102 protein-coding genes, 2 pseudogenes and 1 riboswitch (1 of these 105 only partly in view) are annotated in these 113,415 nt (G+C 67.3%); of the genes and pseudogenes, 58 read left to right on the forward strand and 46 right to left on the reverse strand.

The features are described 5' to 3' along the window. The first annotated feature begins 192 nt into the window (after nt 1–192). From ACTHQX_RS14480 to ACTHQX_RS14495, 4 genes are read left to right on the forward strand one after another with little or no spacing between them, the layout of a single operon-like run. Entirely contained in the window at nt 193–1,314 is a 1,122-nt protein-coding gene (locus ACTHQX_RS14480; protein ID WP_440158156.1) for a PP2C family protein-serine/threonine phosphatase, read from the forward strand. Beyond that, entirely contained in the window at nt 1,311–3,317 is a 2,007-nt protein-coding gene (locus ACTHQX_RS14485) for a glycosyltransferase family 2 protein (protein WP_440158157.1), read from the forward strand. Before ACTHQX_RS14480 ends, ACTHQX_RS14485 begins: the two co-directional genes overlap by 4 nt. After that, nucleotides 3,307–3,639 (forward strand): STAS domain-containing protein, encoded by a 333-nt coding sequence (locus ACTHQX_RS14490; protein ID WP_236805394.1) that lies wholly within the window; start codon nt 3,307–3,309, stop codon nt 3,637–3,639. Before ACTHQX_RS14485 ends, ACTHQX_RS14490 begins: the two co-directional genes overlap by 11 nt. Next, nucleotides 3,632–4,060 carry an ATP-binding protein gene (locus ACTHQX_RS14495; RefSeq protein WP_440158158.1) on the forward strand — a complete coding sequence of 143 codons (429 nt, stop codon included), beginning with the start codon at nt 3,632–3,634 and terminating at the stop codon, nt 4,058–4,060. The genes ACTHQX_RS14490 and ACTHQX_RS14495 overlap by 8 nt, the downstream gene beginning before the upstream one ends. 62 nt (nt 4,061–4,122) lie before the next feature. On the opposite strand, the gene opgC is transcribed toward ACTHQX_RS14495, so the two are convergent. Beyond that, nucleotides 4,123–6,579, reverse strand: a complete 2,457-nt coding sequence (gene opgC, locus ACTHQX_RS14500; RefSeq protein WP_440158159.1) for an OpgC domain-containing protein — start codon at nt 6,577–6,579, stop codon at nt 4,123–4,125. Between the two features lie 8 nt (nt 6,580–6,587). Further along, nucleotides 6,588–7,844, reverse strand: a complete 1,257-nt coding sequence (locus tag ACTHQX_RS14505; RefSeq protein ID WP_440158160.1) for a GAF domain-containing sensor histidine kinase — start codon at nt 7,842–7,844, stop codon at nt 6,588–6,590. A 253-nt stretch (nt 7,845–8,097) separates the two neighbouring features. On the opposite strand from ACTHQX_RS14505, the gene uraD reads away from it, so the two are divergent. The 6 genes from uraD to purM are packed head-to-tail and all read left to right on the forward strand — an operon-like array spanning nt 8,098 to nt 13,243. Continuing rightward, nucleotides 8,098–8,595, forward strand: a complete 498-nt coding sequence (gene uraD, locus ACTHQX_RS14510) for a 2-oxo-4-hydroxy-4-carboxy-5-ureidoimidazoline decarboxylase (protein WP_440158161.1) — start codon at nt 8,098–8,100, stop codon at nt 8,593–8,595. Further along, nucleotides 8,592–8,930, forward strand: a complete 339-nt coding sequence (uraH, locus tag ACTHQX_RS14515; protein WP_236805398.1) for a hydroxyisourate hydrolase — start codon at nt 8,592–8,594, stop codon at nt 8,928–8,930. Before uraD ends, uraH begins: the two co-directional genes overlap by 4 nt. A gap of 11 nt (nt 8,931–8,941) precedes the next feature. Further along, on the forward strand, nt 8,942–9,799 hold the full coding sequence (locus ACTHQX_RS14520) for a fumarylacetoacetate hydrolase family protein (protein WP_440158162.1): 858 nt from the start codon (nt 8,942–8,944) through the stop codon (nt 9,797–9,799). 56 nt (nt 9,800–9,855) lie between these two features. Beyond that, on the forward strand, nt 9,856–10,302 hold the full coding sequence (locus ACTHQX_RS14525) for a hypothetical protein (protein ID WP_440158163.1): 447 nt from the start codon (nt 9,856–9,858) through the stop codon (nt 10,300–10,302). Between the two features lie 47 nt (nt 10,303–10,349). Continuing rightward, nucleotides 10,350–12,080 (forward strand): amidophosphoribosyltransferase, encoded by a 1,731-nt coding sequence (gene purF, locus ACTHQX_RS14530; RefSeq protein ID WP_236805400.1) that lies wholly within the window; start codon nt 10,350–10,352, stop codon nt 12,078–12,080. Then, complete coding sequence (gene purM, locus ACTHQX_RS14535) at nt 12,080–13,243, forward strand: phosphoribosylformylglycinamidine cyclo-ligase (RefSeq protein ID WP_440158164.1); 1,164 nt, start codon at nt 12,080–12,082, stop codon at nt 13,241–13,243. The genes purF and purM overlap by 1 nt, the downstream gene beginning before the upstream one ends. Nucleotides 13,244–13,334: 91 nt before the next feature. On the opposite strand, the gene ACTHQX_RS14540 is transcribed toward purM, so the two are convergent. Beyond that, nucleotides 13,335–14,135 carry a VOC family protein gene (locus ACTHQX_RS14540; protein WP_236805402.1) on the reverse strand — a complete coding sequence of 267 codons (801 nt, stop codon included), beginning with the start codon at nt 14,133–14,135 and terminating at the stop codon, nt 13,335–13,337. Nucleotides 14,136–14,356: 221 nt separating this feature from the next. Beyond that, nucleotides 14,357–14,590 carry a DUF3073 domain-containing protein gene (locus ACTHQX_RS14545; protein ID WP_003803040.1) on the reverse strand — a complete coding sequence of 78 codons (234 nt, stop codon included), beginning with the start codon at nt 14,588–14,590 and terminating at the stop codon, nt 14,357–14,359. A gap of 326 nt (nt 14,591–14,916) precedes the next feature. Here ACTHQX_RS14545 and ACTHQX_RS14550 point away from each other — a divergent pair, with 326 nt between their 5' ends. Then, nucleotides 14,917–15,663 carry a septum formation family protein gene (locus ACTHQX_RS14550; protein ID WP_440158166.1) on the forward strand — a complete coding sequence of 249 codons (747 nt, stop codon included), beginning with the start codon at nt 14,917–14,919 and terminating at the stop codon, nt 15,661–15,663. A 36-nt stretch (nt 15,664–15,699) separates the two neighbouring features. Here the strand turns inward: ACTHQX_RS14550 and clpB are convergent, their stop codons facing one another. Next, complete coding sequence (gene clpB / locus ACTHQX_RS14555; protein WP_236805404.1) at nt 15,700–18,357, reverse strand: ATP-dependent chaperone ClpB; 2,658 nt, start codon at nt 18,355–18,357, stop codon at nt 15,700–15,702. A 272-nt stretch (nt 18,358–18,629) separates the two neighbouring features. On the opposite strand from clpB, the gene ACTHQX_RS14560 reads away from it, so the two are divergent. Beyond that, a complete protein-coding gene (locus tag ACTHQX_RS14560) occupies nt 18,630–18,965 on the forward strand; it encodes a YciI family protein (protein ID WP_236805405.1) in 336 nt (111 codons plus the stop codon). Between the two features lie 3 nt (nt 18,966–18,968). On the opposite strand, the gene ACTHQX_RS14565 is transcribed toward ACTHQX_RS14560, so the two are convergent. Then, on the reverse strand, nt 18,969–19,766 hold the full coding sequence (locus tag ACTHQX_RS14565) for a S1 family peptidase (protein WP_440158167.1): 798 nt from the start codon (nt 19,764–19,766) through the stop codon (nt 18,969–18,971). A 487-nt stretch (nt 19,767–20,253) separates the two neighbouring features. Between ACTHQX_RS14565 and ACTHQX_RS14570 the strand changes: the two genes are divergently transcribed. Together ACTHQX_RS14570 and ACTHQX_RS14575 are read left to right on the forward strand one after the other, a co-directional pair. Further along, nucleotides 20,254–21,135, forward strand: coding sequence for a metallophosphoesterase (locus ACTHQX_RS14570; RefSeq protein WP_440158324.1), 882 nt, complete (start codon nt 20,254–20,256; stop codon nt 21,133–21,135). Between the two features lie 59 nt (nt 21,136–21,194). Beyond that, the gene (locus ACTHQX_RS14575) at nt 21,195–22,064 is read left to right on the forward strand and encodes a DUF4031 domain-containing protein (protein WP_440158168.1); all 870 of its coding nucleotides are present in this window, start codon (nt 21,195–21,197) and stop codon (nt 22,062–22,064) included. A 24-nt stretch (nt 22,065–22,088) separates the two neighbouring features. Here the strand turns inward: ACTHQX_RS14575 and ACTHQX_RS14580 are convergent, their stop codons facing one another. Genes ACTHQX_RS14580 through ACTHQX_RS14590 form a run of 3 tightly spaced genes read right to left on the reverse strand, consistent with a single transcriptional unit; the run spans nt 22,089 to nt 24,343 of the window. Beyond that, nucleotides 22,089–22,490 carry a YccF domain-containing protein gene (locus tag ACTHQX_RS14580; protein ID WP_236805409.1) on the reverse strand — a complete coding sequence of 134 codons (402 nt, stop codon included), beginning with the start codon at nt 22,488–22,490 and terminating at the stop codon, nt 22,089–22,091. A 59-nt stretch (nt 22,491–22,549) separates the two neighbouring features. Next, nucleotides 22,550–23,743 carry an MFS transporter gene (locus ACTHQX_RS14585; RefSeq protein ID WP_440158169.1) on the reverse strand — a complete coding sequence of 398 codons (1,194 nt, stop codon included), beginning with the start codon at nt 23,741–23,743 and terminating at the stop codon, nt 22,550–22,552. Between the two features lie 3 nt (nt 23,744–23,746). Next, nucleotides 23,747–24,343 carry a phosphoribosylanthranilate isomerase gene (locus ACTHQX_RS14590; RefSeq protein WP_440158170.1) on the reverse strand — a complete coding sequence of 199 codons (597 nt, stop codon included), beginning with the start codon at nt 24,341–24,343 and terminating at the stop codon, nt 23,747–23,749. 105 nt (nt 24,344–24,448) lie between these two features. Between ACTHQX_RS14590 and ACTHQX_RS14595 the strand changes: the two genes are divergently transcribed. The 5 genes from ACTHQX_RS14595 to ACTHQX_RS14615 all read left to right on the forward strand — a co-directional run bounded on the left by ACTHQX_RS14595 (nt 24,449) and on the right by ACTHQX_RS14615 (nt 27,192). Beyond that, a complete protein-coding gene (locus ACTHQX_RS14595) occupies nt 24,449–25,087 on the forward strand; it encodes a HutD/Ves family protein (protein WP_440158171.1) in 639 nt (212 codons plus the stop codon). A gap of 43 nt (nt 25,088–25,130) precedes the next feature. Continuing rightward, the gene (locus tag ACTHQX_RS14600; protein WP_236805413.1) at nt 25,131–25,661 is read left to right on the forward strand and encodes a ferritin; all 531 of its coding nucleotides are present in this window, start codon (nt 25,131–25,133) and stop codon (nt 25,659–25,661) included. A gap of 70 nt (nt 25,662–25,731) precedes the next feature. Further along, nucleotides 25,732–25,798: riboswitch (guanidine-III (ykkC-III) riboswitch) on the forward strand. 9 nt (nt 25,799–25,807) lie between these two features. Beyond that, on the forward strand, nt 25,808–26,131 hold the full coding sequence (locus ACTHQX_RS14605; protein ID WP_440158172.1) for a DMT family transporter: 324 nt from the start codon (nt 25,808–25,810) through the stop codon (nt 26,129–26,131). Beyond that, entirely contained in the window at nt 26,131–26,514 is a 384-nt protein-coding gene (locus ACTHQX_RS14610; RefSeq protein ID WP_440158173.1) for a DMT family transporter, read from the forward strand. Before ACTHQX_RS14605 ends, ACTHQX_RS14610 begins: the two co-directional genes overlap by 1 nt. A 27-nt stretch (nt 26,515–26,541) precedes the next feature. After that, entirely contained in the window at nt 26,542–27,192 is a 651-nt protein-coding gene (locus ACTHQX_RS14615) for an MBL fold metallo-hydrolase (protein ID WP_440158174.1), read from the forward strand. Between the two features lie 113 nt (nt 27,193–27,305). Here the strand turns inward: ACTHQX_RS14615 and ACTHQX_RS14620 are convergent, their stop codons facing one another. Next, nucleotides 27,306–29,159 (reverse strand): DEAD/DEAH box helicase, encoded by a 1,854-nt coding sequence (locus ACTHQX_RS14620; RefSeq protein WP_440158176.1) that lies wholly within the window; start codon nt 29,157–29,159, stop codon nt 27,306–27,308. Nucleotides 29,160–29,880: 721 nt separating this feature from the next. Here ACTHQX_RS14620 and cycA point away from each other — a divergent pair. Together cycA and ACTHQX_RS14630 are read left to right on the forward strand one after the other, a co-directional pair. After that, complete coding sequence (cycA, locus tag ACTHQX_RS14625) at nt 29,881–31,377, forward strand: D-serine/D-alanine/glycine transporter (protein WP_440158177.1); 1,497 nt, start codon at nt 29,881–29,883, stop codon at nt 31,375–31,377. Between the two features lie 121 nt (nt 31,378–31,498). Continuing rightward, nucleotides 31,499–32,182 carry an SAM-dependent methyltransferase gene (locus ACTHQX_RS14630; protein ID WP_440158178.1) on the forward strand — a complete coding sequence of 228 codons (684 nt, stop codon included), beginning with the start codon at nt 31,499–31,501 and terminating at the stop codon, nt 32,180–32,182. A 141-nt stretch (nt 32,183–32,323) separates the two neighbouring features. On the opposite strand, the gene ACTHQX_RS14635 is transcribed toward ACTHQX_RS14630, so the two are convergent. Together ACTHQX_RS14635 and ACTHQX_RS14640 are read right to left on the reverse strand one after the other, a co-directional pair. Further along, nucleotides 32,324–33,748 carry an MFS transporter gene (locus ACTHQX_RS14635; RefSeq protein ID WP_440158179.1) on the reverse strand — a complete coding sequence of 475 codons (1,425 nt, stop codon included), beginning with the start codon at nt 33,746–33,748 and terminating at the stop codon, nt 32,324–32,326. Nucleotides 33,749–33,750: 2 nt separating this feature from the next. Next, on the reverse strand, nt 33,751–34,824 hold the full coding sequence (locus ACTHQX_RS14640) for an Lrp/AsnC family transcriptional regulator (RefSeq protein ID WP_440158181.1): 1,074 nt from the start codon (nt 34,822–34,824) through the stop codon (nt 33,751–33,753). A gap of 100 nt (nt 34,825–34,924) precedes the next feature. Here ACTHQX_RS14640 and ACTHQX_RS14645 point away from each other — a divergent pair, with 100 nt between their 5' ends. Both ACTHQX_RS14645 and ACTHQX_RS14650 read left to right on the forward strand, forming a co-directional pair. Beyond that, nucleotides 34,925–36,238 carry a M20 metallopeptidase family protein gene (locus tag ACTHQX_RS14645; protein WP_440158182.1) on the forward strand — a complete coding sequence of 438 codons (1,314 nt, stop codon included), beginning with the start codon at nt 34,925–34,927 and terminating at the stop codon, nt 36,236–36,238. A gap of 24 nt (nt 36,239–36,262) precedes the next feature. Then, the gene (locus ACTHQX_RS14650) at nt 36,263–37,549 is read left to right on the forward strand and encodes an MFS transporter (RefSeq protein ID WP_440158183.1); all 1,287 of its coding nucleotides are present in this window, start codon (nt 36,263–36,265) and stop codon (nt 37,547–37,549) included. A 70-nt stretch (nt 37,550–37,619) separates the two neighbouring features. Here the strand turns inward: ACTHQX_RS14650 and ACTHQX_RS14655 are convergent, their stop codons facing one another. Together ACTHQX_RS14655 and ACTHQX_RS14660 are read right to left on the reverse strand one after the other, a co-directional pair. After that, nucleotides 37,620–38,882: an MFS transporter gene (locus tag ACTHQX_RS14655; RefSeq protein WP_440158325.1), complete on the reverse strand. Its 1,263-nt coding sequence runs from the start codon at nt 38,880–38,882 to the stop codon at nt 37,620–37,622. 667 nt (nt 38,883–39,549) lie between these two features. Beyond that, nucleotides 39,550–40,797, reverse strand: a complete 1,248-nt coding sequence (locus ACTHQX_RS14660; protein WP_440158185.1) for an FAD-dependent oxidoreductase — start codon at nt 40,795–40,797, stop codon at nt 39,550–39,552. 185 nt (nt 40,798–40,982) lie between these two features. Here ACTHQX_RS14660 and trmB point away from each other — a divergent pair, with 185 nt between their 5' ends. Continuing rightward, on the forward strand, nt 40,983–41,915 hold the full coding sequence (gene trmB / locus ACTHQX_RS14665) for a tRNA (guanosine(46)-N7)-methyltransferase TrmB (RefSeq protein WP_440158187.1): 933 nt from the start codon (nt 40,983–40,985) through the stop codon (nt 41,913–41,915). A gap of 105 nt (nt 41,916–42,020) precedes the next feature. Further along, nucleotides 42,021–42,827 carry a DUF1206 domain-containing protein gene (locus ACTHQX_RS14670; RefSeq protein WP_440158326.1) on the forward strand — a complete coding sequence of 269 codons (807 nt, stop codon included), beginning with the start codon at nt 42,021–42,023 and terminating at the stop codon, nt 42,825–42,827. Nucleotides 42,828–42,858: 31 nt separating this feature from the next. On the opposite strand, the gene ACTHQX_RS14675 is transcribed toward ACTHQX_RS14670, so the two are convergent. Continuing rightward, on the reverse strand, nt 42,859–43,542 hold the full coding sequence (locus tag ACTHQX_RS14675) for a zf-HC2 domain-containing protein (protein ID WP_440158188.1): 684 nt from the start codon (nt 43,540–43,542) through the stop codon (nt 42,859–42,861). Next, a complete protein-coding gene (locus ACTHQX_RS14680) occupies nt 43,539–44,039 on the reverse strand; it encodes a sigma-70 family RNA polymerase sigma factor (RefSeq protein WP_440158189.1) in 501 nt (166 codons plus the stop codon). The genes ACTHQX_RS14675 and ACTHQX_RS14680 overlap by 4 nt, the downstream gene beginning before the upstream one ends. Nucleotides 44,040–44,231: 192 nt before the next feature. Between ACTHQX_RS14680 and ACTHQX_RS14685 the strand changes: the two genes are divergently transcribed. Both ACTHQX_RS14685 and ACTHQX_RS14690 read left to right on the forward strand, forming a co-directional pair. Further along, nucleotides 44,232–44,744: a COG4315 family predicted lipoprotein gene (locus ACTHQX_RS14685; protein ID WP_236805430.1), complete on the forward strand. Its 513-nt coding sequence runs from the start codon at nt 44,232–44,234 to the stop codon at nt 44,742–44,744. A 57-nt stretch (nt 44,745–44,801) separates the two neighbouring features. After that, complete coding sequence (locus ACTHQX_RS14690) at nt 44,802–45,395, forward strand: DUF5655 domain-containing protein (protein ID WP_440158191.1); 594 nt, start codon at nt 44,802–44,804, stop codon at nt 45,393–45,395. 132 nt (nt 45,396–45,527) lie between these two features. Here ACTHQX_RS14690 and ACTHQX_RS14695 read toward each other — a convergent pair whose 3' ends face one another. The 6 genes from ACTHQX_RS14695 to ACTHQX_RS14720 form a co-directional block, all read right to left on the reverse strand. Beyond that, entirely contained in the window at nt 45,528–47,051 is a 1,524-nt protein-coding gene (locus ACTHQX_RS14695) for a glycoside hydrolase family 32 protein (RefSeq protein WP_440158192.1), read from the reverse strand. Between the two features lie 30 nt (nt 47,052–47,081). After that, nucleotides 47,082–47,960: a carbohydrate ABC transporter permease gene (locus ACTHQX_RS14700; protein ID WP_236805433.1), complete on the reverse strand. Its 879-nt coding sequence runs from the start codon at nt 47,958–47,960 to the stop codon at nt 47,082–47,084. A 1-nt stretch (nt 47,961) separates the two neighbouring features. Continuing rightward, on the reverse strand, nt 47,962–48,921 hold the full coding sequence (locus ACTHQX_RS14705; protein ID WP_440158193.1) for a carbohydrate ABC transporter permease: 960 nt from the start codon (nt 48,919–48,921) through the stop codon (nt 47,962–47,964). A gap of 83 nt (nt 48,922–49,004) precedes the next feature. Beyond that, nucleotides 49,005–50,300: a sugar ABC transporter substrate-binding protein gene (locus ACTHQX_RS14710; RefSeq protein WP_440158194.1), complete on the reverse strand. Its 1,296-nt coding sequence runs from the start codon at nt 50,298–50,300 to the stop codon at nt 49,005–49,007. 128 nt (nt 50,301–50,428) lie between these two features. Beyond that, entirely contained in the window at nt 50,429–51,451 is a 1,023-nt protein-coding gene (locus ACTHQX_RS14715) for a LacI family DNA-binding transcriptional regulator (protein ID WP_440158195.1), read from the reverse strand. 186 nt (nt 51,452–51,637) lie between these two features. Then, entirely contained in the window at nt 51,638–52,507 is an 870-nt protein-coding gene (locus ACTHQX_RS14720; RefSeq protein WP_440158196.1) for a DMP19 family protein, read from the reverse strand. Nucleotides 52,508–52,694: 187 nt separating this feature from the next. Between ACTHQX_RS14720 and ACTHQX_RS14725 the strand changes: the two genes are divergently transcribed. Continuing rightward, nucleotides 52,695–56,129, forward strand: coding sequence for a DEAD/DEAH box helicase (locus ACTHQX_RS14725; RefSeq protein WP_440158198.1), 3,435 nt, complete (start codon nt 52,695–52,697; stop codon nt 56,127–56,129). Nucleotides 56,130–56,147: 18 nt separating this feature from the next. On the opposite strand, the gene ACTHQX_RS14730 is transcribed toward ACTHQX_RS14725, so the two are convergent. Further along, nucleotides 56,148–56,540, reverse strand: a complete 393-nt coding sequence (locus ACTHQX_RS14730; RefSeq protein ID WP_440158199.1) for a hypothetical protein — start codon at nt 56,538–56,540, stop codon at nt 56,148–56,150. A gap of 293 nt (nt 56,541–56,833) precedes the next feature. Between ACTHQX_RS14730 and ACTHQX_RS14735 the strand changes: the two genes are divergently transcribed. From ACTHQX_RS14735 to ACTHQX_RS14770, 8 genes are all read left to right on the forward strand, one after another. Further along, nucleotides 56,834–58,195 carry an NAD(P)H-dependent oxidoreductase gene (locus ACTHQX_RS14735; protein WP_236805440.1) on the forward strand — a complete coding sequence of 454 codons (1,362 nt, stop codon included), beginning with the start codon at nt 56,834–56,836 and terminating at the stop codon, nt 58,193–58,195. A 76-nt stretch (nt 58,196–58,271) separates the two neighbouring features. Beyond that, the gene (locus ACTHQX_RS14740) at nt 58,272–59,012 is read left to right on the forward strand and encodes a FadR/GntR family transcriptional regulator (protein WP_236805441.1); all 741 of its coding nucleotides are present in this window, start codon (nt 58,272–58,274) and stop codon (nt 59,010–59,012) included. An 89-nt stretch (nt 59,013–59,101) separates the two neighbouring features. Then, the gene (locus tag ACTHQX_RS14745) at nt 59,102–59,344 is read left to right on the forward strand and encodes a hypothetical protein (protein ID WP_440158201.1); all 243 of its coding nucleotides are present in this window, start codon (nt 59,102–59,104) and stop codon (nt 59,342–59,344) included. Next, entirely contained in the window at nt 59,323–60,426 is a 1,104-nt protein-coding gene (locus ACTHQX_RS14750) for an MFS transporter (protein ID WP_440158202.1), read from the forward strand. Before ACTHQX_RS14745 ends, ACTHQX_RS14750 begins: the two co-directional genes overlap by 22 nt. 136 nt (nt 60,427–60,562) lie before the next feature. Then, on the forward strand, nt 60,563–62,524 hold the full coding sequence (locus tag ACTHQX_RS14755; protein ID WP_440158203.1) for a helix-turn-helix domain-containing protein: 1,962 nt from the start codon (nt 60,563–60,565) through the stop codon (nt 62,522–62,524). Between the two features lie 157 nt (nt 62,525–62,681). Continuing rightward, nucleotides 62,682–63,932: an iron-containing alcohol dehydrogenase gene (locus ACTHQX_RS14760; RefSeq protein WP_440158204.1), complete on the forward strand. Its 1,251-nt coding sequence runs from the start codon at nt 62,682–62,684 to the stop codon at nt 63,930–63,932. A gap of 48 nt (nt 63,933–63,980) precedes the next feature. After that, nucleotides 63,981–65,456, forward strand: coding sequence for an NAD-dependent succinate-semialdehyde dehydrogenase (locus ACTHQX_RS14765; protein WP_440158205.1), 1,476 nt, complete (start codon nt 63,981–63,983; stop codon nt 65,454–65,456). Nucleotides 65,457–65,518: 62 nt separating this feature from the next. Continuing rightward, on the forward strand, nt 65,519–66,898 hold the full coding sequence (locus tag ACTHQX_RS14770) for an MFS transporter (protein WP_440158206.1): 1,380 nt from the start codon (nt 65,519–65,521) through the stop codon (nt 66,896–66,898). An 82-nt stretch (nt 66,899–66,980) separates the two neighbouring features. On the opposite strand, the gene ACTHQX_RS14775 is transcribed toward ACTHQX_RS14770, so the two are convergent. The 7 genes from ACTHQX_RS14775 to ACTHQX_RS14805 all read right to left on the reverse strand — a co-directional run bounded on the left by ACTHQX_RS14775 (nt 66,981) and on the right by ACTHQX_RS14805 (nt 75,951). Beyond that, on the reverse strand, nt 66,981–69,344 hold the full coding sequence (locus ACTHQX_RS14775; protein ID WP_440158207.1) for a SulP family inorganic anion transporter: 2,364 nt from the start codon (nt 69,342–69,344) through the stop codon (nt 66,981–66,983). 366 nt (nt 69,345–69,710) lie between these two features. After that, the gene (locus tag ACTHQX_RS14780) at nt 69,711–70,571 is read right to left on the reverse strand and encodes a phosphogluconate dehydrogenase C-terminal domain-containing protein (protein WP_236805463.1); all 861 of its coding nucleotides are present in this window, start codon (nt 70,569–70,571) and stop codon (nt 69,711–69,713) included. A gap of 1 nt (nt 70,572) precedes the next feature. Continuing rightward, nucleotides 70,573–71,388, reverse strand: a complete 816-nt coding sequence (locus ACTHQX_RS14785) for a sugar phosphate isomerase/epimerase family protein (protein ID WP_440158208.1) — start codon at nt 71,386–71,388, stop codon at nt 70,573–70,575. Further along, entirely contained in the window at nt 71,385–72,209 is an 825-nt protein-coding gene (locus ACTHQX_RS14790; protein ID WP_440158210.1) for a triose-phosphate isomerase family protein, read from the reverse strand. The genes ACTHQX_RS14785 and ACTHQX_RS14790 overlap by 4 nt, the downstream gene beginning before the upstream one ends. Beyond that, nucleotides 72,193–72,663 (reverse strand): ribose-5-phosphate isomerase, encoded by a 471-nt coding sequence (locus ACTHQX_RS14795; protein WP_440158211.1) that lies wholly within the window; start codon nt 72,661–72,663, stop codon nt 72,193–72,195. Before ACTHQX_RS14795 ends, ACTHQX_RS14790 begins: the two co-directional genes overlap by 17 nt. Next, nucleotides 72,660–74,438, reverse strand: coding sequence for a dihydroxyacetone kinase family protein (locus tag ACTHQX_RS14800; protein WP_440158213.1), 1,779 nt, complete (start codon nt 74,436–74,438; stop codon nt 72,660–72,662). The genes ACTHQX_RS14795 and ACTHQX_RS14800 overlap by 4 nt, the downstream gene beginning before the upstream one ends. Before the next feature lie 148 nt (nt 74,439–74,586). Next, a complete protein-coding gene (locus ACTHQX_RS14805; RefSeq protein WP_440158215.1) occupies nt 74,587–75,951 on the reverse strand; it encodes an MFS transporter in 1,365 nt (454 codons plus the stop codon). A gap of 212 nt (nt 75,952–76,163) precedes the next feature. Between ACTHQX_RS14805 and ACTHQX_RS14810 the strand changes: the two genes are divergently transcribed. Further along, nucleotides 76,164–76,907: a FadR/GntR family transcriptional regulator gene (locus tag ACTHQX_RS14810; protein WP_440158216.1), complete on the forward strand. Its 744-nt coding sequence runs from the start codon at nt 76,164–76,166 to the stop codon at nt 76,905–76,907. Nucleotides 76,908–76,980: 73 nt separating this feature from the next. Further along, nucleotides 76,981–77,196, forward strand: a complete 216-nt coding sequence (locus ACTHQX_RS14815; RefSeq protein WP_440158218.1) for a sigma factor-like helix-turn-helix DNA-binding protein — start codon at nt 76,981–76,983, stop codon at nt 77,194–77,196. Between the two features lie 23 nt (nt 77,197–77,219). On the opposite strand, the gene ACTHQX_RS14820 is transcribed toward ACTHQX_RS14815, so the two are convergent. Then, entirely contained in the window at nt 77,220–77,747 is a 528-nt protein-coding gene (locus tag ACTHQX_RS14820; RefSeq protein ID WP_440158220.1) for a flavodoxin domain-containing protein, read from the reverse strand. 176 nt (nt 77,748–77,923) lie between these two features. Here ACTHQX_RS14820 and ACTHQX_RS14825 point away from each other — a divergent pair, with 176 nt between their 5' ends. Together ACTHQX_RS14825 and ACTHQX_RS14830 are read left to right on the forward strand one after the other, a co-directional pair. After that, nucleotides 77,924–78,286: a cupin domain-containing protein gene (locus ACTHQX_RS14825; RefSeq protein ID WP_440158222.1), complete on the forward strand. Its 363-nt coding sequence runs from the start codon at nt 77,924–77,926 to the stop codon at nt 78,284–78,286. Between the two features lie 68 nt (nt 78,287–78,354). Continuing rightward, nucleotides 78,355–79,212 carry a prephenate dehydratase gene (locus ACTHQX_RS14830; protein WP_440158224.1) on the forward strand — a complete coding sequence of 286 codons (858 nt, stop codon included), beginning with the start codon at nt 78,355–78,357 and terminating at the stop codon, nt 79,210–79,212. Here the strand turns inward: ACTHQX_RS14830 and ACTHQX_RS14835 are convergent. Then, nucleotides 79,209–80,441, reverse strand: a pseudogene (locus tag ACTHQX_RS14835) (benzoate/H(+) symporter BenE family transporter). The gene ACTHQX_RS14830 and the pseudogene ACTHQX_RS14835 overlap by 4 nt on opposite strands. Nucleotides 80,442–80,548: 107 nt before the next feature. On the opposite strand from ACTHQX_RS14835, the gene ACTHQX_RS14840 reads away from it, so the two are divergent. From ACTHQX_RS14840 to ACTHQX_RS14855, 4 genes are all read left to right on the forward strand, one after another. Next, nucleotides 80,549–81,400, forward strand: coding sequence for a Rieske 2Fe-2S domain-containing protein (locus ACTHQX_RS14840; protein WP_440158226.1), 852 nt, complete (start codon nt 80,549–80,551; stop codon nt 81,398–81,400). 98 nt (nt 81,401–81,498) lie between these two features. Continuing rightward, a complete protein-coding gene (locus tag ACTHQX_RS14845; protein WP_440158228.1) occupies nt 81,499–81,867 on the forward strand; it encodes a YybH family protein in 369 nt (122 codons plus the stop codon). Nucleotides 81,868–82,022: 155 nt separating this feature from the next. Continuing rightward, nucleotides 82,023–82,451 (forward strand): YciI family protein, encoded by a 429-nt coding sequence (locus ACTHQX_RS14850; RefSeq protein WP_440158229.1) that lies wholly within the window; start codon nt 82,023–82,025, stop codon nt 82,449–82,451. A 58-nt stretch (nt 82,452–82,509) separates the two neighbouring features. Beyond that, nucleotides 82,510–83,769, forward strand: coding sequence for an RNA polymerase sigma factor (locus ACTHQX_RS14855; RefSeq protein ID WP_440158231.1), 1,260 nt, complete (start codon nt 82,510–82,512; stop codon nt 83,767–83,769). Nucleotides 83,770–83,791: 22 nt separating this feature from the next. Here ACTHQX_RS14855 and ACTHQX_RS14860 read toward each other — a convergent pair whose 3' ends face one another. Both ACTHQX_RS14860 and ACTHQX_RS14865 read right to left on the reverse strand, forming a co-directional pair. Further along, nucleotides 83,792–83,995: a hypothetical protein gene (locus tag ACTHQX_RS14860; RefSeq protein ID WP_440158233.1), complete on the reverse strand. Its 204-nt coding sequence runs from the start codon at nt 83,993–83,995 to the stop codon at nt 83,792–83,794. 225 nt (nt 83,996–84,220) lie between these two features. Further along, complete coding sequence (locus ACTHQX_RS14865; RefSeq protein ID WP_440158235.1) at nt 84,221–84,511, reverse strand: hypothetical protein; 291 nt, start codon at nt 84,509–84,511, stop codon at nt 84,221–84,223. Between the two features lie 151 nt (nt 84,512–84,662). On the opposite strand from ACTHQX_RS14865, the gene ACTHQX_RS14870 reads away from it, so the two are divergent. Continuing rightward, entirely contained in the window at nt 84,663–85,244 is a 582-nt protein-coding gene (locus ACTHQX_RS14870) for an adenylate kinase (RefSeq protein ID WP_440158237.1), read from the forward strand. A 27-nt stretch (nt 85,245–85,271) separates the two neighbouring features. Here the strand turns inward: ACTHQX_RS14870 and ACTHQX_RS14875 are convergent, their stop codons facing one another. Both ACTHQX_RS14875 and ACTHQX_RS14880 read right to left on the reverse strand, forming a co-directional pair. Further along, nucleotides 85,272–85,940 (reverse strand): response regulator, encoded by a 669-nt coding sequence (locus ACTHQX_RS14875; RefSeq protein WP_440158239.1) that lies wholly within the window; start codon nt 85,938–85,940, stop codon nt 85,272–85,274. A 12-nt stretch (nt 85,941–85,952) separates the two neighbouring features. After that, nucleotides 85,953–87,527, reverse strand: a complete 1,575-nt coding sequence (locus tag ACTHQX_RS14880) for a sensor histidine kinase (protein ID WP_440158327.1) — start codon at nt 87,525–87,527, stop codon at nt 85,953–85,955. A 280-nt stretch (nt 87,528–87,807) separates the two neighbouring features. Here ACTHQX_RS14880 and ACTHQX_RS14885 point away from each other — a divergent pair, with 280 nt between their 5' ends. The 5 genes from ACTHQX_RS14885 to ACTHQX_RS14905 all read left to right on the forward strand — a co-directional run bounded on the left by ACTHQX_RS14885 (nt 87,808) and on the right by ACTHQX_RS14905 (nt 92,453). Then, nucleotides 87,808–88,818 (forward strand): Bug family tripartite tricarboxylate transporter substrate binding protein, encoded by a 1,011-nt coding sequence (locus ACTHQX_RS14885; protein WP_440158241.1) that lies wholly within the window; start codon nt 87,808–87,810, stop codon nt 88,816–88,818. Further along, the gene (locus tag ACTHQX_RS14890) at nt 88,815–89,318 is read left to right on the forward strand and encodes a tripartite tricarboxylate transporter TctB family protein (RefSeq protein WP_236805572.1); all 504 of its coding nucleotides are present in this window, start codon (nt 88,815–88,817) and stop codon (nt 89,316–89,318) included. Before ACTHQX_RS14885 ends, ACTHQX_RS14890 begins: the two co-directional genes overlap by 4 nt. Further along, nucleotides 89,319–91,010, forward strand: a complete 1,692-nt coding sequence (locus tag ACTHQX_RS14895) for a tripartite tricarboxylate transporter permease (protein WP_440158243.1) — start codon at nt 89,319–89,321, stop codon at nt 91,008–91,010. It abuts the gene before it with no gap. Next, on the forward strand, nt 91,007–91,399 hold the full coding sequence (locus ACTHQX_RS14900) for a universal stress protein (protein ID WP_236805579.1): 393 nt from the start codon (nt 91,007–91,009) through the stop codon (nt 91,397–91,399). Before ACTHQX_RS14895 ends, ACTHQX_RS14900 begins: the two co-directional genes overlap by 4 nt. 94 nt (nt 91,400–91,493) lie before the next feature. Beyond that, complete coding sequence (locus ACTHQX_RS14905; protein WP_440158246.1) at nt 91,494–92,453, forward strand: D-2-hydroxyacid dehydrogenase family protein; 960 nt, start codon at nt 91,494–91,496, stop codon at nt 92,451–92,453. Between the two features lie 58 nt (nt 92,454–92,511). On the opposite strand, the gene ACTHQX_RS14910 is transcribed toward ACTHQX_RS14905, so the two are convergent. From ACTHQX_RS14910 to ACTHQX_RS14940, 7 genes are all read right to left on the reverse strand, one after another. Further along, on the reverse strand, nt 92,512–95,220 hold the full coding sequence (locus ACTHQX_RS14910) for a PEP/pyruvate-binding domain-containing protein (RefSeq protein WP_440158248.1): 2,709 nt from the start codon (nt 95,218–95,220) through the stop codon (nt 92,512–92,514). A 141-nt stretch (nt 95,221–95,361) separates the two neighbouring features. Next, nucleotides 95,362–95,784: a heat shock protein transcriptional repressor HspR gene (locus ACTHQX_RS14915; RefSeq protein WP_440158251.1), complete on the reverse strand. Its 423-nt coding sequence runs from the start codon at nt 95,782–95,784 to the stop codon at nt 95,362–95,364. Between the two features lie 15 nt (nt 95,785–95,799). Next, nucleotides 95,800–96,774 (reverse strand): DnaJ C-terminal domain-containing protein, encoded by a 975-nt coding sequence (locus ACTHQX_RS14920; protein ID WP_236805584.1) that lies wholly within the window; start codon nt 96,772–96,774, stop codon nt 95,800–95,802. Between the two features lie 95 nt (nt 96,775–96,869). Beyond that, on the reverse strand, nt 96,870–97,550 hold the full coding sequence (locus ACTHQX_RS14925; RefSeq protein ID WP_236805586.1) for a nucleotide exchange factor GrpE: 681 nt from the start codon (nt 97,548–97,550) through the stop codon (nt 96,870–96,872). Nucleotides 97,551–97,552: 2 nt separating this feature from the next. After that, nucleotides 97,553–99,430 (reverse strand): molecular chaperone DnaK, encoded by a 1,878-nt coding sequence (dnaK, locus tag ACTHQX_RS14930; protein ID WP_236805589.1) that lies wholly within the window; start codon nt 99,428–99,430, stop codon nt 97,553–97,555. A 237-nt stretch (nt 99,431–99,667) separates the two neighbouring features. Further along, the gene (locus ACTHQX_RS14935) at nt 99,668–100,054 is read right to left on the reverse strand and encodes a hypothetical protein (protein WP_440158254.1); all 387 of its coding nucleotides are present in this window, start codon (nt 100,052–100,054) and stop codon (nt 99,668–99,670) included. Between the two features lie 138 nt (nt 100,055–100,192). After that, nucleotides 100,193–100,915: a TetR/AcrR family transcriptional regulator gene (locus ACTHQX_RS14940; protein ID WP_440158256.1), complete on the reverse strand. Its 723-nt coding sequence runs from the start codon at nt 100,913–100,915 to the stop codon at nt 100,193–100,195. A 162-nt stretch (nt 100,916–101,077) separates the two neighbouring features. Here ACTHQX_RS14940 and ACTHQX_RS14945 point away from each other — a divergent pair, with 162 nt between their 5' ends. After that, entirely contained in the window at nt 101,078–102,052 is a 975-nt protein-coding gene (locus ACTHQX_RS14945) for an NAD-dependent epimerase/dehydratase family protein (protein ID WP_440158258.1), read from the forward strand. Here the strand turns inward: ACTHQX_RS14945 and ACTHQX_RS14950 are convergent. Continuing rightward, complete coding sequence (locus ACTHQX_RS14950) at nt 102,049–104,229, reverse strand: MMPL family transporter (protein ID WP_440158260.1); 2,181 nt, start codon at nt 104,227–104,229, stop codon at nt 102,049–102,051. The two genes, ACTHQX_RS14945 and ACTHQX_RS14950, sit on opposite strands and share 4 nt — an antisense overlap. 170 nt (nt 104,230–104,399) lie before the next feature. Here ACTHQX_RS14950 and ACTHQX_RS14955 point away from each other — a divergent pair, with 170 nt between their 5' ends. From ACTHQX_RS14955 to pabB, 5 genes and pseudogenes are all read left to right on the forward strand, one after another. Then, nucleotides 104,400–104,912, forward strand: a complete 513-nt coding sequence (locus ACTHQX_RS14955) for a MarR family winged helix-turn-helix transcriptional regulator (protein ID WP_440158262.1) — start codon at nt 104,400–104,402, stop codon at nt 104,910–104,912. Nucleotides 104,913–104,963: 51 nt separating this feature from the next. Continuing rightward, nucleotides 104,964–105,776 carry a methyltransferase domain-containing protein gene (locus ACTHQX_RS14960; RefSeq protein ID WP_440158264.1) on the forward strand — a complete coding sequence of 271 codons (813 nt, stop codon included), beginning with the start codon at nt 104,964–104,966 and terminating at the stop codon, nt 105,774–105,776. Between the two features lie 65 nt (nt 105,777–105,841). After that, on the forward strand, nt 105,842–106,465 hold the full coding sequence (locus ACTHQX_RS14965; RefSeq protein ID WP_440158266.1) for a LysE family transporter: 624 nt from the start codon (nt 105,842–105,844) through the stop codon (nt 106,463–106,465). A gap of 116 nt (nt 106,466–106,581) precedes the next feature. Further along, nucleotides 106,582–107,097: pseudogene (locus tag ACTHQX_RS14970) on the forward strand (low molecular weight protein-tyrosine-phosphatase); the annotation flags it as partial. A gap of 146 nt (nt 107,098–107,243) precedes the next feature. Beyond that, nucleotides 107,244–109,352: an aminodeoxychorismate synthase component I gene (gene pabB, locus ACTHQX_RS14975; protein WP_440158267.1), complete on the forward strand. Its 2,109-nt coding sequence runs from the start codon at nt 107,244–107,246 to the stop codon at nt 109,350–109,352. A gap of 3 nt (nt 109,353–109,355) precedes the next feature. Here pabB and cls read toward each other — a convergent pair whose 3' ends face one another. Beyond that, complete coding sequence (gene cls, locus ACTHQX_RS14980; RefSeq protein ID WP_440158328.1) at nt 109,356–110,828, reverse strand: cardiolipin synthase; 1,473 nt, start codon at nt 110,826–110,828, stop codon at nt 109,356–109,358. 96 nt (nt 110,829–110,924) lie between these two features. Between cls and ACTHQX_RS14985 the strand changes: the two genes are divergently transcribed. Further along, nucleotides 110,925–111,857, forward strand: coding sequence for an aminodeoxychorismate lyase (locus tag ACTHQX_RS14985; RefSeq protein ID WP_440158269.1), 933 nt, complete (start codon nt 110,925–110,927; stop codon nt 111,855–111,857). A gap of 167 nt (nt 111,858–112,024) precedes the next feature. Next, nucleotides 112,025–113,122, forward strand: coding sequence for an EAL domain-containing protein (locus ACTHQX_RS14990; RefSeq protein WP_440158271.1), 1,098 nt, complete (start codon nt 112,025–112,027; stop codon nt 113,120–113,122). 1 nt (nt 113,123) lies between these two features. Here the strand turns inward: ACTHQX_RS14990 and ACTHQX_RS14995 are convergent, their stop codons facing one another. Continuing rightward, on the reverse strand, nt 113,124–113,415 hold the final stretch of the coding sequence (locus ACTHQX_RS14995; protein WP_440158273.1) for a PLP-dependent cysteine synthase family protein. The gene runs 758 nt beyond the window's last position; the window shows 292 of its 1,050 coding nt (coding positions 759–1,050); the start codon falls outside the window, past its right edge; it ends in the stop codon at nt 113,124–113,126.

A 113,415-nucleotide genomic window follows, 5' to 3' on the forward strand; every position in this document is an offset into this window, starting at 1 on the left:
ACACCTCAGGCCGACCAAAACGTCCCACAACACCACCAATCACTCAGGTGTTGCAACGACCCCTAGAACCTGCCGGGAGAAACACGGCGAAAAGTGGACGAGCGTCGACACGGAGGTTCACGCAGGCCGAGCCGACTGGACATGTTGCATCTGTGGCGTGACAAGTCTGTTGTGACAGGAGTTAATAGAGTCATGTCTTCCACCCCTGACCCGCGCCGCGCCGTCGTGATCGAAGATGATCCGGACATTCGGGGGCTGCTGGTCCGGGTCCTGGCCAAGCAGGGCTTCGAAGTCACCGAAGCCGGCGCCGGCCTGCCGGGCATCGAGGCGGTGCGGAACACCAAGGCGGACCTGGTCACGCTGGACCTGAACCTTCCGGATCTGGACGGTCTGGAGGTCTGCAAGCGGCTGCGTGAGTTCTCGGACGTGTTCATCATCATGCTCACGGCGAGGGTGGACGAACTGGACAAGCTCACCGGCCTGGACAACGGCGCGGACGACTACATCAACAAGCCCTTCAGCCCGCGGGAATTCCAGTCCCGGATCAACGCACTGTTCCGCCGGTCCCGCACCCCCGCAACGGACGAGGCCGCCCAGAACGACCTCCGCCGCGCCGCCGAGGTGCAGCAAAGCCTGCTCCCCCGCGAAAAGGTCCGACTGGACGGCTACGAGGTGGCAGGCGTGTTCCGCCCCTCGCGCAGCGTGGGCGGGGACTTCTACGACTGGTACCAGACACCCGACGGGCTGCACCTGACGTTCGCGGACGCCATGGGCAAGGGCATGGGCGCCGCCCTCATCGCGGCCACTGCCCGGGCCGTGATGCGCTCGGTCCGCCACGAGCCGGACCTGGGCAGCGCCTTCAGCCTGGCCAGCCGCTCCATCGCATCGGACCTGGACATCTCGGGATCCTTCGTGACGCTCTTCCACGCCCGGCTGGACGCTGGTTCCGGAAAGGTCAGCTACGTCGACGCCGGCCACGGCCTGGCGATTCATCTGCACGCCGACGGCGGTGCGCAGCGGCTTCCGTCTGCCGGCCCGCCCGTCGGCGCCTGGGCCGATGCCAGCTGGACCGAAGCGGACCTGGACCTTGCCCCCGGCGACTCGCTCGCCGTCGTGAGCGACGGCGTCCTTGACGTCTTCGGCTCTGTTGAGGAGTTCACCGACGCCGTCCGCCGGTCGACGCACGGACAGCCCACGGCCGAGGCGGCCTGCGCCGCCCTGCTCCAGCTGGCCCCGGCCGACACCGCCGAGGATGATGTCACCGCGGTTGTGGTGCGGCGCCTGGCCGGGACGGCCGGAACGGCTGCTCCGTGACGCGTTTCTGGACCCGGGTGGCAGTGCTCCTGACGGTCATTCTGGGGATCAACTACATCGCCTGGCGCTGGCTGGCCTCGCTAAACTGGGAGGCCTGGTGGATCGCCGTGCCGCTCGTGGCCGCCGAGACCTACAGCCTCATCGACGTCATGCTGTTCGGCATGACGGTGTGGCGCCTGAAGATCCGCAAGGCCGCGCCCCGGGCTCCGGCCGTCGCCACTGTGGACGTCTTCATCACCACCTACAACGAGCCGCTGGACCTGGTGATGACCACGGCCCTCGCCGCCAAGCGCATCCGGCATCCGCACAGCACCTGGATCCTCGACGACGGCGCGCGCCCCGAGATGCGCCGGCTCGCCGAGGAGCACGGGCTGGGGTACGTCACCCGGAGCGCGGACTGGAAGAACATGCCCCGCCATGCAAAGGCGGGCAACCTCAACAACGCCCTGATGGTCACCGAGGGTGAGTTCCTGCTGATCCTCGACGCCGACCAGATCCCCGAGCCGGACATCCTCGACAAAACGCTGGGCTACTTCACCAAACCCAAGGTTGCGCTGGTGCAGACGCCCCAGTACTTCAGCAACGTCCCCGCCAGCGATCCCCTGGGCAGCCAGGCACCGCTGTTCTACGGTCCGATCCAGCAGGGCAAGGACGGCTGGAACGCGGCCTTCTTCTGCGGCTCCAACGCCATCCTCCGCCGCGAGGCCCTCATGCAGCTGGGCCTGGTGGGGTACGTGAAGGAGACGGAAAAGAGCATCCGGCGGGCTCTGGCGGCATCCCAGTCGGCCATCCGCAAGGCCCGGAAATCGGCTGACTCGGACAACCTGCTCGTGGCGCAGATGCTGGACGAGGTGGAGGCCGCCACCACCGAAGCCCGGCGCCGGCTCGACGACGGCGAGTCCCTGAGCGAGATCACGTACCGAGTCCGCCGGAAGGTGGACCAGGCTGTCCAGGCGCTCGTCCAGGCCGATGTGTCCGCGCTGCAGGCAGACCTTGAGGAAATCGCCGCCATGGAACTGGCGCACGTGGGTGATTCCGGCGTGCCCGTGGTGGCCGACGACGCAGTGCAGCGCATGTCCGCCCGGGACTGGTCCCCGCTCGGCGCCATCGAATCGGTGCAGGCCGTGCTGGACGCCCTTTCCGTGGAACGTACCGGCGAAGCCCAGCCCGTCATGCCGCTGGCCACCATCTCCGTGACCGAGGACATGGCCACCGCCATGCGCATCCACGGCATGGGATGGGAAAGCGTCTACCACCACGAGGTCCTCGCCTACGGCCTCGCCCCGGAGGACCTCGCCACCATGCTGACGCAGCGACTGCGCTGGGCCCAGGGCACCATCCAGGTGATGCTCCGCGAAAACCCGCTGGTGCAGCGCGGCCTCAAACTGGGCCAGCGGCTCATGTACTTCGCCACCATGTGGACCTACCTGAGCGGCTTCGCCGCGGTGATCTACTTTGCCGCCCCCATCATCTACCTGCTGCTCGGGATCCTGCCGGTGAGCAGCCTCAGCGCCGACTTCTTCATCCGGTTCATTCCGTTCATGGTGGTCAACCAGCTGCTGTTTGCCATCGCCGGCCGCGGCATCCCCACCTGGCGCGGGCAGCAGTACAGCCTGGCGCTGTTTCCCACCTGGATCAAGGCATGTACGACGGCGGCCCGGAACGTCTGGTTCGGACGTCCCCTGGGGTTCGCCGTCACGCCCAAGGACCGCCAGACCGGCGGCCCCAGCTGGAGCCTGATCCGGCCGCAGATTGTAGTGTCCGTGCTGCTGGCCATTTCCTCGGTGGTGGGCATCGTACGGCTGGCCGCCGGGATGTCTGAACCGATCGGTACGTTGGTCAACGTGGCCTGGGTGGTGTTCGACCTCGTGGTCATGAGCATCCTGGTCCGGGCGGTGCTGTACAAGGGTTTTGAACAGCACGGTTTTGAAGTAGAGGGTTCGGCGCCGGAGCCCCTTCCGGCAGCGGGTTTGATCGAAGAGAGGAAGACGGATGGATCTTAGTTACGAGGTCAAGGACTCATACGCCGAAATCAAGGCCGCCGGCCGCCTGAACATGGTGTCCGCGCCCAAGCTCAGGGAGTTCGTGGCGGACGTTGTTGCCTCGGGATCCAGCCGGATCGTGGTGAACCTGGAAGATACCGCGTTCATGGATTCTTCGGGCTTGGGAGCCCTCATCGGCTGCCTGAAGGCGGCCCGTCAGGCTGGCGGTGACCTCCGCATCGCAGCCGTCCAGCCCCAGGTGAAGATGGTTCTGGAACTCACCAGCATGGACCGTGTGCTGACGTCCTACGCCACAGCTGCCGAGGCGTTCGGCAATGACTGACGTCCTGGCCCGCCGGAACTTCCGGAGCGTGGCCACACCCGAAGCCGTCGATGCCGTGCATGGCCAGCTGGACGACCTCTGGGAGGACGCCCCGTTCGTTCCCGACATGGACCGGATGACCTTCGCCACCGCCGTGATTGAGGCCGCCGCCAACGTGGTCCAGCATGCGGAGCCGGAATCGACGGACCCGGTGGAACTCGGCGTGGACATCTGCATCCGCCAGTCGAGCCTGCGGGCCAAGGTCAGCGCCTTCGGCGCCGCCAGCCCCTCCATCGACGACGGCAACCCCGCCATGCCCGGCGAGGACGCCGAGTCGGGACGCGGGCTGGCACTGATCCGCGCCCTGGTCACCACCGTGACGTTCACCCGCCAGGACGCGACGAATACCTGGATCCTGTCGCGGGACCCCATCGGCTCCTGACACCTGCTGTACCGGCAGAAGCAGGAAGGTGGGCAGTCAGGTGGGCAGTCAGGTGGTCGCAGTCAGGTGGGGATGATGCGGAAGAGGAACCGGGTCCGGACCATGACCCAGAGCAGCGCCAGGATCACTGCGTAGGCCGCCGTGTTGAACAGCACCCGGCCCTCCTGCAGGGCCGGGATATTCGCGATGACGGCGATCAGGGCCACGTGGATGATGAAGACGTACAGCGTGGCCCGGCCCAGCGGGATCAGGAACCAGCCCAGCGCCCGATGGGCCGGCTTCCAGTACGCAGTCAGCAGCGCATACGCGGCCACCACCAGCACCAGCACGTTCAGCAGCCGCCCCACCCCGAGGTAGGTCCGGCCGAAGTAGGCGTCGTACAGTGCACGGTAGGCCGTGTCCGGCAGGATGGCCACGCGGACGTCGAAGCTGTTGGCCAGGTAGGGGTTGCCCCAGGCCAGGAAGGCGAGGGCCGCCGCGGCCACGGTGCAGGCCACCACCACCCAGGAATGAGCGGCCAGCCAGCCGATGATCCGCTGCCGGTGATAGCCGGCCACCATGCCGACGATGAACAGCACCTGCCACACCAGCAGCGGGAAGGAGTCCTCGAATTCGGACGGCAGGAGCCGGATCCGGAAGATGGTCCCGGCCGCGTAGAGCGCCGTGGTGGCAGCCAGCACCCACAGCGCCTTTCCCCGCGACAGTGCCCAGAGGACCAGCGGGCTGGCCAGGAGCAGGATCACGTACAGGCCCATGACGTTGAACTGCCAGGGGCCGAACTGCAGGAGCAGGATGCCCGGAACGACTTCCGGCGCTACCGGGAAGTGCAGCAGCGAATCCATTCCGGCGTACAGGTCGTAGGAGCGGCCCGCTCCCCCGTGGCCGGCCGCGCCGGTGCCCTGGTCCACGAACGACGTCAGGGTGTCCGCGTTGATGGCGGGAACGAGGGAGATCAGGAATACCCCGATCAGCACTGTGAGCGCGGTGGCATAGAGCTTGCCGGCGCGTTTGGTGGTGTGGTCAACCACGTCACCAAAGTTGTCCTTGACCCGGGGGCCGAACACCATGCCCAGCACCAGCCCCGAGAAGAGCACAAAGAGCTCCGCGCCGGAGACAAAACCCACCGCTTCCTGGGTGAACAGCTGAAACAGCGACGTCATGCCCACGTGGTTGACCACCACGAACACAATGGCCAGGCCGCGAAGGAAGTCCACCCGGGAATCACGGGAGGAGGGATCGCCGTACGCCCAGCCCGCCACCCGTGGCAGGAAGCGGGGAAGCAGCCAGAGGAGGCCGACGACGGCAGCCAGGCCACCCGCCGTCGTCCACGCGCCGATTCCACCGAGAACTTTCCCTGCGCCGCCTGATTCGCCGCCGGCAAGGTTCCCGCGGGCCGTCACCGGCCCCGTGACCAGCGCTGATTCGGCGAGCCTTGCGCCGGCTGCCGCGGCGATGCCGGGCTGCCCCGCCAGCCGCCAGTCAATCGCCGCCACGCCAGTGTCCCGAGTGTTGGTCCGCTCGTCCCAGACAACGGCGCCGATGTCTCTGAACCCTTCGGACGAAGCGACGGCGAGCACCTGGTTCCACCAGGCCAGCTTGATCTCCGACTCTGCCGGGCCGCCCGTGGTGGAGCTGAAGAATGCGGCCGTCTGCAGCATCAGCGGCTTGCCGCGGCCCTGCGCGTAGTTCACGTAGAAGTCGCCGTAACCGCCGCGGCCGTCGCTGCCGTCGCTGCCGGTCAGCATGCCTGCCAGCTCGCCCTCCGCCGGAAGAGTGTTGACGGCGGACGCCCCGCCGGTGTCGTCGTGATAGGCGCCCAGGCCGGACCACTCAACGGCGTCGTCACCGGGGTAGTACGGCGAGTAGGCGTCGTCGGCGCCGTCCCAGCGTCCGTCGCTGTTGGTGTCCAGCAGCTTGAAGCCGCCAGACCCCTGGGCCGGAGCGTTGCGGTTCCTCGCGAAGGGGTAGTCGCGCCCCAGGAAGGGCTGCCACACCATGACGGTGCCCGCATCGTCATGGGATTTGAAGGCTGCCGCCACGGCGCGGAATGCCTTCTGATACGCCTCCGGCTGCTGGCCCCAGGAAACCCAGCTGGTGTTCATGTCCGGTGCAAACTTGATGTACAGCCTGCCTTGGAAGCCGGCGCTGAGCTGCCCGATTGTCCGGGCAAACGCTGCCGCGTCCTCGGCGGATACCTGGTCCAGGGGCCGTGCGGGCTTGACGGTCAGCAGGGCGTGGGCTCCCTGTGAATCGCTCTGCCGCAGGAATTCGCGGATGTGGACCTTCTCGGATTCCTGCAGCGGGAAGCCGACGTCGTGTCCGAAGATGGCCGGCACCGCACCCAGGCGTTCCGCGAAACCCGCGGCGCTGTCCTCGCCCCACTCCAGTGCGGCGCCGAAGAGCGGCCCGTCCCCGGCGCCGCTAGTTTCCCCCGGGGCCGCGGCGGCTTGCGCCGGACCGGCTGGCAGCAGCACGAGCAGGAGCACCAGCAGGAACGCTCGGACCACGGCGCTGCTCACGACGCTGTTCACAGGGAAGCCGGAAAGGTCAGCACTACGGTGGTGCCGCCGCCGAGGGTCTCCGTCAGGGTCAGGTCACCCCCGTGTGCCTGGGCGATCCGCCTGCAGGTGGCCAGGCCCAGCCCGGAGCCCGGGCCGTCCCCTTCCCGGTGCAGGCGGACCAGGGGCTCCAGCACGCGCTGCCTGTCCTCCGGGCTGATTCCCTTGCCGTTGTCCGCCACGAGGACCGCGGTCCCGTGATAGTTCGAGACCGCGGTGACCCGGATTTCCAGGGGCCGCTCCGGACTGCGGTAGTTCAGGGCGTTGGAGAGCAGGTTCTGCAGCAGGGCGCGCAGCTGGAGCGGATCCGCGTGCAGCCGCGCGTCATCGGAGTCCAGCATGGCCCCGCTCCCGAACGGGATGCCGAGGTCGCGGGCGGCGTCCGAGACGGCGTCGCGCAGCGAGACGGGCTGCTGGTGCAGCGCACCGCCCACCTTCGAGTAGTCCAGCACGTCCTCGAGCATGGCGAGCATGCGCCGGCCGCTGGAACCGATGAGCTGCAGGTACTCGGCGGCCGGGTGCTCCGGCGGCATGTCCGGATCATCCTCGCCCAGTTCGACGTAGCCAAGGATCGTGGTCAGCGGAATGCGCAGGTCGTGGCTCACGCGGCCGGCGAACTCGCCGAGCTTGGCGTTGCTCCGCCGCACCTCGTCCAGCGCCACGTTCAGCTGCAGGGTCCGGTGCTGGAGCTCCAGCAGCTCCACGGCCTGCTGGGCGAGGAGCTCCAGCATGGCGATCTGCTCCGGGTCGGGGTCCGCCGGCCTGTCGGAGAAGACACACAGCGAACCCAGCACGAAGCCGGAGGCGGTTACCAGCGGCACCGAGGCGTAATAGCGGACGCGGGCGATCTCACCGGTCACAAACGGATTGTTCGCAAAGCGCGGGTCCCCGGATGCATCGCGGACCACGGTGGTTTCCCGGGCCAGGAAGACCCTGGCGCACATCGAATCCTCCCGGGAGCAGATGCCCGGTTCCACCCCCGACGCCGCGATCTGGCGCTGCTGGTCCGCGGTGATCACGTTCACCACGCTGTAGGGCACCTGGCACAGCTTCGCGGCCAGGTCCACGAGGTTGTCCAGGGCAGTGCGGGCAGTATCGGCGCGGGCAGTGCCGCCGACAGGCGGAGAGGCGACGCCCTCCTGGCCAGGCAACAACCCGTACGCCATCAGCACGGCCTCCCGATCGATGTCCCGCTCCGGGTGCGTCCGAGCGCTGGCCCCTTTCATCCGTCCCCTATCGCCGCGCGGGACTCCGACCCAGCGTCAAGTCCCCCCGGCGCCGATACTATCCGCCCGACCTCAACGCCTGCGGTAGTCTCTTGACACCGGCAGACATGCTCGGCTTCACTATTACGTATGCTGAAATAACAGTTCCATGATGCGGAACTCGACGCCTCGAAGGGTTGTCGATCACCGGGAGAGGACCCGGCCTCCGCATAGCCGTCACCATGGATGCCAGCATCTGCTTGAGGATCACAACGTGAAGCTTGCCGAATTCAATGCCGCGGACAGGGACGCTGCCAACGCGGTCCTGCGCCCCTGCATCGACGTCCCCCGCTGGGTGGACCAGATTGCCGCCGCGCGCCCCTTCGCCTCCCGTGAGGAGCTCCTCGACGGAGCCCGGGCCGCCGCCGCGCCGTTCACGCCGGACGAGGTGGCAGGCGCCATGGCCCATCATCCGAGGATCGGCGAACGTCCCGCCGCGCAGACCACCGAGGCGGCCATGTCCCGGTCCGAGCAGGCAGGCGTGGACCCGGCCGACACCGGGGTTGCGGACGCCCTGGCGCGCGGCAACCGCGCCTACGAGGAAAAGTTCGGCCGAGTCTTCCTGATGCGCGCCGCCGGACGGACGGCCCCCGAAATCCTGGCAGCGCTGAACGAGCGCCTGGCCAATACCCCGGCGCAGGAAGACGCCATCGTCGCGCAGCAGCTGCGGGAAATCGCCCTGCTGCGCCTGGAAGGAGTGATCAGCGAATGAGCGTTTCCCACGTAACAACCCACGTCCTGGACACCGGCGCCGGGCGCCCGGCGGCGGGTATCGCCGTCGTGCTTTACGCGAACGACGGCGGCAGCTGGACTCAGCTGGGCAGCGGCACCACCGATGCGGACGGCCGCGCGAAGGGCCTGGGACCGGAGGTTCTGGCCCCCGGAAACTACCGGCTCAACTTCGCCACCGGCGACTACTACGCCCGGCAGGGCGGCACCACATTCTTCCCGGAGGTGGACCTGGTCTTCGAAGTCACCGGCACCGAGCACTACCATGTGCCGTTGCTGCTGAGCCCGTTCGCCTACTCCACCTACCGCGGCAGCTGAAAGGAAACAGAATGCGGCTGATGCGCATTGGCCCGGCGGGCAACGAGGTTCCGGTGGTCATCGACGATGACGGCCAGGCCTATGACCTGCGGCCGGTCACCCAGGACATCGACGGTGACTTCCTCCAGACCTGGGCCGGCCAGCTCACTGACCTGGACCTGTCCGGCCTCCCGCGGGTGACCCTCGACGGCAAACGGATCGGCGCGCCGATCGCCCGGCCCGGGGCCGTGATCGGCGTGGGGCTGAACTACGCCGCGCACGCTGCAGAATCCGGCTTGCCTGTGCCGGAGCGGCCCATCATCTTCTTCAAGCATCCCAACACCGTGGTTGGTCCGGACGACGACGTCGTCATCCCGCCGGGGGCGCAGCGGGTGGACTGGGAGGTGGAGCTGGGCGTGGTCATCGGCCGGCGCGCAAGCTACCTGGCATCCGACACCGAGGCAGCGGACTGCATCGCGGGCTACGTCCTGTCCAATGACGTCTCCGAGCGCGAGTACCAGCTGGAGCACTCCGGGCCGCAGTGGTCGCTGGGCAAATCCTGCCCCACCTTCAACCCGGTAGGGCCCTGGCTGGTGCCCGCCGCGGGAGTGGATGCGGACGGCATCCGCCTCGCATCCTGGGTCAATGACGAGGTCCGGCAGGACAGCTCGACGGCGGACATGGTCTTCGGACCGGCCGAACTGGTCCGCCGGCTCTCGCAGTACATGGTGCTCGAACCCGGCGACCTCATCACCACCGGCACCCCGGAGGGCGTGGCACTGTCCGGCCGCTTCCCGTTCCTGAAAGACGGCGATGTCATGCGGATGTCCGGCGGGGACCTGCTGGGCGGGCAGCGGCAGCGGCTGGTCCCAGCGGGGCCGCAGGCCTGAGCAGGCTGAACCCGCCGGGGCAGGCTGGGGGCCGGGATGACAGTAGGCTAGATGGCATGTCTTCCGACCAGCCCACCCCTGAACGGCGCGAATTTCCCGAACGGCGCGAGATCACCGTCCGGCGCGCCCCCAAGTACGTTCCCTTCCTGATCCTGGGCGGGCTCGTGGGCTTCGCCGCGGCGGCTGTCATTGCGTACGCGCTGCCCGGCGATGCCAGCTACGACCGCGGCGCCGTGTACGGCTTCTTCATGGTGCCGTGCGCCGCGGCCGGTGTGATTCTCGGCGCAATTGCCGCCCTGGTGCTGGACCGCACCAGCGTGCGGCGTGCCCGCCGCGGCGTCGTCGAAGCGGTGCCGGAAGCCGAGCATTCCGCACCGGGCACGGCGTCGGCCACGCAGCCAGCCGAGGAACCGGGCACGGCACTGGGCACCGCACTGGGCACCGAAACAGGCCCCGCACCGGAGCGGACCACGGACGACGGCGGGCCCGGCCAGCGGTCATAATCCGGCGGCCGGAATTTCCATACCCCATGACGTGAGATAATCGACCAGTGGCACGCGGCGATGGAAAACTTTCTCATGATCTTCTCCCTGGCGAAAAGGGCCCACAGGACGCTTGCGGCGTCTTCGGGGTCTGGGCACCAGGTGAAGAAGTAGCAAAACTTACCTACTACGGGCTGTACGCGTTGCAGCACCGCGGTCAGGAGTCGGCTGGCATAGCAACCAGCGACGGCAAGCGGATCAACGTCTACAAGGACATGGGCCTCGTATCCCAGGTCTTCGACGAGACCACGCTTAACACCCTGACCGGGCACCTGGCCGTCGGCCACTGCCGCTACTCCACCACCGGAGCCAGCCACTGGGCCAACGCCCAGCCCACCCTCGGTGCGACCAGCACCGGCACGGTGGCCCTGGCGCATAACGGCAACCTGACCAACACCGCCGAGCTCAACGCCATGATCCTGGAACGCAACGGCGGCCAGCTCAGCGGCGAAATGAAGCAGGGCAACACCTCGGACACCGCATTGGTGACGGCGCTGCTGGAGGGTGAAGAGGGCAAGTCCCTCGAACAGACCGCCATCGAGCTGCTGCCCAAGATCAAGGGCGGCTTCTGCTTCGTCTTCATGGACGAGGGCACCCTGTACGCCGCGCGGGACACCTACGGCATCCGCCCCCTTTGCCTGGGCCGGCTGGAACGCGGCTGGGTGGTGGCGTCCGAACAGTCCGCCCTGGCCACCGTGGGCGCCAGCTTCATCCGCGAAATCGAACCCGGCGAATTCATCGCCATCGATGAGCAGGGCGTGCGGTCCCAGCGCTTTGCGGAGCCGACGCCGGCCGGATGCGTATTCGAGTACGTCTACCTCGCGCGCCCCGACGCCGCGATCGCCGGGCGGTCCGTGTACGAATCCCGCGTGGAGATGGGCCGCCAGCTGGCCCGCGAGAACACGCAGGAAGCGGACATCGTCATCCCGGTCCCGGAATCCGGTACCCCCGCAGCCGTGGGCTACGCCGAAGAATCCGGCATCCCGTTCGCGCACGGCTTCGTCAAGAACTCCTACGTGGGCCGCACGTTCATCCAGCCCTCGCAGACGCTGCGCCAGCTGGGCATCCGGCTGAAGCTCAACGCCCTGGAGTCCGTGATCCGCGGCAAGCGCGTGGTGGTGGTGGATGACTCGATCGTCCGCGGCAACACGCAGCGCGCCATCGTCCGGATGCTCCGCGAAGCCGGCGCCGCCGCCGTGCACGTCAAGATTTCCTCCCCGCCGGTCCAGTGGCCGTGCTTCTACGGCATCGACTTCGCCTCCCGCGCCGAGCTGATCGCCAACGGCGCCACGATCGAAGAGATCTCCCAGGCCATCGGCGCCGACTCGCTGGCCTACATTTCCGAAGACGGCATGATCGGCGCCACCCAGCAGCCCCGCGAACGGCTCTGCACCGCCTGCTTCACCGGCAAGTACCCCATCGAGCTCCCGGGCTCGGACAAACTGGGCAAGAACCTGCTGGAGCGCACGGACCTGGGCGGCCTGCCGGCATCCTCACGGAGCGGCGCTCCGGCCACCACGGGCGACGCCGCCGCGGAAGCCGCCATCGAACCGGCCACCGCCACGCCAGGCAATCCGGACAGCATCCCGGTGACCGAGGATCCTGCCGAGAAGCCGGGCGCCACCGGCTGTGATCCGGGGCCGGATGCCGAGTTCGAGAACCTGCTTACCGACGCCGACCGCGTGCCCGATCTCCACCACGACGCTGCGACCGTCGGCGCTGACAAGAAAGAGTCCTGATGACCTCCGCTTCCTCCACTGCTGACATGAATGCTGCCCAGAACAACGCCGGCATCACCTACGCGGCCGCCGGTGTGGACGTCGAGGCCGGCGACCGCGCAGTTGAACTCATGAAGGACGCCGTCAAGGCGACCCACAACGCATCGGTGATTGGCGGCGTCGGCGGTTTCGCGGGCCTGTACGACGTCTCGAAGCTCCTGACCTACAAAAAGCCCCTGCTCGCCACGTCCACGGACGGCGTCGGCACCAAGGTGGCCATCGCCCAGGCCATGGACATCCACGACACCATCGGCTACGACCTCGTGGGCATGGTGGTTGACGACATCGTGGTGGTGGGTGCCGAGCCGCTGTACATGACCGACTACATCGCCTGCGGCAAGGTGGTTCCCGAGCGCATCGCGGACATCGTCCGCGGCATCGCGGCCGCCTGCTCGGTTGCCGGCACCGCGCTGGTGGGCGGCGAAACCGCCGAGCACCCTGGCCTGCTGGGGGAACACGAGTACGACGTCGCCGGCGCTGCCACCGGCGTTGTTGAGGCAGACGCCCTGCTGGGGCCTGACCGCGTCCGCGAAGGCGACGTGGTGATCGGCATGGCTTCCTCGGGCCTGCACTCAAATGGCTACTCCCTGGTCCGCCGCGTCATCAACCACGCCGGCTGGGCCCTGGACCGCCAGGTCTCCGAGCTTGGCCGCACGCTGGGCGAGGAACTGCTGGAACCCACCCGCGTCTACGCCGCGGACTGCCTGGACCTGGCGCGGGCGTTCCCCGTCACAGCAGAGAAGGCCGTGCACGGCTTCAGCCACGTCACCGGTGGCGGCCTCGCCGCCAACCTGGCGCGCGTGCTGCCGCAGGGCCTCGTGGCCACCGTTGACCGCTCCACCTGGGAGCTGCCCGCCATCTTCAAGCTCGTCTCCGAGCTGGGCCGCGTCCCGCTGCCCGACCTGGAGCGCACGCTGAACCTCGGCGTCGGCATGGTGGCCGTGGTCTCCGCCGAAGCCGCAGACGCCGCCGTGGCCCGCCTCAACGAGCGCGGCCTGCCGTCCTGGATCATGGGCTCCGTCAGCGCCGATTCCGACGCCGTGGTCAAGACCGGCCCGGATTACGTGCAGGGCGCCAAGGGCGTGGACGGCGGGGCCGTCCAGCTGGTCAACGCCTACGCGTAACCCCCGCCGGACCCCTCATCGAGTGCTCCGTACCTGCCCTTTAGGACCTTCATAAGGGCAGGTTGGGCCGGTGGGGAGCACTCGATCTGTTTTAGACCTCCAGGACGCTGAACACGCCGCCCTGCGGGTCCTTCAGGGTGGCGATGGTGCCGCCGTCGTCGTCGAACTCCGGCTCCACCAGCACCTCGGCTCCGGCTGCCACGGCCGACAGCACGGCTTCCTTGACACTGGAGACGCCGAAGTAGACCTGCCAGCCGCGGCTGCCGGGCTCGCCGTCCCCGTCCTCGTCGTCCACGTCCTCCTGCGGGGCAGGCGCAATGCCCGCCACCTCCGCGCCGTTCACCATCAGCGTGGTGTAAGTTCCGCCGTCGTCCTGGGGGTATTCCGTCACCTCATGGCCGAACAGCTGCTGAAAAAACCCGACGGCCGCCTGCGGCTCGGGCGTGAGCAGTTCGGCCCAGGCGAATGCGCCGGGCTCGTTGTGCCGCCCGCTGCCGGGGTGGGTTCCGGCCTGCCAGACGCCGGTGGCACCGCCTCCCGGCGGCTCCACAAACACCATGGTTCCGGTGTCCCCGATGTCCTCCGGTCCGAACTGCACCGCGCCGCCGGCATGGTCGGCTTCCTCCGCAGTGGATCCGGCGTCGTCAGTGGCAAAGTAGATGTTCCACTGCGCGGGCCGTTGCGTGTCACCCTGCTGCGGCTGCGGTGCCACCGTCGCCACGACGTCGTCGTCCAGGAAGGCCTTCGCGTAGCTGCGGCCGTCCGGGGTGGGCAGGTCCTCGTACCGCCAGCCGAACACGGCGGCGTAGAAGGCCTTGGCAGCAGCCACGTCCGGCGTCTGAATGTCCGTCCAGCAGAGCTCTCCAAGGCTGTACCCGCTGCGCTGAACCATGCGTCCGTACCTTTCGTAGGCTGAATTCTTTCCAGCCTAGTTCCTGTAGGGCAGGGTTCCTACGGGCGCGTACGTGACGGGGGGAGGCCCAGGGGCGCAGACGCGGCAACGCCAAAGGCCCGTTGGCCACGCCAAAGACCGGCGTGGCCAACGGGCCTGATAAATATGGTGTACGACGGCGGCTCGCAGCCAACTGCCTTAAGGCAGTTCAGCGGGAACGACTAACCGATACGACGGCTGTCTACCTCGTCGTCGTCTTCATCCAAATCGTCCGCGTACTTATCCACGTAGGCTGAATAGTCCGGCTCGACCGGTTCATTCGCGAAATGGCTCGTGGCACGACTTCCCGGACCCGTGAGCTCTCGCTGTAGGGCCGAATAATCGGTGTTCGGGGAGTAGTACTTGATGTCCCGAGCCTGCTTGGTAGCTTTTGCCTTTTGACGGCCGCGCCCCATGGCGTGACCCCCTTTTGTACTTGGACCGGAGGTGGTCACCTTTGGCGATCGGTGAGGCCCCGGAATGTTTGGTCAATTTGTCGTACCCCTAGATTACATGCTTTCGGCGGCATCTGCTTGCCACGGAGGCGTCCAGCGACCACCGCGACCCCCTTCTCCGCGGCAATCCGGGGCTTGCAGGGATTTTTTGTTCGATAGAGTCTCCTGAACGACTGAATTAAGCGGGCATGGGAATCCGGCAATCGGCCGCCCGGGCCACACCGCGGAAACGCATATGGCCGGAGACCCAGCGCTCGAGCGAACGCCAGGAAGGGGTGCCGCCCCACATGAATGACAACGATCCCAGCCACGACGGGGAGCGCGGGCCGGCCCGCGCCGTCGCCGTGCAACCCGAACCGGCCGTGCAACCCCAACCGGCCGAGCGCAAACCGGCAGAGCGCAATGCGGCAGAGCCGGAATCAGCCGCACCGGGGCAAGCTCAGCCCGGTGCGGTCCAGCCCGGAGGCCTCGTCGGCGCGGTCCGCTCCTGGCTCGCACAGCCAGAGGTCCGGCAAACCCTGCTCAAGTCCGGCTTTGTCCTTGCGCTGCTGGTGGTGGGTGGCCTGCTCGTGTGGCTCCTGACGTCACTCCTCGCCGGCGCCACCATGCAGGCGGCGAACCGGCCGGGCGCCGCGGCGGCAGACCCCTCCCCCGCCCCGCCGGCGGTGTCACCCCGGCCCAGCCTGCCCGTGGCCAGCGTGAGCCCGCTGGATTTCCGGGTGGGCGACTGCCTCAAGGACTTCGACCCCGAGGCATCCAAGTCCACTGTGGTTGCGTGCAGCACCGGCCATTCCGCCCAGCTGGTGGCGGTCACGCACTACGCCGACGGTGACGCATACCCGGGCCGTGAGGCCATGAAGACCAGGGCCAGGGAAACGTGCCAGGACGCGCGGCTGACGGCGAAATCCAACGACTACAACCTGATCTACCGCCTCGCGTATCCGAGCACGGCCAGCTGGGCCAAGGGTGACCGCCGCGTGGACTGCTACATCACCGCGTCCGGCAACATCATCAAGGCAAGCCTGCTCCCCTAGCTCCCTGAGGAACCAAGGGAGCGGGCTTGCGCGCTGCTAGTCCCGGCGGCGGACCGTGAGCCCGCTGCCCAGGGGACTGCCCCCGTCGGGCCCCGACAGTGCTTCCAGGCCCTCGACGGTGAGCTCCCCGAGGTCGGCTGCGGTGTCCACCAGGACGGTGTCGCCGTCGGAGATTTCACCGGCCAGGATGGCCTTGGCCAGCCGGTCGCCGATTTCGCGCTGCACGAGGCGCCGCAGCGGCCGGGCGCCGTAGGCCGGGTCGAAGCCGGACATCGCCAGCCAGGAGCGGGCCCCTTCGGTGACCTCGAGCGAAAGCCGCCGCTCCTGCAGGCGCTTGGTCAGCTCCGCCACCTGCAACTCGACGATCCGGGCGAGCTCGTCCACGGACAGCGGATCAAACAGCACCACCTCATCCAGCCGGTTCAGGAACTCCGGCTTGAAGGAAGCGTTCACGGTGGCCATCACCGCGTTGCGCTTGGCGTTCGCATCCAGCGTCGGGTCCACGAGGAACTGGCTGCCCAGGTTTGAGGTGAGCACCAGGATCACGTTGCGGAAGTCCACGGTGCGGCCTTGGCCGTCGGTGAGGCGGCCGTCGTCGAGCACCTGCAGCAGGATGTCGAACACCTCGGGGTGGGCCTTCTCCACCTCGTCCAGCAGCACCACGGAGTACGGCCGGCGGCGAACGGCCTCGGTGAGCTGGCCGCCCTCCTCGTAGCCGACGTACCCGGGAGGCGCACCGACGAGGCGCGCCACGGAGTGCTTTTCGCTGTACTCGGACATGTCGATCCGCACCATGGCGCGTTCGTCGTCGAAAAGGAAGTCCGCGAGCGCCTTGGCGAGTTCGGTTTTGCCGACGCCGGTAGGGCCGAGGAACAGGAACGAACCTGTGGGCCGGTTGGGGTCGCTGATGCCGGCCCGTGCGCGGCGCACGGCGTCGGACACGGCGGTGACGGCCTTGGACTGACCGATCAACCTCCTGCCGAGCTCCCCCTCCATGTGCAGCAGCTTCTGGCTTTCGCCCTGGAGCATGCGGCCGGCCGGAATTCCGGTCCATGCCGCGATGACCTCGGCGATGTCGTTGGCCGTGACCTCCTCCGCCACCATCAGGGCAGATTTGTCGGCGACGGCGGCCTCAGCTTCTGCGGCGTCGTTCAGTTCGCGTTCCAGTGCAGGAATTTCGCCGTAGAGGACCCGGGACGCGGTCTCAAGGTCTCCCTCGCGCTGCGCCTTGTCCGCAGTGGACCGCAGCTCGTCCAGCTTTGCCTTCAGGTCGCCAACGCGGTTCAGGCCTGCTTTCTCGGCCTCCCATCGGGCGTTCAAGCCGGCCAGTTGCTCCTTCTTGTCCGCCATGTCCGCCCGCAGCGCAGCGAGGCGCTCCACGGACGCGGCGTCCGTCTCACCCTGCAGGGCGAGCTCCTCCATGGTGAGCCGGTCGACGGCGCGGCGCAGCTGGTCGATCTCCTCCGGGGCGGAGTCGATCTCCATGCGCAGCCGGGAGGCGGCCTCGTCCACGAGGTCGATCGCCTTGTCCGGCAGTTGCCGGCCGGAAATGTAGCGGTTGGAGAGCGTCGCGGCAGCCACCAGCGCGGAGTCTGCGATGGCGACCTTGTGGTGGGCCTCGTACCGCTCCTTCAGGCCCCGCAGGATTCCGATGGTGTCGTCCACGCTGGGCTCCCCGACGTACACCTGCTGGAAGCGCCGCTCCAGGGCGGGGTCCTTCTCGATGTTCTCGCGGTACTCGTCGAGGGTGGTGGCGCCGATCAGCCGCAGCTCACCCCGGGCCAGCATCGGCTTGAGCATATTGCCGGCGTCCATGGCGCTTTCGCCGCTGGCCCCGGCTCCCACCACTGTGTGCAGCTCATCGATGAACGTGACAATCCGGCCGTCAGAGTTCTTGATCTCTTCAAGGACGGCCTTGAGTCGCTCCTCAAACTCGCCCCGGTACTTGGCACCGGCCACCATGGAGGCCAGGTCAAGGGCGATCAGGGTCTTGCCCCGAAGACTCTCCGGCACGTCACCGGCGACGATGCGCTGGGCGAGGCCCTCGACGACGGCCGTCTTGCCGACGCCCGGCTCACCGATGATCACCGGGTTGTTCTTCGTGCGGCGGCTGAGCACCTGGATGATGCGGCGGATTTCGGCATCCCGCCCAATCACGGGGTCCAGCTTGCCGGAGCGGGCGGTCGCGGTCAGATCGGTGCCGAACTTTTCCAGGGCCTGAAAAGTGTTCTCCGGGTCAGGCGAGTTGACCTTGCGGTCGCCGCGGACACCCGGCAGGGCCGCTGCCAAGGCCTCATGCGACGCGCCGGCGTCGCGCAACAGCCTGCCAACGCCGTCGCTTCCCGCCGAGAGGCCCAGCAGCAGGTGCTCGGTAGAGACGAAGGAGTCGCCCAGCTTGTCCGCCTCGTTCTGGGCGTTCTGGATCGCCTGCAGGGAAGGCCGGGACAGCTGGGCCTGCTGGACCGAGCTTCCGGACGTGGCGGGCAGTGCCTTGATGGCGGTACTGGCCTGGACGCTGACAGTATCCGGGTCCGCTCCGGTGGCGCGAAGGAGAGCGACGGCGACGCCCTCCCGCTGATCCATCAGCGCCTTGAGCAGGTGGGCGGGTTCCACCTGCGGATTCCCGGCCGTGGAGGCGTTCATCGCGGCAGCTGAAAGAGCCTCCTGGCTCTTGGTGGTGAATTTGGCGTCCAAAGAGAGCTCCTTTCGAAGACGTTTTAGCTACGTTGAGTCTACTACGCTCAACTTTGCTTTTTACGTCATCACTGCCAAGTTTTCCCACAGCGAAATGCCCTCTCAGGGGCGGGCGGACATTCCGTGAACAGTGGCCCTTGAACTGTATCGCCAGCGGCCGAATCCCCCTAGGATCGACCTGTGGCTGCGAGGGCCAAGCCCTCGAGGCGGCCGCCGCCAAGAGCGTCAGTCCACAATCCCCAAAGGCCACTACCCCAGAGACAGGACCGGCAATGAAGAAGTTTGTAGTTCTTTACAACGCACCGCAGTCGGCACAATCCCAGATGGCGGAGAGTTCCCCCGAGGCCGCGCAGGAGGGCATGAAGGCCTGGATGGAGTGGGCGTCCCGGGCCGGCAGCGGCATCGTGGACATGGGCCAGCCCCTGGGCGCCGGCAAGGAGGTCAGCCAGTCCGGCACCTCGGACACGAACGCCAGCGTCGGCGGATACGGAATCCTGCAGGCCGAGGACATGGACGGCGCCCTGGCCCTCCTCGAGGGACACCCGCACCTCATGATGCCCGGCGCGAGCATCCAGGTATACGAGACCCTCGACCTGCCCGGGATGTAACCGCTAGGAGCCCCGAACCCCGGAGACGCTGGCGATCCAGGCCAGGTTGCGGAGCACGGAGGCATGGTCATTGAAGTAACCGGTGTAATTCGAAGGGTTCGGGGCCGGCAGGATGTCCGACGAGGACAGGACCCCTGCAAGTTTGCCGTTCACGATCAGCGGGCCGCCCGAGTCGCCGCTCAGCGTGTGACCGCTCTTCGACCGCGTCCGGACAGACGGACCGCCGTAGTTGTCCACGCCCTGCCACACCACCGAGACGTCCGCCGCTTTGAGGTAGTAGGACATGGCGCCGGACCCCTCGGACTGATCGCCCCAGCCATAAACCCTCGCGGGAGTTCCGGTGGCAGGAAAGGAACTGGACAGGCCCACGTAGGAGCCGTAGTACGGCGCGGACAGTCTCAGCAACAGGACGTCCCCGGCAGGGGCGGGGTAGCGCGCGGCCACCGAACGGACGGCACCTCCGGTTCCGAGGTAGCTGGTGCCGAGCCGGACCGACCTAAGGCTCGTGGAGTTGCAGTGCTTGGCCGTAATGACCCAGCCCGCAGCGATCTGACTGCCGGTACAGCCCACGTTGACGCCTGCGGAGTCGAAGGAAACTTGCGCCGCGAAGGGGGCTGCTGAAACCGCAGTGATGCCGCCGCCCGCGATGTCCCGGCTCAACGTACCGTCGCCGTCGGGGGCCGGCACGTCCCTGACGCGCGTTTCCCGGGCCGCGGCGGCCTGCGCTGGCGGACCGCCGAGTACGGGAGCCAGCATGGCCGCGCTGGCCGTGGCAGCGGCCAGGATTTTGGCGATCTTCAACGTGAGGCTCCTTGGCGTCGGGGGCGAGGGGTCCGACTGCGAGCGTACGTGTCATGACAACGGATGTCATATCCATTACAGAAAAAGTCACTGCAGTCCGCGCCGGCGCCGGCGCATGGCCCCGAAGCGCCGGGGGGATTACCCTGAGGGCCAAGCAGGAATCACTTTTTCGCCAGCCTGCGGCGGCATCAGGCTCAGTTCCGCGGTGTGAGGGATCATGACTGGACTGTCGAAACAACGGAGATGGCCCGGCGTTGCTCCGGCCGTACTTTCGATGGCGCTGCTGGTTACAGCGTGCCAGCCCGCTCCACCCCCGCCGCCGCCATCGTCGTCCGGGACGCCGGTTTCGCCTGCTGGGACCGGACCGGCAACCCCGTCATCCAGCTCCGGGCAATCCTCCTCCCCTGCAGGGCCTTCCCCAGACGCAGAGTCCTCCTCCACCACAGCGCCAGCCGCCGTCCACTTCACGGCCCAGGGCGACATCGGGCTGGGCGCGGGGGCCAGGAAGGTGCTTGACACAATCGGCGGCCTGCGGCCTGAGCTGAACCTGGCCCTCGGGGACTTCCCCTACGAGGCAGGGCGCGAGCAGGATTTCTGTGACATGGTCACCGGCAAGCTGGGCGGCCACTTTCCCTACCAGGTGGTCAGCGGAAACCACGAGAGCGACGGCCATGACGGCGACATCGCCAACATCGTCAACTGCCTGCCCAACAAGCTGCCGGGGCTGCAGGGCGAGTACGGAGTGCAGTGGTACGCCGACTACCCGGAACGGAACCCGCTGGTGCGTTTCATCATGGTGTCCCCGGGGATCGAATTCCATGACGGAAACAACCTGGACTACTCGCGGGGCAGTGAGCGGTGGCGCTGGACAGCAGCCGCGTTGGACGGTGCCAAGTCCAAGGACATCCCGTGGACCGTGGTGGGCATGCACACTCCTTGTCTCAGCGTGGGCAAATATGGTTGCCAGGCTGGAGCCGACTTCACGGACATGCTCATCGACAAGAAGGCAGATCTTGTTCTGAGCGCCCACGACCACATCTACCAACGGAGCCACCAACTGGGTGGGGGCCGGGGCTGCCCTGCACTGGTGCCGGACACATTCTCCCAAGGCTGCCTCGCCGATTCGGACGCCACCATGGTCCAGGGTGCCGGAACGGTCTTCGCCACAGTCGGAACGGGCGGCAGGGGGCTGTATGACGTCAACGACCAGGATTCGGAATCCGGCTACTTTGCCGCCTGGTCCGGGAGCAACCGCGACGCCGCCCTCGGCACGCTGGACGTGACGGCCACCGCTGACCGGCTCGCAGCAAAGTTTGTCCCGGCGGAGGGGTATACCTTTACGGACAACTTCGAGATTGGACGAAAGTAGCCGGGCCGCAGCTGCACTGACGCGGATGGCGGGCACGGCACCGGACTAGACTCTCTCCCATGGCCGTCTACATCGATCCGCCGCTTTGGCCTGCCCATGAAACACTTTTTTCGCATCTGATTTCGGACACTTCCCTGGCGGAGCTGCACGCCTTCGCCGCTGCGGCGGGCATCCCTGAGCGGGCATTCGACGGCGACCACTACGACGTGCCGCAGCGCCGCTATGACGGTCTGGTGGCTGCCGGTGCCATTCCGGTTGAGGCGCGGGTCCTCGTGCGGAAACTCATTGCCAGCGGGCTCCGGATCCCCGCGCGCAGCCGCACGAAGTCCCTCAAGACTCCCCTGCTCCACCGCTGGAACATGGTGCTGCCCGGCCATGACGCCCTGTTCCTGGACCTGCTGGACCGCTGGAGCGAGAGCCACCGCAGGTACCACGGCTGCACGCACCTGCTCGCCGTGCTGGAGGCCCTGGACCTGCTCACCGCACCCGCGCGGCCGCCGCGCACCGTGCTGCTGGCGGCCTGGTTCCACGACGCCGTCTACCGGGGAGTGGCGGGCCAGGACGAGGAGGAGTCCGCCCGGCTCGCCGAACTCAGGCTCAGCCAGGCCGGACTGCCGGAAGCCGAGGTCGATGAGGTAGCGCGGCTGGTCCGGCTCACCTCGGATCACCGGCCGGAGGACGGGGACGACGACGGCGCCCTCCTCTGCGACGCGGACCTGTCGGTTCTGGGCGGGGAACCGGAGCGCTACGCCCGGTATGTGGCGGCCGTCCGGAAAGACTATGCGCACATCGGCGACGCCGACTTTGCGGCCGGGAGGGCCGCCGTCGTCCGCCAGTTGCTGGCACTGGACCCGCTCTTCCACACCGAGCGGGCCCGCAGCCTGTGGCTGGAGGCCGCCCGGCGGAACCTGAAGGCTGAGCTGGCCTGACCGCGCTGCCGGACTGTATGTGAGTCAGCGGTAGGCCGTGATGAACGGCCTGTCCGTGGGCACGATCTGCTTGCCCAGTGGCATGAGGGAAACCGGGATCAGCTTCAGGTTGGCGATGGCCAGCGGGATGCCGATGATGGTGATGGCCATGGCGAACGCCGTGACCACGTGCCCAATGGCAATCCAGATGCCGGCCACCAACAGCCAGATCACGTTGCCGAGGAGCGAGAACACGCCGTTTCCGCCCGGCTTGTCCACCACCATCCGGCCAAAGGGCCACAGGGTGTAGGACGCGATCCGGAAGGAGGCGATGCCCCAGGGGATGGTCACGATGAGCAGGCAGCAGATGATGCCGGCGGCGAAGTAGCCCAGCGCCAGCCAGAAGCCGCCGAATACCAGCCAGATGATGTTCAGGAGTGTCTTCATCCGTCCATTCTGCCGGGCCGGAAGGCTGCAGCGCCTCGGGATCTGCCCTGAATTAACCCTTAACCTTCAGCCTGCGAACTTTCGGCCTTGGGCACCTTCAGCCTCGGGCTGAGGCGCGGGACCCCGGCGGCCGCGACCAGCAGCGCGAGAAGCCCTAGGCCCAGCGGGAGCGAGGCGGCGGTGGCGACGGCTCCCACCAGGAGCGGGCCGCCGGCGTCGCCGAGTTCGCGTCCGAGCTCGGCCGAGCCCATGGTTCGCCCCATCCGGTTCTTCGGTGTGCTGTCGGCCAAATGCGCAAAGCCCAGCGGCGTGGCCGCGCCGACGCCGGCCCCAATGAGGGCCGCGGCGATGAAGATCGTGGCGGGCCCCGGGGCGGCGGCCACCAGGGCCACCCCGGCGGCGGTGAGCAACAGGCCGGTGCGCATTCCGCCTGCGTCGCCGATGCGGTGCATGTCGCGCATCGCTCCGATCCGCGGCTGGACCAGCAGGGAGGCGACGGCCAGCACACTGACGGCGGCGGTGCCGGCCACCGGATCAAGGCCGTGCCGCACGGCCAGGGCTGGAAGGAAACCGATAGCCGCTCCCATGGCCGCCATCGTTGCCGCCAGCACCAGCGTGGGCACCAGGAACTTGCGCTCCGCAACCTGCCGGGCCAGGTCCAGCACCGTGTACCGCTGGCGCGGGAGCGGCGGCAGGTGCGGCACGGCGAGAAGGACCCACACGGCGGTGGCTGCGGCAAGCGCGGAAAGAGCCCCGAACAGCAGCGCAAAGCCGCCGGCCGCGATCAGCCCGGCACCGAGCAGAGGGCCAATCACATAACCGAGGCTCTTCCAGGACCCGTACCTGCCGAAGAAGGTCCCGGCGTTCTTCCCGGCCGAGAGCCGGGCCACCATCGCAGAGGACGCCGGGGAGAACGCCGATGCGGCGGCCCCTTGGCCCAGGCGGGCAAGGCCCAGCAGCAGCGGATCCGCGGCCCCCAGTCCGATCAGGGACAGTGCTGCGAAGCCGATGAGTCCGCCGACAATGACCGGCTTGGCGCCGATCCGGTCGCTCAGCGCGCCAAAGACCGGCTTGAGGAACACCTCGGAGATGTCGTAGAGGGCCAGCAGGATTCCCAGGTTAAGCAGGGTCAGGCCGATGTTGCCGCTCTGGGCGCCCATGCCGGCTGCAATGCTGTGTGCACCGAACGCGGTCACGAATCCGGCGGCGTAGAGGGGAGCCGCGGGCGTCCGGGCGCGCGCCGCTTGGGCCACCGGTCAGCCTTTGGCTGCCGTCACGAAGGCCCTGATCTTGGCCAGGTCCTTCACTCCCCTGCTTTGTTCGACGCCGGACGAGACGTCCACGCCCCACGCCCCGGCGTCACGGGCGGCTTCGGACACGTTGGCGGGATCGAGGCCGCCAGCCAGGAGCCACTGCCGTCCCGCCAGGCCTTTGGCGCGCACGGAACCGTAGTCCCAGGCCTCGCCGGAACCGGGAACCGCGGCGTCGATCAGCAGCAGTTCCTCGCCCCAGTCGGCAAACGCGTCCGGTACGGCACCCATGGTGACGGCGCGGATGACCTTCATGCCGGCGTCGTGCGCTGTTTTGACGTCATCCGGTGTGCGGTCACCGTGAAGCTGGATCCAGCCCAGTCCCGCGGCGCGGGCGATGGCCACCGCGTCGGCGGCCGATTCGGAGCGGAAGACGCCGACGGCGGCCACACCCTCCGGTACAGCCTTCACCAGCTGGGTGGCCAGATGCGGTGACACCACCCGGGGGCTGGCCGTCAGGACAAAGCCGACGGCGTCCGCTCCGGCTTCCACGGCCTCCCGGACAGATTCAGGCGTGCTCAGGCCGCAGACTTTGACGAACATTCCCGGCTCCTTGTTGTTGAAAGCGTCGACCACTTTCTGCAGCGATCCGTCGCCGACTTTACGCGGGGAAAGAGCGTGCGGGCAACGCGCAGATAGGCTGGTCAGATGCAGATCATCCGCTTCGCCGACCTCAAACCCCAGCCCTGGCGCAACGGCGGCGGTGTCACCCGCGAGCTCGCCAGCCAAGCCGGGGGCGCTTCAGCCGGGGCCACGTCATCGGACGGCGGCGCGTGGGACTGGAGGGTCAGCATCGCCGACGTCACCAGTGCCGGGGAGTATTCCCCCTTTCCGGGGATGGAACGACTGCTGACCGTGGTCGAGGGCGAGCTGCTGTTGCTGGCCGTGGACGGGACCGAGCACCCGCTCGAAAAGTACAGGCCCTTCCGGTTTTCCGGCGGTGCGGCCTCCTCCTCGGCCCTGCCCACAGGGGATGTCCGCAACCTCAACGTCATCGCCCGGGAGGGCGCCTTCAAGGCGTACACCTCCATCGTGGAGCTGTCCAAGAAGCGGGCCCATCCCGTGTTCGAGGGCCAGCTGGGCATCCTGCTGCAGGGCCAGGCAGCGGTCAGTCCTGGGAATGCCGGGCAGGACAGTGGCGGCGGGCAGGACAGTGGCGGCGGGCAGGACGGCGCGCCCGTGGCGCTCAACCGCTACGACTCAGTGGTGGGCTCGGACAGCCCAACACCGGAAATCCTGGGCCGCGGGTTCCTGGCCGTGGTGTCCATCGATCCCGTGGCCAGCTAACAGCTCTGGTCCGCAGGAGGTGCCGGACCCTAGACTCGGTGCCATGACCAAGTCAAAATTCAGCGACCTCCTGCTGCTGCAGATAGGCAACGAATTCGCAGCCTCGCAGCAGTACATTGCCGTGGCCGTCTGGTTCGCCAACCAGGATCTCCCCCAACTCGCCAGGTACTTTTACCGGCAGTCGGTGGAGGAACGCAACCACGCCATGATGATGGTGCAGTACATGGTGGACCGCGGCGTTTCCGTCAGCATCCCCGGCGTGCCCGCCGTCCGCAACGACTTCGCCTCCGTCACGGACCCGCTGGCACTCGCGCTGCAGCAGGAGAAGGAAGTCACCCGCAGCATCGAAAGCCTCTTCCGCGCAGCCCGGGCCGAGGATGACGCCCTCGGCGAGCAGTTCATGCTCTGGTTCCTCAAAGAGCAGGTGGAGGAAGTCGCCTCGATGACCACCCTCCTGAACATCGCCGAACGGGCGGACAACACCTTCGACATCGAGAACTTTGTCGCCCGGGAAACCATCGGCGACGGCGGCCGCGATGCCGCAGCGCCGGAGGCGGCCGGCGGCGCCCTCTGACCGGGGGCCGCTGGCGGTGAGCTTTGCCACCAACGGTGGCTGCCGCCGTCGGGCGTTGCTAGGGTGAAAACCAAGGTCCCCTTCCGCGGACCTCCGGACGACGGTTCAGTACCCGGTGCGCGACAAGACTGGCCAAAGGATCTGTCATGTCGTGGTTCATCCTCATTTTTTCAGGTGCCCTCGAGGCGGTGTGGGCGGCAGCGCTGCACCGGGCGTCCCAGTCCTCCGGCCGGCGCCGGATGGCGGCCGGAGCACTTTTCCTGGTCGCGATCGTGGCCAGCACCGCAGGCCTCGGCATCGCCATGCAGTCCATTCCCACCGGCACCGCCTACGCAGTGTGGGTGGGCGTGGGCGTGGTGTTGACCTCCGCCTACGCGATCGTCGCCAAAGTAGAACGGCCGACGGCGGCGCGGCTCCTGCTGCTGGCCGGTATCGCCGCGTGCGTGGTTGGCCTGAAGGTGGTGGCCTGATGCTCACGAAGCCTGCCACAGCGTGGATTATCCTGCTCGCCTCTGCCGTCCTGGAGGCCGTCTGGGCGACGGCACTGGGCCTGTCCGACGGCCTGACCCGGCCACTACCCACCGTTGTTTTCGTGGTGACGGCCGCGTTCAGCATGCAGGGCCTGGGCATGGCGGTGAAGCACATCCCGCTCGGCACCGCCTACGCCGTCTGGGTGGGGATCGGCGCGGCGCTGACGGTCGGCTGGGCCATGGCCACCGGCGTCGAGCCCTTCAGCCTGCTCAAGTTGCTGTTCATCGCGGGGATTGTGGGATGCGCGGCCGGACTCAAGATGCTGCCGGCCGGTTCTGCCCGCCAGCGCGGGACTCAGCGCGGGGCCGGTTCGCCTCCCTAGGCTGGGTCTCATCCCTAGACTGGCCTCATGGACACGCTCATTCACTCACTTCGGGACATCACCATCCGCCGGATCTCGGTCAGCGAGATGGACAACAACGTGTATCTACTGACGGCAAAGGGGTCCGGAGCGCAGCTGCTGATTGACGCCGCGGATGAGCTGCCGGCCATCCAGAGCCTGCTGGCGGATGCCACGGCGGACACCCCAGGCGAGCCCAAGCTGGCGCTCATCGCCACCACGCACCAGCACTGGGACCACGTGCGCGCACTGCCGGGCCTCGTTGAAGCCACCGGAGCCAAGACCGCCGCGGGCACGGACGACGCCCCGGAACTGCCTGTGACGGTGGACCTGTTGCTGGACCACGGCGACGTCGGGAACTTCGACGGGTTCGACGTCACCGCCGTCCACCTGCGCGGCCACACCCCCGGCTCGGTGGCGCTCGTCTACCAGGACCCGGAGGGACCGGCCCACATCTTCTCCGGCGACTCCCTCTTCCCTGGCGGCGTGGGCAACACGCAGAAGGACCCCGAGCGGTTCAACCAGCTGCTCACGGACGTCACCGAGCGGATCTTCGGCGTCTACCCGGATGACACCGTGGTGCACCCGGGCCACGGCAAGCCCACCACGCTCGGCGCCGAGCGGCCGCACCTTGAGGAGTGGCGCGCCCGCGGCTGGTAGCTGGCGCTGCGCTCAGTGACCTGCGCTACGCAAAATGCCGGTCGCTACGGGAATTCCCGTAGCGACCGGCATTTTGCGTGTCGCCAGTGACTTGGCGTGTCGTCGGCCAGGTATTAGCGGCCGCGGCGCTCGTTCGACGCCGGGGCCGACGCGCGGCGCGGGGCCTTCCGGGCCGGACGTCCGTCACCGGAGCGGCCGCTGCCGCCCGACGAGGAACCACCCGAGTATGAGCCGCCCGACGTGCCACCGGTGGTGGAGGACCAGACCGGAGCGTTGCCGCCGGCCTTGCTGCCGGCCGCTGCGCGCTGCCCGGTGGCGGGACGTCCGCTGCGCTGGCCGCCGCTGGCCGGACGGCCGGTGCCGCCACGGGGGGATTCGCTGCGGGTGAAGCGGGACTCGGACCGTCCGTCCGAACCGCGTCCGGCCGATGAACGGCCACCAGCCGCAGGCACATCGTTGCGGTGCGTGGACGCAGTGCCACGGCCACGTGCGTTGCGGCGGGCAGCAGCTGCCGCAGTGGCGCGGTCCTCGTTCTGCTCGGCGACGCGGTCGGCAGCCGCACGAGCTTCGGTGCGGCCCTCGTAGGCCGCGGCCCGGCGCTCGGCACGGGGCAGGTCCGTGCGCGGAGCCTCAGCGGAAACCCGCCCGCGGCCGCCACGGCCGCCACGGCCGCCGGCCGTGGGTGATGCCTGGCGGCGTGCGCGCTTGCGCTCGGCGTTGGCGCCGGTGGACTTGCCGGCACCCTGCTGCGGAGCTTTCGCCGCGAGGAGAGCCGCACGGGTCCGAGGGTCAACCTTGTCGGCGATCGCGCCCACCAGCTCGGCAACGATCGGCGAGCTTGCGGTGACCCGCTCGAAGCTGACCTCGACGCCGGCAGCCTTCATGAGCTTCTTGACGTCCGTCTGCTGCTCGGGCAGGGTCAGCGTGACCACGGTGCCGTCGGAGCCGGCACGGGCGGTGCGGCCGGAGCGGTGCAGGTACGCCTTGTGCTCGGTGGGCGGGTCGACGTGGATGACCAGTTCGACGTCGTCGACGTGGACGCCGCGGGCCGCGACGTCGGTGGCCACCAGGACGCGGACGTCACCGGAGGAGAACTCGGCAAGGTTGCGGTCGCGGGCGTTCTGCGACAGGTTGCCGTGCAGGTCGACGGCGGGAATTCCGGCGTCGGTCAGGGTCTTGGCCAGCTTGCGGGCGTGGTGCTTGGTGCGCATGAACAGCACACGGCGGCCGGCGCCGGACGCCAGTTCAACGATCAGCTGCTTCTTGACGGTCTGGTCGTTGACCACCAGCACGTGGTGCTCCATGGTGGTCACGGCGGCCTGCGGATCGTCCACGGAGTGGGTCAGCGGGTTGGACAGGTAGCGCTGGACGATCTTGTCCACGCCGTTGTCCAGCGTGGCGGAGAACAGCAGGCGCTGGCCCTGGCTCGGGGTCATGTCCATGAGCTTCTTGACCACGGGCAGGAAGCCGAGGTCGGCCATGTGGTCGGCCTCGTCCAGCACCGTCACCTCGACGGCCTCGAGGGTCAGGATGCGCTGGCGGATCAGGTCCTCCAGCCGGCCCGGGCAGGCGATGACAATGTCGACGCCGGCGCGCAGCGCCTTCTCCTGGCGGGCCTGGGAGATGCCGCCGTAGATCACGGTGGTGTTCAGGCCCATGGCCTTGGCCAGCGGCTCGATCGTTGCGTTGATCTGGGTGGCCAGTTCACGGGTGGGCGCCAGGACCAGGCCCATGGGGCGCCCGGGCTTGCGGAAGTAGGCGGCTTCGCGCTCGGCGAGGCGGGCCACCAGCGGGATGGCGAAGGCGATGGTCTTACCGGAGCCGGTGCGGCCACGGCCCAGAACGTCGCGGCCGGCCAGGGTGTCCGGCAGGGTCTTGACCTGGATGGGGAACGGGGATTCGATGCCCTGGGCGGCCAGGATTTCGGTGAGTGCCTTGGGCGTGCCGAGGGCAGCAAAAGTAGTCATATGCGTTTATCAGGGTCTTTCAGGCGGTATCCAGCGGATATCGGCCCCCGACGCCGGTTGGCTCAGGGGGTCGCCGAAGAAAAGTCAGGTGATCAACCGGGCTGCTGCCAGAGTTCAAACAGCGGCCGCCGGGACCAATAGCGTTCATCGACGCAGGATGTGCCTCTCACATGAAAAAAGCCCACTCTCCAAGTTTCAGAGCAAAGCGGGCATCACTGCACATCAAGTCCCACCAGTCTACCATCAGGGCCCCGCCAGCCATTCCCGCCCCGCTTGCTGCCGCCTATGCCGGAACTTTCGCTGCCCCCTTTGCGGCCTCAACCCGTCGCCGGCCGCGGCTCTTGCCCCTCTCGGCACCGCCCGGCAAGGCGTGATGCAGCTCACGGACAACAATGGGCGACATTTGGGACTGGCATGCTGGACATATGTCGAAGACTATTGCGGCGCTTCGCCCTCAGTGCGAATTTCCTGCCAGCGCGGCTAACCACCGGCTGGACTGCAGGAATGCGCTTTTCTGGCGGACCACTCCGCCCGGTACGGGGACACCCAGCCCGTCCGCTGCCGAGCAGTGCGGGTGGCGGTTGCACCCCCTGCCGCGTCCCGCCGCTCATAGTCTTAACACCATCCCAACTGTTAGTTCCGTCACATCCATGGCGGACCGACGCGGCCGGCACGGCAACTCCCCGGACGTGCCGGCACCTGTGACAAGGAAGAAGACTTGATGTCTGAACGCACCACCAGCATTTCCGATCAGCCGTCCGCAGAGCGTGCTGAATCCGGCCAAAGCAGGGAGCCGCACCTCGCCCGTGGACTCGGCAACCGCCACATCCAGCTCCTGGCCATCGGCGGCGCCATCGGCACCGGCCTGTTCATGGGCTCCGGCAAGACCATCTCCCTCGCCGGCCCTTCCGTCATCTTCGTGTACATGATCATCGGCTTCATGCTGTTCTTCGTCATGCGGGCCATGGGCGAGATCCTGCTCTCCAACCTGAACTACAAGTCCTTCAGCGACTTTGCCGGCGACATCCTTGGCCCCTGGGCTGGGTTCTTCACCGGCTGGTCCTACTGGTTCTTCTGGGTAGTGACGGGTGTGGCCGACATCGTGGCCATCGCCGGCTATGTGGACAAGCTGGCCCCGGGCACTCCCCTCTGGATCCCGGCACTGATCACGCCCGTGGTCCTCATCCTGCTGAACCTTCCCACGGTCAAGGCCTTCGGCGAGGCGGAGTTCTGGTTCGCCATCATCAAGGTGGTGGCCATCCTCGCCCTGATCGCCACCGGCGTGGTCATGATCGCCACCAACTTCACCTCGCCGAGCGGCGCGGTGGCCAACCTGGCGAACATGTGGAACGACGGCGGCATGTTCCCGCACGGCATGTTCGGTTTCATCCTCGGCTTCCAGATCGCCATCTTCGCCTTTGCCGGCATCGAACTCGTGGGCACGGCAGCCGCCGAAACCAAGGACCCGGAAAAGAACCTTCCCCGGGCGATCAACTCGATCCCGATCCGTGTCCTGCTCTTCTACGTGGGCGCCCTGGTGGTCATCATGGCCGTCAACCCGTGGCGCAGCATCGACGCCGCCAGCAGCCCGTTCATCGGCATGTTCACCCTCGCCGGCCTGGGCATCGCCGCCGTTGTGATCAACCTCGTCGTCCTCACCTCGGCCGCCTCCAGCGCCAATTCCGGCATCTACTCCACCTCGCGCATGGTCTACGGGCTCGCGCAGGACGGCAACGCCCCGAAGGCCTTCGGCAAGCTCAGCGTCCGCAAGGTTCCGCAGAACGCACTCCTGTTCTCCTGCGTCTTCCTGCTGGCCGGCCTGGTCCTGCTGTACGCGGGCGACTCCGTGATCGGCGCCTTCACCATCGTCACCTCCGTGGCCTCGGTGCTGACCATGTTCGTCTGGTCGATGATCCTCATCAGCTACATCATGTTCCGCCGCCGCCGGCCGGAACTCCACGCGGCGTCCGCCTTCAAGATGCCGGGTTCGGCCTTCATGCCCTACGTGGTCCTGGCCTTCTTCGTGTTCATGCTCGTAGCCCTGGCCCAGGCCGAGGACACCCGCCTCGCGCTGGTGGTTGCCCCGGTGTGGTTCCTGCTGCTGGGCGCGGCCTGGTACTTCAACCGCCAGACGCCGCTGCAGCAGGCCCGGATCGAGGAATGGAAGGCCGAGGGCACCAGCGTCCCCGCGCCTGCGGTGAGCTCCGGCCAGGCCTAGATCCTTCGGGCCTGGTTCACCCCGCACCCCAGAAAACCGCGCTGCAGCCACCCCGGTGGTCCGTGGCGCGGTTTTTCTTTGCCCTGGTTGGGCCCCCGGTTTCTGTGGCAGGGTAATCCCCATGGACCACGAAGGGCACGACGGCGCCGCGCGCCATTGGGACGACATGTACCGCAGCAGGCCGCGTGTGTGGAGTGGCCGGCCCAACCCGCAGCTGGTGGCTGAGGCAACCGGGCTGGAGCCCGGCACTGCCCTGGACCTGGGGTGCGGCGAGGGCGCCGACGCCCTGTGGCTCGCTGAGCAGGGCTGGACGGTGACCGCAGTGGACGTTTCCGCCGTCGCACTGGAACGGGCCAAGCAGCACGCTGCGGATTCGGCGGCCGGGAACCGCATCACGTGGCTGCAGCGCGACCTCGACGCATGGGCGCCGGAGGAGCAGTTCGACCTCGTGTCCGCCCAGTTCCTGCATTCCACCGAGGCCCCATGGCAGCGGCCGCACGGGGTGGCCGCTGATGCGGTGCGACCGGGCGGGACACTGCTGATCGTCGGCCACCATCCCGACGGCCTGCCGCCCTGGCGGAGCGCATCGGACGAGCACAGCCATTCACACGAGGGCGACGGCCACGCGGGTGCGGAGATGTTCTTCACTGCGGAGCAGGCCGCGGCCGAGCTCGGCATCGCCCCGCCCGGCTGGCGAGTGGAGGTTGCGGCAGGCCGGGAACGGGAGGCCACGGGTCCGGACGGGCAGTTGGCCACGCTCGCCGACGCCGTCCTGCGCGCCACCCGCCTGCAGGCGCGCTCCTAGCCCATCGTGGTACGCCGTGACCCACCTGTACTACAAGGTCCTCCCCCGCATCTGACGTGCCCACCGGAGTTTTTGTCCACCTACCGCGACTTCGAGGGGGTTTAACTCGCAATATCTGGACCAAAACTTGGACTGGCCAGGCTAGTGGGCGACGCGGGGCGCTATGGCGACCGCGGCGGCGGCGATCACCGCGGTCAGCACGAAGACGCCGGCGAAGGACGCCGCCGTCGTCGTAAACGCCGTGAACACGATTCCCGTGGCGGCGAGGGCGAGGGCACCGCCCAGGGAGTCGGAAATGGACATCGCGGAGCTGTTGAAGCCTTCCGTGTCCGGCGTGGAAAGTGCAAGCGTCATCACGCTCAGCCGTGGATACGCCAGTCCCATGCCGCCGCCGGCAAGGACCCAGCCGGCAATCGCGACGGCGGCCGGCCAGCTGAGCGCCGTCGTCACCAGCGCCAGGACGATCGCCAGCAGCACCATCACCGAGCCGATCCGCACGGCGGCCGGGCTGGCCAGCCGCCCGCCCAGACGGCCCTGGACGCCCGACGCCGCGGCCCAGGCGAGGGCTCCGCCGGTCAGGGTGAGGCCGGCGAACGTGGGCGAGAAGGCGTAGCGCTCCACGAGCAGGTACGGCAGGTAGACCTCGGCACCGAAGAAGCCGGCCGAAACAAGTCCGCGGATCAGGATCACGCTGGGCAGGCCCCGCCGGGCGGTGAGGGTTCCGCGCGGCACCAGCGGCCTGACGGCCAGCAGTGCAATCACGACGGCGGCTCCCGCCAGGAGCGGTCCGGCCACCGGAAATCCGGAGGAGAGGTTGAGGCCCAGCACCGCCAGCGCGGCGAGGGCCGCCCAGGCCAGCCGTCCCAGCGCCCAGGGGGCCGAGCCGGCCGAGTCACCCGCAGCATCTGAACCGTTCCCGTTCTCACTGCCGTTCCCGTTGGCGTTGCCGTTCCCGTTCGCGTTGCCGGACCGGACGCCGCGCAGCGCGGGAAGGAGCATCGCCAGGGCCGGGAGTACCAGCACCACGACTCCGAGGAACACCCAGTGCCAGCTCGCCAGCTGGGCCACAAGCCCGGCGGCGAATGGCCCCACGAGGGACGGGATGACCCACGCTGCGGAGAAGGCGGCGAAAATCTTGGGATGCAGGACGGGCGGATAGACCCTGGCCACCACCACGTACAGGGCCACCGTCATGGCGCCGCCGCCCAACCCCTGCACCAGCCGGCCGGCCACCACCGCCGACATGGTGCCGGCTGTCCCCGCCACGAGCAATCCCAGCGCGAAGACGGCCACGGAGACGAGCAGCGGGCCGACCGGTCCGCGCCGGTCGGACCAGTTCCCGGCGCCCACCATGCCGATCACGCCGGTGGCCAGCGGGCCCGCGAAGGCGAGCGCGTACAGGCTGGCCCCGCCAAGCTCCCGGCTCACCACGGGCATGACGGTGGTGACGGCGAGGGACTCGAACGCGGCGAGAAACACCAGGGCGCACGCCCCCACCGTCACCAGCACGTAAGGCCGGTGGAGGATTCCGGCGCCGGGCGGGGCGGACACTGCAGATTCGTGCACGGTCAGCCCACCAGCTCAGGGGCGCCGGTGGTCACGGCGACAACGTCACCGCTGGCCGTCGAATCGGGGTTGAGCATCCAGCCCACCCTTTTGACCGTCCTCAGCATGACCACGCTCTCCACCAGCTCGATGCCCGGGATGCGCTGCTGAAGGGCCAGCTCAGCAGTCATGACATCAGCGAGCGACTGCAGCCACATGATGATGACGAAGTTGGTGCGCCCGGTGGTGGAGGCGCTCAGCCGCACGTTCCGGAAACTGCGGAGCTCCTCGGCCGCCGCCTCATGCTGGCCCGGCGGGACGTTGGCAAACCAGTGGCAGGTGACAGGGAAGCCCGAATACCTCTGCGCAATCTCGCAGCGGAAGGAGAGGGCACCACTGGCAAGCACCCTGTTCAGCTGGCGCTGCACTGTGGCCGGATGCCGGTCCAGAGCCCGGGCGATTTCCGCTGCCGTCGCTCTGCCGTCCGTCGACAGGAACGGCAGGATCGCCAGGTGGCTGGCGGGCAGCGGCTCCCCCACCGCCGCCGAGGGTGCCGACCCTGCGGCCTCGGGACCGGCGAGCGCCCGGAGCGCCTGGAGCTGGCTCCGGTTGAGGACGTTGATGCGCCAGGCGTAGGCGCCAGTGTGCAGCCGTGTGGCCAGCGAAGTCTGGTACTTGACCAGCCCTTCGATGGCGTGCAGCTTCGACGCCACAGCGGTGAAGTGCTGCAGGGAGCCGGTGATGACCGTCAGCATCAGGTCCCGGTTGCTCGCTGCCTCCTCCACGGTGACGATCTCGGGCACCGCCGCCAGTGCCCGGGTGACCTCTGCCCGGCGGTGGAGCTCGCACTCGACATCAACGAAGGCGAGGCACATCTTCTGCGGATCCCCCATCGGATGAGCCGTGACCCAGGCGGCACCGGCGGCGGTAAGGCGCTCCCACCGCGCGGCCAGGGTGGTGGCGTGCACACCCAGGACCTCCGCGGCGTCGGCCCAGCTCAGCCGTGGTGCGATCTGCAGGGCGTTGATCAGCGCGAGGTCTTCCTCCGTGACGTCCAGCGGTCCTCCCTTCGGTCGGGCCCTGCATGAATCCTGCATATTGGCCGGGGCTTTTGCATCTTTCCAGCACTTCGGCGGAATGTGAAGCAGGCCACTCCAGAATAGACCCACAGCACCGGACCACCAACGAGGAGAACACGTGCCGATAGCCGCAGACGCCCGCCATATGCAGGAAGACCTTGCCCGGTTCCGCCACAGCCTGCACCGGGAACCCGAAATCGGACTGCAGCTGCCGCGGACGCAGGAGAAGGTGCTGAAGGCCCTGGAGGGCCTGCCGTATGAAATCACGCTGGGCAAGGAGACGACGTCGGTCACCGCAGTTCTCCGCGGCGGGGCTTACGACGGCGGCGCTTCCGCTGGCGCCGCAGGCACCGCGCCTGCTGTGCTCCCGCCTGCCGTGCTCCCGCCTGCTGTGCTCCCGCCCGCCGTGCTCCTCCGGGCGGATATGGACGGGCTTCCCGTGCAGGAGACGACCGGCGTCGGCTACACCTCCACCATCGACGGCGCGATGCACGCCTGCGGCCATGACCTCCACACTGCCATGCTCACCGGCGCGGCCACCCTCCTCGCCGAGCGGCGGCACCGGCTGGCGGGCGACGTCGTACTGATGTTCCAGCCCGGCGAGGAAGGCTTCGACGGCGCGAGCTACATGATCCGCGAAGGCGTCCTGGACGCCCCCGGCCGGCGCGTCGACGCGGCTTATGGCATGCACGTCTTCTCCTCCCTCGAGCCGCACGGGACGTTCTGCACCAAGCCCGGCGTGATGCTCAGTGCCTCCGACGGCCTGGTGGTTACCGTGCTCGGCGCCGGCGGCCACGGCTCCGCCCCGCATTCGGCCAAGGATCCGGTGACGGCCGCGGCCGAGATGGTCACGGCCCTGCAGGTCATGGTCACGCGCCAGTTCAACATGTTCGATCCCGTGGTCCTCTCCGTCGGCGTCCTCCATGCGGGCACCAAGCGAAACGTCATCCCGGAATCGGCGCGCATCGAGGCCACCATCCGCACGTTCTCCGAGGAGAACCGGCAGCGGATGATGGATGCCGTCCCGCGGCTGCTCAAGGGCATCGCGGCGGCACACGGCCTCGACGTCGACGTGGACTACCAGCGGGAATACCCCCTCACCATCACTGACCAGGACGAGACACACACCGCGGAAAACGTCATCACCGAACTGTTCGGCGACTCGAGGCTCTCGCGGTGGGCCACGCCGCTCAGCGGCTCCGAGGACTTCTCCCGGGTCCTCGCCGAGGTGCCCGGCACGTTTGTCGGGCTGAGCGCCGTCCCCCGGGACGCGGACCACGCCACTTCCCCGTTCAACCACTCGCCGTACGCAACGTTCGACGACGGCGTTCTGGCTGACGGGGCCGCGCTCTACGCCGAACTCGCCATCAACCGCTTGGATGCTCTGGCCGCCGCCGGCGCCCGGGTCCCCGCTTCCGTTCCGGCTCTTTAGCCCGCCCATTCCAGGGAGACAACCATGACCGCCATCATCAACGCCCAAGAGGGCAGGATCACGACCCGTAAGACCATCATCGGCACCGGCATCGGAAACGCCGTCGAATGGTACGACTGGGCCATCTACGCCACCTTCACCCCGTTCATCGCCAGCCAGCTGTTCAGCAAGTCGGACCCAGCCTCGGCTGTGCTGTCCACGCTGGCGATCTTCGCCGTCGGGTTTGTTGCCCGTCCTTTCGGCGGTTTCCTGTTCGGCTGGATCGGTGACCGGGTGGGCCGCAAGGCGTCCATGACGCTCGCCGTCGGCCTGGCGTCGCTGGGCAGCCTCATGATCGGCATTGCCCCCACCTTTGCCAGTGTCGGGGCGTTCGCGTCGCTGATGCTCCTGGTGGCCCGGCTGGTCCAGGGCCTGGCCCACGGTGGCGAGCTGCCGTCGTCGCAAACGTATCTTTCCGAGATGGCGCCCCGGGAACACCGCGGCTTCTGGGCGACGCTAATTTACACCTCCGGCACGGTGGGGATCCTGTTCGGCACCCTGCTGGGCGCCGTCCTGAACATGGCACTGACCACGGAGGTCATGAACGCCTGGGGCTGGCGCATCCCGTTCCTGATCGGAGCCGCGATGGGCCTGTACGCGTTGATCATGCGGTCCCGGCTGCACGAGACGGATGTCTTCGAGGGCGAGACCGCCACGGAGAAGCGCGCCCCGCTCTGGCCGCAGATTGTCCGGTACCGCAAGCAGGCGCTGCAGGTGATCGGCCTGACCGTGGGCCTGACGGTCATCTACTACATCTGGGGTGTGGTGGCTCCCAGCTACGCCACGACTGCGCTGAAGATCGACCGCGGCGAGGCTCTCTGGGCCGGCGTCATCGGCAACATCGTGTTCATTGCCGCGCTTCCGGTCTGGGGCAAGCTGTCCGACCGGATCGGCCGCAAGAAGGTGCTGTGGGCCGGCGCAATCGGTTCCGCCGTCATGCATTTCCCGATGACGTGGCTGTTGAAGGATTCCGCCTGGCAGCTGGCCTTGGGCATGTCCGTGATGCTCATCTTCATCGCCGCGAGCGCCGCCATCGTTCCGGCCGTGTACGCCGAGCTGTTCCCCACGAGCATCCGCACGGTGGGCGTGGGTGTACCGTACTCCATCTGCGTGGCGGTGTTCGGCGGCACTGCGCCGTACCTGCAGCAGTGGCTGGGCACCACCATCCACATGCCGGACCTGTTCAACGTCTACGCGGTGGTGCTGCTGGCCATCAGCGTCGCGTTCATCTTCACCATCCCCGAAACCAAGGGCAAGGACCTGGCGCACTGACCCAACTAGGTAGCAGCAGAGGGCGTTCCCACGGCTGGGAACGCCCTCTGCTGCTACTTACATGGGGGTCTCAGTCGCCGATGAACTTGTCCCGCCCCGCCCGGTAGCCGAACACCGCCGCGAGCATTCCCACCGTCAGGAAGAGGAGCCCCGCTGCAGCGAAGGACCCGGTGCCCTGGTGCAACTGACCCACCAGCAGCGTGCCGGTGGAACCAAGCCCGTAGCCCACCCCCTGCATCATGCCGGAGAGGTGGGCTGCGGTGTGTCCGTCGCGGGTGCGGAGCATGATCATCGTCAAGGCGCATGCGGTGAGGCTTCCCTGGCCCAGCCCCAGCAGGCCCGTCCACACCCAGATCAGCTCAAGCGGGCCGAAGATGCTCAGGGCAAAGCCGCCGCCGGTCATGAGCGCCACCACGGTATTGATCATCCGCTGGTCACGGAACCGCGCGGCGAGCGCCGGAGCGAACAGCGAGCCCAGCATCTGCAGCACGATGGACACGGACACAATCAGCCCGGCTGTTCCGCCGTCCACCCCGCGCTCGCGCAGGATAGGCGCGAGCCAGGCGAAGACGCTGAAAGACATCATCGCCTGCAGCACCATGAAGATGGTGACCTGCCAGGCCACCGCCGAGCGCCACACGTTCACGCCGTCCCGCACCGCTTTGTGCTGTCCGTGCCGCTGTCGTATGGCCACCGGCAGGAAGAGCAGAAGTACGACGGCGGCCGGTGCCGCCCAGAACCACAGCGCCGACGTCCACTGGCCGGTAACGCTGAAAACGGGGTAGGTGAAGCCGGCGCCCAGGGCGGCGGAGGCGCAGATGGCAGTGGTGTAGAGCCCGCCCATCAGGCCGAGCCGGTGCGGAAAGTCCCGTTTCACCAGACCGGGCAGCAGCACGTTGCACAGCGCAATCGCGGCACCGCACGCCGCCGTCCCGGCGAACAGCGCCGGCAGGTGCCCGGCGCTCGGGACCTCGGCCGGCCGCAGGAGCAGACCGGCCGTCAGGACCGCCATGGCGCCCAGCAGAACCCGTTCGGCGCCGAACCGGCGGGCCAGGACCGGGGCCAGCGGCGCGAAAACGCCGAGCAGGGTGACGGGAACCGTGGTCAGCACCACCACTGCCCAGCCGGGCAGGCCGGCGTCGGACGTCACCTCGGGAAGCACCGCCGAAAAACTGGAGAACACAGTCCTGAGGTTCAGTCCGATCAGCACCAGGCATAGGCCCAGGTAAGCCAACTCCCGGCGGCCGGCCACACGGGTGGGTTCGGCGGCGGGAACGTCGTCGGCCTCTGCATCCACGAGGGTGTCCGGGCTAACGGCTGGGCGCTGCGGCAGGCTGCCGTGGCTGCGGGAATTCTGGGCATCGATCACCCGCCCATTCTTGCAGTCGCGCTGTGCTGTGCTGACCGGTCGAGGGCCAGGACGGGCACCGGACCGCGCCTCCCCACGTGGGGGTTATCCACATAAGGACCCAGGACGGTATCTCCTGCATCCGGCGGCCAATAGTCTGGTCAGCACGTGCAGATCTGATCCGCCAGCGGTCTGAGTCCGCGAGGAGAAACATGAGTTTTCAGAAAACACCGGACTCCAGAGGTCAACCGTCCGGACGCCGTTTAGGCTACCGGCCGCCTGACGATTCGGGCATGGGCGTGGCCAGCCTCGTGTGTGGTGCGCTGGCCTTGCCCAGCGCGGCGGTGACGATGTTTCCTGCCGCGTTCGTTTCGTTGGTCACGCGTCCGGACAGCGGACGAAGCGGCAGGGAATGGGTCGCAAGCGCTGTTTTCTTTACGGCGCCGGTGATGCTTACGTTGCTCTCCCTGATTTTTGGGCTCATCGCACTGGGACGGGGACCTCTGCATTCCACGGGATTCAGAACCGGCGCTGCCGGCCTCTTACTCGCAAGCTTGGAGGCCGTCTTCATCCTCTTGCCTGCGATCGTGCGTGGATACTAAGGGAACCGGCAGCCTCCCACCTGAAAGCCCATCCTCACCCATCGACCGGGTCAGTGCGCCCAGAGCGGCCACAGGCGCTCGGCGCGGCGGCGGACCTGGGAGTAGGGCACATCCGCACTTTTGGCCTGCTCGAAGATGCTCAGGCCCAGCATCGACGTGGCAAGCGCACGGACCGTGTGGAACCGGTTTTCGAAGAGGCTTCGTTCACTGATCCAGGACACCGCGTCGGCTTCCGGCTTCCACCGTTCCGTGTACGTTTCGGCTCCATGCGGCAACCGATCCGGCGAACTGCCGGTGTCCCGGATGCACTGGTCCAGGACCATGGCTGATTCCATGGCCCCGTTCACTCCCTGTCCGATCGGCGGGTAAGGCGCGGCTGCATCCCCGATCAGGACTGCTTTGCCGCCATGGAACTGGGAACAGGTCAGGCTGCGTCCGATGTGGTAGCACGTCCGGCTGGCGAAGGCCGATACCTGCTCGTCGCCAGCGAATTCAAAAACCCGGGGACACCGCGTCCGCAGAAATCTGCGCGCCTCCTCCGTGCCAGAGAAGCGGATCTTCTCCTTGGTTCCGATGGCACAGAACCACCGGGCCGACTCCTGCCCGGCATCACCTTTTATGGCGCCTGCCACGCAGAAGGGCCGGGTCGAAAGTCCGTGGAGATAGTTCTTGTCCAGCCGGTCCCCGACGTTATCGAGCTCAATCATCGTGCAGTAGTTGGGAAAGGACCTGGAAGTGACCGTAAACCCGGGAATTCGGGCCTGAAGCGCCGACCGAACTGTGGATCCGGCCCCGTCGGCCCCAACAAGCAGGCCGAAGGTCCTGATGTTCGATTCCCCGGATCGTTGCCGGGATGTCAGTGAACCTGTGACTGGGTCGACGCCTTCCACGTTTGTTTCGAACTCGAGTGCCACCCTGTCCTGATATCGGTCGAGGACCGCCATAAGCGCCCGGAGGATGTCGCCCCGCGATCCGGTCCACCCGGGCAATGTCCACTCCTCCGTTCCACGACCCGGGATTTTGAGGCCCTTAAAACGGAACATGCGGCGGTCGAACTCGGCCACGGCCTCGATGTGGCGGAGTGCCTTGAGCCCGTGGCCCGAGATGTCGATGGTGTAGGAACGGTCAGGATTGAAGCGCGGTGCAATGTCTGGAGGGACGTCGCGTTCGATGACGGTGGCAGATAACCCGCGCCGGGCAAGGGAGATTGCGAGTACCAGCCCTGCCGGTCCCGCACCGAGGATGGCTATGGTGCCCGGTGAATTCGCGGGTTCAGCGAGGGATGCAGATGGTTCCATGGCGTTTCCTGAAGCTGCGTTGTTTTGCATTCATCCGCCGTCACGGCGGGAAAACGTCCCTAGGGACGGGCGGCGGCTGATGACCGTTTCCCTTGGGCAGCCGGCGGAATAGCAACACTGTACGCCGCCCTGCTGCACGGCGTAACTGGCATAGGCCGCCAAAAACCGCCGGTATTCTGGAAGGGATGAGCGAATCTCCCGAATCCCCCCAGCCGTCGGCCGACCCGAACCAGCCCCGGCCAGTCACGCCGGGAAGCCAGGCATCCTACGGAACCTACGGCGGACGGCCGGTCAGCTTCGTCCGCCGCGGGACCCGGCTGCAGGGGCGCCGCCAGGCGGCCTGGGAAGAGCACTCGGGCCGATGGGCCATCGACGTGCCCCGCCATATTGCCAACACCTCGGTCCACCCCGACTACACGTTTGATGCCGAAGCCGAGTTCGGGCGCAAGGCACCGCTGATCGTGGAGATCGGCTCAGGCCTGGGCGATGCCGTCTGCCATGCCGCGGAGGAAAACCCGGACACGGACTTCCTCGCCGTGGAGGTCTATACCCCCGGCCTGGCGAACACCATGATCAAGATCAACAGCCGTGGCTTGACCAACGTGCGGGTCGTCGAGGCGAACGCTCCCGAGGTCCTGGCCACCATGCTCCCGGCCGGCTCGGTCAGCGAGCTGTGGGTTTTCTTCCCGGACCCCTGGCACAAGTCCCGGCACCACAAGCGCCGCCTGATCCAGCCCGAATTCGCCGAGCTCGCCGCGAAGGCCCTGAAGCCGGGCGGCCTCTGGCGCATCGCCACAGACTGGTCCAACTATGCCGTGCATGTGCGCGACGTCCTCGCCGGATCGGAGGCGTTCGAAAACCTTCACAACGGCGAGCGCAGCGGTCCCGAAAGCCCCCTCACCCACGTGTGGCAGACCGGCGTCGAGTCGCTGGTGGGCGGCGCGCCGGTCAAGGAAGGACGGGCGCCCGTGAGCACGGAACACACGGGACCCAACGAGGGCATCGACGAAAGGGGCGGGTGGGCGCCCCGCTTCGAGGGCCGTATCCGCACCAGCTTCGAGAGCAAGGCGCACGAAGCCGGGCGCATGATTTTCGACCTCTGCTACCGGCGGGTTTAACCCCGTCCGGGGCCTCTGTTCCCCGGCGCCACGCCGTGGCACGATAAGCGTGTGGCGCAGTGCCACAGCAGCTGCCGGCGCGAAGGAACGATCATCAAACGAGAACTGAGAAGCGCAGCCGGCAGGGCCGAGGACGTCACGAACTCGAAGCCCCTCGAAATGCTGGCGCGCGGCGGATTTGCCGTGAGCGGCGTGCTCCATATCCTGGTCGGCCTCATTACCTTCGGGCTCGCCCGGGGCCGTGGCGGCCGCGCTGATGTGAGCGGCGCCGTCGCCGAACTTGCCAGCCAGCCGGCCGGCCCGGTGCTTCTGTGGTGCAGCTTTGCCGGATGTGTGGCGCTGGCCCTGTGGCAGGCCGGCGATGCGATTTTCGATTTCGAGCGGTTGCCCACCAAGCACAAGGCCGGCAAGAAACTGCAGGCCGCAGCGCAGGCTGTCGTGTATGCCGGGCTGGCATTCACGCTGGCCGCTTTCGCGCGCGGCGCCGGCAAGGACAACCGGGAATCAACCAGTGACTTCACGGTCAATCTGATGAAGGCACCGGGCGGCGTCCTGCTCCTGGTGCTGATCGGTGCGGGGGTGGCCGTCGTGGGGATCATCTACGCGGTCCGCGGGTTCAAAAAGTCCTTTGAGAAGCACATCAATCCGCCGTCAGGGCCGGGCGCGCGCAAAGCGGTCACTGCCCTCGGGATGGTGGGCTATGTGGCCAAGGGCGTGGCCCTCTTTGTGACGGGCCTGCTGGTGGTCATCGCCACCGTCACCGTCCACCCCGAGCAGTCGACAGGTCTTGACGGCGGGCTCCGCGCACTGCGGGAACAGCCTTACGGTGTGTACGTGCTGGCCGCGGTGGGCGCCGGACTTATTTGTTACGGGGCCTACACGGTGGTGCGGGCGCGGCTCGCCAAAATGTGAGCTCGCCACAAATGTGAGTCAGGCGGGTCCGTCAGGTTCCGGGTACGGCAATGACGGCAATGGTCTGCTGCCGGTCGTTCCGCAGTTCGACGCTGGCGATGCTTGTGTACTGCAGCGGCGTCGCGCTGGTGACACGAACCCTTCCGCTGGGCGTCGCCATCCACGCGCAGGCCCGGTCCGCAACCCCGGCACGGTCCTTCACCCACAGTGAAAGCCGGCCGTTCTGGGGCAGACTCCGTCCATCGACGGCCAGTTCGGTGCCCCAGGTTTTCTTGACCATTCCCACCGTGACCTGCATCCCGGTATCGGCTTTGACCGAATAGCTGGCATCGGGCTTGTCGGCGGGGTCAAAGAGGGGCGCCGCCGCAAATCCCAGGGCGAGGCAGGCCGCGGCCACCACCCCAACGAGGGCCGTCAGCCGCCGTCGGGAATTACGACGGCGTGCCGCCAGCTGGTCCAGTATCGGCTGGGGGACGGGGGACGGGGCAGGTGACGCGGCTTCGGAGCCGGGCCGGCCTGCCGCCGGAACGGCGAGCGCCACGGCGTCCGGGACCGGCACGGCATCCAGCAGTCCCGGCAGGGATTCCAGGTCTGACAGTTCGCTGCGGCAGGTGCCGCACTGCTTGAGGTGGTCCTCGAAGCGGAGCCTCTCTGCGTCGTCGAGCCCTCCCAGCAGGTATGCCCCCAGCAGCTCATGGACTTCCTTGCCGTTCACCGTTCCACACCCATTTCATCGAGTATTGTTCGCAGGGCCTTCACCGCGTAGAAAGCCCTGGATTTCACCGTTCCGCTCGGAATGTTCAACTGGACCGCAGCCTCGCCCACCGTGAACCGCCGGTAGTGCAGGGCCACCAGAACATCACGGTGCTCCGCGCTCAGCCGGAGCAGCGCTTCCTCCATCAGCACCTTGTTCAGCAGGTCGTCAACCCGCCCCGTGGCTTCCTCCGGATCCGCAACCTCACGGTCCTCGGCTTCCACCGGCCGGCGCTGGGCCTTCCGGTAGTTGTCGATCATGATGTTCCGGGCAGTCCGGAAAAGGTAACTGCGCATGCTGCCCGTAACCGTGGGCGCCTGTTGCCAGACGCGAAGCACTGTTTCCTGCACGATGTCGTCGGCAAGATGCGGGTCGCGGGAGGCGCTGAGCACAAACCGGCGCAGCGCCGTTCCGTGCTCGCGGTATATCGCTGCAACCAAATCCTCATCCAGCGGCACCTTCGGCCTCCCTGCAATGACCTATAAAGTCGGCTCCGAGGGCCGGCCTTTCTGGCAAATACGACGCCGGCAGGTGGCGAAAAGTTCAATTCCAGCCAGCGTCAGATTTTCTTTGAACCATTCTTCACCTTTGTGCGTCATTCCAGATAGCGCCGGTCTCTCAGTCTGCCGGCCCGAGCCAAGGAGCAGCACATGAAGAAGCAACTGAGCGTTGGCCTTGCAGTTATGGCCCTTGCCGCCTCACTGACGGCCTGTGGCGGCGGATCCGGCACAACCACCACCACCTCGGCGGCCGCCCCGGCCAGCGAGTCGCCGGCGACCACCGCAAGCGCGTCGGCCACCAGCGACAGCGCCACGGTCGAATTGAAGACCGCGTCGTCCAGCAAGGGTGACATCCTGGTGGACGGCAAAGGCATGAGCGTCTACTACTTCACGAAGGACGTGAAGGACTCCGGCAAGAGCAACTGCACCGGCGACTGCCTCGTGAAGTGGCCTCCGGTGTTTGCTGCCACGGACACCCCCAAGGTCGAGGGTGTAACGGGGACGGTTGGCACAATTGATACGCCGGACGGCAAGAAGCAGGTGACGGTCAATGGCATGCCCGTCTACCTGTGGGAGAAGGACAAGGCCCCCGGCGACATCACCGGCCAGGGCGTCGGCAACGTCTGGTACCTCGTGGCACCCGACGGGACGATGATCAAGTAAAGCCCGCAGGTTTGGGGCCGGCACCTCTGACGGAGGTGCCGGCACTACCATCGGAGCATGGCGGATCCACACAATTTGAAATCAGCGGCAAGAACCTGGAAGTCCATGGTGGACAGCAACCAGGCACTGCTGCTGCGGAAGTCAGGACACGACGTCCTTTGGTGGGCGGAGCGAGGACACTCCGCCGGAGTGAAGAGCGATACCGAGCTGCGCGAATGGATGCGCACCGAGCACGGAATCACCGGCTACGCCCAATACGCCGTGTCCTGGGAGATGTTCGGCTATCCCGAGTTCATGCTGCGGGACGCCGACGAACTCCTTGATGGCCAGTACACGGACCATCCGAACCTGCGGCCCATCGCCAACACCCTCCTGGCATGGGCCGCAGCCCATCCGGGCGTGGAGATCCAGATGCGCAAAGGCTACGTATCGCTGCACACCAGCCGCCGGAAGTTCGCGCAGGTGACGCGGGCGAACCGCACATCAGTGGACGTTACTCTCCGCATTGAGGCGCCAATTGGGGAGCGCCTCAAGGCGGTCAAGGTCCGTGCGGGCGATTTCTTCGACCGCAAGGTCCGGCTCATGTCGGAAGAGGATGTGGACCAGGAATTCCTGGACATCCTCGAGACGGCACTTGGGCAGAACAGCTGACCGTGGCCTGGGCCCACGCCCGCCGGGTTCCCTCGCCGAGCTTGCGAGGCTAGGGAGCGGGTGGGGACTTACAGCCCGTTCCGGAGCGGTTATTGGGCTGTAAGTGACCCCGCGTTGCATATGTTTGAGGAACTAGCCGGTGATGCTGAGGCTTACCAGGGTGGCGCCGTCACCTTCGGCCAGCAGCCCGACGGCGGTGCTGGACTCCGCGGGGAAGATCTGGTCCGTAATGGTTACCAGTCCGTCCTGGGCGAAGACCTCCACAGAGCAGCGGTCCAGGAACACCGTGAGCCGCAGCAGGCCGCTGCTGTCCAGCGAAACGGGCACGCACTCCACGGACGGGAAGTCGGCATGGAACCCGACGTTCCCCGACGCCGTCCGGTCCAAAGTGAGCTCGCCCGACGGCGAAGAGTAGGTCAGCACCGTCCGCTCCTGCACGCCGTCGGCCTCGCCGGCACGCAGCACCAGCCCCACCTTGCCTGCCGTCCCGGGACGGATTTCGGCGTCGATGCGCAGCACATCCCCGGATGCCTCCACGGGCAGCCACTGCACGCCGTCCGCAAGCGGCGCCGGCCCGGCACCGAACACCTCCGTCCCCGAAGCCGCGAACGGGTCCACCGCAGCCTGCATCAGCGCAGGGCGCCCCGCCCGGGTCTCCAGCCGGACCTCGCGGACCAGCGACATGGCGCTGCGCCAGCCCTGCGAGGGTGTCGAAGCCGCGTACTGCCAGTTGTTCATCCAGCCGATCATGAGACGGCGCCCGCCGGGGGCGTTGCTGAACGAGACGGCGGCGTAGTAGTCCCGTCCCCAGTCGAGCCAGCCGTAGTCGGGCATCCGGGTGTCGTCGGTCTGCATGCCCTCGGTGACGGTGGTTTCAGAACTGAACGTCACGCCGTCGAACGTTCCCAGGAAGTACTGGCCCGCCGAGCCGCCGGCGATCCCGCCGGGGTTCAGGTTCACCACGAGGACCCACCGGGTGTTCCCGGGATCGCCGTCCACGGGCAGTTCGAACAGGTCCGGGCATTCCCAGACCCCGCCCGTAGCGTTGGCAGGACCGAAGGTGCTCAGGTGCTCCCACGACTTGAGGTCGGCGGACTTGTAGAGCACCACCTCACGCCGGACGGCCTCGACGGCGGCCATCACCCAGTAGCTGCCGGCATCGCCGTCGTACCAGAAGACCTTGGGGTCGCGGAAGTCAGCGGACGCGCGGTCCAGCACGGGGTTCCCAGCGTACTTGGTCCAGGTGGCGCCGTCGTCGGTGCTGTACGCGAGCGACTGCGCCTGCCGCCCGGCGAGCGGCGACGCCGGGGAGTAGGCGCTGGTGTAGACCGCCACCAGCGGCGGCACTCCCCCGACGCCGAAACCGCTGGTGTTCAGCGTGTCCACCACGGCTGATCCGGAGAAGATGGCCTCCTGCTCGTCGCACGGGATGGCCACGGGCTGCTCGTCCCAGGTCAGCAGGTCCGCCGAGGTGGCGTGGCCCCAGGACATGTTGCCCCACACGTCGCCGAGCGGGTTGTGCTGGTAGAAGAGGTGGTACACCCCGTTGGAGTACACCAGCCCGTTCGGGTCGTTGAGCCAGTTGCGCTCGGCCGCGTAGTGCCATTTGGGGCGGTAGCGGCAGTCGAGGGCTGGCGTTGCATTCAGGGAAGTCATGGTTCGCTTTCGAACTAGGAAGAGGGCTGATCAGCCTTTGACACCGCTGGAGGCGATGCTGTTGATGAAGGAGCGCTGGAACGCGATGAAGAGGACCACCACGGGAACCGTGATGAGGGAGGCGTAGGCCATCACCTCGCCCCAGGAGACGTTCAGCTGGAAGAAGTACTGGATGCCGATCATCACCGGGCGGAGCTCCTCGGACTGGACCACCATGAGCGGCCACAGGTAGGAGTTCCAGGCGGGCAGGAAGGTCAGGATGGCCACCGTGGCCGTGGCGGGACCGGCGAGCGGCATCACCACCTGGCGGTAGATCTTGAACCACCCGGCGCCGTCGATCCGGGCTGCCTCGTCCAGTTCCTTGGGGATGGACTCGAAGTACTGGTGGTACAGGTAAATGGAAAACGCGTTGGCGATGAACGGGATGATCTGCACCTGGTACGTGTCCAGCCAGCCCTTCGAGATCTCCAGGCTGAAACCGTTGAGTTCGAAGTAGGGCAGCTGGTTCACCCACCACACCAGCGGCAGGGCGAGCGTCTGGAACGGCACGATAAGGGTTGCCAGGATCGCCGTGAACACCACGCGCTTGCCGCGCACCTGCATGCGGGACAGCGCGAAGGCGCACAGGCTGTTGATGAAGATTCCCAGCACCACTGTCACGGCGGAGATACCGACGGAGTTGATAAGGAAGCGGGCGGCCGGAACCCGGTCAAAGACGGCGGTGTAGTTGTCCAGCGAGATGTTGCCGATGGGCAGGAAGGCCGCCACCGAGGACATGTCGCCGAAGATCTGCTGGTCCGGCTTGAGCGAGGACACGAGCATGAACACGATGGGAAAGGCGGCGACGGCGGCGAACAGGATGCGCACGGCCATGGCGCCGATCGAATTGAGGCGGAGCACGTTTTTCACGTCAGTCCTTCTCTCGGGTCAGATAGCGCTGCACTGCGGAGATCAGCAGCACGAGCACGAAGAATACGAGGGAGATGGCCGAAGCGTAGGAGGTCTCCTGCTGCTTGAAGCCGGAGCGGACCGCCTCGTAGATGATGGTGGTGGTGGAGTCGAGCGGGCCGCCCTGCGTCATGACACTCACCTGGTCGAAGAGGCCGAGGGCCTGGATGGTGATGGTCACCAGGACAAGGCTGCGGGTGTGCTTGAGGCCCGGCCAGGTCACGTACCGGAACTGGTGCCAGCGGCTGGCACCGTCCAGCTGGGCGGCCTCGTACAGTTCCCCGGAGATGCTCTGCAGTCCGGCGAGCCAGATGATCATGTGGAAGCCCGCGGCCTGCCAGATGGACAGCGCGATGATGGCCGGCATGGCGGTGGCGGGGTCGTTCAGCCAGTCGGCGCCCTGGATGAGGCCGAAGCTGAACGTGGACAGCAGCTCGTTGATCAGGCCGTCCTTGCGGTACATGAAGAGCCAGAGCAGCGACACCACCACCATGGACGTGACCACGGGCAGGAAGTACACGGTACGGAAGAAGTTCACGCCGCGGAACTTCTTGTTGATCAGCAGGGCCATGGCCAGGGCGAGGGTGGACTGCACCGGCACCACCACCACGGCGAAGTAGCTGACGTTCAGGAGCGCGCGCCAGAAGGTGGGGTCGGTGAAGAGCCGGGCGAAGTTGTCCATTCCGACGAACTCCACCGGCCGCGGGGAGATGAGGCGGGCGTTCGTGAAGGCCAGGCCGAAGCCGAGGATCGCCGGCAGGAACACGAAGGCGAGCAGGAGGACCGCGGCCGGCGCGATCATCCCCCAGCCGCTGAGCTGTTCGCGCAGGTGGCCCGGGCGCTTTCGGCGGGCTGCCGCCGGGATGGTTCCGCCCGGCGCCGGTGTGGCGGAGGGACGGGAGCGAAGCTGGGTGGTTGTCATGGGAGTCTCCGTTGACAGTCAGTGCCGGTTGGAGGACGACGGCGGCAGGTGCCGCCCGCCGTCGTCCTCCGTCCGGCGGCTGGCTAGTTCTTGTAGCCGCCGTTGGACTTGATGTTGGCGTCGATCGCCTTGACCGCCTTGTCCAGGACAGTCTTGGGCTCGGCGCCGGCCAGGATGTCCTGGACGGCCTTGCCGTACTCCGTCGCGATGAACGGGTAGGCAGGCGTTTCCGGACGCATCACGGCCTGCTGGCGGGAGAGTTCCATGAAGATCCGGTTTTCTCCGCCCTCCGCGAAGGCGGGGATCAGGGCCGCCGCTTCATCGGTGGCCGGGATGGTTCCGGTGGCCCTGGCCACGGCGGCGATGTTTTCCGGCTTCAGCGAGTAGGAGAGGTAGTCCATCGCGGCCTCGGAGTTCTTGCAGCCACTGGTCACGCCCCACTGCCAGGAAGCGCCGCCGATCTTCGGGCCGTTGCCGAGGTCCACGGAGGGCATGACCGCCAGGTCCTTGCCGAGCGCCTTGCGCGCCTTGTCCGCGGCCCACGAGCCGGTGTAGACGAGGCCGCTCTTGTTGTTCAGGAAGTCCTGGGTGGAGTCCTTGCCGCTCTTCTTGGCCATGAAGCCCTGGTCGGCGAGTCCGCGGAACCACTCGGCCCACGCCACGGCCTTGTCGCCGTTGAGGGCGCCGTCCGCTGACTGGAAGCCGTCGCGGTTGACGAGGTCCCCGCCGAAGGACTGCAGCAGCGGCGAGTACGCGTAGGGCAGCCACTCACCGGTGCCGGCCGTCCCCATGTCGAGGGGGTACTGCCACTTGCCGAGAGCCTTAAGCTTGGTCAGCGCGTCCTGGAACTCCTCTTTGGTCCACGGCTTCTCCACCGTGGCGGCGCGGACACCGGCCGCCTTGAGGTCCGAGGCGCGGGCAAGCATGGCGAGGGCGACGTCGTAGTAGCCCACCGCGTACGTTTCACCCTCCCACTTGGCGACGGTGCTGGGGAGGTTCTTGGACAGGTCGGCCGTGAGCTTGAGCGGGGTCAGGTACTTGGCCCACGCCCAGTTGGGCACGTTGGGCCCGTCGATGTCCACGATGCACGGGAGCTTACCGGCAGCAGCGGCCGAGACCACCGAGTCGTTGTAGGAGTCCTGCGGGAATGCCTGCACCTTGATCTGGGCCTTGGCCGCGCCGCTCTTGTTGTAGGAGTCGACAACGGACTTGATGGCCGCGAGCTCGTCAGGGTTTCCCGCGTTGTGGGTCCACATGGTGATCTCGTTGCCGTCCTCGGAGGTGGCGGACGCGCTTCCCTTGCCGCAGGCGGCGAGGCCGCCCATCAGCGCCGCCGCGGTTATGCTGGTGGCCAGGATCCGTGTGAATCGCTTGTTCATGAAGGTCCAGTCTTTCTGCTGATTTTGCGCGTGGATGATTGGCCCGGGGTCCGGAAGGGGCGCGGCCGCTGCAACGGCTGCGTCCCTTTTTCCGGCGGGCACCGGGTAGTTTGTTTCGAGAAATGCCGTCAGGTCCTGGGCGGTCCTACGGATCCCCGTTCGATCAGGGGACAGGCGAGCCGCACCTGTTGTGGCGGCACCCCCGGGTTCTCAATGTCGTCAAGAACGCGGTTGACCGCCCATCGCCCCATGTCGTAGTGCGGCAGGGCCACCGTGGTGAGCCCCGGCCACAGCGAGTCCGCAATGAGCTCCAGATTGTCGATGCCGACGATCGAAACATCCTCCGGGACGGTCAGTCCCAGAGCTGCGGCCGCCTGGTAGGCGCCCATGGCCACCCGGTCGCTGAAGCAGAACAGGGCCGTTGGCCTGTCCGGCTGGCTCAGCAGACCCAGTGCCGCTGCACGGCCACCGGAAGTTATCGGTTGCGCGATGACGAGGTGCCGCGGATCGTGCCCGATGCCGTGGCGGCGCAGCGCGTTGTGGAAGCCCTCCAGCCTGCCGTGCGTAGCGGGAATGTCGTCCACGTTATTGATCATTCCGATCCGCGTGTGGCCCGCCTTGATGAGGGCTTCGACGGCGGTTTCGGCGGCAGCGATCTCGTCCGGCACGATGGAGGAGACCGCCGGATCCCCGGTGACGGCGTCCAGCAGCACGGTGGGAATCCCCGAGAGCGCCGGCGGCAGGTCGACTCCCTGGTGGTACAGCCTGGCGTACACCACGCCGTCCACCTGGTGTTGCTGAAGCATGGTGATTTCGCGGTGTTCGAGCTCGCTGTCCAGGCCCGAGTTCACCACCATGACCACGTAGCCCCGCTCGTAGGCCGCATCCTGCGCTCCGCGGATCATTGCCCCGGCGAAGGGCGTGGTGGTGATCTCGTCGCTGACCAGGCCTAGGATCTGGGAGCGCTGGTTGCGCAATCCGCTGGCGAGCCGGTTGGGAGCGTAGCCAAGGTTCCTGGCCACGTCCCGGACGTGCTGTTGGGTTTCCGCTTTGACCCGGGAGCTGGTGGCGTCGTTAAGGGCGTGGGACACAGTGGTCACTGAGACTCCTGCGGCCCTGGCCACTTCGCGTATCCCTACTCGCGTCGTCATCGACTTCCTTTGCAAAACGTTTTGGTTCGGTGTGCACGAGAGTACACAAAACGTTTTGCATGTGTCAAGCGTCACGCCTGTAGTTGAAGGTGGGGGTTCCGGTGGCTCATCACCGTAACCAGGCACCGGGGTCTAACTGCCGGTTGAGCCTGCACTCAGCAGGCCCAACCAGCAGCCCGCTTTGCGCTACGCCTCCACGAGGTCCTCGTCCAGCTCTTCGAACTCGACGGCGGCCACGATTTCCCTGGTGTCCGGGTTGAGCATGAAGGCCTCGTCGTCGTCCTCGATCATCAGGAAGTCGCCGTGGCTGGTGCTGAAGTGCCACGCCAGCACGGCCTCGCCGTTGTGGTTGTAGTTCGGGTCGCCCATGGTGATTTTCTGCAGCTCGTACCCTGCAATGTCGCACAGTTCGCGGATGATGACCTCGAATTCGGGGGCATTCTCCAAGGCTTCTTCCTCGGCCTCGGCGCGCCGCTCTTCGAGGTCCGGCAGCGCCGCCACGCGCTGGGCGATGTGTGCGGTGAGCTCGTCGTCGCTCAAGACCAGCAAGCCTTCCTGCACACGCAGCCACGCCGCATTGAGGGCCACGATGTCCTCCGTTTCGAGGAGCGATTCGAATTCGGCGTCGAGGTCCTCCATGGCCTGTACGCGTTCCGGGAGCTCGCCGTCCTGCTCGGCGTCGGCCTCGCCGTCGAGGTAGATGTCGGCTTCCTCCTCGGACAGGGAGTCGAATGCCTCCGCGGTGCGGTCAAAGAGCGCAACATGCCCGGCGGCGCCCATGCCTTCCAGGCCCTCGCGGATGTAGGCGTCAAGCTCCTGACGGTCCGGGGCGGTGAAGACATACTGGGCAAAGCCGCCGCCCAGGGACTGCGTGAGGTAGAAGTCCACGAAGTAGCTGCGCAGGGCGTTGGGTGCGATCTCCCCATGGCCGAGCAGCTCCTGGTACATGCTGTTCACCACGGCGACGTTGGAATCAACAATCTCCGCGTCACTGGCAATGCCGCCGCCCGGGGTGGCTTCGACGGTCAGGACAACGGGGTATTCGCTGGAAGTCATGGGAAATCCTCACTGCAGAAAGCCGGTGGTGCTCAGGACTCTCTCAACGTACGCGCCGCCTGCGCCCGCAGGTTGAGGGCGAAGTGAACGTCAGGCGAAGTTTGCGCAATTTGAGGGCCCCTTCCGCCCGACTAAGATGGATCAGATAACCTGCAGATTTTCGACTTGCCGAAAGTAGCGCGCACCCATGCCTTCCCAACCGGACGACAGTGCGGCACTGGCAATCCAGACCCCCGCGATCAACGACCGCTCCCTCGCGGCCGGGCTCGCTTATGCCATGGGCGGCCGCGTCTCCGGTATCTCGTTCGATTCCGCCACCGGCCTGATGCTCGGCAAGGTCCGCGGCGGCTCCGACCTGCCGTACTCCACCACAGCCAAGCTGGTCCGGAAGGGCGGCGGCTGGAGCTGCACGGTGGGCGTCTGCAGCTGCCCGGTCCGCAAGGACTGCAAGCACGTGGCCGCGCTGCTGTTCGCTGCCGAGGACAACCCTGCCGTGCGGGTGCAGCTCCTGTCCCCCGCCGACGTCTCGAGGGTGTCGCGGGAAAAGTCCGTGCCGGCGCTCTCGGACTGGGAGCAGGCGCTCAGCCCCCTGATTTCGCAGGCCGGCCCCGCCCAGCAAAGCGGTGGCACTCCCCTGGCCCTGCAGTTCGAGGTGGAGGAACCGGCCCCGCACTTCTCCTACACCGGCCGCCGGGATCCGCTCCGCAGCGTCCGCCAGCTCAAGGCCCGCCCGGTGATCATGGGGGCCAAGGGCAAATGGATCCGCGGCGACGTCTCGTGGAACACCCTTAGCTACCTGAACTTTAAGCGCGAGTGCAACCAGGCGCATGTGGAGTGGCTGCAGGCCTTCCTCGCCGCGCATACCGCTGGCGCCAACCGCTCGTACTCGTCGTCGTCCCTCTGGCTGGGGCTGAACACTTTCGCCGGAAAGAACCTGTGGGGCCTGCTGGAGGAAGCCCGGCAGATCGGCGTCGCGCTGGTGCACAGCCGCGGCCCGGAGCCGGTGAAGGTGGCGGCGGAGCCGGCGGCGGTGGGCCTTAACCTGGGCCGCTACGGAAGCGACGGGCAGGAAGGCGGCCTGGAGCTCGCGTCCACCATAACGATTGACGGCACCGAGGTTGATCCGGCGTCGGTGGGTACCATCGGACGCCCGGCGCACGGCATCTTCCTCACCTCCAGCGGGGACGCGCTGCCGGGGGTCGCCGCGGACGAGACCATCACCCTCGCCCCGCTGGAGAGCGGACTGAGCGAGGAGCTGCTGTCCTTCGTCACGGCGGGCAGCACCCTGCACATCCCGGCACGCGATGAGGGACGCTTCCTCACGGGCTTCTACCCCAAGCTGAAGCAGACCGCGCGCGTGACGGCGGCGGACGAGTCCGTCGAGCTGCCCGAACTCGCCCTCCCGACGCTCTCGCTGCTGGCCAATTACGGCGCCGACCACCGTGTGCGCCTGCACTGGGAATGGCACTACAAGTCCGGCTCCATCGTCACCGCACAGCCGCTCTGGCGCCATCCCGGTGACCACGGCTACCGTGACGATCCGGCTGAGGCCCGGATCCTGGAGGCTGTGGGCCAGCCGTGGGACGTGGTGCCCAAGCTGGGTGAATCAGCCACCGGCGGCTGGGGCACGCCGCGCCTCGCGGCCACCGCGGAGCTAAGCGGGCTGGACACGCTCGCCTTCACGGAGGAGGTGCTCCCCCGGCTGCGGAATACGCCCGGCGTCGACGTGGACACCTCGGGCGACATCGCCGACTACCGCGAGGCCGAAGAGGCGCCGGTGGTGGCGATTTCCACCAAGGCCACCGACCAGCGCGACTGGTTCGACCTTGGCATCGTGATCACCCTCGAGGGCCAGCCGGTGTCCTTCGCGGCGCTCTTCTCCGCCCTCGCCGCCGGGCAGACGCGCATGCTGCTGCCCAGCGGCGCCTACTTCTCCCTCGACCTTCCGGAGCTGCACCAGCTGCGGGCCCTGATCGACGAGGCCCGCGCGCTGCAGGATAACTCGGGCGACAAAGACGCGCCGCTGCAGATCAGCCGGTTCCAGGCCGGCTTGTGGGATGAACTTGCCCAGCTGGGCATCGTGGACGAGCAGGCATCCGCCTGGCGCGCAGCCGTGGGCGGGCTGCTGGAGGACGGCGTCCAGGGCCTGCCGATGCCGGCCACCCTTAACGCCGAGCTGCGCCCGTACCAGCTGGAGGGCTACAACTGGCTGAGCTTCCTGTACCGCCACAGCCTCGGCGGCGTGCTCGCCGACGACATGGGCCTGGGAAAGACCGTGCAGGCGCTGGCCCTGATGTGCGCGGCCAAGGAACACGCCGCGTCTGCCGCGGGCGATAAGGAAGTGGACGCCGCAACAGCCGACGGCGTACAGGCGAACGACGACGCGCCTTTCTTGGTGGTGGCGCCCACCAGCGTCGTGGGCAACTGGGAGGCCGAGGCCGCCCGCTTCGCACCCGGCCTTACGGTCCGGGCCGTCGGCGAGACGTTCGCCAAGAGCGGCGCCGACCCCGCCGAGGCCTTGGCCGGCGCGGACATCGTCATCACGTCCTACGCGCTGTTCCGGATCGACTACGAGTCCTACGCTGGACGGCATTGGGCCGGGCTGGTGCTGGACGAGGCGCAGTTCGTCAAAAACCACCAGTCCAAGGCCTACCAGTGCGCCCGCAAGCTTCCGGCGGCGTTCAAGCTGGCCATCACGGGCACGCCGCTGGAGAACAACCTCATGGAGTTCTGGGCCCTGACCTCCATCGTGGCGCCGGGGCTGTTCGCGAGCCCGTCGAGGTTCGCCGAGTACTACCAGAAGCCGGTGGAGAAGAACGGCGACAAGGGGCAGCTGGACAAGCTCCGCCGCCGGGTCCGTCCGCTCATGATGCGGCGGACCAAGGAGCAGGTCATCAAGGATCTGCCGCCCAAGCAGGAGCAGATCCTTGAGGTGGTGCTCAACCCGCGGCACCAGAAGGTTTACCAGACGCACCTGCAGCGCGAGCGGCAGAAGATCCTGGGCCTCATCGAGGACGTGAACAAGAACCGCTTCACCATCTTCCAGTCGCTGACGCTGCTGCGCCAGCTCAGCCTGGACGCCACACTGGTCGACGAGTCGCTGTCCGGCGTGCGGTCAAGCAAGCTGGACGTGCTGTTCGAGCAGCTGGAGGACCTCGTGGCCGAAGGCCACCGCGCCCTGATTTTCAGCCAGTTCACCGGCTTCCTGGGCAAGGTCCGCGAGCGCCTCACCGAGGAGAACATCGAGTTCTGCTATCTCGACGGCGGCACCCGGAACCGTACCGACGTCGTCAATGAGTTCAAGAACGGCACGGCGCCGGTGTTCCTGATCAGCCTCAAGGCCGGCGGGTTCGGCCTCAACCTGACCGAGGCCGACTACGTCTTCCTGCTCGATCCGTGGTGGAATCCTGCGTCAGAGGCGCAGGCGGTGGACCGCACGCACCGCATTGGCCAGGCCAGGAACGTCATGGTCTACCGGCTGGTGGCCAAGGACACCATCGAGGAGAAGGTCATGGCGCTCAAGGCCAAGAAGTCGCAGTTGTTCGCCGACGTGATGGAGGGCGATGCGCTCTCCGGCGGTGCGCTCACCGCGGAGGACCTGGCGGGGCTCTTCAACGACTGACCGGTCCCCCAAACGCCGTCAGGCCGGCGCCGGCAAGATCCGCGGCGCAGCCTGCTTCCGCAGCCAGCGCCCCAGCGCCTTGCCCTTTCCCTTCCACCAGTTCTCCTCGTCCGTGTCCGTCCGCCACCGGTACGTCACCACCACCAGCACAAACATCCCGAGCGTAACGTCCCCCCAGACGCCGGAGGCCGCATCAATCAGGACGGTAATTGCCATGACCAGAATCGCTGGCGGCGCCAGCGTCCTGAAGACGGTGTTGGCCACGTAGCGCCCGCGGGAGCGCGGCACGGAGAGCAGCCGGAGCATGTCGGCACAGGCGCAGACGAGGACCAGGGCCTGCCCCAGCGTCAGCAGGATCGACCCCGGCAGGGACCCGGCGAACTGTACCGCTGAGGCCAGTCCGGCGCTCATGGCCCGTACCCGGGCGCGGCCGGCTTCCCTGAAAAGTGCATGCTGTCTCCTCCGTCGCTCTGGGCGGTTCACGTGTCCGACCATTCAAGTGCCCCGTACGGCCCCTGTCACGGGCAGCCGCTACCCGTCTTTCGTGGTTGAAGTACCCGGATTCGTACAGCGGTACGCAGCTACCGGCGTAAAGGCAGTTGGAAGTGACGCTTGACACAGTTTCGATGGCATGTCATCGTGGTTGCAACATCAGATGGTCAGACCAACTAACCACCGCGACAACCGTTACGAGGAAGCAGTCCATGAACCTTCATTCGCTCCTGCAAAAGCGAACAGCCACCCAGGGCCCCATCCGCGTGGGCGTCATAGGCGCGGGCAAGTTCGCCTCCATGTTCTTGACCCAGGCCCTCAATTCAGAAGGCATCCACGTCGTCGGCGTGGCCGACATCGATGTCCCCAAGGCCAAGGGCGCCCTGCAGCGGACCGGCTGGCCCGCGGAGCGCTACGCCGCCGGCAGCTTTGCCGAGGCGCTGCGCAACGGCACCACGTTTGTTACCGACAGCTCAGCCGATTTGATCCAGCAACCGCAGATCGAGGTCATCCTCGAGGTGACCGGCAACCCGATCGTCGGCACCGCCCACGCGGTGCAGAGCATCGATAACGGCAAACACATCATCATGGTCAACGTCGAGGCAGACTGCATGGTGGGCCCGCTCCTGCAGCGGCGCGCCGAGGCAGCCGGGGTGGTCTACTCCATGGCCTACGGAGACCAGCCGGCCCTGATCTGCGAAATGGTCGACTGGTGCCGCACGGTGGGCTTCGACGTCGTGGCCGCCGGCAAGGGCACCAAGTACCTGCCCGAATACAACTACTCCACTCCGGACACCGTCTGGAACTACTATGGTTTCACCGACGAACAGCTCGCCAGCGGCGACTTCAACCCGAAGATGTTCAACTCGTTCCTGGACGGCACCAAGTCCGCCATCGAGATGGCCGCCGTCGCCAACGGCACCGGCCTCACCCCACAGGATGAGGGACTCTTCTTCCCGCCTGCCGGCGTCGACGACCTTCCGCACGTGTACCGCGAGCAGTCGGTCGGCGGCGCTCTGACCCGCCGGGGCACCGTGGAAATCGCCTCGAGCCTGAACCGTGACGGCACAGAAGTGGATCGCGACCTCCGCTGGGGCGTCTACGTAACCTTCGAGGCCAAGACCGACTACGCTGCGCAGTGCTTCGCTGAATACGGTGTGAAGACAGACTCCACCGGCCGCTACGGCTCGCTGTACAGGCCGTACCACATGATCGGGCTGGAGCTCGGAGTCAGCATCGCGTCCGCGGTGCTCCGCGGGGAAGCCACCGGCGCCCCCACCGGGTTCCGCGGCGACGTCGTCACCACCGCCAAGAAGGACCTCAAGGCCGGCGAAATCCTCGACGGTGAGGGCGGCTACACCGCGTTCGGCAAGCTCGCCCCCGCGCGGATCTCGCTGGAACGCAACGCCCTCCCCCTTGGCCTCGCCCACGGAATGAAGCTCAAGCGGGACGTGCCCAAGGACCGCACCGTCTCTTGGGACGACGTCGACGCCGACGAGAGCCTGCTTGCCGTCCAGATCCGGCGCCAGCTCGAGAACGAAGCCCGGGCCGAACTGTTCCAAGCACAGCGGTAAGACGGTCAGGCCGAGCAACTACCATGAAATAGCCGCGGCCGTCTGCCGCAGGCAAAAACTCAGAGGGGTGATCGGCGTGACAGCAGAAGCATGGGAACCGGTACAGCGGGTCCGGACCTACGAACAGGTCATGGCCCAGATAGAAGATCGCATCCTGGACGGCAGGCTCAAGGCCGGGGACAAGCTCCCCAGCGAACGTGACCTGTCCGCCCTCCTGAACGTTTCCCGCCCATCCCTGCGGGAATCGCTCAGGGTCCTTGAGGCGCTGGGCATCGTCGACATCCGCCCCGGCGGAGGAGCCGACGGCGGCGCGGTCCTGGTTGAGGAGCCCGGGTCAGGGTTCATCAACCTCCTCAAACTCCAGCTCGCGCTCGGCCAGTTCGACCACACAGAGGTACTCGAAACCAGGATCGCACTCGAAACCTGGTGCTGTGAGGAGGCTGCCCAGCGGGCAACTGAAGAGGACCTGGCGGAACTGGAACAGATCCTGGACCAGATGGACGACCCGGAGATCTCCACCCCGGAGTTCAACCGGCTGGATGCGGCGTTCCATGTGCGGATCGCCGAGTCCACCGGCAACTCGCTCACGGCACACCTGATGGGTTCCCTCCGGACCGCCATCAACCGCCAGATGATCGAGGCCTACGCCCGGCTGGAGAACTGGCGGGAAACGGCCAAGGTGGTCCGCAGCGAACACCGCGAGATCCTTGCGGCGGTCCGCCGGAAGGAAGCCGATGGGGCCCGGCGGGCCGTGGGCAACCACATCCGCAGCTTTTACAACATTGACAACGCCAAGGCCTTGAACCAGCCCAGGTGACGCCGGGGCCGGTGTCCATGGGGACAGCGCCTGCGGCAACCGCAGGGGCAGGAAGCAACCTGTCCCATATCGAAGGAGATATGAACGCGATGAGCACCCTCACGCAAACGCACGCCCAGCAGGCAGAGCACGGATCGCCGGACAAACTGAAGGTGGCCATCGGCAGCGCCGTCGGCACGACTATTGAAAACTACGACTTCCTCGCTTACGGAACGGCGGCAGCGCTGTACTTCGGCAGCGCCTTCTTCCCCGGACAGGATCCGCTCGCCGCCACACTGCTCGCATTTGCCACCCTGGCCGTGGCTTCGCCATGCGGCCGCTGGGCGGCCTGATCGGCGGCTACCTTGGCGACAAGTACGGCCGGAAGCCGGTCCTGGTGGGCGCGCTGCTGGTGATGGGCGCCGCGACGTTCCTTATCGGCGTCCTGCCCACCTACCAGCAGGTGGGCGTCCTGGCACCGATCCTGCTCGTGGCCATCCGCATCATCCAGGGGCTGGCGTTTGGCGCCGAGTGGGGTGGGGCCATCATGATGACCTTCGAGCACGCCCCGTGGCGCAAACGCGGGCAGTACACGGGCATCCCGCAGGCCGGCGTTCCGCTCGGCCTGCTCCTGGCAAACCTCGTGTTCCTCGGCACCACGGGCTGGAACAACGAGTGGTCCTGGCGCGTGCCGTTCCTGGCCAGCTCCATCCTGATCATCGCCGGCATCATCATCCGCATGAAGGTCAGCGAATCCCCCGAGTTCGAAGAGACCAAGGCCCGCGGCGAACTCGTCAAGAACCCGCTGCTGACAGTCGTCAGGGAGGACTGGCGGAACATCCTCCGTGTCATCGGGCTGCGCCTCGCCGAGTCGGGCGGCTTCTACGTCATCGTTACCTACCTGCTCTCCTACATCAGCACGAACAAGATCGTTGACCGGCAGGTGGGCCTGACCGGCCTGGTGCTCGCAGCCGCAATCGGCGTCGCCGCCACCATCCTGTGGGGCCGGGTAACGGACCGCATCGGCCGCCGCAAGCTCTACCTCGCCGGCTGCGCCGGGATCATCCTGTTCGGGTTCCCCATGTTCCTCATGGTCAACACCGCCGTCCCGTTCCTGATCGTGCTCGTGTACGTCGTGGGCCTGCCGGTGCTCCACGACATGCTGGCCGGCGCCCAGGGCGCCTGGTTCTCCGAACTGTTCAACGCCAACACCCGCACCTCCGGGGCATCCATCGGCTATCAGTTCTCAGCCGCCATCTCCGGTTTCATCCCGCTGATCGCCGCAGCCACGGCGGCGGCCTGGGGCTGGAGCGGAGTGTCCATCGTCTACATCGCCTGCGGAGTCATCGGCCTCATCGCGGCACTGTCAACCAGGGAAACCTGGAGCAGCCGCGAACAGAAGGAAGTCGAAACCCTGATCGCAAGCGGCAAGTAGAACAAGACAACGTAAACGCAGATGGTCCCGGGCAGGAATTCCTGCCCGGGACCATCTGCTTTACCGCCCTTCTCCTGATCGGAGGGGCCGTTCCATTTCCATTCGAGCAACTGGCGGCAGACACTACCATTGGCCTATGGGTGCCCAAGACAGTCCGCCAGCCCGTGCGGGCGCCGCTCCCCCGCAGGAAGCGATGACGCTGGGGCGGCTTCTGGCTCTTCTGGGCGAAGGCATCTCTGCCGAAGCTCTTGAGACACAACTGGCTGCTATGCAGGCGGAGCACCTCCTCGACCCGTCGACGGCAGCGGCGGCCCGCAGCCTCCATGCACGGCTTCGGGAGGCGAGCCGGAGGGAGGGCCTGCTCCGCGTCCTGTACGACACCGCCACGGACCTCACCGGCATCCGCGACGTCGAGGCCGTCCTGAAGGCCATCGTCCGCAGAACCCGCTCGCTCATCGGCAGCGACATCGCCTATCTGAGCCTGAACGACTACAACTCCGGGGAATCGTACATCCGGGTGACTGACGGCGCCGCCACAGCCCTGTTCCGGAACATCCGCATGCCCCTGGGCGAGGGCGTCCTCGGTGCTGTGGCCACCGGCGAAGCCCCTTCGCAATCCGCGGACTACCTTGTGGACCAGACCAAGTCGCACCTTGAGTCGAGTGACGCGGCGGTCGCGGCCGAAGGCGTACGGGCCATCATGGGCGTTCCCTTGCGGGCCGAGGGCAAGGTCATAGGCGCGCTCCTCGTGGCGGACCGGCACGCGCACACGTTCAGCAGCGACGACGTCGCACTCATGGAATCCATCGGCACCCACGCTGCTGTGGCCCTTGAGAACGCGCGTCACTTCACTGAAATGGCTGATGCCCTGGCCCGTCTGGATCAGGCACAGCGGCAGAATCTTGCCCATTTGAAAGCCTTGGAAGAGCTCTCCTCCCTTGACCAGAGGCTGATGGAGACCCTCGCGTCCGCCAACAGCCTGCCCAACCTCATGATGCTTCTCGCCGAATCCATGGACAGCGAGGTGTCCGTCGTTTCACCCATGGGCGAGACCCTGGCAGGACTCGGTGCCAACCCCGACTTTGGCAGTCCCGCGGCCTTAAGCGCCGCGGAACTCTCCGCCGCGCGGACGCTGCCTATGCCTTTTACAGTCAGGGGCCGGCACTACACCGTGATGTCCGCGGTGGCCGGCGACCAGCATCTGGGTTCGCTGATCGTTGCCGGCCACGTCAGCCAGGACCGGCTTGCAGTGCTGGAACGAAGCGCCCTGGTCCTCAGTGCGGCGTTGCTCTCTGAAAGAACCTTCCAGGACGCGCAGTACCGGCTGCAACTCGAGCTCGTAGACGAACTCCTGAATCCGCGGTCCGAGGATACCGAAGCGCTGAAACGGCGGGCCGGCAGATTCGGCTTGGCGGACAACATCCCGCTGGTGGTCCGGGTGGTGGGCGTCCGGGAGGACCAGCGGCAGAGGGCTCTGGCAGTACTGAAGCGGCATTCGCAGGACCGTCCCGGCATCACTGCCCTTCACGAGTCCCATCTGTGCGTCATCGAGCCGCCCGCGCGCCGAGGCGGCACTTCCGGTGTTGACGTGGGCGAGGACAACGGACAGTCACTCGTTGATGCCCTGAAGCACCAGCGCATCGAGGCCAGCGTCGGATCGTCCCAGTCGGTGGCGGGATTCTCCCGGCTGGCGGACGCTCACGCCGAGGCTGATGCCGTGCTGCGTGCGCTGCAGGCGCTGGCACGAAACGGGGAGGCAGCCGACCGGGCTGCCCTCGGCACAGCCGGCATGCTGCTGGGCGCCATGGACAGCCCCTTTGCCGCCCAGCTGCTGGCGGCTCAGCTCGGACCCCTGCTGGACTATGACGGCCGCCGGGGAACACAGCTGGTTCTGACCGCCTGGACCTTCCTTGAGAACGACGCCTCCGGCACCGCTGCGGCGGAGGCCCTGCACATTCATCCCAACACGCTTCGCCAACGGCTAGAACGCATCGACAGTGTCCTCGGGGCCAGCTGGCGCAGGGGCGGCCGGTCCCTGGACATCCACGTGGCACTGCGGCTCTGGCGTCTGCAGTCCGCCGGGAGCCGGGGCCACTAGCACTGGCCCGGCGCACCCTGCATGTGGTTTCCAAGCACATGCTTCCGCCGCCAATGTGGCAAAAACTTCCATAGGCCACGTCACACCGCTCTGGAACGATGAGATCTGCGGCACCTGTCAGGTAGCCGGCGATCCCCACCCTTAGGAGTCAGTAACAATGTCGTGTGCGCATGCAGCGGGCATCCGTCCCGCAACCTTCGGCGTCCTGCGCTTGCCGCGGAACATCGTCGTCGGCGCCCAGCAGCGTTTTGCCATCGCCGATATCGCAGCAGAGCTCGGTGACAGCGTCCTCATCTGCACGGACCCCCGGCTCGCGGCTTCGGACGAACTGCAGAGCCTCGTTACAAGCCTTGAGAGCCGGCAGCTGTCCGTCCGGGTCTACGGAGAAACCCAGGCCGAACTGCCCACCCCAGGCATCATGGCGTGCATCGAAGAGCTCAAGGGCCAGGACGTCGACGTCGTCATCGGCTTCGGTGGCGGCAGCTGCATGGACATGGCAAAAGTGGTCTCGGTGCTGCTGACGCACGGCGGCCAGCCCAGCGACTACTACGGCGAATTCGCCGTTCCCGGTCCCGTCAAGCCCGTCATCGCCTTGCCCACCACGGCGGGCACCGGGTCCGAAGCGACTGCCATTGCCGTGGTCTCCGACCCCGGACTCGGCATGAAGATGGGCATCTCAAGCCCCCACATCATCCCCTTCGCCTCGGTGTGCGACCCCGAACTGACTTACACCTGCCCGCCGTCCCTGACGGCAGCCACCGGCGCGGACACCTTCGTCCACTTGGTCGAATCGTTCACCGCCATCACCCGGGAACCAACCCGCACGCTCGCCAGCGAGCGCGTGTTCGTGGGCAAGAATGTCCTGACCGACTCCCTGGCACTGGACGGGATCCGGCTCCTCGGCAGAAGTCTGGCCACCGCCTACAAGGACCCGGGCAACACCGATGCCCGAGCCGACATGATGCTCGCCGCACTCTACGGCGGCATAGTCCTCAGCAACGCCGGAACGGCGGCGGCGCACGCCATCCAGTACCCCGTTGGCGCGCTGACACACACTCCACACGGCGTGGGCGTCGGCCTGCTGCTCCCCTACGTTGTCCGCCACAACTTCAGCGCCATCGAACCGCAGCTGGGGCAGATTGCCGAGGCGCTCGGACGCGACATCAAAGGCCTGGACTCCCGGAGCGCGGCGGTTGCCGGAGTGGAGGCCATCGACGAAATCATCGCCACCATTGAACTGCCTGCAACGCTTCAGGACCTCGGCGTCCAGGAGGCCGACCTTGGCCAGATCGCCAGGCTGTCCCTGAACTCGAAGCGGCTCATCGACAACAACCCGGTGCCGCTCGACCTCGAGTCAGTTATGTCCATCGTGCAGGCCGCTTACGACGGCGACCGTACCATCCGCTAAAACGCTTCGCTGTCCTATCAGCACCTGATCAAAACCCGAGGATCCCCCATGACAATTCTTTCCGCCCAGGAACCGCTCGACGTCGATGAGCTTGCGGTCCCCCGCCAGCTGCTCATCGCCGGAGGCTGGCAGGACGCCACCGCCGGCCACACCGTCGACGTCGTTAATCCTTCCGATGGGACCATAATCACCACCATCGCGGACGCCGACGTCGAGGACGGCCTCGCCGCCGTCGATGCCGCCGCCGCGGCATTCCCCGAGTGGGCGGCGACGCCGCCCCGGCGCCGCGCCGAAGTCCTCAGCCGCTGCTTCGAACTGATGACGGAGCGCAGCGAACAACTGGCCCGCCTCATCTCCCTCGAGAACGGCAAGGCCCTTCCCGATGCCCGGGGAGAGGTGGCCTACGCCGCAGAGTTCTTCCGCTGGTACGCCGAGGAGGCCGTCCGGATCATCGGCGAGGTGTCCACCTCGCCGTCAGGTGCAAACCGCATCCTGGTTCAGCACCAGCCGATCGGTGTCTGCGTCCTGATCACGCCCTGGAACTTCCCCGCCGCCATGGCCACGCGCAAACTCGCACCCGCGCTTGCCGCGGGCTGCACCGCGGTGCTCAAGCCAGCGACGCTGACCCCCTTGACCTCACTGGCCATCGCCCAGCTGATGGCCGATGCGGGCATCCCGGCCGGCGTCGTCAACGTGATCACCACGAGCAAGACGGGCGACGTCATGACGCCGATCCTGGCTGACCCCCGCGTTCGTAAGCTGTCGTTCACCGGTTCCACCGGAGTCGGGCGCCACCTGTTGCGGCAGGCGGCGGACAACGTCCTCAAGTGCTCCATGGAACTGGGCGGCAACGCCCCTTTCCTGGTGTTCGAGGACGCCGACCTGGACAAGGCTATCGACGGCGTCATGATTGCCAAGATGCGCAACGGCGGCCAGGCCTGCACCGCAGCCAACAGGATCTACGTACAGCGCGGAATCCAGTCGGAGTTCGCAAGTCGCTTGGCCGCCCGCATGGCCGCCCTGACGGTCGGGCCGGGCACGGATCCGTCCACCGACGTGGGTCCGCTGGTGGATCAGGCAAGTGTCCTGAAGGTGGACGCCTTGGTCCGCGATGCCCTCGACCAGGGTGCGCGCCTGCTCACCGGCGGGCAGATGCCGCAAGGGGAAGGCTACTACTACCCGCCCACGGTGGTAACCAACGTGCCGCTCCATGCACGCATGGTCAGTGAGGAAATCTTCGGGCCGGTGGCATCGGTTATCGGTTTCGACACCGAAGACGAAGTCATCGCGGCTGCCAACGACTCCGAGTACGGCCTCGCGGCGTATGTGTTCACCGAGGACCTGCGCCGGGGGCTGCGGGTATCCGAGCGCATCGAAAGCGGAATGGTGGCCCTCAACCGGGGACTCGTCTCTGACCCGGCCGCACCGTTCGGCGGCGTCAAGCAAAGCGGCCTGGGACGCGAAGGCGCCCATCAGGGCCTGTTGGACTTCACTGAAACCAAATACATCGCCGTCGACTGGTGAACCGGGTTCACTCCCCCTAATCATTCCCCACGTCCCTATTTGACCTTCGAAAGAGAAGACCAATGACGCTCTCTGCAGCAACTGCCGGCAACGCACGTCGAGTGCCCTGGCGGGTATCCCTCGCCAGCTTCGCCGGAACCACCATCGAGTGGTATGACTACTACATCTTCGGCCTCCTTGCGGCCACCGGCGTTTTCAGCAGGCTCTACTTCCCCGAGCAGGACCCCGCTACCGGTCTCCTGCTGGCCTTCCTCACGTACGCGGTCGGCTTCGTTGCCCGGCCCTTCGGCGGCATGTTCGCCGGCCACTACGGCGACAAGATCGGCCGCAAGCCGATGCTGGTGCTGTCGCTCCTCCTGATGGGCTTCGCCACCCTGGCGATGGGCCTGTTGCCCGCCTACGCACAGATCGGCGTTTGGGCTCCGATCCTGCTGACCGTCCTGCGGCTCGTGCAGGGGTTCGGTGCGGGCGCCGAATGGGCCGGGGCCGCCATCATCTCCACCGAACACGCCCCGGAAGGCCGCCGCGGATTCTTCGGCAGCTTCACCCAGATGGGCGTCCCGGCCGGGATGCTGCTTGCCAACTCGTCCGTCCTGGCCGTGAAGGCCAGCGTCCCTGCGGATGTCTTTGATGCCTGGGCCTGGCGCATTCCGTTCCTGCTGAGCGTACTGCTGATCGTCGTGGGCCTGGTGGTCCGGGCAAAGCTCGAGGACTCCGAGGACTTCAAGGAGCTCGTGGCCAAGAAGCAGACCGCTCACAACCCGCTTGGCGAGGCCCTCAAGAAGGAAACCAAGGGCGTCTGGCTGGTTGTCGGCATGCGCCTCGCCGAGAACTCGGCCTTCTACCTGTACACCACCTTCTCGGTTGTCTACATCATGCGGACGTTCGGCCCCGAACGCGCCAACCAGGGATCCATGTCCGTTCTGATCGCTTCCGCCATCGGCGTCATCGCCGTGCCGCTCTGGGCGGCGCTGTCCGACCGGATCGGCCGGAAGCCGCTTTACCTGTTCGGCTCCATCGGCGGACTGCTGTTCTTCCCGCTCTACTTCGTCATGACGGACACCGGCAGCGCCCTGCTGGCAACCCTGGCCATCATCATCGGCCTCGCGGTCTTCCACAACTCCATGTACGGCCCGCAGGCCGCCTTCTTCGCCGAACTCTTCTCCACAAAGCTCCGCTACAGCGGCGCCTCCATGGGCTACCAGTTCGGATCGGTCCTGGCCGGAGGCATCGCGCCGCTGGTCGCGGTGGCCCTGCTCAACGCAGGCAACGGCGAACCCGGCTGGGTGATCCTGTACTTCAGCATCATCGGCGTCATCACCGTAGCTTCCGCAATCCTGGCGCCGGAAACGGTGAAGCGCGTGCGCGGCAGCCTTGAGGCCGCGCAGCAGCAGGATTCGCCGGTCTCGGAGAATGCAACTTCCCAGACCGGCGTCCGCTAGGAAACATTTAGCACACCCAGGCTAGAAAAAACCGGCGGCATTGGCAGTGTGGACTGCCAATGCCGCCGGTTTTTCTCCCCCGTCAGGCCGGGGCCAGCTCTTCGGCCCGCGGCAGCGGGTCCAGGTGGCTGATGCCCGTGGGCGTGATCTGCAGGACCCGTGCCGTGGCAATGTCATAGAACAGGCCCGTCACATGGACGTCACCGCTCCGGACGGTGTCCTGCAGGCTGGCGTGCTGCTGCAGCCGCTCGAGCTGGACGGCAACATTGACCATGGCCAGCTGGTCCACCGCGCCGTACCCGGCTTGCTCGGCTGCAACCTGGACGGGGTGGCCCGCATGGAACGACTCAAGGCTCGGCCGTCCGTGGTCCAGCCAGGACTCGACGGGGCAACGCTCCTCCTGCCCTTCCGTACCCTGGCCGGAGCCCTGCTGGACCGAGGCCTGCTGGCCTGAGGCCTGCTGGTGCGGGCCAGGTCCGGCGAGCAGGGCCGTCATGGCGCCGCAGCCGGAGTGGCCGCAGACCACCACCGACGTGACCGACAGCTCGTCGAGGGCGAACTTCAGCGACGCCTCAACGGACGGTTCGAGGCGGTCACTACCCACCACGTTGCCCACGTTCCGGACCGTGAACAGGTCACCCGGGCCGCTGCTGGTGATCAGGTTGGGCACCAGCCGGGAATCGGCGCAGGTGATGAACAGCGTGTCGGGGTCCTGGAACGTGGAGAGCTCCTGGACGTGCGGACGCAGCAGGTGGGCGTGGCGGCGGTGGTAGCTGTCCACGCCGTTAAGCACTGACCGTACCGGGGCCGGGACGTGCCCGGCTGCCTCCGTGGCCAGCGGCGCCCCGTCCCGCTGCCAGCTCCGCCACGGCGCGAAGCCGCCGCGCAGTGCGGAGCGCGACGAGCCGCGTGCCGGAGTTCCCGCCACGGCGGCGTGGAGCGTGGCGGTGCCGGATTCCTCGATCTCGACGCTGCCGCCGTTCTTTACGTGCCGCACGCGCCAGGCCTCCAGGGTGTCGTGCACCGGGTGGTCGAGGTAGTCGACGTCGAGCTCCACCGTGACAACAGCCGCCGGCGGCACCGCGGCCAGCACCTTGCTCAGGCGGGGCAGCGACAGGAACGTGCAGGAGCCGTCGATGACCACGCGCCAGCGGCCTTCGGCGGTTCCGCCGAGGGGCTCCGCGTGGATGCTCGCCCGGACCACACGCCACAGGACCAGCAGCACTGCCAGCGCCAGCCCGATCAGTACCCCTGCCAGCAGGTTGACGAACACCACCGTGAGCAGAGTGGCGGCGTAGACGGCCAGGTCACCCGTGACGCGGGCCGTCTGGAAATCGGCCACCTTCACGAGGCGGATGCCGATCATGATGAGCAGGCCGGCCAGCACGGCCTGGGGCACCAGCTGGATGACTCCCGCCAGCAGCAGGGAAAAGACCAGAACCCAGATGCCGTGGAGGACGGCGGACTTGCGGGTGTGTGCCCCGGCCTCGACGTTGGTGGCACTGCGGACGATCACACCGGTGACCGGCAGGCCGCCCAGCATGCCTGACGTCACGTTGGCAGCGCCCTGGCCGAGCAGTTCACGGTTGAAATTCGTACGCTCGCCGTGGTGCATCTTGTCGACGGCGACGGCGGACAGCAGCGACTCCACGCTCGCCACCAGGGCGATGGTGACGACGCCGACGGCAATGGCGGTCCATTCCCCCTGCGGCAGGTGCGGGAGGGCAAGGGCATCCAGCAGTGAACCATCGAAGGTGATCCGGTCGACGTCGGAATTGAACGGGAGGGACAGCAGCGTCGCGGCCACTACGGCGACCAGCGGGCCGGGCACGCGGCGGATGGCGGCCGGCATGTGCTTCCATGCGACGAGCAGTGCGATCACCACAGCCCCCAGGAATGCAGCCTGCGGATCAACGGCGGCCAGGCTGTCCGGCAGTGCCACAATATTGTGCAACGCCGCTTCGCCGGCTTCGCTGCCGAGCATCACATGCAGCTGCTGCAGGACGATGATGATGCCGATCCCGGCAAGCATCGCGTGCACCACCACCGGCGCAATGGCAAGCGCCACCCGGCCCACCTTGGCCATGCCAAGCAGCACCTGGAGGACGCCGGCGGCCACGGTGATGGCGCAGGTGACGGGCCAGCCGAACTGCTCGATGAGGCCGGCGACAATAACGGTCAGGCCTGCTGCCGGTCCGCTGACCTGCAGCGGCGAGCCGCCCAGGCTGCCGGCAACGATGCCTCCCACCGCTGCCGCGATCAGTCCGGCCATGACCGGCGCCCCGGACGCGGCGGCGATGCCGAGCGACAGCGGAACGGCAACGAGGAACACCACGAGGGACGCGGGCAGGTCCCAGCGGAGGCCCGATGTCAGGCGAGCCAGGACTGGTATCCGGCTCCTGCCGGGGTGGATGGGTTGTGGATCCGTGGCGGCTGGCGAGGGCATATAAGTCCTTAGCTCGTTCGAAGGGTCCTTATCCACGCTATTGACGCCCCGCCAGAGGCCGCAAGGAGAGGGCCCGTGAGAAGAAACACGAGGTCAGGGGAGACATAATGCGAAAACTAGTGCACTAATCCATTCGTTTGCATAATGCCGCGGTACTTCGTCCGGGGCAGTTTCCCATGGCGCAAGGAGTCCCGGCCGGGAAGGAAAACCGGCCGCCGTTCAAGTCACATGGAGGCCGGAGACGTCCGGCGCCGGATCAGCCGACCAAGATTTAACCTGCCGGAAATCTTTGGCAGCGCGCTTAAAGGGCAATGGATCCATCCGGGGATGGATCCATTGCCTAAAACCGGTTTGCCGGCGGGCGGTTTAGCGCTTGACGGCGTCCAGCTTCAGCATCTTGGCGATGACGTGGTCCAGCTGGGAGTCGTCGAAGATCTTCTTCCAGTCGTCCTTGATGATGGTGTCCTTGCCGTACTGGATGGCGATTTCGCAGGCCTCGGAGAACGGGTTGGAGCCGCGCAGGGCGTTGGTGAGGGCGATCTGCACGTGGCCGAACAGCATGGCCTTGGCTGCCTCCTCGGGCACTCCGCAGGTGTTCACGGTCTCGTGCAGCGCCTCGTTGAGCAGGGTGCCGATCATGCAGGCCACGGTCTCCACGAGGGTTGGCTCGAGGATGGCGAGCTGCTTCACGGTGACCCAGTGGACGTCGATCACGGGGGCGTAGATGACCTTGATGGTTGCCTCGGCGGCAGCCCGGGTGGCCTCGGATGCGTCCTCGTCGATGGCTGCGACGACGTTCTGCGGGGCGCCCTCGCCGCCGAAGGTGTCGGCCCATTCCTCCTTGGTGGTGCGCTCCAGGAATACGGACGGGTGGCAGGGGTGGGCCACGGCTTGGACGACGTCCTCGCGCTGGGCGAGCAGGCCGGCGTAGGCGGCGGCCGGGTCCAGGGTGAGCAGGATCGCGCCGGACTTCATCTGCGGGACGACGCCTTCGGACACGACGCCCAGGACGGTGTCCGGAACGGCGAGGATCACGACGTCGGCACCCTTGACGGCCTCGTCGGTGGCGGTGATTTCACGGCCTTCGGCGCGGACGCGGTCCTGGCCGGCGGGTGAGTTCTCGGAGTAGAACACGGTGTGGCTGGACTTCTGGAGGTTGCGGGAAACGCGCATCCCCATCTTGCCTCCGGCTCCGATAACGGCGACGGTCAACTGTTCTGCAGACATTTCATTTGCTCCTTAGGAAATCGAGGCTTTGCTGGGTCCACTGGTTTTCGAGGCGGATGGTCTCGTCCTCGGAGTCCTGCCACGGCAGCCAGTGTTCGACGATCTGGTTGATGTTTCTTTCTTTGGGCTGAAGCTTCCGGACCATGTAGTCGTAGTCCAGGAGGCCTTCGCCGAGCGGTGCGCCGGAGTATGTGAATCCGACCCACCCCTCCTTGCGGCTGAACGCAAAGTCTTTGATGTGCATGTTCAGCACGTGGGGTGCGACGGCGTCTATCACCTCACGCGGGGACTCCAGGGCCGCCACGGTGTTGGCCGGGTCGCTGCACACGCCCAGGTACAGGCTTCCGACGCGCTCCACGACCTCCAGGATCCGGGAGGTGGGGACCTGTTCATACGTTTCGATGGCGATCTTCACTCCGGCGGCCTTGAACTCTGGCAGGACCTCGGTGAAGATCTCCACGGCCTCGTCCGCCGTCGGGGTGTGGCCCGGGACGTTGAACATGGTCCGCAGCAGGGGTGCGCCCAGGATCCTGGCGATGTGCAGGAACTTCCGGAGGTGCGCCGGCCGGATGCCCTTGGTGCCCAGCTCGAGGCTGATCCCGAGCGAGTCCGCGGTGGCCCGCACGGCCAGCAGGTCGTCGTCGCTCATGGTTTCAAGCGGTGCGTAGTCGCAGATCTGGAACAGGTCCACGCCCAGCGCCGCGGTCCGCTCCAGCGCTTCATGGATGCTGAGCGGCTTGCTGACCTGGTCCGAGAGCTGCCAGAAGAACGCGTAACTGCTGAGCCCGATTCTTGAACCCTGCCCAATCCGGCTCATGCTGCCACCTCCAGGAGCCCGAGGCGGGCTGCGGCCTCGTCCAGGATGTCGCGGACGGCTGCCGGGTTGTGGGCGAAGCGGCCCAGGAACAGTCCGGCGACGGCGGGGCCGAGCTGGCTGATGAGGCCGGGGCCGGCGCTGCCGCCGTAGATGACCCGGCTGTCTTCCTGGCCGGGCCGGCTGCGCAGGTGGGCGTCCAGCCCGGTGATGACGTCGCTGATGAACTCCGGCGAGGCCGGTTCGGGTGCTCCGATGGCCCACTGCGGCTCGTACGCCACGATGGTGCGCCCGGTGCTACCCAGGCTGCCGGCGCGGTTCAGGACGCCGTCGATTTCGCGGATGCAGTGCTTGATGGCGTCCGCCGCGGTGCCGCGGCCGGGTTCGCCCACGCACAGCACGGGGGTGAGGCCATTGCGGTAGGCCGCCGCGGTCTTGAGCCCGATCACGTCGTCGTCCTCCCCGAAGATGCGGCGCCGTTCGGCGTGGCCCACCTCGGCGTACCGGCCGGCGGTTTCGGCCACCATCTTGCCGCTGACCTCGCCGGTGAAGGCGCCCTCGTCCTCCCAGAAGATGTCCTGGGCACCGGCTGCCGCACCGGCGGCGGACAGGATCCGCGCGCATTCGGGCAGGACCGGGTGGGCGGGCAGGGCAAACAGTTCAATGTCGCCGCGGCGGACGGCAGGGTGGGCCGAGGCGATCGCGGCCACGTCCCGGCACCAGTCCAGCGTGCGCTCGTAGCCGAAGTACATCTTCAGGCTGACGCCGATGATCGCCTTCGGGTGCCCGGAGCCGGCGGCGGAGGGGTTAGCAGGAAGTGACACCTTCGTAGTCCTTAATCAGGGTGACCTTCTCGGCGGAGGCCGAGGATTCATCAAAGGTGTACGTCAACCATTCCTTGGCCAGGCGCCGGGCGAGTTCCAGGCCGACGACGCGCTGGCCGAAGGTGAGGACCTGGGCGTTGTTGGACAGGACCGAGCGTTCAACGGAGAAGCTGTCGTGCGCGGTGACGGCGCGGACGCCGGGAACCTTGTTCGCCGCGATCGCCACGCCCAGGCCCGTGCCGCAGACCAGCAGGGCGCGGTCGGCCTTGCCGGCGGCGATGAGTTCGGCGGCGGCGATGGCCACGGACGGGTACGGGGTGTGGCTGGTGGCGTCCACTCCGACGTCGGTCACGGACTCGACCAGTTCACTGGCTTCCAGGTCCGCCTTCAGGGCTTCCTTGTACTCGAATCCTGCGTCATCGGAACCGACGATCAGGCGCAGTTTGACGCTCATGCGTTCTCCTTAGTGGTGGTTGCTGCAGCTTTCGCCTCGGCGAGGGTGTTGTGGATGGCGCGGACGATCAGCGCCATGGAGACGGCCCCGGCGTCCGGGGTGCCGAGGCTCTTCTCGGCGTGCGGGCGGGCCCGGCCCATCAGGGGCAGCAGGTTGGCGGTTTCCTCTGCCGCCTGCTGGGCCACCGTGGCGGCAGCGCCCCAGGCGTCGGTGAGGGACTGCCCCGAGCCGACGCCGGCGGACAGGGCGTCGCGGAACGGAACCAGCACGTCCACGAGGGTCTTGTCGCCCACCTTGGCCTTGCCAAAGCCCATGATCGAGGCGGCGGCCCCGGCCACTCCGGTGGCGACAGCACCGCCGTCGGGCGTGTTGCTGTTCCCGATCGCGTCCCCGACTGCCCGCAGGGCCATGCCCCAGAGCGCACCGGAGGTGCCGCCGGCCCGGTCGGCCCAGGCATCGGCGGCCAGGTGCAGGGTGGTGGCCGCGCCGGCGCCGCGTTCGACGGCGTCCGTTGCGGCCTCGACCGCGGCCCGGACACCGCGCTCCATGCCGATGCCGTGGTCGCCGTCGCCGGCGACCGCATCGATGCGTCCCAGTTCCTCGACGTTGGCGTCGACGACGTCCTTGGCGGCGGCGAGGGCGGCCAGGACACGGACCGCAGCCGCACGCGACTCGTCCGTTGTTTCCGGAATGACCGTGGCTTCGGCGGACAGTTCGTCGGCGTTCAGGGCAGCAGTGTCGAGGGCAGCGGCCGTGACGGCTCCGCGGCGGAAGGCAGGCGCGTCGGCCGGTGCCTTCCAGAGGGTTTCCAGTTCCTCGTCGAGCCAGAAGAGGGTCAGCGAGGTGCCGGCCATGTCGAAGCTGGTGACCAGCTCGCCGACCTGCGGGTCAACCGCTTCCAGGCCGGCCTCGGCCAGGAGCTGGGCGACGCGGCGGTAGACCACGAACAGTTCCTCGTACTTGACGCTGCCCAGGCCGTTGAGGATCGGCACCACCCGCGCACGTTCGTTGGTGTCGCGAGGCGACGCAAGCCCCTCCGGGACCTCGGTGAGGAGCTTGGCCACCAGCAGCTCGGCGAGCTCGTCCGCCGTCGGGACGTCGGTTTCATCGATGCCGGGTTCACCGTGAATGCCCATGCCCACGGCCATCCGGCCCTCGGGGACGGTGAACAACGGGGTCTCGGCCCCGGGAAGGGTGCAGCCGGTGAGCGCGACGCCGAAGGACCGGGTGCGGTCGTTGGCGCGTTCGGCGATTTCCACCGTGGCGTCCATGCCGTAGCCGGCCTCGGCGGCGGCGGCCGCGACCTTGAAGACCGTCAGGTCCCCCGCGATGCCGCGCCGCTTCGCCCGCTCGGCCAGCGGGGCGGAGGAGACGTCGTCGGTGACGGCGATGCTGCGGCAGTCGATGCCCTCACGGCGCAGGCGCTCCTGTGCCTGGGTGAAGTGCAGGACGTCGCCGGCGTAGTTGCCGTAGCCCAGCAGGACGCCGGCGCCGTTGTTAGCGGCCTTGGCCACGCTGTAAACCTGCTGCGCCGACGGGGACGCGAAGAGGTTGCCCATCGCGGCACCGTGCGCCAGGCCCTGGCCCACCAGCCCGGCGAACGCCGGATAATGCCCGGAACCGCCGCCGATCACCAGTGCCACCGTGTCCGGGGTGCTCTTCGTGCTGCGGGCCACCCCGCCACTCACGCGACGGACCCACCGGCCGTGGGAGGCGACAAAGCCCTCGATCATCTCATCAGCGAACGCTGCGGGTTCATTGAACAAGCGGGTCATTCCGGTTTCTCCTGGGCCTATCAGTGGAAGTCTTGGGAAGCTGCGGTTGAAGCCGCCTCGGGGTTGTGGTGACCCAGCTGACTGGCAGTTGTTGTCATTATGGCCGTCCAAAACGACAACAACTGCGAGTCGGTTGGGTGGGCCGCGCTTAGGGCTCGGAGTGGTGTCCGGCGCCCGTGGGGTCCAGCGCCTCGGCGGCGATGCCCTCACTGACCTTGCCGGAGCGGCTCAGCGCCACCATCAGGACGCAGGACAGGAGCATGAAGCCGCCGACGACGAACATCGGGACGGTGTAGTTTCCGGTCAAGTCCTTAAGCCAACCGGTGATGTAACCGGCGCTGAAGCCAGCCAGGTTGCCGACCGTGTTGATCAGGGCGATGCCTGCCGCGGCGGCTGCGCCGGTGAGGAACTGCGTGGGAACGGTCCAGAAGTTGGGCAGCGCGGCGAAGATGGACATGGCCGTGATGGTGATGACGGCGATGGTGGCTGCCGGGGACCCGGCGAACAGGGCCAGCGGGATGCTGAGTCCGCCGACCAGGGCAGGAATGGCGATGTGCCAGGTCTTGACGCCCCGCTTGGTGGCGTCCTTGGACCAGAAGTACAGGGCGATGGCTGCCGGCAGGTACGGGATCGCGGTGATCAGGCCCTTCTGGAAGACATCGAACTTGGCGCCGTAAATGCCTTCGAAGCCGGCGATGATGGTGGGGAGGAAGAAGCCCAGTGCGTAGAGGCCATAGATGAAGCCGAAGTAAATTGCGGCAAGCATCCAGACGCGGCCGTTGCCGAATACCGTGCGGACGCTGACGTGCTTGTTACTGGCAGCGGTTTCCTTCTTTTCCTTCTCCAGGGCACCGGTCAGCCAGGTCTTCTCTTCGGACGTGAGCCACTTGGCCTTGGCCGGGGAGTCAGCGAGGTAGAACCAGGCAATGATGCCGATGATGATGGCGGGGACGGCAACGCCGAAGAACATGACCCGCCAGCCTGCGAGGCCGAAGAGGCCGTGCTGCTGGATGAGGAGGCCGGCGAGCGGGGCACCGATGACGGTGGTCAGCGGCTGGGCCAGGTAGAAGAGAGCAAGGATCTTGCTGCGGTGCCGGGCCGGAACCCAGAGGCTCAGGAAGAGGATGGCGCCCGGGAAGAAGCCGGCCTCGGCCACACCGAGGATGAAGCGCAGGATGTAGAGCTGCTCAACGTTTCCGACCCAGGTAAACAGGAGCGAAACGATGCCCCAGCTCACCATGATGCGGGCCAGCCAACGCCGGGCGCCGAACTTGTGCAGGGCCAGGTTGCTGGGGACCTCGAGCAGGATGTAGCCGATGAAGAAGACGCCGGAAGCGAAGCCAAACTGAGCCGCGGAGAGCGCGAGGTCGGTGTTCATGCCGTTGGGGCCGGCGAAGGAGATGGCCGTGCGGTCCAGGTAGTTGATGAAGAACATCAAAGCGACGAACGGCACCAGCCGGATAGCCACTTTCCTGATTGCAGATCTCTCGACCACCGATTGTGTGGTGTCCACATTGACTCCTAGATATTGGTTACCCCGGCCGCGTCCTGCTCTGGATGCCTGGGGGTTGTCTCAATGCCGTCCGCCGGAGGAGACCGGCATTGGCTACGCGTTGTGACATCAACCATAGGACCGTCGAGGTGAATTGGTCAACCGGTTGATGGATTGTCCTGCGCTTCACCGCCGGCCCCGGAAATTGGTCAGCCGGTTGCTACCCTTTGAAGATGTCCGATAACTCCGCAGCCGCCACGGCCAAGATCAGCGCCGCCCTTGGCCCCATGGAACAGGGGTCGGTGGTATCCGAGGTCGCGGAACGCCTGCTGGCCTACTTCACCAGCGGAGACATAGCGGCTGGCACCAGGCTTCCTGCCGAACGGAAGCTTGCCGCATCCCTCGGCGTCGGCCGGTCCGCAGTCCGCGAAGCGTTGGCAGCCCTGGAGATCCTGGGCATCGTGATCGTGCGGCCAGGCTCCGGCACGTATCTGCGGGACGGCGTCTCCGAACTGCTGCCCCGGACCCTGAGCTGGGGGCTCATGCTGGGCGCTCCCCGCACCCGCGAGCTGGTGGAGCTGAGGAGCGGGCTCGAGGTGCAGGCGGCGCAGCTGGCGGCTGAACGCATCGACAATGCGGCGCTGGACCGCATGCGCGCCAACCTGCAGACCATGGAAGACAACCTCGAGGACCTGGCCGCGTTCGTCGAGGCGGACGCCGCGTTCCACCGGGAGATCGCCACCAGTTCGGGTAACCAGGTGCTCCGCGAGCTGCTGCAAAGCATCCGCTCGCTGCTCCGCATCTGGGTGGACCGGGCGCTTACGGACGAAGGCCACGCGGCCGCGGCGCTGAAGGAACACCGCGACATCTTCACCGCCCTCGAAGCCCATGATCCCGGTGCCGTCACGGCTACCATGCGTTCACACATGCAGACTGCCACCCGGCGGCTGCTCGCGGGGTTTGACGCCGCCCAGTAGGGCGCGCGATGCTGCCCAACTGTGGGGGTGCGTCCCTAGGAATTCTCGAAGGCCGCGACGCGAGTCTGATCCCATGCTCAATGACCACGGAATCCGGGAAGCCCTGACGAAGCTTGAGAGCGAGCAGCGGGACGTCCTGGTGGCACTTCACTACTGCCGGCTCACGGTGCCCGAAGCGGCGGTGCAGCTGGGTATTCCCGCCGACTCGGTAAACCACCGGGCGCTTGCCGCGCTGCGGGCCCTGCGCCGGCTCCTTGACCAACGCAGCGCTGCCCAGAGCCTTCCGTAGCCACGCGGCCATCGGTCGGGGCGTTAAGGGCCGGGCGCGGGAGGTGCGGCCAGCTGCGCACTGACCTCGCCGGCCCAGGCGTCGATGGCGTCCCAGTCACGGAGGTCGCCAAACCTCCCGCCGGTAAGACGGAACAAGCCCCGGAGCACGGCCGGCATCTGGGCAGCCTGGTAGACGCCGGAGAACAGTTTGTGGTCTCGAAGCGGGACCTGTGGCAGCAGATACTGTGCCAGGCGTTCCTGCTGCAGCGCTGCCCCGCGCGCGCGAAGAAACTGGGGCAGTCCATCGGACATTCCCACGCTGAAACACCACACCGGCATCCCCTCCAGCTCAGCGGAGAAACGGCTGACAAAGGACACGGCCGAGGGCAGCCATTCCTGGTTATGAATGGCGCTGCCCAGGATGACGGCGTCGTACCCGGAAGCGGCCTCGACGTCGCCCACCGGCCGGCACTCAACGTCGTTCACGGCATCCCGCACACGCGAGGCAATGCGCTCCGCGATCTCGGCCGTGGACCCGAACGCGCTTGCATAGGCAACCAGGACGGACATGGGGAAACTCCCTTCCGATCTCAAGCGTGGCAGAAATTCCGGCGAGCGGAAGAGGCGTATGTATCCGGTCCTTGACATGCCGTCCGGGCAGGCCTACAACGTGGCATAACAAGCAGCGGCAACTGCAATTCAAGCCTTCATCCCCGGAGCAGAAATATCCACAACAGGAGGTCCAGATGCCAGGTTTAATCCGCAAAAATTTTGACTCGCCCGAGGAGACCCGACCGTTTGAGGACGGCAAGGGTCAACTCCAACTGGTCAACATGGAGGGCGGCGGCGTCGGCCGTGCCACGTTCGAGCCGGGATGGCGGTGGTCCGAGCACGTAAAACCGATCTCAGGAACCGACAGCTGCCAGGCTGCCCACATGGGCTACTTCATCTCCGGCCGGATGAAGGTGGTCATGGATGACGGCGAGGAAATGGAGTTCGGGCCGGGCGATTTCGGCATCATTCAGCCCGGACATGATGCCTGGACCGTGGGCGATGAAGCCTGCGTGGTAATCGACTGGCAGGGGTTCTCGGACTACGCGAAGAGGTGAGCAGCACGCCGGTGCCGCGCCAACCCGCGTTTGGGTGAGGCGGCACCGGGCGTGACATCATACGGAGCATGGCCCAGAAAATTGCGTTCCAGGGTGAGCCCGGCGCCAACTCAGACATAGCCTGCAAGCAGATGTACCCCGGCTTGGAGAGCGTTCCCTGCGCCAGCTTCGAGGACGCGTTCGAGCTGGTGTCCAGCGGCGAGACGGATCTGGCCATGATCCCGATCGAGAACTCCATCGCTGGCCGGGTGGCCGACATCCACCTGTTGCTGCCACACTCGGGCCTGCAGATCGTGGGAGAGTTCTTCCTGCCCATCCACTTCGACCTGCTAGGCATCCCGGGCAGCACCATCGAGGGGGCCACCGAGGTCCACAGCCACATTCACGCTCTGGGCCAGTGCCGGAAGCTAATCCGCGCGGCCGGGCTCAAACCCGTGATCGCCGGCGATACCGCCGGGTCAGCCCGCGAGGTGCGCGAGTGGAACGATCCCACCAAGCTGTCCCTCGCGCCGCCGCTCGCTGCCGAACTCTACGGACTGGAGGTCCTGGCCTCAGCGGTCGAGGACGACCCCTCCAACACCACCCGCTTTGTGGTCCTGGCCCGGGAGACGGAACTGCCGGCCCGGGAAGCCTTGCCCGGACCTGCAGTCACCAGCTTCGTGTTCCGTGTCCGGAACGTTCCCTCTGCGCTCTACAAGGCACTGGGCGGCTTCGCCACGAACGGCGTGAACATGACCCGGCTTGAAAGCTACATGGTGGGTAACGAGTTTGCCGCGACCATGTTCATGGCAGACGTCGAAGGCCACCCCGAGGACCTGCCGCTCAGCCTGGCCTTGGAGGAATTGGGCTTCTTCACCACCGAACTGTGGATCCTCGGGGTCTACCCGGCCGCAGACCACAGAACAGAGCGGGCGGCCAGCAACTAAGCCGCAGTCTTGCCCTGCGGCCGGTTCCGGACCTTGAGGACCTCTCGAACCAGGAGCCCCGCCAGCAGGGCCCAGAACGCCGCCCCGATTCCCAGGAAGCTCAGCCCTGAGGCGGCGACGAGGAAGGTCACCACGGCGCCTGTCCGCTCGCCCGGCTCAGCCAGCGCTGACGCGATTGAGCCGGCGAGTGTGCCCAGCAGGGCCAGTCCGGCGACGGCTTCCAGCACCCCCGGAGGAGCCGAAGCCACCAGGGCGGCGAGCCCCGCGGAGAAGGTTCCCAGGACCAGGTAGGCCAGACCCGACACGAAACCTGCCACCCAGCGCCGGCCGCGGTCCGCGCCTGCTTCCTCCCCGGCGGCCAGGGCGGCGCTGAGCGCGGCAAGGTTGATGGCGTGGCCGCCGAACGGCGCGGCCAGCAGCGTGCCGGTACCGGTGACCAGCATGGAGACCCGCCACGGCGCCTGGTAACCGAAGGACCCCAGCACCGCCACCCCGGGCACATTCTGGGACGCCATGGTGACGATGTACAGCGGCAGTGCGATGCCCGCCACCGCACCGAGCGACCAGGAAGGCGCTGTTCACACCATCGCCGGCAGCAGGCCCGCCGTCGGCACGGCCCGTCCTTCAACGGCCAGCTGAACCAGAATGCCGGCGAGCGCGACGGCCAGCGCACCAGGGACCGACCAGCGGGGCGCGAACCGTGCCAGCACCAGCCAGCAGAGCAACAGCGGGACCACCAGCAGCGGAGCGCTCTGCAGGCCCTCCACCGGGGCGAGGCACAACGGCAGGAGTACCCCGGCCAGCATGGCTTGCGCCAGGGGTGTCGGGATGCTGCTGACCAGCCGCCCCAAAGGGCGGACGAGTCCGGTCACAGCGATCAGAACCCCGGTCACCAGAAAGGCGCCGACGGCGGCCGGCCACCCACCGTCGGGGACTCCCGCGACGGCCAGCAGGGCGGCCCCCGGCGTGGACCAGGCGAGGGTCACCGGGGTCCGGCTCCGCCAGGCGAGGAGCACCACCCCGGCGCCGACCATCAGGCAGAGGGCCAGGAGGCCGCTCGACGCCTGCTGCGGGTTTGCCCCGACGGCACGGAGGCCGGAGAGGACCACGGCGAAGGTCGAGGTGAAGCCCACAAGCGCCGTCACTATGCCCGCCATGACCGGCCTTACCAGCCCCTCGGAATCAGGGGTTACGGGGTGGCGGGATAGTTGGGGCGATGACAGCGGCATGTGAAAGTACGTTACCGGAGACTGTCTGCCGGCATCTTGTCATCGTGCCCCCGGCGATGCAGACTGGTGCACCACCTGTCCTGACTGCCAGGCCGAAGGAGTCCACCATGAACCCGCTGCACGCGCTAGTTGATGCCATCGAACACTTCGACCGGCTGGACGGGGTGGCGTCCGCCATCTCCAAGGCCGTTGGAAAAGCCGTCCAGCCGCGGCCTGTCCGCAATACGCTCAGCGGCACGTCGCTGGGCCATCCGCTGCATCCCGTCCTGACCGATTTCCCCATCGGGGCCTGGACCATGGCCACCGTCCTGGACACCGTGGGCGGGCCCGCTTCCGAGCCGGCCGCCGACATCCTGGTCGCCGTCGGAATTGCAACGGCCGTTCCAACCGCAGCCGCCGGCCTCAACGACTGGTCCGACACGCAGGGAAAGTCACGGCGGGTGGGGCTGGTCCATGCCGTAGCCAACGGATCGGCGCTTTGCCTGTTCTCGTCCTCGGCAGTGGCCCGGGCCTCCGGCAGCCGGACCATGGGAAAAGCCCTCAGCCTGGCCGGCTTCGGGGTACTGATGTTTGGCGGTTTCCTCGGCGGCCACCTCGTTTTCGGCAACGCAGTCAACGTCAACAAGACGGCAGCCAGGACCGGCCCGAGGGACTGGAAGCCCGTTCTGGCGGAGTCCGAACTTGCAGACGGCGAGCACCGGAAGGTGGACGCGGGCAAGGTCTCGGTTCTGCTGTACCGCTCCGGGTCCCGGATCCTGGCCCTGGACAGCGTGTGCAGCCACATGGGAGGTCCGCTCGAGGAGGGAACAGTCGCAGACGGCTGCGTCACCTGCCCCTGGCACGGCAGCATGTTCCGGCTTGAGGACGGCCATATAGTCCGCGGGCCGGCAACCACGCCCCAGCCGAGCTATGACGCCAGGGTGAATGGCGGCCAGATCGAAGTCCGCCGGCGCGGCTAGCTGAGACCGTCCGGGAACGCGCAGTTCCCCCTAGCTTCCGCACCCCGCTGCTGATAGATTGCCCACCTCAGACCGGCAGGAGTCCTGGGGAGGGCACCATGGGAATAACGGATCCGCACGCCATGCAGATGGCCTGGGCGGCGCGCTTCAATGCCAGGGACGTCGACGGAATGCTGGAAATGTTCGAGCCGGATGCGGTCTTTGTCCCCCAGCCGGGCATGCCCACCACGGGCGAAGACAGCGTTAACGCCATGATGGGATTCCTCCAGGTAGGGTTGCCTATCAGTCTGACTACGCGCCATGTCTACGTCATCGGTGACCTTGCCTTGGCCATCGCCGACTGGGCCATCAAAGGCACAGCGGCCGACGGCAGCGAGGTCGACCTCCACGGCACTACGGCCGACGTCCTGCGCAGAGGACACGAGGGTTGGAAGATCGTTCTCGACAACCCGTTCGGCACTGCCTGAATCGTAGTCCGGGTCGAGGCCGGGGTCCGGCCTGCAATCCGGCCGAACCGAACCCGCAAAAAATTTTTCCGGCGACCTGTCGATTTCCGCCGGGCCCGTTCGACGGGATAGTAGACGGACGCACACGGCGTCCGCGTCAACGCAAGGAGAGAACCATGAAGTACATGTTCATCATGCGCGCCACGGACGAAGCCATCGAAGCGTCGAAGCAGGTTCCGTTCGAGGAGATCCTCAACCAGATGGGCGCCTACAACGAGCAACTCATCAAGGCCGGTGTCATGCTCGCTGGCGAGGGCCTGACCGACCTGTCCGAAGGCTCGGCCTTCGTGGTCAACTTCGACGAGGAACCTCCGGTGGTGACGGACGGCCCCTACGGCGAAACACATGAACTGTTCAACGGCTTCTGGATTGTCCAGGTGGCATCCAAGGAAGAGGCCAAGGAGTGGGCCAGCCGCTGCCCGCTTGGTCCCGGTTCGAAGCTTGAGGTGCGCCGGATTGCTGAGGCCGACGACTTCGCCGATCTTGCGGACAACGAGTACATCAAGAAGGAAGCGGTGTGGCGCCAAGAGCTGAACCAGCCCTGAGCCGGCAGGTGAGCAACGGAGGGATCCGGGCGAAGACCCAGCAGGAACGGAGCAGGCGGTGAGCGACGAGGCGGGAGCTGCGGTGCGGCGCCGGATTGATGCCCTGTGGCGTATCGAAGGCGCACACATCGTCGCTGCCCTCGCCCGTGCCACCCGGGACGTTGGCTTCGCCGAGGATCTGGCCCAGGAAGCCCTGGCCGAGGCCCTGGTCCAGTGGCCGGAATCCGGGACACCGGACAATCCTGCCGCCTGGCTCACCGCCGTCGCCAAGCGCAAGGCCATCGACGCCTGGCGCCGTTCCGAGCGGCTCGAGGAGCGGTACGGGGCCATCGCCCGGGACCTGGAAGACGACGACGGCGTGGCCTGGGTTCCGCTGGAGGACGACGTGCTCCGGCTCGTCTTCACCGCCTGCCACCCGGTCCTCTCCCGGGAGGCGCAGATGGCGCTGACGCTGCGGGTGGTGGGCGGCCTCACCACCGAGGAGATCGCAAGGCTGTTCCTCGTTCCCGTCGCCACCGTGCAGCAGCGCATCGTGCGGGCGAAGAAAACGCTGGCGGCGGCGCGGGTGCCTTTCGAGGTTCCCGAGCCCAACGAGTGGGGAGCCCGGCTGGGAGCGGTCCTCGGCGTCGTCTATCTGATGTTCACGGAAGGGTACGCCGCCACCACGGGAGATGCATGGATCAGGCCCGACCTTGCCCACGAGGCCCTGCGGATCGGGCGCATCCTGGCCGGGCTGGTCCCCCGCGAACCCGAGGCCCACGGGCTGGTGGGCCTGATGGAGTTTCAGGCCTCCCGATTCCCTGCCCGCACCACTCCCGACGGGTCTCCGGTCCTGCTGGCGGACCAGGACCGGACCCGATGGGACCGGGCCCAGATTGGCCGGGGACGTGCCGCCCTGCGCCGCTGCGACGGGCTGGGCCGGGGCCGCGGCAACTACGCGCTGCAGGCCGCGATCGCCGAATGCCACTCGATGGCGCCAAGCGTCGACAACACTGACTGGCAGCGCATCGTGCTGCTCTACGAGGCGCTGGGCAGGATCGCTCCCAGCCCCGTGGTGGAACTGAATAGGGCCGTGGCAGTATCCATGGCCACCGGACCGGCGGCCGCGCTGGCCATCGTGGACGGCCTCGCCGCCGGAGGGGCTCTGCGCGGAACACACTTGCTGCCCAGCGTCCGCGGGGAACTGCTGGTCCGGCTCGGGCGAACCGGGGAGGCGCACACCGAGTTCATGACGGCGGCGGGTCTGGCCAGGAACCAACGCACACGGGAGCTCTTGGAGGACCGGGCCACCGGCCTAGGACCGGCACCCGGCACCTGACCGGCACCGCCGTCTGCCCGGTTCAGCCGCTGAAGGAGATGTCCTTGGTCTCTGCCACCGTAGCGGTCCGGCCGGGCCCTCCATGGTATTTCCAGTAGAGGTTCGTGTGGGCTATGACCTGTTCCGGCGGAGGGGCACCCCATTCGGTCAGGTCCTCCGTGGTGTGGGCGTCGCTGAACGACTTGTGCACCACCGGTTCCTGCTCGCGGCGTCCCGGTTCGGGCACGTACTCCCAGGCCTCGCTCCCCTGCTCCAGCCGGTCGTCGGAATGCCGGACCCAGATGACCGGGACCCGGCTTCGCGGGCCCTGTCCACCAGCGCGGCGATGTTGGACACCACTGCGTCCCGCTGGTGGGCTTCGGCCACGACTCCCTTCTGCATATCAAGCACCATCAGGGCGGTGTTGGGCCGGTCCGGCAGCGTGGTCATGTGGATGTTCCTTCCCCGGGTGTCAGGTCTGGTCTTCGCCGCCTTCGTCCTCCAGCAGTCCGCGCTGGGCGGCATCGGCTGCCTCTGACGCCTCCGGCGGCAGGGGGTCGGTGGCCGGCGGTACATCGCTGGGCGCATAGTCTGTCAGACCTGCGGCGACGCGCTCCTGCTCCGCGGCCCTCTCGAACGCGTCGTCGTCAATGTCTTCCGGCATCTTTCCGTGGCCCGTGCGGGTGGGAGTGGGCAGCGCATCCTCTTGGGGAATAATGACATCGTCGACGCCGGGTGCCTGCTCTTCGTCTGGAGTGGACATTCAGGGCTCCTTTTTGTTCGCTGGTGGGTCCCAGCCTAGAGGCCGTGGCCAGCCTTGTGAACACCCCGAAGATCCGGTGAGGCGTTGCAGGAGGAGCGGCCGGGACGGAAGAATGGCCCTATCCGCTTCCCCGCAGATCGGACCAAAAAGCATGACCCGCATCCTGCTCATCGGCCCGCCCGGCTCCGGCAAGGGCACCCAGGCGCATCGGCTCAGCGGACAGCTGCACATCCCGGAGATCTCCACCGGGGACATGTTCCGCAGACATCTCTCCGAGGGGTCGCCCTTGGGCCGGGACATCAAGGAATTCCTCGACGCCGGCAACCTCGTCCCGGACAATCTCACCACCGCCATGCTGCGGGACCGGCTGCAGGAACGGGACGCGAGGAACGGCTTCCTCCTGGACGGCTACCCCCGCACCGTGAGCCAGATGGACGACCTCGACGGCATCCTGGACGCCACCGGGACCAGGCTCGATGCCGTGGTTGAAATTACCGCCGACGACGACGAGATCGTCCGGCGGCTGCTGCTCCGCTCCGAGGCCGAGGGCCGGAGCGATGACACCGAAGACGTCATCCGCCACCGGCTGGAGCTGTACCGGCAGGAAACCGAGCCCGTCATCGCCCGCTATGGCCGGCGCAGCCTGCTGGTCAGCGTCGACGGCACGGCGGACATCGATGCGGTCACCGTGAGCGCACTTCACGGCATCGAAACGGTCAGGGCGCAGCCCTGAAAGCCGCAGCCCTAAACAGCGCGCCGTTCACGCCGCCTTCCACACATACCTCCGCTCGGGACGTCCGACGCCGTACTTGAGTGTCACGTCCACCAGCCCCTCGTCGTTGAGGTACTCCAGATAGCGCCGCGCGCTGACGCGCGACGTTCCCACCTGCACAGCAAGTTCGGCGGCCGACACGTCGCCGCCGGCGGCACGCAGCGCCTTCTCCACCACCTGGAGGGTCTCGGCGCTGCAGCCTTTCGGCAGCGGCCGGTCCGCGCGTTCCAGCCCAAACACGCGGTTGACGTCCGACTGCTCCGCCACGTCCTTGGACGAATCGAGGCTCCGGTACGTGGTGCGGTAGTGCTGCAGCCGCTCCTGCAGGTCGGTCTGGGAAAACGGCTTGATCAGGTAGTGCACGATCCCGCCGCGGAGCGCCTTCCGCACCGTCTCCACCTCGCGCGCAGCGCTGATCACCAGCACGTCCAGCTCGGGCGCCACTTCACGCAGCTGGTGCATCAGGTCCAGGCCGTTGACGTCGGGCAGGTGAATGTCCAGCAGCACCAGGTCCGGCTGCAGCCGTTCGGTCTCCAGCACCGCCTGTGCTCCCGTATGCGCCACCCCGACGACGGCAAACCCCTGCGTGCGCTGGATAAAGCCCGCGTGGACTTTGGCCACCATGAAGTCGTCGTCGACGATAAGTACCTTGATCAAGGCCGCTCCTCCCTAAGCATCGGCAGTTCTGCGCATCAGCAGTGCCGTAAACACCGCACCGTGGTCGTTCCGCACCGCGAGCCGGCCGCCGCGCCGCTGGCAGACCACCCTGGCGAGCGCCAGGCCGTAGCCGCGGCCGCCGTCGGGTGAATTTTTGGTACTGAACCCCTGCCGGAAAATATCGTCCATGACCTCCACCGGGACCCCCGGTCCCGAGTCCCGCACGTCAACCCGCACGCCGCCGTCGTTCTCCCCGATATGTACCTCGACCTTCGCTTCGGAGGTGTTGGTGACGGCGTCGAGCGCGTTGTCCACCAGGTTGCCCACCACTGTGGTCAGGTCACGGGACAATTCCTCATCCACCTTGCCCAGCCGGGATTCCGCAGCTAGCTGCAGGGAAACCCCGCGCTCCGTGGCGAGGCTCGATTTTGCAATCAGCAGAGCGGCGAGGGCGGGGTCCTCGATCCTGCTGGTCACGTCGTCGTTCAGGCGGGTCCGGTTGGACGTCGTGCCGTTGACGAACTGGACGACGGCATCATACTCGCCGATCTGGATCAGGCCCGAGATCGTGTGCAGCTGGTTGGCGAACTCGTGTGCCTGCGCCCGGAGGGTGTCGGTGGCCGTCCGCGTCGTGCCCAGCTCGCGTTCCAGCGAAGCCAGCTCCGTCCGGTCGCGGAGGGTGGTGACGGAGCCGATCACGCGCCCGTGCGAGCGCATCGGCATCCGGTTCAACACCACCAGTTTCTCTCCCACGAGGACCAGCCGGTCCGGGCCGGGCTGGTCCTGGGTGAGGACCTCACGCAGCGCAGGCGGCACCTCGAGAGCGGCCAGGTTCTTCCCGACGCAGTCGTGCGGCAGACCCAGCAGGCTCCGCGCACTGTCGTTGACCACTGTGATCCGCTGCTGGGGGTCCAGCGCCACCACGCCTTCCTTGAGCCCGTGCAGCATCGCTTCCCGGTTCTCCACGAGGCCGGTGATCTCGTCCGGTTCCATGCCCAGCGTCTGGCGTTTAACGCGGCGCGCCAACAGGAACGAGCCCGCCACGCCCAGGACACTGGCCACGCCCAGATAGGTCAGCAGGTTCGGGACAACGTCGCCGAGCCGCTCGAGCACCGAGGGGTAGCTCCTGCCGACGACGGCGATCCCCACCATCTTGCCGGCGTCGTCCAGCACCGGAACGTGGGCCACTACGGCCTCCTCTGCCCCGGTTCCGACCACCCCGGTCCATGCCCGCCCGGACATCACCGCACTATCGCCGAGTTCCAGCTGGCGGCCCACCAGCGACGGATCCGACGACGTCACCATCGTCCGGTCGGACCGGGCCAACGCAACCTGGGAGGACCCCGAAATCGTCCGCACCGCCTCGGACACTGAGGGAAGCACCGATCCGCTTTGCGGCTGGGCATCCGGCAGGAGGCTTCGGACTGCGGGGGTAGCAGCCAGCGTCTCCGCAGCCGAGAGCGCACGCCGGCCCTCGACCCGTTCAAAAGCTGCCGCCGACTGGGCCAGCGAAATCGCCACCACGGCCACCAGCACGGCCAGCACAATCAGGAGCTGCAGCCGAAGATACTGCCCCGCAAGGGACATTCCTCGCCGTCGAGTCATGTGCTGCTGTTCTTCCTGTGGGTTTGCGGGTGGGGGTGAACTATACGGGACACGCTACCGGACTTTGGGCGGTGTGTTCCGCGGAGTCCACAGCGCCTGAACCGCTTACGGGACGCCTCGGCGGGCAACCTCGTTGGGAGCCGGAAACGTGAACGAAATGAACTTAACTTTCTCTGGTTACACAAGCGTGAGCCCCGTCACGTTCGGGCCTAGCATCGGAGGCACCCGATCAAATGGATCGAAAAACGAGAAGAGGAACAACATGCGCGGAATGAGCGCACTGCGCGTGGCCGCAGTAGCCGCAGGCATCGCCCTGATGGCGTCCGGCTGCGGAGCTACCGGCAAGACTGCCGCCGGCCCCTCCACGAGCGGAGCAAGCACCGCACCCCTTGCCGGGCTTCGCATCATGGTGCCGAACACTCCCGGCGGCGGCTACGACACCACGGCGCGCGCCGCGGCGAAGGTTCTCGAGGACGAGAAGCTTGCCACCAACCCCGAGGTCTTCAACCTGGCCGGTGCCGGCGGCACCGTTGGCCTGGCCCGCATCGTCAACGAAAAGGGCAACGGCGACCTCGCCATGCTCATGGGCCTTGGCGTCGTCGGCGCCAGCTACACCAACAAGTCCGAGTCGAAGCTGACCGACACCACCCCGCTGGCCCGGCTCATCGAAGAGCCCGGCGCCATCATGGTGTCCAAGGACTCGCCGTACAAGACCATCGACGATCTGGTGACGGCGTGGAAGAAGGACCCGTCCAAGGTCAGCGTCGGCGGCGGCTCCTCGGCCGGCGGCCCGGACCACCTCCTGCCGATGCAGCTCGCCGGTGCCGTCGGCATCGACGCCAAGAAGGTCAACTTCGTTTCCTACGATGGCGGCGGCGACCTGCTTCCGGCAATCATCGGCAACAAGCTGGGCTTCGCGGCTTCCGGCGCCGGTGAATACATCCAGCAGATCAAGGCCGGCGATATCCGCGTCCTGGCAACCAGCGGCGAGAACCGGCTTGAGGGAGTGGACGCCCCCACGCTCAAGGAATCCAAGATCGACCTGGTCTTCAGCAACTGGCGCGGCATCGTGGCCCCTCCCGGCATCAGCGACGCCGACCGCGACGCCCTGATCGCAACCCTGGAGAAGATGCATGAATCAGCATCCTGGAAGGAGACGCTGAAGACGCGCGGCTGGACCGACGCCTTCATCACGGGCGACGAATTCAAGTCCTTCCTCACCGACCAGGACAAGCGCGTTGCCGACGTCCTGACGAAGCTCGGCCTGGCGTGACCTCCTTGGCCTCCCGCCTCAAAGGCCGCTCCGAGCTGGGCGTCGCAGCCCTGCTCGGGGCGGTCGGCGCCCTGGTCCTCATTGACGCAGCGCGCCTGGTTGTGCCGTACTCCCAGTCGGATCCGGTGGGCCCCAAGGCCCTGCCGATGATCGTGGGAGGACTCCTGCTCATCTGCGCCGTGCTGCTGGCAGTAAACGTTCTCCGGGGCGGACGCGGCGAGGCCGAGGCCGGCGAGGACGTCGACCTGACCCACCCGGCCGACTGGAAGACCGTCCTGCCTCTGGCCGGCGCCTTCATCGCTAACATCCTGCTGATCGACTGGGCCGGCTGGGTCATCTCCGGAACGGTGCTCTTCTGGGGCAGCGTTTGGGCGCTCGGAAGCCGCCACTATGTCCGCGACGGACTGATCTCCCTGGCTCTGGCGCTCCTGACCTTCTACGGCTTCTACCTCGGCCTGGGCATTGCCCTTCCCGCCGGGCTCCTTGAAGGGATTCTCTAGATGGACGTCCTGTCCTCACTCATGGACGGGTTCGCGACCGCGCTGACCCCCATGAACCTCCTGTACGCCCTGATCGGCGTCATCCTGGGCACCGCCGTCGGCGTCCTGCCCGGCATCGGCCCGGCCATGACCGTGGCACTGCTGCTCCCGGTGGCCACCGTCCTTGAACCGACCAGCGCGTTCATCATGTTTGCCGGCATCTACTACGGCGGCATGTTCGGCGGTTCCACCACCTCGATCCTGCTCAACACCCCCGGCGAATCGTCCTCGGTGATCACCGCCATCGAGGGCAACCTGATGGCCAAGGCCGGCAAGGCCGCCCAGGCATTGGCGACGGCGGCCATCGGCTCGTTCGTCGCCGGCGCCATCGGAACCTCGCTCCTTGTGGTCTTCGCGCCGATCGTCGTGCAGTTCGCGGTGAGCCTTGGCGCCCCAAGCTACTTCGCCATCATGGTCCTGTCGCTGCTCGCCGTCACCGCCGTCCTGGGCTCGTCCAAGCTGCGCGGCTTCGCGTCCCTCGGACTCGGTCTGGCAATCGGCCTCGTCGGCCTCGACTTCGTCTCCGGCCAGGCCCGCCTCACCTTCGGCCTGCCGCTGCTCTCCGACGGCCTCGACGTCGTCGTGATCGCCGTGGCGATCTTCGCCGTCGGCGAAGCCCTGTGGGTGGCGGCGCACCTGCGCCGCACCCCGCTGCAGATCATCCCGGTCGGCAGGCCGTGGATGGGCAAGCAGGACTGGAAGCGGTCCTGGAAGCCGTGGCTGCGCGGCACTGCCCTCGGTTTCCCCTTCGGCGCGCTGCCGGCCGGCGGCGCCGAGATCCCCACCTTCCTCTCCTACGTCACCGAGAAGCGGCTCTCCAAGCACCCCGAGGAGTTCGGCAAGGGCGCCATCGAAGGCGTCGCCGGGCCCGAGGCGGCCAACAACGCGGCCGCAGCCGGCACCCTGACCCCGATGCTGGCCCTTGGCCTGCCGACCAACGCCACAGCAGCCGTCATGCTGGCCGCGTTCACCCAGTTCGGCATCCAGCCGGGACCGCTGCTGTTCCAAAATGAAGGCCCGCTGGTATGGGCGCTGATCGCCAGCCTGTTCATCGGCAACTTCCTGCTGCTGCTGGTCAACCTCCCCCTGGCCCCGGTTTGGGCGAAGCTGCTTCGGCTGCCGCGCCCCTACCTGTACGCAGGCATCCTCTTCTTCGCCACACTGGGCGCCTACTCGGTGAACCTGCAGGCGTTCGACCTGATGCTCCTGCTGGTCCTGGGCGCCCTCGGCTTTATGATGCGCCGCTACGGGCTGCCCGTCCTGCCGCTCATCCTCGGCGTAATTCTGGGGCCTCGCCTCGAAAAGCAGCTCCGCCAAGCGCTGCAGCTGAGCGCGGGCGACGTGTCCGGCCTCTGGAACGAACCGATCGCCGTCGTGGTCTACATCATCGTGACACTGGTACTCCTGTGGCCGCTGGCGGCGAAGCTCTGGCGCGCCCGGCGTCCCCGGACGGGCGGGCTCGTCATGGCCGGCGGACCTGCTGTTGATGGACCCGCCGCCGGACCCGCTGCCGCACCGTCCGTCGAGGCGCCTGCTGTTGAGGGACGCCCTGTTGAGGGATCCGCTGCTGAGGCACCCGCTGATCGGGGGCCTGATGCAGGGCGCCACCGCTCGGACGCCACCCATGCCAACCACGGACAGGAGAAATCGTGAGCATCATTGTCGGCTATATCCCCACGGCCGAGGGCACCGCAGCCCTGGACCGGGCCATCACCGAGGCGCAGAAGAGCCAGAGCCGGCTGGTCATCATCAACTCCTCCCGGGGAGACGCCATCGTTGACAAGCGCTACGCCCAGGCGGAGGACATCTCCGCATTGACGGAGCGGCTGGACCGGGAAGGGATTGAGCATTTGGTCCTGCAGCCGGTGCGCGGCCACGATGCGGCCAACGAGGTGCTGGAGGCTGCGGAGAAGTACCGGGCCGAACTCATTGTGATCGGCCTCCGGCGCCGCACTCCCGTGGGCAAGCTGATCATGGGCAGTGCTGCGCAGCAGATCCTGCTGGAGGCATCCTGCCCGGTGCTGGCCGTCAAGGCCAGCTGATCCCATAACCAGGCACCACTCGACTAGCCTCAAGAGGTAGGGGCCCGCGCTCGGCGGGTTCCTGCCTCTTTTGGTCTTAAGGCAGAAGGACAGCATGCACCAGCTCGCGATTCTCGACGACTACCAGCGCGTGGCCCACAGTTATGCGGACTGGAGCTCCCTCGAACAGCGTGGCGTGGACGTCACCGTGTTCAACCGGCACCTCGCCACTGAAGCTGAGGCTGTGGAGACGCTGCAGGAGGCCAGCATCATCATTGCCATGCGGGAGCGGACGCCCTTTCCGGGCCGGGTCCTCGAAAAGCTGCCCCGGCTGAAACTGCTGGTCACCACCGGCGCCGCCAATGCCTCGATCGATGTGGAGGCAGCCTCACGGCTGGGGATCACCGTCTGCGGAACGGGCGGCTCCCCCACAGCCGCGCCCGAACTGACGTGGGCGCTGCTGCTGGCGTTCGCCCGGAACCTGACCCAGGAGGAGGCCTGCCTGCGCAGCGGGCGTTGGCAGACCGGCGTCGGCTTCGAACTGTCCGGCAAAACCCTTGGAATTGTGGGACTGGGCAAGATCGGGAAGCGCATCGCCGGCTACGGCCGCGCCTTCGGGATGGAGGTGCTGGCCTGGAGCCAGAACCTGACCGAGGAAGCCGCCGCGGCGGCAGGCGCCAGGCAGGTCGGCAAAGATGAGCTTTTCCGGGAGTCCGACGTCGTGTCCCTGCATCTGCGGCTGTCGCCGCGTTCTGAGGGAATAGTCGGTGAACGTGAACTGCGGCTGCTCGGCCCGGACGGCGTGCTGGTGAATACTGCCCGCGGTCCCCTGGTGGAGCAGCAGGCGCTGGTCACGGCATTGCATGAGGGGTGGATACGCGGGGCGGCGCTCGACGTGTTCGATCAGGAACCGCTGCCCGCCGGCCATCCCCTCCTCGGGGCGCCACGGACCCTGCTGGCCCCGCACCTGGGATACGTGACCGACGCCAGCTACCGGGCCTTCTTCGGCGGCGCACTCGAGGACGTCGCGGCGTGGCTGGACGGCTCGCCGATCCGGGTGCTGACACCCAACTAGGTAGCACATCAGGGCGTTCCCAGCTCTGAGAACGCCCTGTGCTGCTACCCAGTTGGGGTCAGCTAACGGAACCGTCGAGCGTGACGGTGCCGGCGTCGCCGTCGACCTTTACCTGCTGTCCGCTGGTCACGCGCTGGGTGGCCACGCCCGTTCCCAGGACGGCGGGGATGCCGTACTCCCGGGCGACGATCGAGCTGTGGCTCAGCGGGCCGCCAACGTCCGTGACAACGCCGGACGCCATCGCGAACAGCGGTGTCCAGGCGGGAGTGGTCATGCGTGCCACCAGCACCTCGCCCGGCTGCATGCTGGCGAAGTCGTCGGGGCCGTGCAGCAGCCGTGCCGGTGCGCTTACGTGTCCGGAGCTGGCGCCGACACCGGTGATGACGTCGCCCGCCTGTTGCTGGGTCCGCGCGGGCATCATGCTGCCAAACGCGCGTTCCATCCAGCGGCTTTCGGGCAGCAGCTGCGGGGCCGCGGCTTTCCGCTGGCCACGCCACAGCATCTTGCGCTGCTCAACGGCCTCTGCCCGCACGGGCCCGTCCGTGCCGGTGATCGCCGCGCCGGGCGTAGCCAGGCCGAAGTCGACGGCGTTGCGGAGTTCGTCGAGGCGTAGCCAGAAGATGTCGGACGGTGCGGCGATGACGCCCGAGGCGGTAAGCCGCTCCCCCAGCTCCAGCAGCATCCGGCGCATCAGCGGCCAGGCCAGTCCGACGTCGGCCAGTGCGTCCTCACGGACGGGCGCCGCCTTCTGCGCCCAGCGCAGCAGCCTGCGGAAGACGGCGCGGCGTCGCGGCCCCAGCCTGGCGCTGATCAGCCGGCCTTGCTCCTCCCGCCGGTCGGCAGACCGCTGCTGGCGCTCATGTGGATCCTTCCCCTGCCCCCGCACGAAGTACCTCAGGGTCTCGAGCAGGGCGGAGGGGTCGTCGGCCGGCACAGGGTTCACGAAGTCAAGGTTGTAGACGGCGTGCCCGTAGCGGTCCAAGTGCCGCTGGAGGCGGGAACGCCATTCGTCCCACTGGCCCTGGTCTACCCCCGCAACACCGTCCACACCCGCCGGGAGCGTACCGCTGCGGAGAGCTTCGGCAATGCCGGCCGCCGGTCCCTCCGTGATGGCCGAGGCAAGCTGCGGCCTTTCGCGGGTCCACACCGCCAGGTCATACAGTGATTTCTCCGCGCGGATGGGTTCGCTGTCATAACCGACGAGGAAGACCTCCGCGGACGGGCCGCCGGGCCGCCGGACGAGCTTGTCGTAGTAGCTCCGGAACATGATCTCGCTGGTTGCGGCGATCGGGATGATGGACTGCACGGCGGTGTAATAGGCAGCTCCGGCGTCCAGCAGCGCGGAAATGCCTTCCAGCAGTTCAGAAGCGGAACGGTCCGACGGCGGTTTGGCCGCCCAATACTTCACGAGCCCGCGGTACTTCGGGTGCGAGTGGTCGCGCCATCCCTTGATGCCCATGTTGGCCTTGCCCTGGGCCAGCGCCCGCATCGCCGTGAGCGATTTGCCCATGACCCGCCGCATCCCGGCATTGTTGTAGTAGTAGTACGCGTAACCGTTGACCGTGGGCAGCGAGACGTCCCCGGGCCGCACCACGCTCTTGCCGAATGCCTCGTTGAGCAGGGCGTTCAGGGACCGCACCACCGCGCCGTCGATGAGGTCGGCGAACAGGGGCGACAACGGGTCCGGCAGCTGCTCCACGATGCTGGCCCGGAAGTACATCCCGTTCGGATAGGGCAGCGGCCACTCCGTCGGGGCATCGGCCGAGGGCTCCGGAAGCGCGGTGATGGGACGGGCCTGCAGGATGAAAAAGTCCCCTGCCGCCTGCGCCCATTCGATGTCCTGGGGCACCCCGAAGTGCTGCGCAATGGCCGTTCCCTGCCGGGCCAGCGCGGCCGCCGCGTCGTCGTCGAGTACGGGCGCCCGGCGTTTATCTTCGGGCACCGGCTGCTCCCTGGTGCCTGTTCCGTCGTAGACCGTCATGACAGTCTTGTCCGCCGTCCGGCGCTGCCCTACCCGGCCCGTCGCGGCATCCACTATGACGTCGTCCGTGGTGACGGCCCCGCTGACCACGGACTCACCCAGCCCCCAGGCGGCACTGATCACTATCTCGTCGCGGCGGCCGGTGGCCGGGTTGGCGGTGAACAGCACGCCGGCGGCCCCGGCGTCGACCATCTCCTGGATCACCACCGCGAGGCGCACCGTGGACGGATCAAAGCCGTGCCGTACGCGGTAGGCCATGGCGCGGGCATTCCACAGCGAGGCCCAGCAGTTGATGACGGCGGCGGCGACGGCCTCCGGCCCGGTGACGTTCAGGTATGTGTCCTGCTGGCCGGCGAAGCTGGCCGAGGCCAGGTCCTCCGCGGTGGCCGAGGAGCGCACCGCAACCCGTGCGGCGTAGTCGCCGCTGGACTCTGCACCGTCCTCTTCGCCCAGGTCCGTCGCCTGGTGGCTCAGCCGGGCGTATGCAGCGCGGAGTTCGGCGCCTATCTCCTCGGGCATCGTGCTCTCGGCGAACAGGGAGCGGATCTGCCGCGCGGCGGCCTCGTGGTCGTCGTTCGAAGCTCCGGCGGGAAGCGCGGCGAGGTCGAGAATGCGGCCGGCTATCCCGTTTGCGTTGACGAAGTCCTGGTAGGCCGGCGTGGTGAGCACAAAACCCGGCGGCACCGGAAAACCGGCCCGGGCCAGCTCGCCGAGGTTGGCGCCCTTGCCGCCTGCCTCGTCCACATCGCTGCGTCCCAGCTGGTCAAAGTCCTTGATGTAGGTCATGACCCTGCGTCCCTTCTGCCCGGGAGCCGGGACCGCGGCATTGCGGCTGGGGACCCCGTTCTAGCGCTGCACCCTATTTTGGCACTGCACGTGATTCTGGCAATGGGGCGGGCCACCGGGAATGGCTGCCGGGGGAGCCGGCTAGACGTCGCCCCGCGGGCGCCACACCACCACGGCCTGGGAACGGGGCCGGGGGCGCTGGCCGCGCGCCAGGCTCACCACGTCGCCGGCGGTGCCGGCGGCGAAGATCCGGGATTCCAGCGGCTGACGACGGCGGGCCAGTTCGTTGGTCAGTTCGGCCACCCGGTGCTGCAGGGCAGCAACCTGGTTTTCGAGTTCCAGGATGCGTTTGATCCCCTCGAGCGAGACGCCCTCGTGGGACAAACGCTGCACCTCACGGAGCCGGTTCACGTCCCGCTGGGAGTAGCGGCGGGACTTGCCCGGCGCCCGACTGGGCGAGACGATGCCCAGCCGGTCGTACTGGCGGAGTGTCTGCGGGTGCATGTCGGCGAGCTCGGCGGCCACCGAGATGACGAAGATCGGCTGATCGAAGTTGATGTCCACGGCCGGCACCCGTCGCTAAAGCCGGGCTTTGGCTGCCAGGCCCTGGCGGACGTCCGCGCCGGTGGTGGCGGCCGCAAATGCTTTCACGGCCTCCTCCGCTTCCTTGCTCAGGTTTTGCGGTACGGCGACGTCGATGGTCACCAGCAGGTCACCGGTAGCCTTCGACGTCTTTACGCCGCGGCCCTTCACCCGGAGCGTGCGCCCCGACGGAGTACCGGCGGGAACGCGGACCCGGACGTGTTCGCCGTCGATCGTGGGAACCTCGATGTCGGCGCCCAAAGCAGCCTCGGGGAAGCTGACGGGCACGTGGATCCGGAGGTTGTCGCCGTCGCGGGTGTAAAAGTCATGGGCCTTGACGTTGACCGTGACCAGCAGGTCACCGTTGCCCGCAGGGCCGTACTGGCCCTTGCCGCGGACGCGCACCTTCTGGCCGTCCTTGATGCCCGCGGGCACCCGGACGTCAATGACCTCGCCGTCCGGTTCACGCAGCCCGATGGTGGTGCCGCGGATGGACCCGGCGAAGGAGATGCTGGTGCTGGCCGTCCGGTCGGCGCCCTTCTGCGGGGCGCGCTGGTAGCCGGCCGGGCCGCCCCCGAAGCCGCCGCCAAACAGGTCGGCGAACTCGGGCGGGACGCCGCCAGCGGTGCTGAACCCGCCGGGCTGGCGGCCGCCGCCGGTGAACAGGCCGCCGAAAAGGTCCTCGAAGCCGCCGTTCGCCGTGCTGCCCGCACCGTGCGGGGCAAAGCGCGCACCGCCGCCCATGGCCCGGATGGCGTCATACTGCTGCCGCTCATCAGGATCCGACAGGACGGAGTACGCCTCGGAGATGTCCTTGAACTTCTTCTCCGCAGCACTATCCCCGGAGTTCGTATCGGGGTGGTACTGCCGCGCGAGCTTCCGGTAAGCCTTCTTAATGTCAGCGTCGGAAGCGTCCTTGGCAACACCAAGGATCTTGTAGAAGTCCTTGTCCACCCAGTCCTGGCTAGCCAATGGCGTTTCCTTTCAAAAATCTGAGCCGAAATGGCAGTTCACAGCAATGCGGTTGCCCAACACTGCTGCGAACTGCCATCTCGATGGGGGTAATGCTACGCGGGAACTGCGACGATAACCTGGGCTGCCCGGAGAACCCGCTCGCCTGACTTGTAGCCGGAGCGGAGCACCTGGCTGACGGTGTCAACCTCGATGTCGTCGCCGGGCTGCTGGATGAGGGCCTCGTGAATGGTCGGATCGAACTCCACGCCGGTCTCATCGATGCGGGTCAGGCCGTACGTCTTCAGCGCATTCTCCAGTTTGGTGGCGATCGCGGCGAACGGGCCGTCCGCGAGGTCACCGTGCTGGCGGGCAGCGTCGACGTCGTCCAACACCGGCAGCAGGGAGTTCAGGACGCCGACGACGGCCATCTCCCCTGCTACGGCACGGTCGCGTTCAACCCGCTTGCGGTAGTTGACGTACTCGGCCTGCAGGCGGAGCAGGTCGTTCTTCAGCTCCGCCGCCTCGGCGCCGGTGGTTGAGCCCGTCGAAACCCCCTGCGCCACGGACTCCTCGGCGGGAACCTCGACCTGGTTGAGGATTTCCTCAGCCTGGGCGAGGGCGTCGCCGTCGGAATCCGCCGGGCTGGTGTCCGAGGACTGCCCGCCCTCCGGGTGCCGGGCCTCCCCGGTCACCGGGTCCACCTTGCGGTGGTCCCGGATGACCGGCTCGTCACGGTTGCTGCTGCTCTGGTCTCGGGAAGAGTTGTGCTCTTCTTCGTTACCGTGATGCGGCATGGTTACTTCTTCTCTTCTTCGTCGACGATCTCGGCGTCGACGATATCCTCGTCAGCCTTGCCGTCGCCGCCTGCGGCACCACCAGCTGCACCTTCGGCACCCGCAGCGCCGGTGGCGCCGTCCGGGGAACCTGCCTGGGCGTAGATGGCCTCGCCAAGCTTGGTCTGGGAAGCCTGCAGCTTCTCAAACGCGGTCTTGACGGCGGCGTCATCGGTCCCCTCGAGGGCCTTCTTGAGGGCGTCCACGTCGGCCTGGACCTCGGTCTTGACCTCTTCCGGCAGCTTGTCGCTGTTGTCGGCGATCAGCTTGTCCACGGAGTAGGCGAGCTGCTCTGCGGTGTTACGGGTGTCGGTGGCCTCGCGGCGGGCCTTGTCCTCGGCTGCGTGCTCCTCGGCGTCCTTGACCATGCGGTCAATGTCTTCCTTGGAGAGCGCCGTGCCGCCGGTGATGGTCATGGACTGTTCCTTGCCGGTGCCCTTGTCCTTCGCCGAAACGTGAACGATGCCGTTGGCGTCGATATCGAAGGTGACCTCGACCTGAGGGACGCCGCGCGGAGCCGGTGCGATGCCGGTCAGCTCGAACGTGCCCAGCGGCTTGTTGTCGCGGGTGAACTCACGCTCACCCTGGAAGACCTGGATGGCCACGGACGGCTGGTTGTCGTCAGCCGTGGTGAAGGTCTCGGACCGCTTGGTGGGGATGGCCGTGTTGCGCTCGATCAGGTGCGTCATGACGCCGCCCTTGGTTTCGATGCCGAGGGACAGCGGGGTGACGTCGATCAGGAGGACGTCCTTGCGCTCGCCCTTCAGCACGCCGGCCTGCAGTGCGGCGCCCACGGCGACGACCTCATCCGGGTTGACCCCCTTGTTGGGCTCCTTGCCGCCGGCCAGTTCCTTAACCAGCTCGGAAACGGCGGGCATGCGGGTGGAACCGCCGACGAGCACGATGTGGTCGATCTCGGACAGCTTGATGCCGGCTTCCTTGATGACGTCGTGGAACGGCTTCTTGGTGCGCTCGAGCAGGTCCTTGGTGAGGTCCTGGAACTTGGCGCGGGTCAGCTGCTCGTCCAGGTGGACCGGGCCGTCCGGGGTGACGGAGAGGTACTGCAGCGAGACGTTGGTGCTGGAGGAGGAGGAAAGTTCCTTCTTCGCCTGCTCGGCGGCTTCGCGGAGGCGCTGCAGGGCGATCTTGTCCTTGGAGAGGTCGATGCCCTTGACCTTCAGCTGGTTCAGCAGGTAATCGACGACGCGGTTGTCCCAGTCGTCGCCGCCGAGGCGGTTGTCACCGGCGGTGGCGCGCACCTGGATGGTGGAGAAGTCGTCCTCGTCCTTGCCGACTTCGAGCAGGGAGACGTCGAACGTTCCGCCACCGAGGTCGAAGACCAGGATGAGTTCGTCTTCCTTGCCCTTGTCCAGGCCGTAGGCCAGGGCGGCCGCGGTGGGCTCGTTGACAATGCGGAGGACGTTCAGGCCGGCGATCTCGCCGGCTTCCTTGGTGGCCTGGCGCTCGGCGTCGTTGAAGTAGGCGGGAACGGTGATCACAGCGTCGGTGACCTTTTCGCCAAGGTAGGACTCGGCGTCATTCTTCAGCTTCATGAGGACACGGGCGGAGATTTCCTGGGCCGTGTACTTCTTGTCGTCGATGGCGACGGACCAGTCGGTGCCCATGTGGCGCTTGACGGAGGCGATGGTGCGGTCGATGTTGTTGACCGCCTGGCGCTTGGCGATTTCGCCAACCAGGACTTCGCCGGACTTGGAGAACGCAACGACCGACGGCGTGGTGCGGCCACCCTCGGCGTTGGCAATAACGGTGGGCTCGCCACCTTCGAGAACGGAGACGACGGAGTTGGTGGTTCCGAGGTCGATACCTACTGCACGTGACATGTGTTGCTTCCTTCTTTCCGTGGAAACTTTGGGCTCGCCCACTCCTTGAGCGATCTGCACTCAACTTTACTCCGCACGGAATTTAAGTCAATCCAAACTTGAGTCAGGTACGCTCAACTTCGCACCGGCGCAACACTATCCGGACGCAGGAAACCCCCGGCACCCGGCGGAAATCCGCGGATAACCGGGGGCTTGTCGAGCTGGGAGTGGTTGATTTCGCCCAGCGTGAACGTGTGCCTAACCTTCCGGGGAGGTGCCGCCGTCGCCCTTCTTCAGTTCTTCCCCAGCACCCTTTTCCGGGGCGGCTCCGGCAGCACCGTAGTCACCCTCCGGGTACTCGCCCTCCTCATCCCCGGGCAGCTCCTGGCCCACAGCTCCGGCCCGGCCGTAATCGCCCTCCGGGTACTCGCCTTCGTCCCGCTCAGCGGGGGCTCCGACCGCACCCGCGTCACCGTAATCACCCACCGGATATTCGCCCTGGGGTTCGGTGGCTGCTTTCTCCCCCGCAACGCCGGCATCACCGTAGTCACCCTCAACGTACTGGCCGCTGTCCCCCTCGAGCGCCGGATTCTTGGAACCGGTGTGGGCCTTTCCCGCGGCGCCGGACTCACTGTTTTCGGTCATCGGTTGATCACTCCTTCGAAAGGACTGGGCGCGCCTGGTCCGGGCGCAGTGGCAGTCTACTCAGCTGGCGCGGGCAGCAACAGGGGCGGGAGCGGCTGCCCCCCTGCGCGTCGTGCCGGCAGCGACGACGGGGCCCGGCTACAGCCCGGCGAGATCCGCCAGTACGGCTATGTGGTGCTCGAACAGTTCATCGGGTGCGGAAAAGGTGCCGGCGCCATACTGTCCGAACACTTCAAAACTGACAGCGCCAAAGAGTGACGTCCAAACGAGGGTGCCCCGGGCCAGCAGGGCATCCGGAACCTCCACGCCCAGCTCGCGCCTGATCGCCTCGAGGTCGGCGGCCAGGGGTGCGGGCACCGCAACATTCCCGCGCCCGGCAAGCCGGCCGGCGCGGTGCGCTCCATCCAGGATGCGCACCAGGCCGATCACCACCCGCATGCCGGGTGCCGTAGTCCGTTCCGCGGGAGCCTGATAGCCCGGGACCGGACTGCCGAACAGGAGTCCGTAGCGCGCCGGCTCACGGAGCGCCCATGCGCGGACAGCGCGGGCCAGCGCAGCGAAGCGTGCCTTGAAATCTTCCGGGGGGACGGAACCGACGGCGGCGTCCACCGCTTCCCCGAGGTCGTTGTAGGCATCTACGAGCAGGAGGGTCAGCAACTCGTCGCGGCTCCCGACGTAGCGGTAGACGGCAGAAGAGACCACGCCGAGGTCGCGGGCGACGGCCCGGAGCGAGAGGGCGGCGGCCCCGTGTTCCGCCAGGTGCTGGCGGCCCAGCCGGATGATGTCGGAGATGGTCTGCGCCCGGGCCCGTTCACGGGGCGTGCGGAGTCCCCCGCTGGCAGTCTGAGAAGTGGCTGACATCAGCCCAGCATGGCATGAATCAGAGCGCTGTCAACAATTGAGAGCACTGCTCTTGACTTTAGCTGCCGGCAAGCGCATCCTTACTTCGAGAGCAGTGCTCTCATAGACAAACGTTAGCCCACCGGGTCCGTCCGTCCGCACCAGCTAGAAGGAGAACTTTCAATGTCCGATCTTTATGTGGTCACCGGCGCCGGCCCGGTGGGGTGGACGGTGGCAGAGCAGCTGGCGGGGCAGGGCAAGCGGGTCCGGGTCCTCACCCGCTCAGGCAGCGGCCCCAACCACCCGCTGGTCGAGAAACTGCAGGCTGACGTGTCCAACCCGGGCCTGCTCGGGGAAGCATTCGCGGGCGCGGCGGCGGTTTTCCACTGCATCCACGGTTCGTCCTACAGCGCCGCCGCCTGGCAGCGGGAGCTGCCTGCCGCCGAGCAGGCGGTCCTGGCGGCGGCAGGCGAGGCGGGCGCCGTCGTCGTATTTCCCGAAAGCCTTTACTCCTACAGCAATCCGCAGGAGGTGATGACGGAACACAACCCCCGGGAGGCGACGGGCGGCAAGCGCGGCGTCCGCACGGCGCTGCTGCAGGCGCGGGAGGCGAGCGCCACGGGCACTGTGTCGGTGGTGGCGGGGGACTTCTTCGGCCCGCGCGTCCGGACGGCCCACGCCGGCGAGCGCATGGTGCCCGCCGTGCTGGCCCGGCGGCCGCTGCAGGTGGTGGGCAGCGCCGACCAGCCGCACTCCTTCACGTACGTTCCCGACCTCGCAGCGGCGATGATCGGTGCCGCGGCCAAGCCTGGGCTGTGGAACCGGGTGCTGCACGCGCCCACCAATCCCCCGCTCACGCAGCGCCGGATTGCCGAGGCCTTCGCCGCGGCTGCCGGGACACCCCTGCCGAAAGTCCGGGCCGTGCCGGGCTGGGTCCTGCGCACAGCGGGGCTGTTCTCGGCTGACATGCGGGAACTCAGCGACATGCTCTACCAGTTCCAGCGGCCGTTCGTGATGGATTCAAGGGCCAGCGAGGAGGAACTGGGCTTGCGCCCGACTCCCCTGCACGAGGCAACTAAGGCGACCGTGGAATGGTGGCGTTCCGAGCTCACCGCCGGCACGGGACGGGCCCCGGCGGGGAGGGCGGCGGGAAGCTAGCGGACGGCAACTTCAGCCGGGCCTTCCACCGTGCTTGTTTCCTGCGCATCCTGCCGGCCGAGTCTGCCCGGCCACCAGATGCGCGGACCCAGGTCGTAGGCCAGGGCCGGAACCAGGAGCGAGCGCACAAGAACGGTGTCCAGCAGTACCCCGAAGGCCACGATGAAGGCCAGCTGCACGAGGAACATGATGGGAATGACGCCCAGGGCGGCAAACGTGGCGGCCAGGACCACCCCGGCCGACGTGATCACGCCGCCCGTCACGCCGAGGCCCCGCAGGATCCCGGCGCGGGTCCCGTGTTTCAGCGATTCCTCCCGCACCCGGCTCATCAGGAAGATGTTGTAGTCCACGCCCAGTGCCACCAGGAACACGAAGCCGAACAGCGGCACCGTGGCGTCGGCTCCGGGAAAGCCCAGGATGTTGTTGAACACGAGGGCGGAAACGCCCATGGCGGCAGCGTAGGAGAGGACCACCGAGGCGACGAGGAGGACGGGCGCGAGAATGGACCGCAGCAGCACCATGAGGATGAGCAGAATGACGGCCAGTACCACGGGGATGATGGTGGCCAGGTCCCGCTGGGCTGTGGTGTTGGTGTCCAGGGCGGTGGCGGTCACTCCGCCGACCAGGGCATCGGCGTCCACGCTTTTTACACTGGCCCGCATCGCTGCCACGGCGCTCTCCGCAGCGTCAGAATCGGCGGCGAAGTCCAGGGTGGCGTTGAGGAGCACCCTGCCGTCGCGCACGGCCGGGTTGGCGGGCGCTCCCGGGGCTCCCGTGATGGGCACACTGCCTTCGGCCAGCGGGTAGGCGGCCCCCACGCCGTCGGTGGCCTTGACCTTTTCCAGGACTTCGCCAGCGTTCGCCTGGCCGGTCACGATGACCACCGGGCTGCCGCTGCCGGCGTCGAAATGGCGCGCCAGCGCATCCTGCCCGTCGACGGCATTGGAGGCGCTGAGGATGACGGCAGTCTGCGGCACGCCGTTGGCCTTGAGCTGCAGGACCCCAGCCGAGGCCGCGACCAGCAGGAGCACAGAGGCCACCCACACGGTGCGCGGACGCCGGCGCACCAGCGTGCCGGTGGCCCGCCAGAGCCCCCTCTGCCCTTCCAGCCCGGTGGTCAGTTCGGGCTCACGCGCCTCTTCGGGCAGCAGCCTGGGCCGGAACGGCCAGAACGCGACGCGACCAAGGAGTGCGGCAAAGGCCGGGAGCAGGGTGAGCGCCGCGACAAGGGAGCAGACGATGCCCGCGGCGGCCACCGGGCCGAGCGCCTTGTTGGAGTTGAGGTCGGAAAAGAGCAGGCACAGCAGGGCGATGGCTACCGTGGCCCCGGATGCCAGGATCGGCGCGAAGGAGGCCCTCCAGGCAGTGAGCGCGGCGGCGGTGCGGTTGGCCGTGTGCTCGAGTGCCTCACGGAACCAGGCCACATAGAGCAGGGCGTAGTCAGTGGCTGCGCCGATCACCAGGATGGAGAGGATGCCCTGGCTCTGGCCGTTGAGCTGGATCCAGCCCGCCTTCGCCATGCCGAACACGAGCAGGATGGCGGCACACAGCGCGAACACCGAGGTCAGCAGCACGGCGAACGGCAGGAGCAGGGACCGGTAGACAACCAGCAGGATGACAAACACCGCGGCCAGCGCCACGAGCAGCAGGATGCCGTCGATGCCGGCGAAGGCCCCCGTGAGGTCGGCCGCGAGCCCGGCAGGACCGGTGACGAACGTCTGCGTCCCGTCCGGAGCGTCCGCACGGATCACGCTGCGCAACTCTTCGACGGCGTCCGCCGGCTCCGCGGCCGCAACGGACACGATGTACTGCACGGCCTTCTGGTCCTGAGACGGCACCGGGCCCACCACCGTGCTGCCCACCCGAAGGTCCTCCAGCCTGGTTTTCAGGCCGGCGGCCGCTGCCAGCTGGGCAGGGGTAAGGGCCCTGCCGCTTTCAATCACGACGACGGCCGGCACCTCGCCGGAGTCCTGGAACTTTTGCTGCCACTCGCGGGCCTCGGTGGCCTCCGCTCCGGAAGGCAGGAAGGATGCCTGGTCATTGGACGAGACCTCATCGAGCCTGCCGAACGTGGGTCCGCCGACCCCGGCAATGGCAACCCAGCCGACGACGAGGACTAGGGGGATGAGCCACCGAAGCCAGAACGGGATGCTCGGCGTGCGGGCTGGCTGGTTCATGGGGAAGACCTCCTGGCCGTGACAGCCATCCGGGCCGTCGTCGATATTGGTTCCAGCATAAACTATCTCTACCATGGAGATATGTAGCAACTTTCCCCTGGCGGCCAGACTCGTGGCCGGGCTCGCGGGCGGTAAACTCCGGAAGGCAACATCGAGCAGAGGAGGTGGACATGGCCGAGAAGCCTGGCACGCGGCAGCCCGACGGGCCGGCCCCCTCCGGCCCGGGCGCGCAGCACCCGCTGGTGCGGCTGCTTCAGGAGTTCACCCTGGAAGCCAACCGCTACGTCGACTCTGCGGGCGGCCGGAACGACATGCACAGGACGGACCTCAACGCCCTCGCCGCCGTCATGCGGCACGCAGCGAATGGTGACGTCGCAACTCCGGGAACCCTGCGGAAGGAGCTGAACCTCAGCTCCCCGGCCACAACGGCGCTGATTGACCGGCTGTGCGGCTCCGGACACCTGGTCCGCGTCCGCGAAGGCCAGGACCGGCGGCAGGTACAGCTCCGGATGACGGAGAAGGCGTACCGCGACGGCTCCGCCATGTTCCTGCCCCTTGCCCGCCACATGGGCCAGGCCATGGCCGGGTTCAATGCGCAGGAACTGGAGACGGCCGCCCGGTTCATGGACGCCATGATCGCGGCCACGGTCCAAGCCAGCCGAGAGGCCTCCGGCACGCCATAACGCACTCTCCTGCTACCTGCCCGAGGTGCGGAGAAGGAGTAGCGTTTCCCTATGAGCACGCAGCCGGAAGATGTCTACACTCACGGCCACCACGAGTCCGTGGTCCGGGCCCACGCCTCGCGGACGGCGGAGAATTCGGCCGCATTCGTCATCCCGCACCTCACCCGGGGCGTATCAGCACTCGACGTCGGGTGCGGGCCCGGCAGCATCACGTGCGACTTCGCGGTTCTGGTGGCGCCCGGAAACGTGACGGGGCTGGACCGCTCCCCCGACGTGATCACCCACGCGCGCGAACTGGCGGCCAGCCGCGGCGTTGGGAACGTGGAGTTTGTAGCGGGCAACATCTACGACCTTGACTTCGAGGACGACACCTTCGATGTGGTCCACGCCCACCAGGTCCTGCAGCACCTGACGGATCCGGTGGAGGCGCTGCGGGAAATGCGGCGGGTGGCGAGGCCCGGGGGCGTCGTCGCGGTCCGCGACGCGGATTTCCACGGCATGAGCTGGTATCCCGCCATTCCCGAGCTCGACGAGTGGATGGAGCTCTACCAGCGGATCGCGCGGAGAAACGGCGCCGAGCCCGACGCCGGCCGCCGGCTGGTCTCGTGGGCACAGGCCGCCGGCTTCACGGACGTGGCGCCCAGCAGCAGCAACTGGCTCTACGCCACCGGGCAGCAGCGCCGCTGGCAGGCACGGGTGTGGGGCGAACGCGTGCTGCATTCGGCCTTCGCGGAGCAGGCCCTCGAGTACGGCTTTGCGCAGGAGGCAGACCTCACGCGCATCTCGGCAGGCTGGCACCGCTGGGGCTCCACCGACGACGGCTGGTTCCTCATTCCCAACGGAGAGGTCATCGCCCGGGCCTGAGCCGGCACTTCGGCGTAAATCCCGGCGTGGCGCAGCCGCCCCCGCAGACCGACTAAACTTGATGGGTGCAATTCTCCCTGTGGCTGGCCCTTGCGGGCGCCGGCGCCCTTATCAGCTTCACTCCGGGCGCAGGCGCCATCAACACCATGAGCAACTCGCTGACCGCGGGGTTCAAGCGCTCCATCTGGGGCATCCTCGGGCAGCAGGCCGCCCTGATTCTGCACGTTGTCGTCGTGGCCCTGGGCGTCGGCGTCCTGGTTGCAGGCTCCCCCGTGGCCTTCAACGCCATCCGCTACGCCGGGGCCGCGTACCTGGTGTACCTCGGCATCCGGCAGTTCCTGCGCAAGCCGGACCTGAACCAGGAGAAGGTCGCCGCGCTCCGGAACGAGCCCGCCTGGTCCATGTTCCGCCGGGGCCTGTGGGTCAACCTGCTCAACCCCAAGGCCATCGTGTTCTTCCTGGCCTTCATGCCGCAGTTCATCCAGCCTGCCAGCCCGCTCCTGCCCCAATACACCGTGCTTGCAGCAACCGTGGTCCTCATCGACGTCCTCGTCATGTGGTTCTTCTTCGCAGCGGCGGCAAAATCCTTCCAGCGCTTTACCCACAACACCCGCGGCCAAACCCTGCTGAACAGGATTTTCGGCGTCCTGTTCGTCGCGGTGGGCGTGCTGCTGGCGCTCATCCACTAAGCCTCGGCCGGCTCCATGGCAATTTTGTGACAGCAAAACCGACAAACTTTACGCGGCTTGTCGATAATAAGCTCACTTACTAGCCAAGCGGGGCCGGCATCGTCCATGCTTAGCCCATGAACTCAACGACGAGCCCATACCGCGTCATCGCCGTCTGTACCGGCAACATCTGCCGCTCGCCCATGGCCGAGCTGATGCTGAGCGCCGCCTTTGCAGAAGCCGGGCTCGGCGACCTCGTGATCGTCGATTCCGCAGGCACCACCGCCTACGAGGCCGGACGTCCGATCGACCCACGGGCGGCACGGAAACTCACCACCCACAACCTTTTGTCGGACCGGCACGTTGCACGGGAATGGCGCCCCGAATGGTACACCGAGCGGCACCTGATACTGGCGCTGGACGTGGACCACTACGGTTGGCTCCGGGCCTCCGCCCCGGATGACCAGGCGCTCTCCCGGATCCGCATGCTCCGCAGCTTCGACCCCGCCCTGGCGGACGGCGATCCCCTGGAGCAGGGCATCGAGGACCCTTGGTACGGCGGCCACGCTGACTTCGAGGCCGTGTGGGACCAGGTCCAGGCGGCGGTCCCCGGCATCGTCCGCTACGTGCAGGATGCCATCGGGCCGGAGGCACTGGCAGCCGGCGATAACGATGAGGCGGCCCCGGTCCGGATAGATGAGCACCGGGCACGCAACGGCAAGCGTCACGGCTACCCTGCCGGCAGCAGTCCGCTTCACAACGTCCAGGTTCAGGACAGCCAGCAGGTACGCTCTATTTCATGACCCCCGCACCTGTGATCATCGCCATTGACGGGCGGTCCGGCGCAGGTAAAACCACATTGGCCATCGAGCTCGCGGCCACGCTGCGGAATCACCACAAGGTCTCGCTGTTCCACCTGGAGGACATCTATCCCGGCTGGGACGGACTGTCCGCCGGCATCGAACGCTACATCACCACGGTGCTGGCGCCCCTAAGCCGCGGCGAAGCGGCGTCGTGGGTCAGCTGGGACTGGAAAAACCATAACGACGGCGACCCGCGGGTCACGCTGCCCGCCGAGATTGTGATTGTCGAGGGCGTCGGCGCGGCCGCTGCCGCCGCCCGGCCGCTTTTGGATGCCGTCATCTGGGCAGACTCCCCCGACAGCGAGCGCCGCACCCGTGCACTGGAACGCGACGGCGACACGTACGAGCCGTTCTGGGACCAGTGGGCCGGCCAGGAGGAGGAGCTCCTGGCCGCGGACGACATCCCGCAGCACGCCCACGTCCGGGTCCTCAACCGCGCGGACGGCACCGCCCCCGCGGACGCCCTGCAGGCGCTCACTTACCTCCCGGCACTCACCACAGCCCTGGTTCCAGAGCTCTCGTCGCGGCGCGGCCTGCGCCTGCTGTCCGAGCGCATCGAGGCCAGCCCTGATCCGGCCGCGCTCTTCCGCGCGCTGTACGGAACGTCCGGCAACGCGGTCTGGCTGGACTCCTCCCTGCGCACGGCCAGCAGGCCGGACGCGGCCGCTCCGGGCAGGGAAACTCCCGCGGCGGAACGCAGCCGCTTCAGCATTCTGGCGGACGACGGCGGCACGTTCGGCCAGTCTGTCCTGCACAGTTCCGGCGTCACCCAGGTCACCGCCGGGTGCGCCACGGCCAACGTCTCCGGCCCGTTCTTCCGCTGGCTGGAGACGGTGTGGGGACGGAAGGCCGTGCGCGGCCCGGAAGACTACCCGTGCGACTTCGCGCTGGGCTGGCTGGGTTACCTCGGCTATGAGCTGAAGCGTGAGACCGGCGGCCAGGACGTCCCCGCGGAGACGCCGGATGCTGGGCTGATCTTCGCCGGCCGGGGTGTGGTGCTGGACCACACGGACAACACGGTGTGGCTGCTCGCCCTCGACGCGCCGGACGCCGCCGGCTGGCTCGCCCAAGCCCGCGAGGCGGTGACGGATGCTGTGGCTAGCGCCCTTGTTGCCGGCGGCAGCAACGGCGTCGTACTTCCCGGCGCAGATGCCGCTGGTGCTGCCGCTGTGCCGGCCCATGGCACGGCCCCGGCATTTGCCGGCCGGGACAGTGAGGCGGGCTACAAGCGGAAGATCGCCGAAGCACAGCACCAGATTGCCGAGGGCAACACCTACGAGGTCTGCCTCACCACCACCCTCGCAGCGGAGGTGCATGCGCTCGACGCGTGGGCGGCCTACCTTGCCCTGCGCCGGCGGAACCCGGCGCCGTTCGCAAGCTACCTGCGCTTTGGCGGGGTCACGGTGGCCAGCACCTCGCCGGAGCGCTTCCTGCGGATAGCGTCCGACGGCGGCATGCGCGCCGAGCCGATCAAGGGCACCCGCCGCCGGGCTGCTGACCCGGACACCGACGCCGCCCTCCGCCGCGATTTGGCCACGTCCCTCAAGGACCGGGCGGAGAACATCATGATCGTCGACCTGCTCCGGAACGACCTCAGCCACTTCGCCCAGCCGGGGTCGGTCACAGTCAGCCGGCTGTGCGAGATCGAAAGCTACGCCACGGTCCACCAGCTGGTGAGCACCATCGACGCCGTTCTCCTGCCGGGGTCACCGCGGGCGGAGGCGGTGGCCGCCTGCTTCCCGGCCGGTTCCATGACCGGTGCACCGAAGGTCAGCACCATGGCCATCCTGGACCGGTTGGAGGAGGGTCCGCGCGGGGTCTATTCGGGCGCCATCGGGTACTTTTCGCTGAACGGGGCCACGGATCTGGCCGTGGCCATCCGCACCCTGGTGGTGCAGGAGGACGCCGCGGGGGAAAAGGTCCGCCTCAGCCTCGGCGTCGGCGGGGCCATCACGGCCGATTCTGTGGCACAGGACGAGTACGAGGAAATCCGCACCAAGGCCTACGGCGTACTCTCCACCCTCGGTTCCACCTTCCCGGAATGAGACCTACTGGACCGTGGCCGTGAGGCGGGCGACGTTGTCCACGTACCTCGCCGCAAGGGGCCGGCGCATCCAGTCCTCGAGCCGGAGCTCGTGTGAGATGTCGCGATAGGTGTCCTCCACCGCGCGCATGCTGTTGACGGCGGCTGCCCCCAGCAGCATCACGGAAACCTCCAGGTTGAGCGAGAAGGAGCGCATGTCCATGTTGCTTGAGCCCAGGACCGCCACCTCGTCGTCGATGGTGAAGTGCTTGGCGTGGAGCACGAACGGCGCCTTGTAGAGGTAGATCCGGACGCCGGCCCGCAGCAGCGCCTCGTAGTAGGACTGCTGGGCGTGGTGGACCAGGAACTGGTCGCCCTTCTCGGAGACGAACAATTCCACGTCCACGCCGCGCTGGGCCGCGGTGGTAATGGCATAGAGCAGGGAATCGTCCGGCACGAAGTAGGGGCTGCAGACGGAAATCCGGTGCTGCGCCGAGTAGATCAGCGTGTTGAAAAGCCGGAGGTTATTCTCGGTGGTGAAGCCGGGGCCGCTGGGAACCACCTGGGCCGTGACGCCACCCGGCAACGGCTCGGCAGTCGCCTGCAGCTGGTCCTCGAGCGACTCGTCGGTCTCGCTGAGCCAGTCAGTGGCGAAGACAACATTGAGCGTGGGAACGATCGGGCCCCGCAGGCAGGCCATCAGCTCGATCCACTCCCGGCCGGCCTTGCGGTGCCTGGGGTTGTTGTACGAGGGCTCGATCAGGTTCTGCGATCCCGTAAACGCGACTTCGCCGTCGATCACCATGATCTTGCGGTGGTTGCGCAGGTCCGGCCGGCGCCACTGGCCGTGGATGGGCAGCAGCGGCAGCATCCGCCGCCACTGGATGCGGCTCGCTTTGAGCCGTTTCAGAAGCTTGTTGTACCCCTTCACACGCAGGGTTCCGATGTGGTCGAACAGCACTCGCACCTGCACGCCGCGGTCCGCCGCCTCTTCAAGGGCTGTGAGGAGGTCGTCCGTGACGTGGTCGGTGCTCATGATGTAGAACTCGGCGTTGACGAAGCGTTTGGCTTTCCGCACCGCCTCGGTCATGGCGCGGATGGAGTCCGGGTAGCCGGGTATCAGCTCCACGTGGTTGCCGTCCACCAGCGGGATGGACCCGAGGCGGCGGTTGAGTTCGGCCGCGGACCGGACCCATTCGGGGCCGGAATACTCACTGGCGACGTCGGAAAGCGCCGCGCTGCCGGCACGAACCCGCTCGTTGACCAGCTGCTGCTGTTCGGTGCGGCGGCGCGACAGCTTGAAGTTACCGAAGAGCAGGAAAAGGATCAGTCCCAGGGCCGGCACGAAGAAGATGCCCAGCAGCCAGGCCATGGCCGTAGTGGGCCGCCGGTTGCCCGGAATAATGCCCACAGCCAGGACCCTGATGACCAGATCCACGCCGCCGAGCAGCAGGATCAGCCATGCCGGCAGTGTTTCCGCCAGCGGAAATGGCCACAACACAGTTGAAACCCCCGTTATTTCTTACCCTCGCAGCCATTCCGTATGGAGCGGTGATGCCAGCCTATCGGGCACCGGCCGCACTAAGCTTGAGGCATGACGTCGCGTACCTCCCACACCGTGCTGGTGTTCCTGGATCCGGACTATGAGAACGGGCGGATTGCCGATCCCGAAAAGCCGCAGCTGATGGCCACTGATTTGGGTGCCACCCGCGGTGACGGCGTGTTCGAGTCCATGCTCGCCGTCGCCGGCCACACACGGAAGATCCAGGCCCACCTGGACCGGTTGGCCCGCTCGGCACAGGCATTGGACCTTGAGATTCCGGGGCCGGACGGCTGGCGCCGGGCAGTTGAGACGGGCGTCGCGGCGTTCCGCTCCGACAACCCGGCGCCCTCCCCGGAGCTGGACGAGGCCGTGGTTAAGCTCATTGTTACCCGCGGCGTCGAGGGCGCGTCCGCCCCCACCTGCTGGGTTCAGGTCTCCCCTGTGGCCGCGGCCGGACGCCGCCAGCGCGAGACGGGAATCGACGTGATCCTCCTTGACCGCGGCTATGACAGTGACGCGGCCGAGCGCGCCCCGTGGCTGCTGCTCGGCGCCAAGACCCTGTCATACGCGGTGAACATGGCTGCGCTGCGCCATGCCCATAAGCAAGGGGCGGATGATGTCATCTTCACGTCATCGGACGGCCGCGTGCTGGAGGGCCCCACGTCCACCGTGCTGCTGGCGAACGTGGAGAAGAACGACGCCGGAACAACAGTCAAGCGCCTCGTCACACCGCAGCTGGACAGCGGCATTCTCCCCGGAACGTCACAGGGCGCCCTCTTCGCCGCCGCCAAGGCGGCCGGCTGGGAACTGGGCTACGGCCCGCTGAAGCCCCAGGACCTGGCCGACGCCGATGCCGTCTGGCTGATTTCCAGCATCCGCCTCCTGGCGCCGGTCAATCACATCGACGGCCGCGAAATCGGCACGCCGGCACTCCGCAAGCAACTGACCGCTGAACTGAACGAACTGTTCGCGGGAATCGAGTAACCCGGGCGTCCCATATAACGAAAAGGCACCGTTCGAAAAAAGGAGGGACAAGCCGGTGCCCTGCGTTGTAGTCTTCTTCCACGGCCACTGCCTACGCCCCGCGGCGGTGATAGCACGTGGCCTGGTTCCGGGCTCAGCCGGAATGAGTACGTATAAAGGAATAGCCGATGTCATGGGATGACAACTCCCTGCACGCATTGACAAACTCACTACCCACGGGCTGGGGGGCCCAGGCAGCGCTGCCGGGGGACATGGGGGAAATCAGTGTGCGCTGGCAAGCCCAGCAGATCATTACCGAACTGCTCGCCGAAACAGATCCGGCCAGCGCATGGCCCCGCGCCCAGTTGCGGGCCCTGTTCGAAGCCTATCCGGATAATCCCGAACACGTGCTGCTCGAGCACCTCACGGCCACCACAGAGCTGGCCAACGCCGAAGACGGTGCCATCCCGGTGAGCGTCTCCACCCAGAACCTGGCGGCTCCCGAGCCGGTGCCCTTCACCCGGCGCAGCAGGAACCGGATTGAAGCCATCCTTGCCGACAAGATGCTGATGACCGCGTTCCAGCCGATCCGCCGGCTTCCGGAGGGGCACGTGATCGGCGTGGAGGCCCTGACCCGGTTCGTCACCGACGATGGTGCCAGCGCGGACCACTGGTTCAACGAGGCCCAATCCGTGGGGCTGGGCACCGACCTTGAATTTGCGGCACTGCACCGGGCCCTTGCTGCGGCGCAGGCCGTGCCGGATCACATGTTCATCGCACTGAACCTGACACCGGCAACATGCGCGGACCCAAGGATCCCGGGGTTGCTGGAACATTCCCAGCTGGCCATGGACCGGATCGTCATCGACCTTAATGGCCCTGTTCTTCCGGAGCAGTACGCGCCGCTGTCGGCCGCCATCGCTCCCCTGCGGCGCCTTGGGCTGCGGATCGCAGTGAACGGCGCAGAGGTCGGCTTTACATCGATGGACCAGGTGCTTGAACTGCACCCGGACATCATCAAGCTGGACCGGACCTTCATCGCCGGCATTGAGGAATCCCCCGGCCAGCGCTTAAGGGCCGCCGCCATGGGTGAACTCGCCCGTCACGTGGACGCCGTCATCGGCGCCCAGGGCGTCGAGACTCCCGAGGAACTCGAGGCCGTGACCGAAGTTGGCATGACGGCTGCGCAGGGCTACCTGCTGGGCCGGCCCTCCGTCCACCCGCTGGACTGGAATGCCTGGATCCGTTCGGAGAGCGAGACGGCCGCCAGCGGCCCTGCCTCCTGAGCTAGTCCTCCGCCAGGTCGGCGGCCAGGCGGATGTGGTTGTCCGCCAGCCACACCGGGTTGAAGGCCTTGCTCTGGTAGTTGCTGCCGGTGTCCGGGGCGATGGCCACCACCACTGACCCGTGCGGTGCCGCCCTGGCCACCCGGACCGCTGCCGCGACCGTCAGCCCCGACGACGGCCCGAGGGACAGGCCTTCGTCGTTGAGCAGGCGGTGCAGCGTGGTGTACACCTCGTCATTCGGAATCCGGAGGAACCGGTCCAGCAGGCCGCGGTCGAAGACCTTCGGCCAGTCG

The organism is Arthrobacter sp. SAFR-023 (genome assembly GCF_051965295.1).
GTDB lineage: Bacteria > Actinomycetota > Actinomycetes > Actinomycetales > Micrococcaceae > Arthrobacter.

Coding starts and splice junctions, on each gene's coding strand:
- ACTHQX_RS14545 (WP_003803040.1), bottom strand. CDS start 14,590: ATGGGGCGCGGCCGTCAAAAGGCAAAAGCTACCAAGCAGGCTCGGGAC.
- ACTHQX_RS14560 (WP_236805405.1), top strand. CDS start 18,630: ATGAAGAAGTTTGTAGTTCTTTACAACGCACCGCAGTCGGCACAATCC.
- ACTHQX_RS14630 (WP_440158178.1), top strand. CDS start 31,499: ATGGACCACGAAGGGCACGACGGCGCCGCGCGCCATTGGGACGACATG.
- ACTHQX_RS14550 (WP_440158166.1), top strand. CDS start 14,917: ATGAATGACAACGATCCCAGCCACGACGGGGAGCGCGGGCCGGCCCGC.
- ACTHQX_RS14770 (WP_440158206.1), top strand. CDS start 65,519: ATGACGCTCTCTGCAGCAACTGCCGGCAACGCACGTCGAGTGCCCTGG.
- cycA (WP_440158177.1), top strand. CDS start 29,881: ATGTCTGAACGCACCACCAGCATTTCCGATCAGCCGTCCGCAGAGCGT.
- ACTHQX_RS14715 (WP_440158195.1), bottom strand. CDS start 51,451: ATGACGACGCGAGTAGGGATACGCGAAGTGGCCAGGGCCGCAGGAGTC.
- ACTHQX_RS14755 (WP_440158203.1), top strand. CDS start 60,563: ATGGGTGCCCAAGACAGTCCGCCAGCCCGTGCGGGCGCCGCTCCCCCG.
- ACTHQX_RS14825 (WP_440158222.1), top strand. CDS start 77,924: ATGCCAGGTTTAATCCGCAAAAATTTTGACTCGCCCGAGGAGACCCGA.
- ACTHQX_RS14765 (WP_440158205.1), top strand. CDS start 63,981: ATGACAATTCTTTCCGCCCAGGAACCGCTCGACGTCGATGAGCTTGCG.
- trmB (WP_440158187.1), top strand. CDS start 40,983: ATGAGCGAATCTCCCGAATCCCCCCAGCCGTCGGCCGACCCGAACCAG.
- ACTHQX_RS14905 (WP_440158246.1), top strand. CDS start 91,494: ATGCACCAGCTCGCGATTCTCGACGACTACCAGCGCGTGGCCCACAGT.
- ACTHQX_RS14525 (WP_440158163.1), top strand. CDS start 9,856: ATGTCTTCCGACCAGCCCACCCCTGAACGGCGCGAATTTCCCGAACGG.
- ACTHQX_RS14685 (WP_236805430.1), top strand. CDS start 44,232: ATGAAGAAGCAACTGAGCGTTGGCCTTGCAGTTATGGCCCTTGCCGCC.
- ACTHQX_RS14895 (WP_440158243.1), top strand. CDS start 89,319: ATGGACGTCCTGTCCTCACTCATGGACGGGTTCGCGACCGCGCTGACC.
- ACTHQX_RS14880 (WP_440158327.1), bottom strand. CDS start 87,527: ATGTCCCTTGCGGGGCAGTATCTTCGGCTGCAGCTCCTGATTGTGCTG.
- ACTHQX_RS14985 (WP_440158269.1), top strand. CDS start 110,925: ATGACGTCGCGTACCTCCCACACCGTGCTGGTGTTCCTGGATCCGGAC.
- ACTHQX_RS14640 (WP_440158181.1), bottom strand. CDS start 34,824: ATGCAGGATTCATGCAGGGCCCGACCGAAGGGAGGACCGCTGGACGTC.
- ACTHQX_RS14695 (WP_440158192.1), bottom strand. CDS start 47,051: ATGACTTCCCTGAATGCAACGCCAGCCCTCGACTGCCGCTACCGCCCC.
- ACTHQX_RS14815 (WP_440158218.1), top strand. CDS start 76,981: ATGCTCAATGACCACGGAATCCGGGAAGCCCTGACGAAGCTTGAGAGC.
- ACTHQX_RS14830 (WP_440158224.1), top strand. CDS start 78,355: ATGGCCCAGAAAATTGCGTTCCAGGGTGAGCCCGGCGCCAACTCAGAC.
- ACTHQX_RS14575 (WP_440158168.1), top strand. CDS start 21,195: ATGGCCGTCTACATCGATCCGCCGCTTTGGCCTGCCCATGAAACACTT.
- ACTHQX_RS14745 (WP_440158201.1), top strand. CDS start 59,102: ATGAGCACCCTCACGCAAACGCACGCCCAGCAGGCAGAGCACGGATCG.
- ACTHQX_RS14960 (WP_440158264.1), top strand. CDS start 104,964: ATGAGCACGCAGCCGGAAGATGTCTACACTCACGGCCACCACGAGTCC.
- ACTHQX_RS14650 (WP_440158183.1), top strand. CDS start 36,263: ATGACCGCCATCATCAACGCCCAAGAGGGCAGGATCACGACCCGTAAG.
- ACTHQX_RS14950 (WP_440158260.1), bottom strand. CDS start 104,229: ATGAACCAGCCAGCCCGCACGCCGAGCATCCCGTTCTGGCTTCGGTGG.
- ACTHQX_RS14750 (WP_440158202.1), top strand. CDS start 59,323: ATGCGGCCGCTGGGCGGCCTGATCGGCGGCTACCTTGGCGACAAGTAC.
- ACTHQX_RS14810 (WP_440158216.1), top strand. CDS start 76,164: ATGTCCGATAACTCCGCAGCCGCCACGGCCAAGATCAGCGCCGCCCTT.
- purM (WP_440158164.1), top strand. CDS start 12,080: ATGACCTCCGCTTCCTCCACTGCTGACATGAATGCTGCCCAGAACAAC.
- ACTHQX_RS14780 (WP_236805463.1), bottom strand. CDS start 70,571: ATGTCTGCAGAACAGTTGACCGTCGCCGTTATCGGAGCCGGAGGCAAG.
- ACTHQX_RS14480 (WP_440158156.1), top strand. CDS start 193: ATGTCTTCCACCCCTGACCCGCGCCGCGCCGTCGTGATCGAAGATGAT.
- ACTHQX_RS14690 (WP_440158191.1), top strand. CDS start 44,802: ATGGCGGATCCACACAATTTGAAATCAGCGGCAAGAACCTGGAAGTCC.
- ACTHQX_RS14865 (WP_440158235.1), bottom strand. CDS start 84,511: ATGTCCACTCCAGACGAAGAGCAGGCACCCGGCGTCGACGATGTCATT.
- ACTHQX_RS14600 (WP_236805413.1), top strand. CDS start 25,131: ATGACCAAGTCAAAATTCAGCGACCTCCTGCTGCTGCAGATAGGCAAC.
- ACTHQX_RS14885 (WP_440158241.1), top strand. CDS start 87,808: ATGCGCGGAATGAGCGCACTGCGCGTGGCCGCAGTAGCCGCAGGCATC.
- ACTHQX_RS14910 (WP_440158248.1), bottom strand. CDS start 95,220: ATGACCTACATCAAGGACTTTGACCAGCTGGGACGCAGCGATGTGGAC.
- ACTHQX_RS14935 (WP_440158254.1), bottom strand. CDS start 100,054: ATGACCGAAAACAGTGAGTCCGGCGCCGCGGGAAAGGCCCACACCGGT.
- ACTHQX_RS14870 (WP_440158237.1), top strand. CDS start 84,663: ATGACCCGCATCCTGCTCATCGGCCCGCCCGGCTCCGGCAAGGGCACC.
- ACTHQX_RS14820 (WP_440158220.1), bottom strand. CDS start 77,747: ATGTCCGTCCTGGTTGCCTATGCAAGCGCGTTCGGGTCCACGGCCGAG.
- ACTHQX_RS14800 (WP_440158213.1), bottom strand. CDS start 74,438: ATGACCCGCTTGTTCAATGAACCCGCAGCGTTCGCTGATGAGATGATC.
- ACTHQX_RS14610 (WP_440158173.1), top strand. CDS start 26,131: ATGCTCACGAAGCCTGCCACAGCGTGGATTATCCTGCTCGCCTCTGCC.
- ACTHQX_RS14615 (WP_440158174.1), top strand. CDS start 26,542: ATGGACACGCTCATTCACTCACTTCGGGACATCACCATCCGCCGGATC.
- ACTHQX_RS14720 (WP_440158196.1), bottom strand. CDS start 52,507: ATGACTTCCAGCGAATACCCCGTTGTCCTGACCGTCGAAGCCACCCCG.
- ACTHQX_RS14660 (WP_440158185.1), bottom strand. CDS start 40,797: ATGGAACCATCTGCATCCCTCGCTGAACCCGCGAATTCACCGGGCACC.
- ACTHQX_RS14850 (WP_440158229.1), top strand. CDS start 82,023: ATGAAGTACATGTTCATCATGCGCGCCACGGACGAAGCCATCGAAGCG.
- ACTHQX_RS14795 (WP_440158211.1), bottom strand. CDS start 72,663: ATGAGCGTCAAACTGCGCCTGATCGTCGGTTCCGATGACGCAGGATTC.
- ACTHQX_RS14595 (WP_440158171.1), top strand. CDS start 24,449: ATGCAGATCATCCGCTTCGCCGACCTCAAACCCCAGCCCTGGCGCAAC.
- ACTHQX_RS14925 (WP_236805586.1), bottom strand. CDS start 97,550: ATGCCGCATCACGGTAACGAAGAAGAGCACAACTCTTCCCGAGACCAG.
- ACTHQX_RS14955 (WP_440158262.1), top strand. CDS start 104,400: ATGGCCGAGAAGCCTGGCACGCGGCAGCCCGACGGGCCGGCCCCCTCC.
- ACTHQX_RS14710 (WP_440158194.1), bottom strand. CDS start 50,300: ATGAACAAGCGATTCACACGGATCCTGGCCACCAGCATAACCGCGGCG.
- ACTHQX_RS14845 (WP_440158228.1), top strand. CDS start 81,499: ATGGGAATAACGGATCCGCACGCCATGCAGATGGCCTGGGCGGCGCGC.
- ACTHQX_RS14520 (WP_440158162.1), top strand. CDS start 8,942: ATGCGGCTGATGCGCATTGGCCCGGCGGGCAACGAGGTTCCGGTGGTC.
- ACTHQX_RS14940 (WP_440158256.1), bottom strand. CDS start 100,915: ATGTCAGCCACTTCTCAGACTGCCAGCGGGGGACTCCGCACGCCCCGT.
- ACTHQX_RS14490 (WP_236805394.1), top strand. CDS start 3,307: ATGGATCTTAGTTACGAGGTCAAGGACTCATACGCCGAAATCAAGGCC.
- ACTHQX_RS14620 (WP_440158176.1), bottom strand. CDS start 29,159: ATGACTACTTTTGCTGCCCTCGGCACGCCCAAGGCACTCACCGAAATC.
- dnaK (WP_236805589.1), bottom strand. CDS start 99,430: ATGTCACGTGCAGTAGGTATCGACCTCGGAACCACCAACTCCGTCGTC.
- ACTHQX_RS14760 (WP_440158204.1), top strand. CDS start 62,682: ATGTCGTGTGCGCATGCAGCGGGCATCCGTCCCGCAACCTTCGGCGTC.
- ACTHQX_RS14495 (WP_440158158.1), top strand. CDS start 3,632: ATGACTGACGTCCTGGCCCGCCGGAACTTCCGGAGCGTGGCCACACCC.
- uraH (WP_236805398.1), top strand. CDS start 8,592: ATGAGCGTTTCCCACGTAACAACCCACGTCCTGGACACCGGCGCCGGG.
- ACTHQX_RS14730 (WP_440158199.1), bottom strand. CDS start 56,540: ATGAGCGCCGGACTGGCCTCAGCGGTACAGTTCGCCGGGTCCCTGCCG.
- ACTHQX_RS14605 (WP_440158172.1), top strand. CDS start 25,808: ATGTCGTGGTTCATCCTCATTTTTTCAGGTGCCCTCGAGGCGGTGTGG.
- ACTHQX_RS14725 (WP_440158198.1), top strand. CDS start 52,695: ATGCCTTCCCAACCGGACGACAGTGCGGCACTGGCAATCCAGACCCCC.
- ACTHQX_RS14580 (WP_236805409.1), bottom strand. CDS start 22,490: ATGAAGACACTCCTGAACATCATCTGGCTGGTATTCGGCGGCTTCTGG.
- ACTHQX_RS14775 (WP_440158207.1), bottom strand. CDS start 69,344: ATGCCCTCGCCAGCCGCCACGGATCCACAACCCATCCACCCCGGCAGG.
- ACTHQX_RS14735 (WP_236805440.1), top strand. CDS start 56,834: ATGAACCTTCATTCGCTCCTGCAAAAGCGAACAGCCACCCAGGGCCCC.
- ACTHQX_RS14945 (WP_440158258.1), top strand. CDS start 101,078: ATGTCCGATCTTTATGTGGTCACCGGCGCCGGCCCGGTGGGGTGGACG.
- ACTHQX_RS14840 (WP_440158226.1), top strand. CDS start 80,549: ATGAACCCGCTGCACGCGCTAGTTGATGCCATCGAACACTTCGACCGG.
- ACTHQX_RS14785 (WP_440158208.1), bottom strand. CDS start 71,388: ATGAGCCGGATTGGGCAGGGTTCAAGAATCGGGCTCAGCAGTTACGCG.
- ACTHQX_RS14505 (WP_440158160.1), bottom strand. CDS start 7,844: ATGAAAGGGGCCAGCGCTCGGACGCACCCGGAGCGGGACATCGATCGG.
- ACTHQX_RS14705 (WP_440158193.1), bottom strand. CDS start 48,921: ATGACAACCACCCAGCTTCGCTCCCGTCCCTCCGCCACACCGGCGCCG.
- ACTHQX_RS14990 (WP_440158271.1), top strand. CDS start 112,025: ATGTCATGGGATGACAACTCCCTGCACGCATTGACAAACTCACTACCC.
- ACTHQX_RS14590 (WP_440158170.1), bottom strand. CDS start 24,343: ATGTTCGTCAAAGTCTGCGGCCTGAGCACGCCTGAATCTGTCCGGGAG.
- ACTHQX_RS14540 (WP_236805402.1), bottom strand. CDS start 14,135: ATGGTTCAGCGCAGCGGGTACAGCCTTGGAGAGCTCTGCTGGACGGAC.
- pabB (WP_440158267.1), top strand. CDS start 107,244: ATGACCCCCGCACCTGTGATCATCGCCATTGACGGGCGGTCCGGCGCA.